Here is a 114,674-nt window from a genome sequence, read left to right on the forward strand (position 1 = left end):
CGAACCTTGGGCTCGGCACTGGGGCGACTCCTCAGTTCGCCGGACTCGAATTGGGCAATGCAGCGGATACCAGCGTTACGCGCCCGGCTGCGGGACGTTTGCAAGTCGAAGGCGAAGAGGTTCTGACGACCAAGGATCTGTCGTCGACCCTGACGGGTCCACAAAAGACGGCGCTACAGACGAACATCGGCGCTACCACGATTGGCAAGGACTTGTTTGGGGCGGCCACCTTCCTCGACGTTCTGAAGCAGACGGCCTACTGCCCCGTCATCTCCAAGTCAGGGGATTATACCGTCGTGGCCGATGACCGCGGCTATCTCATTCTTGTGGATGCGACGAGCGGCTCCCGGACCATTACGCTGCCGTCCATGGTGGCTGCGGCGTCGATGGAGTTCACGTTCAAGAAAATCGACAGCACGTCGAACACCGTGACAATCGCTGGCGCGAGTAGTACCGATCCGGTTGAAGACACCCTACAGCTTGTTCTCCGGCGGACGCTCGAGTCTGTGACGCTGACGTCTGCCGGGTCGTCGTGGCTGATCAAAAGCGATACGCTCGGTCGTCGTCAGTTCGGAATCGCCAAGGCATACGCTCGGCTCACCTACTCGGGAGGAACGCCAAGTGCTGGTGATAGCGACAACGTTAGCTCGGTGACGGATCAGCAGGTCGGCGAAGCGCGCTTGAACCTTGCAATCGCCTTCGCTGCGAACACCTATGCGACGATTGTTGGCTCCCTGAATACGGGAAACCGATCGAGCGGCGGAAACGTGAGTTCGTCGGTTGCGCAGATCTTCACCGTTGCGGATACGAGCGGTGCGCTGACCGACGGCAACTCTACGGCGGCGCTATTCGGGGCTCAGTAGCTGATGAAGGTCATCGTCTACACGCGTCACGGCGATGCCGGCGTCAGCATCTGCACGCCGACGCCGGAAATCATCGCGGCCATGGCGCACGGATCGTATTTCGGCAAGCGACCACGCGGCTTCCTCGACGAGCAGGTCGAACGGAATATCGCGAACGGTATTCGGTCCGACGTCGCGCGCCGGTTCGTTCATGCGCTCGAGTTCGGCGGCTGTACGACGGCCGAGGCGCTGGAGATCATCCGGGACCGAGACTGCGGGCCACACGGCACCGCAATCGAGCTATGGGACGCAGCAGACGTGCCGGCTGACCGCTGGTTTCGGAACGCCTGGCGCCGTAGCGCGAACGGCGGGCCNATCTCAGTAGACCTGCGGAAGGCGAGGCCGATTCAGCTTGCGCATATCAAGTCGGCGTTGGCGATTGAGACGAAGCGACGCGACAGCGATGACGACCTTTGGAGTGCGCCGCTGGTCGTTGATCTCGCGCCACTGGTTGAGAAAATAAAAGGCGCGCAGGACGCGGATGCCCTGCGCGCGATTTGGCCGTCAGAATTGAGAGTAGCTTAGTTCTTGATGCTCGCGGCCGTCGATGCGACGGCATCAGCGATGAATGCGCCGGCCACCTTGATGAACGGCCAAGCGAGAGCTGCGGCGGCGATCGCCACCAACCAGATGTGAGCTTCCTGCATATCAATGCCCCTACCACGCTTGGTGCCGGGAGGTTGAAATCCAGCGACGTAGGAAGCTGGCCCCCAATATTGCCGCCACGCTGGGAGCGACCCAGCGCTGCTACTAACGGTTATTCTTGGAGCCTCCCGGCATGAGCGGGCTTTCCTACGTCGCCTTCGGTCGTGAGCCCAGATTTCAAGCCAGGCGCACAATCAAAAAGCCTAGCCGTGTAGTTGGTCGGAGTAAAGCGCTGTTCTCGGCCCTCCTAGAGGCTCATCGCGGTTCTCCGGGCTGGGATGACCAGCAGATCAGGCGGCCCGCGACCTCGATATGCGCCGCCCCACCGTCTGGTCGATGATGCACCGCATCCGCAGCGCCATGGAGGGTGACGGCAAGCTGCTAAGTGGGCTTGTCGAGATTGCTGGGAACCGACCGGAAACGAGCGCTTCAAGGGGTGACATTTGAAGTTGCGCGCGGTGCCATTTGAAATTGCGCGCTACATCAAGCATCGCACGTTCAAGTGTGCCTGAAGGCCTGCGCGCACAGACACATGCGCACTGACATATGCGCTTGTCGTCTCGTGAAGACCGGGGCTATGGATTCCGGGCTCGCGAGCTTTGCTCGCGCCCCGGAATGACGGCTGAATACTGGAATGCGCCGCCATTATTTCGGAATTGAGGGTTGGTTGCTTTCATTGCCGTGTATCTCACCCCCGCAGGAACAGCCGATACGCGTCGTTGCCGGTCTCGTCCTCGTATGGATAGCCGAGCGCGGTGAGCCGCTCGAAGAAGCGGGCGCGGTCGGAGTCCGGCACCTGCAGCCCGACCAGCACGCGGCCGTAGTCGGCGCCGTGGTTGCGGTAGTGGAACAGGGTGATGTTCCAGTCGGTGCCGACGCCGTCGAGGAAACGCAGCAGCGCGCCGGGGCGCTCGGGGAATTCGCAACGCAGCACCAATTCGTCGGTGAGCGCGGCGGCGCGGCCGCCGACCATGTAGCGCACATGCAGCTTGGCGGTCTCGTCGGCGCTGAGGTCGATCACGCCATACCCGAGACGCTCCAGTTCGCCGACGATCTCGCGCTTCTCGTGCTTGGCGTCGCGCAGCTGCAGGCCGACGAACACATGCGCCTTGCTGCCTGCCGCATAGCGGTAGTTGAACTCGGTGACGGTGCGGCTGCCGAGGGTGTGGATGAAGCGGCGATAGCTGCCGACCTCTTCCGGGATCGTCACCGCCAGTAGCAATTCGCGCTCCTCGCCGACCTCGGCGCGCTCAGCGACATGGCGCAGGCGGTCGAAGTTCATGTTGGCGCCGCTTGAGATCGCCACCAGCGCGCCGTGCGGGGTTCCGTTTCGCAGCGCGTAGCTCTTCAGCCCGGCGAGCGACAGCGCGCCGGCGGGCTCGGCGAGGATGCGCATGTCCTCGAAGATGTCCTTGATGGCCGCGCACATCGCGTCGGTATCGGCCAGGATCACCTCGTCGAGCAGGTCGCGGCAGAGCGGATAGGTCTGCTCGCCCGCCTGCCGCACGGCGACGCCGTCGGCGAACAGGCCCACGCGGTCAAGCACCACGCGGTTGCCGGCATCGATCGCCGCCTTCATCGAGGCGGCGTCCACCGGCTCGACGCCGATCACCTTGGTCTCAGGTCGCAGGAACTTGACATAGGAGGCGATGCCCGCGGCAAGGCCGCCGCCGCCGATGGGCACGAAGATCGCCTCGATCGGGTTCGGATGCTGGTGCAGGATCTCCACGGCGATGGTGCCTTGGCCGGCGATCACGTCGGCGTCGTCGTAAGGATGCACGAAGGTCAGCCCGCGTGCGGCCTCGAGCGTGCGCGCATGCGCGTAGGCCTCGTCGAAGGTATCGCCGTGCAGCACCACCTCGCCGCCGAAGTGGCGCACCGCATCGACCTTGATCGAGGGCGTCGTCACCGGCATGACCACGATCGCCTGGATGCCGAGCGTTTGCGCGGACAGTGCCACGCCTTGCGCGTGGTTGCCGGCGGAGGCGCAGATCACGCCAGCCGCGCGCGCGGCCTCGGCGAGCTGAGCGATGCGGTTATAGGCGCCACGGATTTTGAACGAGAAGATCGGCTGCAGGTCCTCGCGCTTCAGCAGCACCGGCGCGCCGATGCGCTCGGAAAGGCGCACCATCGGGTCGAGCGGCGTGCGGACGGCGACGTCGTAGACGCGGGCGTTGAGGATGCGGCGAACGGTGTCGGTCATGCGAGGGTCCGTGGTACGGCAGGCGGATCAGCGACGCCCTTATGGCGCGCCGCGCGATGGACAGCCAGCGCCCGCAGCGCGGCCCAGATCAGCCGATACGGCTTCCGGGCGGGCAAGTCCGCGGCGATTTTGACCGGTCACGCGAATGTCAATTTGCCATGGTTGGCCATATATTAACGGGTGTCACACGGGGTGGCGGATTCGCGGCTGTCCGGTGCTGGGATGATCGGGCGGGTGCTGGCCATGCTGCCGGCACGGGGTTGGAACGAGCGTTTGACGTGATTTTCAGAGGATGACCGTGCAGACGACGCTGCTCGGAGTGGCCATCGCCTTTATCCTGGCGCTGCTGGCAGCGCTGATCGGCCCGTATTTCATCGATTGGAACCAGTTCCGGCCGCAGTTCGAGCGCGAGGCGGCGCGGGTGATCGGCATGCCGGTGCGGGTCGATGGCGCGATCGACGCGCGTTTGCTGCCGACGCCGTCGTTGCGGCTGCGCAACGTCGCCATCGGCGCCCGCTTCGACCCGAGCAACGCCAGTGTCGAGAACCTCGACGTCGAATTCAGCCTCGGCGAGCTGTTGCGCGGCGCATGGCGCGCCAACGAGCTGACGCTGAATGGCCTCGTGGTCGAACTCGGGCTCGACCGGCAGGGTCGGCTGGCGCTGCCCGCCGCGGCCTCGGCGGCCGCCGGCGGCTTCAACCTCGGCGCGCTGACCGTGGATCGCTTCAACGTCACTGGCGCTGCGAGCCTCAATGATGCCGCGAGCCACACCTCGCTGCGGCTCGACAACATCGTCTTCACCGGCGAGGTGCGGGCGCTCGCCAGCGCGCTGCGTGGCGAGGGCGCAGTGTCGGTGAGTGGCACGCGCTATCCGTTCCGCCTTGCCACCGGTCGCGCCGCCGATGGCAATGGCCACCGCCTGCGCATCAACCTCGATCCGGCCGCGCGCCGGTTTGCTGCCGATCTCGACGGTGTCGTCGCGGTCGAGGACGGGCGACCGCGTTTTGACGGCGCGCTGACGCTGTCGCGACCGGATTCGGCCAAGGGCGCGGCCGCCGGTCTCGCCGACAGTCCCTGGCGGATCGGTGGCAAGCTGAAGCTCGATCCGGCATCGGCGACGTTCGAGCAGGTCGAGGCGGTGTTCGGCCCCGACGACACCGGGCTGAAGTTCACCGGCGCGGGCGATGCCCACTTCGGCACCGAGCCGCGTTTACGCGGCGATCTCAGCGCGCGGCAGCTCGACGTCGATCGCTTTCTCACGCAAGGCATGCCGCAGACGGCCCAGGGCGGAGCAGCGCCTGCGCCAGTCGAGGCGGTGGCAGGCTTGCGCGCGCTGATCGCGGCCGTGCCGCGCATGCCGATCGCCACTGAACTCGGCGTCGACATCGAGATGCTGAACGTCGGCGCGCGGCCGGTGCAGAACCTCGTGCTGGACCTGAAGGCAGACGCCCAGCAATGGCGGATCGACCGGTTCGACCTGCGCGCGCCAGGCGGGGCGCGCATCGCGCTCGCGGGCCGCCTCGCCGAGCCCGGCGACAGGGCACAATTCGCGGGCAGCCTCAATCTCGAAGCCAGCGATCCGGAAGGCTTCGCGCTATGGCTGCAGGGCCAGGCCGATACCGCATATCGCAGCGCGAAGCCGCTGAAGGCGCGCGGCGAGATCGCGATCGCGCGCGATCGCGTCGGCATCGAGGCGCTGCAGGCTGATCTCGACGGCAAGCCGGTCTCGGGCCGGTTCGCGCTCATCGCCTATGACGGCGGCAGCACCCGCGTCGAGGCGGCGTTAAAGGCCGAGCGGCTCGATTTCGACGCGACGGCGGCTTTCGCCAGAGCAACGGGCAGCGCACTGAAGAACTGGCCGAATGCGGCGCTGCTCGCGCTCGACGTCGCGCAGCTCGATCTCGGCAATCAGACGCTGAAGCCGGTGGCGGCGCAGGTGGTGTTCGATCCGAAGACGGTGAAGCTCGAGCGATTGCGGATCGGTGATGCCGATGGTGTTGCCGTCGACGGCAGCGGCGCGTTCGATCGCAGCGCCGCCACTGGACGGCTGTCGCTCAGTGCGACGGCTGCGAGCCTCGATCCGCTCTCCCGGCTGGTCAGTCCGATCGCGCCGGCGTTGGCCCGCCGCATCGCCGCCATTCCCGCAGGCCCAGGCAACGTATCGCTCGGGCTGACGCTGGAGACAGCCAAGCCGGAGCGCGATCGCGTCGCGCTGAAGAGCGTACTCGACATTCGCACGCCGCAGATCAAGGGCGCGCTGACGGCGGCGCTGTCTCCGCCGGTGGCGAGCTTGCGCGATGCCGACATCGGTGCGCTGAAGACGAACGAGGTGGCGCTCAACGCCAAGCTTGATGCGCAAAGTGGCCCAACGCTGCTGACGCTGCTCGGTCTCGATGGCGTATTGGCCTCAGACGGCGGGCCCGCACAGCTCGATGCGTCCGCCTCCGGCGTCTGGAATGCACCGATCAAGGTGAAGGCGAAGCTCGCCGGCGGTGGCCTTGATGCCGAGATCGACGGCACCGCCGAACCGGCAAAGGCGGAGCGCGCGGCAAACCTGGCCGTGACGATCCGCAACGCCAACGTGGCGCCGCTGGTCGGCATTGCCGATCCCGTAGGCGCACCGCTTGCGGTGACACTGACCGCGCGCGCGGCGCTCGCAGGCGAGAAACTTTCGCTCGACGGGCTCGACGCGACAGTGGGGGGCGCACGCGTGCGCGGCAAACTGAACGTGACCCTTGGCGATACGTTCGGCATCGATGGCGACGTGGGTGCCGATAGTCTCGATCTGTCGCAGGCTTTTGCTGCCGCGCTCGGCGCGGCGGGACGCGGCGGCTCGGATCCGCTCGGGCGCGGGCTCGCGGCCGGTTGGCGCGGTCGCGTCGTGCTCTCGGCGCTGCGCGCTCATCTCTTCGGCGGCGAGATCCGTCCGTTCAATGCCGTGCTGCGCAACGATGGAACGGCGCTGACGCTCGAAGGGGTGAATGGCGGTCTCGGCGGCGGCCAGATCGAAGGCAGCGTGTCCGCGCGCAAGGCTGAGGACGGCGTCAGCCTGACGGCGCGCGTGCGTGGCACCGGCATCGATGGCGCGGCGCTGCATCACCGGGGGCTGGCGATGCCGCAAGCGCGCGTCTCGCTACAGGCCGCGGTGAGCGGGCAGGGCCGCAGTGCGTCCGGGCTGCTCGGCTCGCTCAGCGGCAACGGGGCGGTCACGCTGGCGCAGGCGCGGCTGCCGGGGCTCGATCCGACCGCCTTCGAGGCCGCCACCCGCGCCAGCGATGCCGGCACGGCGCGCGATGACGCCAAGCTCGCCGCAGTGGTCGCGCCGGCGCTTGCGGCGGGAGCGCTTAACGTCGCGTCGGCGGACATCCAGTTTACCGTTCGAGATGGGCAGCTGCGCGTCAGCCCGACGATGCTGACCGGCGAAGGCGCGCGGCTCAACCTCTCCGGCGGTTACGATATCAACGCCGACCAGTTCGATTTGCGCGCGGCGCTGGCATCGACGGCAACCGATCCGGCCGCGGTCGGGCGTCCGGAAATCCTGGTGCTGCTGTTCGGTTCGCCGGACAAGCCGGACCGCACGGTCGATGTCGCGGCGCTGTCGTCGTGGCTGGCCTTGCGCGCGATCGAGCGTGAGACCAAGCGGCTCGAACAGATCGAGCGCACCAATCCGCTCCTGAATCCGCCGAAGCCCGATGAAGCGCCTGCGCCGCCTGCGGCACCCACACCCGCGCCTGCGCCACACGCTGCCGTGCCGCCGGCCGCTGGGCCGTCAGCGCCGGCTCCGCAGACGGTGCCGCTGCCACGTCCGGCTCCGCCGCAGGCTGCATCGTCGCCGCCGCCGCAGGAGCCCGCAACAGGGGTACCGCCGTTGCCGCCGCCGGTGGAGGTGAAGCCTGCGCCGGGTGCGCGCGCGCCGCAGCGGCAGAGCAGCCCGCTGGTGATTACGCCGGCGCCACGGCGTCCGGCCTCGTCTGGGTTTTAAAAGTGACTGACTGTGAGGCGTGGCAAGTGCCGCGCCGAAGCGATGATCCGCTAATGTGTGGCGCATCGTTTTCGAGGCGCGTCCTCGGCTTCGAGTCGCGTATTGCGACGTCCCAATGGCAGGGGGCTGGATCGCAACCGTTGGAAATTCACGCAGCCGGCGTGAACTTGGCCGCGAGCAATTCGGGTAGAGGGAGAGGGATCGACGGGATTCGATCCCTCTCCCCGTTTGTGGCTTCGATGGGGGAGAGGGCCGCTGTCGCGCATGCGCGCGAAGCAAGGATCGAATTTGCGTGATCGAACGACGTGGGTCGGATTGCGGTCCGCCGCGCCTCAATCCGGCGTGACCGACGCGTGCATGCCCTGCCGCTCGCCGATCATCACCGCGCTGATGGCGCGGACCCGGAAGTAATCGAGCACGAACAGCCGCACCGCCGACGACAGGTTGTTGGTCTTACGATGCGCGTCGATGATCTCGATCAAAGCCGAGAGCGTGATGCCGCGGCGGATCGCGATGTCCTTGAGGCCGGTCCAGAACGCGTCCTCGAGGCTGACGCTGGTCTTGTGCTTGCGCACCACCACCGAGCGCTTGACGACGGCGAACTCTTTCGCCGGGACGGGGTGAACGGTGTCGATCGTGTCATGGTCGAGCATAGGCATCTCCCTGCGCGATGGCCATCAATGGCCCAATCGCTTTTGATGCAAGAAGACTACGGAGATGCCGTTTTTCCCGCTATTCGGGTAACACCCTACGCATTAATCGGTATGCCGCGCCGCGGTCGGCGGTGCGCGCGTGTGGTTCGCAAGCACCCGAGCAACTCAAAACGTCCGGGTTTGTCGTATCTGAATGCCGTTCCTGAATATGCCGCGACGAGATGCGAGGTTTTGATGTCGGCACGGAGCGCGATGGTTGGATGAGTCAGCATCGCGCTCTGACTGACTGTTTGAGCATGAATTCGGGGTGAGCCCGAGGATGGTCTCCGAAAATGCTTTACGTCCTTTCGGATCGCGCGTCGGCTTGACGGCTGTTGCGCCTACAGGGTTGCGCCAGCGTCGGGTGCACGCACGCCGCCGCTCATCGCGCGGCTGCGGAAGTATTCGAGCACATAGAGACGGATCGCCGACGACAGATTGCCTTGACGGCGGCCCTTGTCGATTTCGCTGACGAGATCGGACAAGGTCATGTCGCGCGTGGAGGAAATCTCCTTCATGCCGTTCCAGAACGCTTCCTCCAGGCTGACGCTAGTCTTGTGACCGGCAACGACGATCGACCGCTTCACCACAGGAGATTTCATGCTGGATCATCCTCATCGAGACGATGCTGATCGAGCATCGTGTTGAGTTTACGCTCGCGGTCCTGGGTCTGCTGCCGTTCGGCCTTGGTCTGGCCGAAGCGGGCGCGTTGCGCATCGGCGTCCTTCGCCGCCTGCTCGCGCGCCACCCGTTTTCTGAAACGTTTCAGATTGACAATCTCGCCCATCGCCTTCGCCTGATCGCCGCGCAATGTTTCGGGATTAGCAAACAACGGGCTGATGCGCGAAACGCGCCATTGTCGAGCGCTCGATCAATACCCGTCACGAAGTCCGCAGCCCCGAACATTCGCCCGCGTCCCGCCTGACGCACTGGTTAATCAAACCGGCGGTAATTTAATCAGTAACACGAGCTGTCCCGCGTCTGCCAGCGGGCGGACTAAACATTTCGAACAATAACTTGCGAGCGACTTTCCGAAAACCGATAGGCGCCTTCGGGCTACCCCGGACGGGTCATTTTCTCAGGTTTCACCAGCCGGTCGAATTCCGCAGCAGTGACGAACCCAAGCCGAACGGCTTCTTCACGCAGAGTGGTTCCGCGTGCATGCGCGGTCTTGGCGACCTTGGCTGCGTTGTCGTAGCCGATCTTCGGCGCGAGCGCGGTCACCAGCATCAACGAGCGTTGCATCAACTCGTCGATCCGCTTGGCATCGGCCTTGATGCCCACCACGCAATGGTCGGTGAACGACGTTGCGGCGTCCGCAAGCAGGCGGATCGACTGCAGCATGCAGTGCGCCAGCACCGGCTTGTACACGTTCAGCTCGAAATGACCCTGGCTTGCAGCCACCGTCACGGTGGTCTGGTTGCCGAACACCTGGCAGCAGGCCATTGTCAGCGCTTCACACTGAGTAGGATTAACCTTACCTGGCATGATCGAAGAGCCCGGCTCGTTCTCGGGCAGGATCAGTTCGCCGAGCCCGGAGCGTGGGCCGGAGCCGAGCAGGCGGATGTCGTTGGCGATCTTGAACAGGCCCGTTGCCAGCGCATTCAGCGCGCCATGTGCGAAGGCGTAGGCATCATGCGCGGCGAGCGCCTCGAACTTGTTTGGCGCGGAGGTGAACGGCAGTCCGGTGATGGCGGCGACGCGCTTCGCAAACAGCGCAGCAAAACGCGGCGATGCGTTCAGTCCGGTGCCGACCGCGGTGCCGCCTTGCGCCAGCGGCGTCAAGCTCTTGAGCGTCTCCTTGATGCGCGCGATGCCATTCTCAATCTGTGCAGCGTAGCCAGAGAACTCCTGGCCGAGGGTCAGCGGGGTCGCGTCCTGGGTGTGGGTGCGGCCAATCTTGACGATGCCGGCGAAAGCCTTCTGCTTGCGCACCAACTCCTTGTGCAGCCGCGTCAGCGCCGGCAGCAGCCGCTGCACGATCTCCTCGACGGCGGCGATGTGCATCGCGGTCGGGAAGCTGTCGTTCGACGACTGGCTCATATTGACGTGATCGTTGGGGTGCACCGGGCTCTTCGAGCCCATCTTGCCGCCGAGCAATTCGATCGCGCGGTTGGAGATCACCTCGTTCAGGTTCATGTTCGATTGGGTGCCGGACCCGGTCTGCCACACCACCAGCGGGAAGTTGCCGTCGAGCTTGCCGTCGATCACCTCGCGCGCGGCGCGGGCGATCGCGCTGGCGCGGCGGCGGTCGAGCAGGCCGAGCTTGTGGTTGGTCTCGGCGGCGGCGAGCTTGACGATCGCCAGCGCGCGGACGACCGGCTCGGGCATGCGCTCGGTGCCGATACGGAAGTTCTGCCGCGAGCGCTGGGTCTGCGCCCCCCAATAGCGGTCGGCGGGAACCTCGATCGGTCCAAAGGTGTCGGTCTCCACTCGCACCTTGCGAGCGGATGCGGCCTTCGCGCGTGCTGCCATGATGATCGTCCTTCACCCCGTGCGTTCAACCTTGCGGCCGCGCGCAGGCGCAGCCGGCCGCTATCTACGCAATTTCATCGCGGGAGGGGAGCGCCATCCGCCGTACACTGCGGCAGTTTGGATAGCTTCTTGTGGCAAACTATTTTTTGCGGAAGCGGTCGAGCCGCACCACTTCGGCGCCACCCTCGCTGGGTTTGGTCTCGCTCTCGCCAGGCGCGTCGTCCTTGGCGGTTTCCACCGCGGGAGCAGCGGCTGGCGCCGGCACGTCCTCGGCCGGGGCAACGGCTGCGATGTCGGTGGTGTCGAACTGCAGGCCGAACTGCACCGAAGGGTCGAGGAAGCTCTTGATCGCGTTGAACGGCACCACCAGCCGCTCCGGCACGCCGCCGAACGACAGGCCGACCTCGAAGCGATCATCGGTGACGACCAGATCCCAGAACTGATGCTGCAGGATCACCGTCATCTCCTGCGGATACTGCGCCATCAGCCGCGGCGACAGCTTTACGCCGTCGGCCTGGGTCAGGAAGGTGATGTAGAAGTGATGATCGCCGGGTAGGCCCCGCTTGGCCGCGTCCGCCATCACCCGCTTCAGCACGCCGCGCATCGCTTCGCGTGCCAGAACGTCGTAGCGGATATGATCGGTCGAACTCATATCGGGTTCCGTTGCAGGCTGTGGCATCGCCGGATGCTGGCAGGACGGCTGCAGCTGGCGACTCGTGTTGGCCATATCTAGCGCTTTTTTCAGCGCGGTGAATATCGCTTCCCGGCGGCAGCGATGCAAGTTTCCACGTCGGCCACCGCAGCTCACCGCGTGGGCGCCGAATGAAGGAAAGTGGAGGCTTCTGTTGCCAGGTGCCTCCGAACCCCGCCTAACGGAGCTTAACCCGTTAGGACTTTAGAGTGGTCTTTCAAACTGCTTACGCAGCCTGAGCAACCGGAGCATAGTTGTCGTTTGCAACTAGTGCTGTAGCCCGATAACGGCGGAACAATACCGGGAAAAAGCGAGCCCTTTACGCCCTCGTCGATCCTGTTTCGCCCCCGCCGAAGCCCGCCATCGGAACCGGCAGTGGGCTTGGGTGGAGGCGCCGGGTGCTGCCCCCGGGTCCGAATGGTTTATTACGACAGCCATTTATTTCCATAGCCGGCGAACCGGCAGGGTTAATATAGGCGGCTCCGCGGACGGAAAAAAGCCCTGCATTCTGCGGGAATTTCAAGGAATTGGTCGGGTGCCGCAGCCGTGCCTGGCGTTTTGGCGGGTCTTGGTTTCTGCTATCTCCGGGTGAATGGGAACAATCCGCCTCAAACAAAGGCAGCTTAGGGAGTTCAAGCGATGCCAACCCGCCGTCAGGTCGCAGCCGGTCTCGCCGCCGTTCTCACTGCGCGACCGGGGGCGGCTGCGTTCGCAGAGACTTTCCCGACCCGGCCGGTCCGGCTGATCGTGCCCTATGCGGCGGGCGGCGGCACCGATGCGATCGCGCGGGTGGTGGCGCAGGCGATGGGCGAAAAGCTCGGCCAGACGGTGGTGATCGAGAACGTCGCCACGGGCGCCGGCAATGTCGCCACCGCGACGGTGGCGGCAGCCGCCCCCGACGGCTACACCATGCTGATGGCCAACCAAGGCCCGATCGCCGTCAATCCGCACATCATGAAAACGGTCAGTGTCGACACGCTGACGGCATTCGATCCAGTGACGCAGGTGGCGGAAACGCCGCTGGTGGTGATCGTCCACGAAACCTCGCGCTACAAGACTTTCGCCGATCTGGTCGCGGCGCTGAAGCAGAATCCGGACAAGCTCACCTACGGCTCGGCGGGCAACGGCTCGGCCAGCCATCTGGCGACGCTCTTGCTCGGGCACGTGGCGAAGGTCGAGGCGGTGCATGTGCCCTATCGCGGCGCGGGTCCGGCGATCAGCGACGTGCTCGGCGGCCAGACCGATTTCATGATCACCACGCTGCCTTCGGTGCTGGGGCTGGTTGAATCCGGCAAGATGCGGGCGCTGGCGGTGACCACCAAGGAGCGCGCCGCCAATCTGAAGGATGTACCGACCATCGCCGAGAGCGGCTTCCCGGACTACGAGATCAACGCCTGGTACGGCTTCATCGTGCCAGCGGGCACGCCCCGGCCGATCATCGCGCTGCTGCGCGGCGCGGTGGTCGATGCGTTTGCCACGCCAGCGGTGCGCGACCGGCTCGACAAGGATGGCGCGAAGGCGATCGGCAGCACGCCGGAGGCCTTCGGCGCGTTCATCAAGGCCGAGCACGCGCGCTGGAAGACGATTGCAGCCGCCGCGAATATCCAGATCAATTAGGGTGAGAATCCATTAGCGAACCGCTCTTTGCCTCTCCCCGCGCTGGGGAGAGAGTCCGTTATCGCATGGATCGCTTCAGCCCAAGCGATCATGCTCCCGTCTGCGCGTGGGCCTTCGCGGCCCTCGCGCCAAGCTCCAGCAGCAGCAGCGCCGCGACGCAGCAGGCGAGGCTGCCGAGCACGAGCGGCGCTGGGCCGCCGTCGTAAGCATGGCCGATGCTGCCGGCGATCACCGCGGAGATGAAGGTCGTGCTGGCGCCGTAGAGCGACGACGCTGTTCCGGCGATTGCGCCATGCGGCGCCATCGCGATCGCGGTGAAGTTCGCCGAGTTCATCAGCAGCAGCGAGTTGAGCACGAAGAAGGTCGCCATGAAGGCGGCGAACGACAGCGTGCCCCAGAGCACGAGGCCGCCTGCCAGCAGAACGGCGACGGCGCATGCGGCGAGCGAGGCGCGGGCGATCATCATCAGGCCAAAGCGGGCGACGATGCGTGAGTTGTAGAACGCCGCCAGCCCCATCGTCACGGCGATCGCGCTGAAGGCATAGGTGAAGTGGTGGCCGAGCCCGTAATGCTCGCCGATCACCTGCGGCGAGGAGACGAGAAACGCCAGCAGGCAGCCCTGACAGATGCCGGCAGCGAGCGTCGTGATCGCGCTTTGCGGGTTGGTGAAGAAGGTGCGGCAGCTGTCGACGAGCTGATTTGCGGAGAGCGGGCGCCGTTGTTCGGCCGGTTGCGTCTCGGGCAATCGCGCCCAGCCCCAGATCAAGACCACGAGGCCGTGCACGAACAACACGGCAAACAGCACCTGCCAGTTGCTCGCGCTCAGGATGATCTGCCCGATGGTCGGCGCGACGACCGGAGCGATGAACAGCACCATCATCACCAGCGACATGATGCGCGCCATCTGCGGTCCGATATAGCAATCGCGCACGGTCGAGACGCTGATGATGCGCGGCGTGGCGGAGCAGAGGCCCTGTGCGAGGCGGGCGACGAGCAGCAGCTCGAAACTCGGCGCGACGATGCAGGCGAGGGTGGCGACCGCGTAGCCTGCAAGCCCGATCGACAGCATGGCGCGCCGGCCGTAGCGGTCCGCGAGCGGCCCGATCAGGAGCTGGCCGGCGGAGAAGCCGACCATGAAGATGGTCAGCACCATCTGCTGCCGGTTCGGATCGCTCATGGCGAACACCTGAGCGATCTGCGGGAGCGCCGCCAGCATGATCGAGATCGCGAGCGAGTTGATCGCCATCGCCGCCGACGAGAAGACGACGAATTCCGTCAGTCCCATCGGCTGATGCCGACTGGACGCCTCCTGAGCAACCGCCGACATCCGCGCCTCCCGGTGATCGTTTCGTCCAGCGTCATGAAAGGTGACGGACGTGTCAAGTTTTGATCCGCAGATGCCCGATGTGACGAGGTAAGGAGAGGACAGGCGGGGGCGCTGTCGCCTCATCTAATGCCTCGCAAGCGGCAGGTACCTTCTCCTCCGAACGATGCTGAGCGTGCGGCACACTCGACGGCGGGAGCAGCAGAACGCAGAAGCCCAGAGCGCCAAAATCCTGCAATGGCTCCTGCCAGCAGTCTTATGTCCTGAGCCGCGACTGCGACCAGGCCGCTGGGATCGCGGATGCCGAGGACACGCGTTGGTTGATTCGCGTAACGAATTTGACTCAAATCTATGACGCAGTTGGCATAGGCGGTTGACGCTCTTGAAGGGCTAAAATCGGGTTCGGACCTTGCGTTAAGACGTTGTGAAACGTAACACGCTAGGGTTGCGTATCGTCTCTCGATCCCCCGCCGCGTTCCTCATAGATCGGCCCGATCATGCCCCGACGCCCGCCTCCCGCCGCATCGTCAGATCCGCTTGCGCCAAAGCCCGCGCGGCGAAGGACCCCGGTAGCCAAACGCTCGACACCTGCCGATGTTGCGATGCCAATCGAAAGCATTGCGGACAGCGCCGCTTGCATGCCCGCTGATGTTACCGCCGCTATGGCGCCCGCGCCGAAGCCTACGCGGCGTCCGCGCAAACGCGTCCTGACGCCGAGGGTGCCCAAGACCAGCCTGGCGTCGTCCCGACCTGTGTCCACCAAACCTGTATCCGCTGAGCCTGCATTCCCCCAGCCTGCATTCGCCAAGTCTGCATTTCCCGAGTCTGCATTTCCGGAGTCTGCATTCCCCGAGTCTGCGGCGTCCGCGTCTACCTCGGCCGAGCCGGCCTCGATCGAGCCCGTATCGCCCGCGCCTCCGTTGCCCGAGCCGGTGTCGTTTCAGCCGTCCCTGTCCGGGCCGATCCTGCCTGAGCCAGCGCCGGAGGTGACGCCGCAGGCGCCGATCCAGCGAACGGCCGAAAGTTTGCCGCCGGCCGAGCTGTTGCGGGTCGAGCTGCCGTCAATGGCGACCGCCTCGGCAGCGCCGGAGCCTGCTGTCGTTTCTCCGCCTGCGACGATCAACCTGCCGCCGCTCCGGACCGAATTTGCCGACATGCTCGCGGATTTGCGCACGACCGCGCTGCGGCTTTGGCAGTGGGTGCGGACGGTGGCGGCGCCGGTCGCCGTCGCGGTCATGGCCATGGCCGCGCTTGTTGCGATGCTGGCGGTGCTTGCACTGCTGCGGGCGGTCGGCCAGGTGCCGCATGGATTTGAGACGCACATCCGCCCGGTGCTGCAAAGCGTTGCGGCATGGGTCGGGGGCGGCTTCGCGCGTGGTTTCGTCGTGCTGCGGGCAGGCGTGGCCACGGCGAATGCGGCCGTGTCGATGGTGGCTGCTCCGCTGGTCAAGCCGATATTCGTCGCAGGGCGCATCGCCGCGGTGGTCCTGCCTGCCGCCGCGCTGTGCGCTGCCGTGGGCCTGACGCCGGTCAGCTTCGGCGTGCGGACCACGGAAGAGAGCGTCACGATTCCCGTTGCGCGTGCGGTAGCACCTGCGCCCGCGTCAGCGCCGCTCGGTATCGTGGCGGCGTCGGCTATGGTTCCGAGCAACGTGAAGATGGTGACCCCGCCGCCGATGGCTGCGGTCTGCGAGGAGCAGACCTGGCCCTATGTCACCGAGCGTTGCCTCGCCACCCGCAACGGCCTCATCGACCTGCCGGTGGACCCGGAGATCAGCGCGATGAACGCCACGCGCAACGCCATGGCAAGCACCGCGATGACAAGCGACGACGCGAGCGCCAAGCCGGTCGCCTCCGTCAAACCCAAGGTGAAGCGCAAGGTGCGGGAGCGCCGCCGTCGCCGCTAGCGGTAGGGATGCCGGTCGTGCCGCAGCTGCTTTGGGCGAAGGCCGCATGCAGAAGCGCCTTCGACGATTTATGCCGCGCAGTCTTTTGATTCCGGCATGCGCAGACCGTTGCCGCAGCGGGCTGCGCATGATGGAATCAAAGCACGACGGCGGCTTCGGCAAGCAGGGGTAATCGCATGATGGCGCGGATGCCTGCATCGCGGCGGCGGCCTATCGCCCATCACATCGTGCCGTATCTGTTCATCGCGGCCGTGATCCTGCTCTGCATTGCCGGCTTCGCGTTCCACAACTGGCTCAATCCCACGCCACCGGCGACGATCGCCGGCAAGGCGTGGGTGATCGACGGCGATACGGTGAGCATCACCAATACGCACATCCGCCTCGAGGGGATCGACGCGCCGGAGTCCGATCAGACCTGCCTCGATGCCGCGGGCAAGAACTGGCCCTGCGGGCAGAACGCCACGCGCGCCCTGCGGCGGCTGATTGCGGGCCGCGAACTGAGCTGCGCGGAACGGTCGAAAGACCGCTATGGTCGGCTGCTCGCCGTCTGCCGCCTGCCGGACGGCGTGGAGATCAATGCCTGGATGGTGCGCGAGGGCTGGGCGCTCGCCTCCGGCTTCGTCAAATTGTACGAGGCGGAGGAGACGGAAGCGACGGCCGCCAAGCGCGGCATCTGGGCCGGGACGTTCACAAAGCCCTGGCATTGGCGCGATCAGCACCCGCGCCAATGGGGCGGCAAGAAGACGGATGACTAAATGGTCCGGTTAGCCCGGAGCATTGTCAGACCTGAGACCGCCGAAACGAAAATGGAGCGCGATGACGTGTCGGCCATCGCGCTCCATGTTCGTTCGGTGTTGCGTGTTACATCAGTTCGCTGCGGCTTTCGGCGGCGCCGGCACGTCCGCATGCACGGTGATGCCGCGCAGAGTGTTGAACGCGGCGGCGAGCGCCTTGTCGTCCTTCTCGTCCGGCGGCACGTAGGACTGCGAGCCCATCTGCTCGGTGCCGTCCGCCGACAGCAGGTGTCCGCGCATCGAGGCTTCGCCCTTGATCTCGGCGGTGTTCTTCAGTGCGTCCGGCACGTCCTGCAGGATCTCGATATCCGGCACGATGCCCTTGGCCTGGATCGAGACGCCGGACGGCGTGTAGTAGCGCGCAGTGGTCAGCGCCAGCGCACCCTTGTCATGGCCGAGCGGGATGATCGTCTGCACCGAGCCCTTACCGAACGAGCGGGTGCCGATCAGCGTCGCGCGCTTGTGGTCGTGCAGCGCGCCGGCGACGATCTCCGCCGCTGACGCCGAGCCGCCGTTGATCAGGACGACGAGCTTCTTGCCCTTGGTGAGATCGCCGCCGCGGGCGACGAAGCGCTGCGTCTCCTCGGGCTGGCGGCCGCGGGTCGAGACCACCTCGCCGCGGGCGAGGAAGGCGCTCGTCACCGACACCGCCTGATCGAGCAGGCCGCCCGGATTGTTGCGCAGGTCGAGCACGTAGCCCGCGAGCTTATCGGCCGGGATCTGCTTGTTGATATCGGCGATCGCCTTGCGCAGTTCGTCGGTGGTCTGCTCGGTGAACGACGTGACGCGGATGTAGCCGATGTCGCCGGTGTTGGTGTTGTAGCGCACGGCCTTGACGTGAATGATCTCGCGCTTGAGGGTGAAGTCGATCGGCTTGTCCGCCCCCTTGCGCACGACCTTCAGCTTGATCTCGGTGCCGTCGGCGCCGCGCATCTTGCTGACCGCCTGTTCCAGCGTCAGGCCCTGCACCTGCTCGTCGTCGATCATCACGATTATATCGCCGGAGAGCATGCCGGCGCGCTGGGCGGGGGTGTCGTCCATCGGCGTCACCACCTTGAGCACGCCGTCCTCCATCGTCACCTCGATGCCCAGGCCGCCGAACTCGCCGCGCGTGGTCACCTGCATGTCGCGCCAGGCCTTGTCGTTCATGTAGCGCGAATGCGGATCGAGCGAGGTGATCATGCCGTTGATCGCCCCCTCGATCATCGTGGTCTCATTGGGCTTCTCCACATAGTCGGCCTTCACGCGTTCGAACACGTCACCGAACAGATCGAGCTGCGCGTAGGTGTCCGGGGTGACGGCGGCGCGGGCAGCGGCAACCAGCGCACTGCCGGGTTGCGAGACGAGGAGGGTGAGACACGTTCCTGCTGCTGCACCAAGGAGGAAGATGGAATTCTTGCGCATGGATGGCCTTTGCTGAGGAGGTAGCCTTGCTGATCGCTGACAATCGCTATCGGATAGGGCGTGGAACTCGGCCGACGCGGACGCGGGCGTCCGGACGCGATGTTGGAAACCGAAATGCGGCGAAGTCGGGACCACGCGGGCCGTCCCGCCGATATCGCTCGAAAAGATGCATGAAACTAGCACCCCATCAGCGGACGGCGAATGATAAGGCCGTGAAGAAGGTTACAGGCCGGCAACCTTGACGGTAGGCATCCTTTGGGCACCGCGATGGCCCCCCGCAAACCCGGACGACGGCCGATCGGGTCGCACGCACATCTGGCGGAGCAACGCTCCGCCAGATAACAATCGGGCACAGGACCGCCCATTGTGACGTGCGGCCGGTTACGACGTCAGGTCGAACGGCACCGAGGTCGCGTTGCGGTTTTCCGGCATGGCGATGTGCTCTTCGCGCAGCTTGAGCCGGTGAGTGAACTCCGGTGGGAAGAGTTCGAGATAGTTCGGCACGCCGAGCGCCTTGGCCGCATGCGCCGGCCAGTCTGACGAGTACATCAGCTCGCGCGCCATCGCGATCAGGTCGATGTCGCCCTGCTGCAGCAGCGCCTCGGCCTGCTGTGGCTCGGTGATCAGCCCAGGCGCCATGGTCAGCATGCCGGTCGCCTCCTTCACCGCCTTGGCGTAGGGGACGTGGTGGCCCGGAATGCGCGGCACCGCGCGCAAGGAGGAGTCGCCGGTCAGGCCGCCGGACGAGCAGTCGATCACATCGACACCGAGCGCCTTCAGCTCCTTTGCCAGCGCGACCGTGTCGTGCAGCGTCCACAGACCGCCCTTGCCGTCGACCGAGGAGACGCGGAAGAACAGCGGCTTGTCATCCGGCCACACGGCGCGCACCGCTTCAGTAATTTCCAGCGCGAAGCGCATGCGGCCCTTCAGGTCGCCACCATAGGCGTCGTTGCGGCGGTTGATCACCGGCGAGAGGAATTGCTGGATCAGATAGCCGTGTGCACCGTGAATCTCGAGGATCTCGAAGCCGGCCTCGAGCGTACGCACGGTGGCGTCGGCGAACGCCTGCACCACGTCGTTGATGTCGTTCTGCGTCATCGCCCGCGGCAGCGGCTTGCCGGCGATCGGCGTCACGGCGCTCGCGGAAATCGACTGCCACGCCTCGCCGCCGTCAGCCTTATTGGCATCGGTCAAGGCTTCGCGGTTGAACAGCGGCCCGCGTTCGGAGGCGCGGGCACCGGAATGGCCGAGCTGCATTGCCGGCACGCCGCCGAACTCCTTCACGAAGTCGGCGATGCGGCGATACTCCGCGACCTGGTCGTCGCGATAGAGGCCGGCGCATTTGTGGGTCTTGCGGCCACGATCCTCCACTGCCGTCTCCTCGTAGAAGACGATGCCGGCGCCGCCGATCGCGTAACGGCCCATATGCACGATGTGCCAATCGGTCGGCGAGCCGTGCAGCGACTGGTACTGGCACATCGGCGAAACGACGATGCGGTTGCGCGCGGTGACGCTCTTCAAGGTGAAAGGCTGAAACAGTTTCGGCAGGGCCATGGTCGTTCCGTCGATGGCGGCGCTCCACGCAGGATGCCGCGGATGTTGTGTCGCGAGGCGGTCCCGCTTGCGCGCGGTCGCATCGCGGCCGGCTGCTCCGTCCGGCCAAGGCCAGTTATACAGAAAAAGAGTTGGCGCAAGCAGCCACTCATTCTAAACCTGCGGCGCAACGCTTTGTGCCGTTCCCTGCATTCTGCGCGCCGGAACGTTCCGGACGCAGCCGCTGCGTCGCCGGTTACGGGGCCGTGAACCGGCGATGGCAAGACGCGCGCTGCGGCCATGACAAGGCCAGTGACGCGGTCCGGAACAGGGCGGGGAAACAGTGAGGGATGATCGCTTGAATTCGACCGCCGAAACGGTGCAAGCCGCAGATCCTCCCGGCCTGTTCGATCTGTTCGTCGCCTTCGCCAAGATGTCGCTGATGGGATTCGGCGGCGTGCTGGTGTGGGCGCGACGGGCCATCGTCGAGCAGCACAAGTGGATGACGGCGGAGGAGTTCAACGAAACCTTCGCGCTGTGTCACTTTCTGCCGGGCCCCAACATCGTCAACCTGTCGGTGGTGTTCGGCGCGCGCTTCCGCGGCATTCCCGGCGCGATCGCAGCCTTTCTCGGCCTGACGCTCCCGCCGGTCTGCATCGTGCTGGTGCTGGCGCTGGTGTATGCACGCTACGGCGAGATCGATGCGCTGCGCCGCACCCTCGCCGGCGTCGTCTGCGCCACGGTCGGATTGTTCTTCGCCACCGTCGTCAAGATGATGCAGCCGATCGTCAAGGCGCGCTCGGCGGTGCCGCTCGTCATGATCGCGCTGGTGTTTATCGCCATCGGCATTCTGCGCTGGCCGATCCAGCCCGTGCTGCTGGTGGCGATCCCGGCGAGCCTGTTGATCGTCTACCTGATGCGAAAGCGGGTGCCGTCATGAACGACAATCCGATCAGCAACCTCGTCACGCTGGCCACCACGTTCGGGCTGATGTCGCTGTTTGCGATCGGCGGCGCGCTGTCGGCGATCCCCGAGATGCATCGCATCGCCGTCGATGTGAACCACTGGATGAGCGACCGGCAGTTCGCCGACATGGTGGCGATCGCGCAGTTGTCGCCGGGGCCAAACGTGTTGGTGGTGACGCTGATCGGTTTCCATGTCGCCGGCGTGCTGGGCGGGCTGGTGGCCACGGTGGCGATGTGCGGGCCGACCGCGGTCGTTGCCTATCTTGTCAGCACGACGATGGAGCGCTCGCGCGAGGCGCAATGGCCGTCGCTGCTGCAGGCGGCGCTGGTTCCGATCTCGATCGGATTGATGGCCGCGAGCGCGATGATCCTTGGTCTGTCGGCAGGGCAGTCGTGGATCGCCGCGGTGCTTGCGCTGGCCTCTGCGATCGTGACGCTGACGACGCGGCTGAACCCGCTGCTGATGCTGCTCATCGGCGGGATTCTCGGTTTTGCGGGCGTGCTTTAGCGGCGTGTAAGGTTCCTGTAAGGGCATGGTGCAGGGCAGCGTTTCGTGCCGCGCGATGGCATGACGCGCATGGCGCACCGCGATCGGCCTGAATCCGCGCGCGCTTTAGCGCGTTGTTTTCAGTATGATCTTTTCGCAAGACCGCGTGATGGACGGTCTATTCGGACAACCGCTGCACACTTTTCCGGCTCGTGCTTTAGGCAAATCGTTTGGTTGTAAAATCTCCAGTTCGGTCTTTGCAGCGGCGCCCGCATACGCTAGGCCACGGCGGAGCCGGACCGCCCAGCACGCGCTGGGCCGGCGCGGTTATGGGCTGGCGTCATCCAATGGAAGTGGGTAGGAATGCCGCCAAGCCGTCCTGAAGAACGGTCGCTAGAGAGTCTGAAGGCGGAGGGGAGTTCGTTACATGAGTGACAGTGGCGCGCGCGCCGGCGATGGCGCGCGAAAAGGCTTTATTAAAGGACCACAGGATTTTTGGGGCGGCGTTGCGCTTGCGGCGCTGGCGCTGTTTGCGTTCTGGGCTTCATCGGATCTGCCGGGCATGCGCGGCTTCTCGTTCGGTCCGGGCACTGCGCCGCGGCTGTTCGCGGGCCTGCTGCTGCTGCTCGGCATTGCGATCGCGTTCACCGGGCTGATGACCGATGGCGCCGGCCTGCAGCGCTATCACTTTCGCGGGCCGTTCTTCGTCACGATCGCGGTGCTGCTGTTCGCCTTCACGATCCGTCCGCTCGGTCTCGTGCTGACGACGTTCGCGTGCTTCATGATCGCCGCGATGGGATCGCCGGAGCAGCGCTGGGTGCAGACCACGATCGTCGGCATCGCGATCACCGCGTTCTGCTGTGTGCTGTTTCCCTACATTCTGGGACTGCCGTTCCAGTTCTGGCCCATGTTCCTGATCCGGTGAGCGCGTCATGAGCGAAATCGTCAATCATCTCGCGCTCGGCTTCGGCGTCGCGGTTTCTCCGACCAACCTGTTGCTCTGCCTGATCGGCGCGCTCGTCGGCACGCTCGTCGGCGTGCTGCCCGGCATCGGCACCATCGCCACCGTGGCGATGCTGTTGCCGATCACCTTCGGCCTGCCGCCGGTTGGCGCGCTGATCATGCTCGCCGGCATCTATTACGGCGCGCAGTATGGCGGTTCGACCACCTCGATCCTGGTCAACATTCCAGGCGAGGCGGGCTCCGTCGTCACTACCCTCGACGGCCATCAGATGGCAAAGCAGGGCCGCGCCGGCCCGGCGCTGGCGATCGCCGCGATCGGCTCGTTCTTCGCCGGCTGCGTCGCCACCGTGCTGATCGCGCTGCTCGGCGCGCCGCTGACCAAGCTCGCCTTGCAGTTCGGCCCGGCCGAATACTTCTCGCTGATGACGCTCGGCCTCGTGTTCGCCGTCGTGCTGGCCAAGGGCTCGGTGCTGAAGGCGATCGCCATGATCGTGTTCGGCCTGCTGCTGTCGATGGTCGGCTCCGATCTCGAAACCGGCGCCTCGCGCATGGCGTTCAACATCCCCGAACTGGCCGACGGCCTCGGCTTTGCCACCGTGGCGATGGGCATCTTCGGCTTCGCCGAAATCATCCGCAACCTCGATGCGGGTGCCGAACAGGGGCGCGAACTGGTGCAGAAGAAGGTCACCGGCCTGATGCCGACCAAGGCCGACCTGATAGCCTCGACGCCGGCGATCCTTCGCGGCACGGTGCTCGGCTCGATCCTCGGCATCCTGCCGGGCGGCGGCGCGGTGATCGCCTCGTTCGCCGCCTACACCTTCGAGAAGAAGATCTCGAAGGACCCGTCGCAGTTCGGCAAGGGCGCCATCGCCGGTGTCGCCGCGCCCGAAAGCGCGAACAACGCCGCGGCGCAGACCTCGTTCATCCCGTTGCTCACCCTCGGCATCCCGCCGAACGCGGTGATGGCGCTGATGGTGGGTGCGATGACCATCCATGGCATCGTGCCCGGGCCGCAGGTGATGCAGAAGCAGCCGGACCTCGTCTGGGGTATGATCGCCTCGATGTGGATCGGCAACCTGATGCTGCTGATCATCAACCTGCCGATGGTCGGCATCTGGGTGCGGCTGTTGCGCGTGCCTTACCACCTGCTGTTCCCCTGCATCGTGGTGTTCTGCTCGATCGGCATCTACTCGGTGAACAACGCCCCGGCGGACGTGATCATGACCGGCGCGTTCGGCCTCGTCGGCTACTGGCTGATCAAGCATGACTTTGAGCCGGCGCCGTTGCTGCTCGGCATGGTGCTCGGTCCGCTGATGGAGGAGAACCTCCGCCGCGCCATGCTGATCTCGCGCGGCGACTGGATGGTGTTCGTGCAGCGCCCGCTGTCGGCGGTGCTGCTGGCGATCGCCGCGGCCCTTCTGGTGCTGACGCTGCTGCCAATGTTGAAGAGAAAGCGCGAGGAAGTGTTCGTCGAAAGCGAGAACTGAGCCCGCTGACAAAATTGCCGCACCCGCCTTCGCCTATAGTCGTATAGGCTGACGCGGGGCGGCCCTGTTGAGTGGATCGCAAAGAGCCGCGCGTGCGAGGCCTTGCTCTCGCGCCGCGGTTCGTCGGGTCTTGGCCCGCCAACATCCTGGAAACGTCCAAAAGAGGTTCGTAATGAAGACATTCGATCGCCGGATCGCCGTCGCAGCGCTTGGCGCCTTCGCCATGCTGGGAACGGCGTCCGTGCCCGCGCAGGCGCAGGATTATCCGAACCGCGCCATCACCATGATCGTGCCGTTCGCGGCCGGTGGCCCGACCGACGTGGTTGCCCGCCTGGTCGGCGAGAACATGGCCAAGACGCTCGGCCAGCCGATCATCATCGAGAACGTCGTCGGCGCCGGCGGCACCACCGGTTCGATCCGCGCCGCACGCGCCGCCAACGACGGCTACACCGTGATCATGGGCCACATGGGCACCCATGCGGCCTCGGTCTCGACCTATCCGAAGCTCGCCTACGATCCGCGCACCGATTTCGAGCCGATCGCGCTGATCAACGGCGCGGCGATTGTCATCCTCGGCCGCAAGGACTTCCCGCCGAAGGATCTGAAGGAGTTCGTCGCTTACGTGAAGGCGAACGAGACCAAGCTGAACCAAGCGCATGCGGGCGTGGGCTCGGTGTCCTACACCACCTGCGAGATGCTGAACGGCGTGCTCGGCGTGAAGCCGGTCGGCGTGCCGTTCCAGGGCACGGGTCCTGCGATGAACGCGCTGGTGGCGGGGCAGGTGGATTATCTCTGCGACCAGATCACCAACGTCGTGCCGCAGGTGCAGGGCGGGACCATCAAGGCCTATGCGGTGGCGACGCCGGAGCGCAATCCGTCGCTGCCGGACACGCCGACCACCACCGAGGGCGGCCTGCCGGCCTATCAGGCTTCGGCCTGGAACGCGCTGTTCGCCCCGAAGGGCACCGATCCTGCGATCGTCGCCAAGCTCAACGCCGCCGCCGCCAAGGCGCTCGACGACGAGAAGGTGATCGCCCGGATGAAGGAACTCGGCAACGACATCCCGAAGCCGGCCGAGCGGACGCCTGCGGCGCTGGGCAAGCTCGTGAAGGACGAGGTCGACAAGTGGGCCAAGTACCTCAAGCCCGTGGGCTGAGGGGCGGAGCGGCCCCGGCCCGGCTGGATTTGGGTTGAAATCCAACGTTGATAACGGGGGCAGCGCCAGGCGCTGCCCTTGTCGTTTGTGGGGTGGGCGGTCATTTATAAAGGAGGACGAGAGCAGGACCGTGGTGCCTGCGTGTTATGCTGTGGCCGGCTAGGCGAGTCGCCGGCCGGGCGTGGACCAAAACCCAGCGACCGGACCCCATGAAGCAATATCACGACCTGTTGGAACGCATCCTGGCCGACGGCGCCGAGAAGGGCGACCGTACCGGCACCGGCACGATCTCGGTGTTCGGCCACCAGATGCGATTCGACCTCGGCGCCGGGTTCCCGATGCTGACCACCAAGCGGCTGCCGCTGAAGGCGATCATCCACGAGCTGCTCTGGTTCCTGCAGGGCGATACCAACATCAAGTACCTGCACGACCATGGCGTGACGATCTGGGATGAATGGGCCGACGCGAACGGCGACCTCGGTCCGGTGTACGGCAAGCAGTGGCGGTCGTGGCAAGCGCCGGACGGGCGTACCATCGACCAGATCAGCGATGTGGTCGCGGCGATCAAGACCAATCCAAATTCGCGGCGGCTGATCGTCAGCGCCTGGAATCCCGCCGACGTGGAGCAGATGGCGCTGCCGCCGTGCCACTGCCTGTTTCAGTTTTACGTCGCCAACGGCAAGCTGTCGTGCCAGCTCTACCAGCGCTCGGCGGACGTGTTCCTCGGCGTGCCGTTCAACATCGCCTCATACGCGCTGTTGACGATGATGATCGCGCAGGTGACTGGGCTGAAGGCGGGCGAGTTCATCCACACGCTCGGCGACGCGCACCTCTATGCGAACCATCTCGAGCAGGCGCACCTGCAACTCAGCCGCGCACCGCGCGCGCTGCCGACGATGGCGATCAACCCGGCGGTGAAGGATATCTTCGGCTTTCGCTACGAGGACTTCACGCTCGCCGGTTACGATCCGCATCCGCATATCAAGGCTGAAGTCGCGGTTTGACCGTTCGAGCGGCGCCATGTCCCTGCTGATCCGCAAGGTGCGTGCAGGCGAGGCGGGTCTCGTGCTCGGCTTCATCCGCGAACTCGCCGCGTACGAAAAACTTAGCCACGAGGTGGAAGCCACCGAGGCGATGATCGCCGCTGCGCTATTCTCGGAGACGCCGCGGCTGTTCTGCGACATCGCCGAGTGGGACGGTGAGCCGGTCGGCTTCGCGGTCTGGTTCGTCAATTTCTCGACCTTCGCCGGCAAGCCGGGCGTCTATCTCGAAGACTTGTTCGTTCGGCCGAGCCATCGCGGCAAGGGCATCGGCAAGGCGCTGCTGCGGTACCTGGCGCAGACCTGCGTCGACAACGGCTGGAGCAGCCTGAAATGGGCGGTGCTGGACTGGAACGCACCGTCGATCGCCTTCTACAAGTCGCTCGGCGCGGTGATGCTCGACGAGTGGACCCTCTGCCGCGTCAGCGGCGATGCGCTCGCACGGCTGGCGCAGGACGTTTGATCGGATCAGGGAATGGATATCGTCTTCGTCGTCGCTATCGCCGAGAACGGCACGATCGGCCTCAACAACACGATTCCGTGGCGGCTGAAGAGCGACATGCAGCGTTTCAAGCGCCTCACCATGGGCAAGCCGGTGGTGATGGGCCGCAAGACGTTCCAGTCGTTCCCAAAGCCGCTGCCCGGACGCACCAACATCGTCATGACGCGCGATGCGGGTTTTTCGGCTCCTGGTGCACTGGCGGTGACGTCGCTCGCACAGGCGATGGATGTGGCCCGGGGTGATGCGCTGCGGCGTTTTGCCACTGAAATCGCAGTCATCGGCGGCACGGAGATTTACGTGCAGTGGATGCCGCTTGCGACGCGGCTGGAGATCACCGAGGTTCACAAGGCGGTCGCGGGCGATGCCACGTTCACCCCCGACCTGTCGCAGTTCGAGGAGGTTTCGCGCGTCTTCAACGCGGCGGGCCCCGACGACAATGCCGATTTTTCCTACGTCACCTGGCGCAGAAAGCCGCTAATTTGAGCGAATTGCCGCTGTTCCCGATGTGCTCCGCTCACGAATGCGGACGAATCCGGCTGCGGTGGCCGGTGCGGCCCCGGGGCAGAGCGATTTGCGCTTGTGCAAGACACGATCCCGTGTCCGGAATAGCGCCTGTTCTGACAACGAGATAGGTGCGGCGTTGTGCGCGCCGCACTGCGAAGGCATGGCAGCGTCCTTGCGTTGCTAAGGGCAAGCGGCGTCGCCTATAACCCTTCCGGGTTTGGCGGGCGCAAGGAGCGTCGCCACAAGGAGATATTGTCGATGGCGTGGAAAAATCAGGGCGGCGGGCCATGGGGGTCCGGGCCAAAGGGGCCTTGGGGCTCGGGACCACAGTCCTCGGGGCCGACACCGCCGGATCTGGAGGATCTGCTGCGCCGCGGCCAGGACAAGCTGCAGTCGCTGTTGCCGGGGGGCCACTTCAGCACCATGGGCGTGGTGATCGCGGTCCTTGTCGTCGCGGTGATCTGGGGTCTGTCCGGTTTCTTCCGCGTGCAGCCGAACGAACTCGGCGTGGTGCTGCGGTTCGGCCAGTACGTGCGCACGGTGCAGCCCGGTCTGAACTATCACCTGCCGTATCCGATCGAGACCGTGCTGCTGCCGGAGGCGTTGCGTATCCGTTCGGTGTCGATCGGCATGCGCGTCACCGAAGGCCGCGGTGGCACCACCATGCGCGACGTGCCCGAGGAAAGCCTGATGCTGACCGGCGACGAGAACATCGTCGACGTGGACTTCACCGTGCTGTGGCGCATCAAGCCGGACGGCGTCGGTGATTTCCTGTTCAACATCCAGAACCCGGAAGGCACCGTGAAGGCGGTCGCCGAAAGCGCGATGCGCGAGGTGATCGGCCGCTCCGAGATCCAGCCGATCCTGACCGGCGCGCGAACCGCGACCGAACAGGCGGTGCAGGACCTGATGCAGCGGACGCTCGACGAGTACACCTCGGGCGTGCTGATCAACCAGGTGCAGATGCAGAAGGTCGATCCGCCGTCGCAGGTGATCGACGCGTTCCGCGACGTGCAGGCGGCGCGCGCCGACCAGGAGCGTCTGCAGAACGAGGCGCGCACCTACGCCAACCGCATCGTGCCGGATGCCCGCGGCCGCGCCGCGCAGATCCTGCAGGGCGCCGAGGCCTATCGCGGCCAGGCGGTCGCCGAAGCGAGAGGTCAGACCGCGCGCTTCCTGAAGGTCTATGACGAATACAAGAAGGCGCCCGACGTGACGCGCCAGCGCATCTATCTGGAAACCATGGAACGAATTTTCGGTAACGCCGACAAGCTTGTCTACGACCCCGGCCAGGGCGCCGGACAGGGCGTGCTGCCCTACCTGCCGCTCGGCGAACTGTCACGCCGGCAGCAGCCGCCAGCGCCGCCGCAGCAACAGCAGCAGGGTCAGCCGCAGGGAGGCAACCGATGAAGGCTGGCATCTCTGGCATCGTTGCCCTGATCGTGCTCGCGGCTCTTGCGGTCGTCGGCTACTCGTCGCTGTTCACCGTGCATCAGGTCGATCAGTCGATCGTCGTGCGGCTGGGTGAGCCGGTCCGCGTCGTCACCAAGCCGGGCCTGCACTTCAAGGTGCCGTTCGTCGATTCGGTGATTCGCCTCGATAAGCGCATCCTCGACCTGGAAAACCCGGCGCAGGAAATCATCGCCTCAGACCAGAAGCGTCTGGTGGTGGACGCGTTCGCGCGCTACCGCATCAAGGACGCCTTGCGCTTCTACCAGACGGTGGCGACGGTGCAGTCGGCGAACATCCAGCTGGCGACGCTGCTGAACTCGGCGTTGCGGCGCGTGCTCGGCGAGGTGACGTTCTCCAACCTCGTCCGTGACAACCGTGCCGCGCTGATGATCCGCATCCGCGACCAGCTCGACCGCGAGGCCGACGTCTACGGCATCTCGGTGGTGGACGTGCGAATCCGTCGCGCCGACCTGCCGGAGCAGAACAGCCAGGCGGTCTATCAGCGGATGCAGACCGAGCGTCAGCGCGAAGCGGCGGAAGCACGCGCCGAAGGCGGCCAGCGGGCGCAGGAAATCCGCTCGCGTGCCGATCGCGATGCGACCATCATCGTCGCCGAGGCGCAGCAGAAGGCCGAAGAAACGCGCGGTGAGGCAGACGGCGAACGCAACCGCATCTTTGCCGAAGCCTACGGCCAGAGCGCGGACTTCTTCGCCTTCTATCGCTCGATGGCGGCATACGAAGCGGGCTTGAAGGGGAATGATACCCGCTTCCTGCTGCGGCCGGATTCGGACTTCTTCCGTTACTTCGGCGACCCATCAGGCAAGCCGAGGACGCCGGCGCCGGCACAGCCGCGTCCGCAGTAAAAACGGCGGGGTGACCCAAAATCGACTCCGCTCCGCAAGGAGCGGAGTCGATTTTCGTCTCGGACCGTGCCAAACACGGCCGTCCCGGGCCGAGTCCGGTTCCCGGACCTGAGGCGCAATAAGATTTGGACGAATCTTGATCGCGCTTTAGCTTCCTGTTCGAGCATGATCGGTCCGGTCATGCTCTGAGTCTGACACCATGCGCGAACCACACGCCCGATGCAGCGCTTTGCGCCGGGCGAGAAACGCAAGAGGGTTGGGACGTTCAATGCCATCGCTTGCGTTCAGCGATTTTCTGGTCGGCATCGGTATTCTCTTCGTGATCGAGGGAGTGCTGCTGTTCGGCGTTCCGAACTGGATCCGCGGCGCGATGGAGAGTCTGATCAAGACCCCCGACAACGTGCTGCGCGCCACCGGGCTGATTTCCGCCATCGGCGGCCTGCTGCTGATCTGGCTGATCCGCCGGTAAGGCCCTGCTGCTGTCATCAGCGGCGGCCGCGCCCGAGGCCGATGTTCTGGCGGGCAATAGGATGCGCCATTCTCAATGGAACGTGTCCCGGGCCGGAGCCGTGGCGGCGGCATTTGTCGCGAATGCGGCGAGTTTGCCCGCGTTCCGCCGCAATGGACCTGTGAAGTCGGCGCATGCGTAACATTGCGACGTCGGACGGCTGGCCTGATTGTTTGCGGAACGGAGCGGCCTGCGGCTCTCCGCCCTGCGGTATCCTGCCCTCCTGCACGATGCCGATTCCACTCGGTGCCAAAACCCGATAGTCTCGCCGCCGAATGATGAAGGCGCGGCCCTCGCAATCGACGCGGCAGCCCACATGTTTGTTTTTCCAGGAGACGTTTGACCATGCCCGGTCCGTTTGAATTGACCATCAGCCGCGTGCGTGCATTCGCGGTCGCGGGGGCGCTTGCGCTCGCCAGCACGAGCCTTGCTGCACCCGCTTTCGCCCGCGGGCCCGAGAACATCGCCGACGTCGCCGAGAAAGTGATCGACGCGGTCGTCAACATCTCGACCTCGCAGAACGTCGCCGCGCGTGGCGGCGAGCGCGGCGGGGTGATGCCGCAGCTTCCGCCCGACTCGCCGTTCCAGGATTTCTTCGACGAGTTCTTCAAGAATCGCCGCGGCGGCGAAGGTGGTCCGCGCGGCGGCAACAGCGGTCCGCGCCGGGTCAATTCACTCGGCTCCGGCTTCATCATCGACACTGCCGGCATGGTGGTCACCAACAACCACGTCATTGCCGATGCCGACGAGATCAACATCATCCTCAACGACGGCACCAAGATCCCGGCCGAGATCGTCGGCCGCGACAAGAAGACCGACCTGGCGCTGTTGAAGTTCAAGCCGCCGGAGAAGCCGCTGGTCGCAGTCAAGTTCGGCAATTCGGACAGCGTGCGGATCGGCGAGTGGGTGGTGGCGATCGGCAATCCGTTCAGCCTCGGCGGTACCGTCACCGCCGGCATCGTCTCGGCCCGCAACCGCGATATTGGCGGGCAATACGACGCCTACATTCAGACCGACGCGGCGATCAACCGCGGCAACTCGGGCGGTCCGCTGTTCAACCTCAACGGCGACGTAATCGGCGTCAACACCGCGATCTTCTCGCCGACCGGCGGCTCGGTCGGCATCGGCTTCGCGGTGCCCTCGAACATCGTCACCGGCGTCATCGACCAGCTTCGCCAGTTCGGCGAGGCAAGACGCGGCTGGCTCGGCGTGCGCATCCAGGAGGTCACCGACGAGATTGCCGAGAGCCTGAGCATCAAGCCGGCGCGCGGCGCGTTGATTGCCGGTATCGATGACAAGGGGCCGGCCAAGCCCGCCGGCATCGAGTCCGGCGACGTGATCGTCAAGTTCGACGGCAAGGACATCAAGACGATGAAGGATCTGCCGCGCGTCGTTGCCGACACGCCGATCGGCAAGGAGGTCGATGTCGTGGTGATCCGCAAGGGCAAGGAGCAGACCAGGAAGGTCACGCTCGGCCGTCTCGAGGACGACGAAAAAGCGAAGGAGGCTTCGCTCAAGGTTCCGGCGCCTGCGGAAGAGAAGACCGTGTCACAGAAGGCGCTCGGCCTCGATCTCGCCGCGCTCTCGCCGGCACTGCGCTCGCGCTACAAGGTCAAGGATAGCGTCAAGGGTGTGGTCATCACCTCGATCGAGGGCAGCCGCGATGCCGCCGACAAGCGGCTGAGCGCGGGCGATGTGATCATGGAAGTCGCGCAGGAGGCGGTGACCAACGTCGCCGATATCAAGAAGCGTGTCGACCAGTTGAAGAAGGACGGCAAGAAGAGCGCGCTGCTCACGGTGTCGAATCCGGACGGCGAAGTCCGCTTCGTGACGCTCAGCGTGCAATAGGAGCTGTTGGACCTCTGACCGTCACCCTGACGAGCCGCGGCGCGCGGCGTCTCGAAGGATGAGGCCGAGGCGGCGATCCACGGCCTCATGGTTCGAGACGCGGTGCTGTACACCGCCCCTCACCAATGCGGCGTTGTTGCTCGTCTTTCGCGCCCCGCGCAAGCGGGGAGAAGGAAATATCTCAGCCCACGAATTCGTCGCGGCGGTAGCCCTGCGCATAGAGCAGCGCGGTGAGGTCGCCATGGTCGATACGCGCGGCGGCGGCCGCGGCTACCGCGGGCTTGGCGTGATAGGCGACGCCGAGGCCCGCATCCTGGATCATTGCCAGATCGTTGGCGCCGTCGCCGACCGCGAGCGTATCGATGTTGTCGAGCTCGAACTGCTCGCGCAGCTCCTGCAGTGCGGCGAGCTTCGCCTCCTTGCCGAGGATCGGCTCGGCGACCGCGCCGGTGAACGCGCCGCCCGCTACCAGCAGCGTGTTGGCGCGGTTTTCCTGGAAGCCGATCTTGGTGGCGATGGCGTCGGTGAACAGGGTGAAGCCACCGGAAACGAGACAGGTATAGGCACCGTTCGCGCGCATGGTCTGCACGAGCTGGCGGCCGCCTGGCGTCAGCGTCAGCCGTTTGTCGATCACCTCGTCAACAACCTTCACCGGCAGCCCTTTCAGCAGCGCCACGCGCTCGCGCAAGGCAGGCGCGAACTCGATCTCGCCGCGCATGGCGCGCTCGGTGATCGCCGCCACATGCGCCTTCAGCCCCGCGAAGTCGGCCAGTTCGTCGATGCATTCCTGGCCGATCATGGTGGAATCCATGTCGGCGAGGAACAGCCGCTTGCGCCGCGTCGCCCGCGGTTGCACGACGACATCGACGGGGAAGTCGCCGATCGCCGCGCGCAGGCGATTGGCGATGTCGGTGGCGGTTTCCTCGGTGTCCTCGAACGGGATGTCGGCGGCCACGCCCTCGAACAGCCAGTGGACGTCGTGGGCGGTCGGCAAAATCGCGCGCGCAGCCTCGATCGCCGTGCTATCGAGCGCGGGATTGACCGGATTGCAAATGAGCGTTGCGACGAGGGACATGAGCGGTCACGCCAGGAATGAGGACAAGCCCGCGATCGATACGGGCAGGGCGGTGCTTATCGCAGGGCCAACGGCCAGCGGCAAGTCGGCGCTCGCGCTGAGGCTGGCCGAACAGGCTGGCGGCGTCGTCATCAATGCGGATTCCATGCAGGTCTATCGCGACCTGCGGGTGATCACCGCGCGGCCGACGGAGGCGGACGAGGCGCGGGTTCCGCATCGCCTTTATGGGCACCGGGATGCTGCGATCAACTGCTCGGTCGGCAGCTGGCTGGACGACGCGGCCGCAGCACTGGCGGAAGCGCGCGCGAACCGATGGCTGCCGGTTATCATCGGTGGCACCGGGCTCTACTTCAAGGCGCTGCTGCGCGGGTTGTCGAACGTGCCGCCGGTTCCGGCCGAGGTCCGCGAGGCGGTGCGGGCGCGGCTGGCGCGCGACGGCATCGAGGTTTTGCATGCCGAACTGGCCCGGCGCGATCCGGACGCCGGGGCACGGCTGAAGCCGCGCGACCAGGCCCGTGTCGCCCGTGCGCTGGAGGTGATCGAGGCGACCGGGCGGCCGCTCGCCGACTGGCACGGCGAGGGGCTGCCGCCGCTGCTGTCGCCGGCCCATGTGACCGCGGTGTTTCTCGCCCCCGACCGGGCCGAGCTCTATCGGCGAATCGACCAGCGCTTCGCAGCGATGCTGAAGCAGGGCGCACGCGAGGAGGTGCGGGCGCTCGCCGCACGCGGACTTGACCCGATGCTGCCGGCGATGAAGGCGCACGGCGTACCGGTCCTGATCCGCCACCTGCGCGGCGAGGCGACGCTGGAGGAGGCGCAGATGGTCGGCGCGGCCGACACCCGCCACTATGCCAAGCGGCAATTCACCTGGTTTCGCCATCAGCTGCCGGAATTTCGCTGGGTCAGGCCGGAGGAGGCCTGGGACGCCATTGCGGCTTAGGGTTTTCGGCAGTTGGGCTTGCCTGCTGTTGGAGAACGACGCGCCACCAACGGAGGTCCCGGAGCTGGGCTGGCTGGCCCGGATCGGTTTGGCCTGGCGGAGCCGCATACCGGCTGGCCGTTTTTCGAGCTGTCTGTTCGTCTATTAACCCTCGCCGGATGTCCGAAACCGCGCTATCTTGTGCCTCGCAGCGCAAGACTTGACTCGCGCCCCGTCGTGGTTATAAGTCCGCGCAACCTTTGAAGCATTCAGGCGACCCATGCGTAATAAAATTGCAAAGCTCGTCCTTATTGTCGTACCCTGGAGCACCGCCCGGGACGGCTGAGGCCGTCTGAAAGGTAGGCGGTGCACAGGGCCCTTCAGAGGCCCTTTTTTATTTCCCGCGCAAGGCCCGAAACGGGAGCGGTTTTTTCGAGGCCAAGCGGAACGAGACAACGAAAGAGCGGCGCGGCGTGCGCCCCCCGGAGCGAAAGATGAGCGAGAGCAAGGCGAGCGACAAAAACCAGATGACCGGCGCGGCGATGGTCGTGCGCGCGCTCAAGGATCATGGCGTCCAGCACATCTTTGGCTATCCCGGCGGTGCGGTGCTGCCGATCTATGACGAGATTTTCCAGCAGAGCGACGTGCAGCACATTCTCGTCCGCCATGAGCAGGGCGCGGGCCATGCGGCGGAAGGCTATGCGCGCTCCACCGGCAAGCCCGGCGTGGTGCTGGTGACATCCGGCCCCGGCGCGACCAACATGGTCACCCCGCTCGCCGACGCGCTGATGGATTCGATCCCGCTGGTGTGCATCACCGGCCAAGTGCCGACGCACCTGATCGGCAATGACGCGTTCCAGGAGTGCGACACCGTCGGCATCACGCGGCCCTGCACCAAGCACAACTGGCTGGTGCGCAACGTCGACGATCTGCCGCGCGTGCTGCACGAGGCGTTCTATGTGGCGACCACTGGCCGTCCAGGCCCGGTGGTGGTGGACATTCCGAAGGACGTGCAGTTCGCGCTCGGCCTCTATCACCCGCCGCGCAAATCCGACGTGCATGTGTCCTACCAGCCGCGCGTGAAGGGCGACGCGTTGCAGATCCGCAAGGCGGTGTCGTTGCTGGCGAACGCCAAGAAGCCGATCATCTACACCGGCGGCGGCGTCATCAACGCCGGCGGCGATGCCTCGAAGATCCTGCGCGAGTTGGTGGCCGCCACCGGCTTCCCGATCACCTCGACCTTGATGGGGCTCGGCGCCTATCCGGCATCGGGGCCGAACTGGCTCGGCATGCTCGGCATGCACGGTACCTACGAAGCCAACATGGCGATGCACGACTGCGACGTGATGCTGTGCATCGGTGCGCGCTTCGACGACCGCATCACCGGCCGCACCGACGCGTTCTCGCCGGGCTCGAAGAAGATCCATATCGACATCGACCCCTCGTCGATCAACAAGAACATCCGTGTCGACGTGCCGATCATCGGCGATGCCGGAAACATCATGGGCGACCTGTTGCAGGTGTTCAAGGCGGAAGCCAAGAAGCCGGACATCAAGGCGTGGTGGAATCAGATCGCGCAGTGGAAGGCGCGCAACTCGCTCGCCTACAAGCAGAGCAGCGACGTGATCCTGCCGCAGTATGCGATCCAGAAGCTGTTCGAGCTGACGCGGGCTAAGGACACCTACATCACCACCGAAGTCGGCCAGCACCAGATGTGGGCGGCGCAGTTCTACGGCTTCGAGGAGCCGCACCGCTGGATGACCTCCGGCGGGCTCGGCACCATGGGCTACGGCCTGCCGGCGGCGCTCGGCGTGCAGGTGGCGCATCCGAACAGCCTAGTCGTCGATATCGCCGGCGACGCCTCGGTGCAGATGACGATGCAGGAGATGTCGACGGCGGTGCAGTTCGAACTCCCGATCAAGATCTTCATCCTGAACAACCAGTACATGGGCATGGTGCGGCAGTGGCAGCAGCTCCTGCACGGCAATCGCCTGTCGCATTCGTATTCGGAGGCGCTGCCGGACTTCGTCAAGCTCGCCGACGCCTATGGCGCGCATGGCATCCAGGTGTCGAAGCCGTCGGACCTCGAAGGCGCGATCACCGAGATGATCAAGGTGAAGAAGCCGGTTCTGTTCGATTGTCGCGTCGCGGCGCTGGAGAACTGCTTCCCGATGATCCCGTCGGGCAAGGCGCACAACGAGATGCTGCTTCCGGCGGAAGCCACCGACGAGGCCACCGCCAAGGCCTTCGCCGGCGGCAAGGCGCTGGTGTGAGGTGATCGAAGGAGACCGAGGCCTCATCCTGAGGAGCCGCGAAGCGGCGTCTCGAAGGATGGGGAGACGCTACTGGCCTCTTGGTTCGAGACGCGCGTGCCGCGCTCATCACCATGAGGTTCGAAACGGATGAGAAACGTACAATGAACCAACCCGCTTCCGCCTACTTCCTTGAGGATCGCCACGATCCGAATGAGACGCACACGCTCTCCGTCCTCGTCGCCAACGAGCCCGGCGTGCTCGCGCGCGTGATCGGCCTGTTCTCCGGCCGCGGCTACAACATCGAGAGCCTGACGGTGTCGGAGACCGAGCACCAGAAGCACGTCTCGCGCATCACCATCGTCACCACCGGTACGCCGATGGTGATCGAGCAGATCAAGCACCAGCTCGACCGCATGATCCCGGTCTACCGGGTGGTGGACATGACGCTCGCCGGCCGTTCGATCGAGCGCGAATTGGCGATGGTCAAGGTGAAAAGCTCCGGCGATCCGCGGGTCGAGGCGCTGCGGCTGGCGGAGGCGTTCCGCGCCCGTGTCATCGATGCCACCACCGAGAGTTTCGTGTTCGAGATCACAGGAAACACGGCGAAGATCGACCAGTTCATCGATCTGATGAAGCCGTTAGGCCTCGTCGAAGTGTCGCGCACCGGCGTTGTCGCGATCTCGCGGGGACCGGAAGGGATGTAACATGCTCGCCCGCGACTGGTATTACAACGACCGTCGTCAGGTCGGCCTCGACTTCTCCGCGGAAGCCCAGGTCGCCACCTACGATCGCCGCCAGGGCGATCACCCCGATCGCGCGCGCAGCGTGCTGAAGAGCCTCGGCGTCAAGCCGGGCTGGACCGTGGCCGACATCGGCTGCGGCATCGGACTGATGGCCTGCGAGGCGGCGGAGATGGGCGCCACCGTACACGCAGTCGATATTTCGCCGGCGATGCTGCAGATGGCGGAGTTGCGTGCCCGCGAACTCGGCGTGTCGCTGATCACCCAGTCGGCGGGCTTCCTGAGCTTCACCTACGAGCCCGGCTCGTTCGATCTGATCATCAGCGAGTTCGCGCTCCATCACCTGCCGGACTTCTGGAAGGCGGTGGCGCTGGCGCGGCTGTTCAAGGCGCTGAAGCCCGGCGGCACGCTGTTCCTGCGCGACATCGTGTTCTCGTGCAAGCCCGATGGGGTCGAGCGCAACGTCGAACAGTGGACCGATTTCCTGTTGAAGAACCACAGCTATTCGCGCGAGGAGTTCGCCATGCATGTGCGTGATGAACACTCGACCTTCGGCTGGGTGATCGAGGGATTATTGAAGGAAGCGGGCTTTGCGATCGAGGAGGCGGAGTATCGTCCGCCGGTCTATGCCGCGTATCGCGTGATCAAGCCGCACGCGAACGGCGAGGGCAAGTAACCCTTGTACCCACGCCATGTCGCACGAACTCACAGTTGCCTTCATCGTCTTCGCCACGGTGGCGTTGTTCACGCCGGGGCCGAACAACACGATGCTGCTGACATCGGGGCTGAACTTCGGCTTTCGCCGGACGCTGCCGCATGTGCTCGGCGTCAACCTCGGTTTCAGCTTTCTGGTCGCGGTCGTCGGCCTCGGTCTCGGCGCGATCTTCCATGCCTATCCGGTGCTCTACACCGTGCTGAAATATGCGGGCGCGGCGTATCTGCTCTATCTCGCTTACGCGATCGCGATGTCGGGCGGGATCGACGCCAAGGGCGACAAGCGCGGCCGGCCGCTGACTTTCTTCGGCGCGGCACTGTTCCAGTGGATCAACGTCAAGGGGCTGGTGATCGCGATCGGCAGCCTGACCACCTATTCGGCGATCGCGCCGTATCCCTACAATGTGCTCGTTCTGAGCCTGATCTTTGCCATCGTCGGGTTCTTCTCGTCCTCGACCTGGGCCCTGTTCGGAACGGCCCTGAGCCGTTTCCTGTCGACGCCGCGTTCGATCCGCATCTTCAATGTGGTGATGGCGCTGCTGCTGGTCGCATCCCTGTATCCGGTGCTGTTCGAGGGATGACGATGCTTTGCGAGGGGAGCAAAATGCTCTACAGACAGCGCCGAAATCATGTTTCCGAGGGGCCTTGGCGCACCCCGGGCACTTCCTGACATTCGTCAACCAATGAGGGCCTTGAGGATAAAGGCCGCCAAGCAGAGGACTGATCATGCGTGTTTACTACGATCGCGATGCCGACCTGAACCTGATCAAGGGCAAGAAGGTCTGCATTGTCGGCTATGGCAGCCAGGGCCACGCCCACGCGCTGAACCTGAAGGACTCCGGCGTCAAGGACGTTGCCATCGCGCTGCGCAAGGGTTCGGCCACCGCGAAGAAGGCGGAAGCCGCAGGCTTCAAGGTGATGGAAGTCGCCGAGGCTGCCAAGTGGGCCGACGTGATGATGATGCTCACCCCGGACGAGCTGCAGGGCGACATCTATCGCGACCACCTGCACGCCAACATGAAGCAGGGCGCCGCGCTCTTGTTCGCGCACGGTCTCAACGTCCACTTCAACCTGATCGAGCCGCGCGCCGACCTCGACGTGCTGATGGTCGCGCCCAAGGGCCCAGGCCACACCGTGCGTTCGGAGTATCAGCGCGGCGGCGGCGTGCCGTGCCTGATCGCCATCGCCAAGGATTCCTCGGGCAACGCCCATGACCTCGGCCTGTCGTATGCCAGCGCCATCGGCGGCGGCCGCGCCGGCATCATCGAGACCAGCTTCAAGGAAGAGTGCGAGACCGACCTGTTCGGCGAGCAGGCCGTGCTCTGCGGTGGTCTGGTCGAGCTGATCAAGGCCGGCTTCGAGACGCTGGTGGAAGCCGGCTACGCCCCGGAGATGGCCTACTTCGAGTGTCTGCACGAAGTGAAGTTGATCGTCGACTTGATCTATGAAGGCGGCATCGCCAACATGAACTACTCGATCTCGAACACCGCCGAGTACGGCGAGTACGTCACCGGTCCGCGTATCGTCACCCCGGAGACCAAGGCCGAGATGAAGCGCGTGCTGAACGATATCCAGTCGGGCAAGTTCACTCGCGACTGGATGCTCGAGAACAAGGTCAACCAGACCTCGTTCAAGGCGACTCGCGCCAAGCTCGCCGAGCACCAGATCGAAGAGGTCGGCGCCCGCCTGCGCGATATGATGCCGTGGATCAAGAAGGGCGCGCTGGTCGACAAGTCGAAGAACTGAGCCTGGCGGCTTTCTTCTTGCTGGGGGCTCGCAGGCGCGAGCCCTATGGGATCAAGAAGGGCGCTCTGGCCGGCAAGAGCAAGAACGGAGCTCGGCCTCTCTCTTTACCTCTCCCCGTATATGGGGGGAGGTCGGATCGCGTAGCAATCCGGGTGAGGGCTCCGGCATGACGAAAGTATTCGCTCCTCACCCCAACCCTCTCCCCGCGAGCGGGGAGAGGGAGAGCAACTAACCTCAAGGCGAAAACGCCGGCCCGAAGGCCGGCGTTTTTGTTTGTGGTTCACTCTGCAGTGATTACTTGGTCGCGACTCATTCCGCCGCTGCCCGGCGCGCATTCTGCCAGTCCTCAGTCAGCGCCGGCCGCCGGTTGCGGAACGCGGTCGCCTTCTCATAGGCGTCGCCGACGCGCAGAACGAGATCGTCCTCGAAATGCCGTCCGGCGATCTGTAGCGACAGCGGCAGCCCGCTTGCGCCGAAGCCGTTGCAGACCGACAGCGCCGGCTGGCCGGTGAGATTGTACGGGCGGCAGTAGTGCGTGTTGCCGCCGACATGGTGGGCGTAATCTCCGAGTTTCGGCGCGGCCTCGCGCGAGGTCGGACAGATCAGGATATCGACGTCGCGCATTGTGTGCGCGACCTCGGCGACCAGCCGCCTGCGCTGGCGCTGGGCGTTGACATAGTCGCTGGCGTTGGTGAAGGCGCCGGCCAGGATGCGGCGGCGGCCGATCGCGCCGTAGCGCAGCGGATTTTCGCGCATGGCCTTGGCATGGATCGCAAACGCGTCCGACCGCGAGATCAACAGCCCCGCGTTCTGGAAGGCTTGCAACGTCGCCAGCTTCACGTCGCGCACCTCGGCGCCGAGATCCTTCAGCACCGCCACCGAGGCGTCGAGCGCTGCGATCACCTCTGCCGTCGCCGGAAAGTCCTTTTCGTAGAAGTTGCGGATCAGCCCGACGCGGACGCCTTTGAGGTTGCCGCCGAGGCCCGCCACCGGATCCTTGATCGCGGTCTGCGCACTGGCCGGGTCGCGCGGGTCGTACCCGGCGATGGCTTGCAGCACCAGCGCGCAGTCCTCCGCCGTCCAGCACATCGGCCCGATGTGGTCGAGCGAGAACGACAGCGGCACCACGCCGCTGCGGCTGACCAGACCATAGGTCGGCTTGTGCCCGGCGATGCCACACAAGGAGGCGGGCGAGCGGATCGAGCCGCCGGTGTCGGAACCGAGCGCGCCGAGCGCGAGACCCGCCGCGACCGCCGCCGCCGAGCCGCTGGAGGAGCCGGCCGGATCGTGCGCCGTGTTCCACGGGTTCTTGGCCGGCAGCCACGGCAGGTCATGCGACGGCCCGCCGATGGCGAACTCCCAGGTGGCGAGCTTGCCGAGGATCACCGCGCCGGCGTCGCGCAGCCGCGCGGTAACGAAGGCGTCTTCCGCCGACACGCTGTCCTTCAGCACGGCGGAATGCGCCGTGGTCGGATGCCCCTTGTAGGCGATGATGTCCTTCAGCCCGAGCGGAATGCCATGCAGCGGTCCGCGCCACCGGCCCTTGGCGATTTCGGCTTCGGCCTGCTTCGCCTGCGCCAGCGCCTCGTCCGCCAACAGCAGGATGATGCTGTTGAGCTGGCCGTCGAGCGCCGCGATCCGGCTCAGGCAGTCCTGCGTCAACTCGACCGGCGACAGCTTCTTGTCGCGGATCAGGCGCGAGGCTTCGGCGATCGTCAGCGGGTTCGCGCTCATGCCGCACCTCCCACCAGCCGGTCGGTCGGATAGATCATCGCCATTTCGTCGGAGAGCGTCAGGCCTTCGCGCACCTGCGCGGCCGCGCGCTCGATTTCGGCGACCATATCCAGCAGCGGTTTCCTGTCGGCTTCGGGAAGAGTAACGCCGAGGCTGGCGAGACGGGTTTCGAATTCGTCCATTGTCATGCTGCGCATCCTTGTCGTGGGCGGTCTTGCGCCGCCTGATACCAAGGAGGTCATTAATCGCGGCCGCGCGCAAGCCCGCCCGCGCAACTCTTCTCAGAGGGAAACGCTGATCTGCGTTCCGGTGTCCGGACCTTACGTGAGTATGGCTTTGCCAACAAAGATGATTGCAATCATTCTTGATCGGTTTGCCGCAGGCTTCGCCGCTTGAACGAATCCGCAAAAACCGCATGCTGCGCGCGCCCGGCGGCGGCCGCCGGATGTGAGGACATCCCATGCAGTCTCAGGCGCTTCGATCCGTCGTCATCACTGGCACCTCGACGGGGATCGGCTGGAGTGCGGCGAAGATTCTGCTCGACCGAGGCTTCCGGGTATTCGGCAGCGTCCGCAAGGCTGACGATGCCGCGCGGCTGCAGGGCGAACTCGGCGCCAACTTCGTGCCGCTGATCTTCGACGTCACCGACGAGACCGCCGTTCTCGCCGCTGCCGCCAAGGTGCGGAGCCAGCTTGAAGGCGCGCGGCTGGCGGGGCTGGTCAACAACGCTGGCATCGCCGTCGCGGGTCCCTCGCTGGAGGTGCCGCTCGACGACTATCGCCGGCAGATGGAGATCAACGTGATCGGCCCGATCAGCGTGACGCGGGCGTTCGCGCCGCTGCTCGGCACCGACGAGGCGCTGTCGGGGGCGGCCGGGCGTATCGTCATGATCAGCTCGGTCTCCGGCGTCAACGGCAGTCCGTTCGTCGGGCCTTACAGCGCGTCGAAGCATGCGCTGGAGGGATTCGCGGAAAGCCTGCGGCGCGAACTGATCATGTTCGGCATCGACGTAATCGTCATCGGGCCGGCGGCGGTGAAGACACCGATCTGGGCCAAGGCGCAGGAGATGGATGTGGCGCCGTTCGCTGCCTCGCCGTATTTCCCGGCCTTGCAAACGATGCGGGCGATGATGGCCGAGCTCGGCAACAGCGGTTTGCCGGTGGAGCGGATCGGCGCGCTGGTGCATGAGGCATTGACGACGCCGCGTCCGAAGGTGCGCTACGCGATCTCCAACGAGCCGCTGCAACTGTTCATGATGCGTATCCTGCCGAAGCGGCTGATCGATTGCGTCGTCGCCAAGCGGCTCGGATTGGTGCGGAAGACGGCGGACTGAGCTGGGACATGGCCATGAACATTCTCTCGATACAGTCCTGGGTCGCGTACGGTCATGTGGGCAATGCAGCCGCGGTGTTTCCGATGCAGCGGCTCGGCCACGAGGTCTGGGCAGTCAACACCGTGCAGTTCTCCAACCATACTGGCTACGGCGCCTGGACCGGCAGCGTGTTCACCGGCGAGGCGATTGCCGATGTCGTCAGCGGCATCGCTGCGCGTGGTGCGCTGGCCCGTTGCGACGGCGTGCTCTCCGGCTACATGGGCGATGCGGCGATCGGCGAGGCCATCCTCGGCGCGGTTGCGCAGGTGAAAGCCGTGCGGCCGGATGCGCTCTACTGCTGCGATCCGGTGATCGGCGACGTCGGCCGCGGCGTCTTCGTGCGGCCGGGCATTCCGGAGTTCATGAAGGCGCGGGCGGTGGCGGCCGCCGACATCATCACGCCGAACCACTTCGAGCTTGAGCTGCTTGCGGGCCGCGAGGCGCGGACGGCGGCGGACCTCGCCGCTGCGCTCGATGCGGTGCATGCGCTCGGGCCACAGGTGGTGGTTGTGACCAGCCTGCTTCTGACCGACACGCCGCCGGGCGTGATCGATCTCGTGGTCTCTTCGCCCAACGGCCGTTTCCGCGTGCGCACGCCGCTGCTGCCGGTGTCGGTGAACGGCGCGGGTGATGCGATCGCGGCGCTGTTCTTCGTGCATTATCTGGAAACGCGCGACGCGGGCGAAGCGCTGGCGCGGGCGGCGTCGTCGGTCTACGGCCTGCTGAAACGCACCGCGGACGCCGGTTCGCGTGAGATTCTGCTAATCGCTGCGCAGGACGAATTCGTCAACCCGACGGCACGGTTCGAGGTGGAGCGGGTTTGAAGTTGCCGCCAATCTTCATGGGTGAACGTCCATGAGGTTGTCATTCCGGGGCGCGAGCAACCGAACTCGGGTCTACCCGAGTTCGGCATTCTTCATGTCCAAGTCGGCAACGGCCGACTTGGATGCGAGCGAACCCGGAATCCATAAACCCTGTCCACGCGAATGAGATGCGGCTTCAGTCAACTCACGCTTTGAAAGTCTTGCTGAGACCGGGCGTATGGATTCCGGGCCCGCGCCGAGATGGCGCGTCCCGAATGACGGCTGAGTGTGGTGAAGCATCTCGCAACCGTAGCGAAGCAAGGCTCGTTACAACACGTCCTTCTCCGCAGCACTCGCCAGCAGCACGCGCTCGTCGTCGCGGAATTGCGGCACTGCCTTCGAGGCCGTGTCGAACACCATCGTCGTCCGCTCCGGCACGGTGTAGGCGGGCCAGTGCGGGATGCCGGGATGGTTCGGGTTGCCGGTGCGGGCGAAGGCGATCCAGGCCGGGCTGATCTGCTCGGCGAGCGCCTGCGGTTCGGCCTGTTCGGTGCCGACCATCGAGGCCGAGCCCGCCACGTTGTCGAACACGAACGGATGCTCCATCGAATGCGGCGAACCCCACTTGCCGCCGTCCACCGGCGTCACCCAGTCGATCTCGTAAAGATAGACCGGCGCCTGGCCTTGCGCGGCCTTCAGGTCCGCGTGCCGCCAGGCGCCGCGGCGAAAGACGATCGCCGATACCATGTCGAAGAACAGCTGGCCCGGCGTCGCCTTCGGCGCCTTCTTGCGGAACAGCGCGATCGCCTCGTCCAGCTTGTCCGGTCCGAACCACGCCGAGAGCCGCTTGCGCATGGTGGACTCGTCGATGTCGAACAGGTCCGGCCGCGGCGTACCCATCAGCATGCTCATCTCGGTGGCGGTCGAGCCGATCATCAGCGGCACGTCGGCGGACACCTCCGGCGCTTTCGGCCAGCTCGGGCCTGCGGGCAGATTCTTGCCATCGGCGACCGGCCGCCAGACCGCGCGCCTCTCGGCCTGCGCTGCCTTGGCAATGGCCGCGACCAGGGTTCCCATCGGCAGGTCGATCAGCTTGCGCGCATCCGCGGGCTTAAGCTCGAGGCAGGCGAGCAGGGTATGCGCATGCTGCGTTGCCTGGTCTGGCGTCATCGCTTCCAGATGTGCGTTGCGGGCGTAGGTGCCGCTCTGGATGATCGCACGGTGGAACAGGCCCTTTGCCGCAGGCATCGCCATCACGGTGGCGACTTTGCCGCCACCGCCCGACTGGCCGAAGATCGTCACGTTGGCCGGATCACCGCCGAACTCGGCGATGTTGTCGCGCACCCATTGCAGCGCGGCGACCAGATCGAGCATGCCTGGATTGGCGTCGCCGGCTAATTCGGGGATCAACGCGCCGAGATACATGAAGCCGAATGCATTCAGCCGGTGGTTCAGCGTGACGACCACCACGTCGCCGCGCCGCGCGAGCCTTGTGCCGTCGAACACGCTGCGCGAGCCGGAGAGGGAGGCGAAGTCGCCGCCGTGAAACCAGACCATCACCGGCCGCTTGGCGCCGTCGTTCAGCGCCGGGGTCCAGATGTTCAGGCCAAGGCAGTCCTCGCCGATGCTGGTGGGATCGGTCCAGGAGGCGAATAGGCCGCGAATGGGCGCGGGCGGCTGCGGCGCCATCGACGGGTAGGTGAACGCATCGCGCACGCCGGACCAGGCCTGCGGCGGCTGCGGCCTGCGGAAGCGGTTGCTGTCCGAGGTGGGCGCGCCGTAGGGAATGCCTTTGAAGACGGCGATGCCGTCATTGGTGCGGCCGCGCACCTTGCCATACCGCGTTGCGGCGATCGGCTCCTGGGTTGCGGTGCCATTGGCCGGCTGCGCTTGCGATTGTGCCTGAATGTCCGCCATCATTTCCTCCCTCGGTGCGGGACCTGCGTCCTCTTGGCTCACCGGTACGATAGAGGATGGCCCGCGGGAAGGGATCGCGGTTTTGCGAACAGGTCATGTCCAAACCGACATGGCTCAAGGACATGGCTCAAGGACATGGCTCAAGGGCATGGCTCAAGCGGTTCGGCTGCAGGTCGCAGTCGAGGTCGTGCGCCGTTGGATGCGGCTCGCGTGATCCGGCGAAGGCACAGCAGCGTACGGTTCGTCTGAACGTCCGTTCACGCCCGCGAACCTGCGCGGCGCCGTACGACTTTGGATTTGTTTTCAGCGCACGCGTCCCGACAAAAGATTGCACTCGCATGACAGTCACACTACAGTTTTATGACGCGGGTGCGGTCCGGCCGCCTCGTGTCGCCTGCTGGCCGCCGCCAGACCGAGGGCAAGTCCGAGCCGGGTTTCGTTTCGTGTTCGGATCATGGCGCCGCTGCTTCCGTCCGAGTCATCCAAAGCCGCCACTGCGGCCTCGCCTGGCGCAACGGGCGTGGGCACGAATAGGGCTGCAGGCATCTGGCGCATTGCCGTCGTGTCGAAGCGCTGGTTCGGGTTGCGGACGGCGATCGTCGTCGCACTCTATCTCGCCTGTATCGGCGTGCTCTATCGCTTCGAGTACGGGCCGCTGCACGCGATGCTGGCATTGTCGGCGCTGGCGTTCGCCTGCTGTCTCGTCATCGCGCTGTTCCGCCGCCCGGCGATTGCGGCGGCGCTGACGCTGGTCGTGATCCTGATCCTGGCGGCGCTGTCGGAATTGAAGTTCGGCGTCACCCAGCTCACGCTGACGTTCCTCGATTTCCTCATCGTCGATCGCGACACGTTCTCGTTCCTGATGACGACCCATCCGCAGCTGAAGACGCAAATCGTGCTGGGCGCGGTTGTCGCACTGCCGCTCGCCTGGCTGATCATCCGGTTCGACCCGTTCCGCATCCGCCGCCGCGCGGCGCTGATCAGCGCCGGCGGTGCGCTCACGGTGATGACGGCGCTGTCGGTGGCCTATCCCGAGCAGCCGTGGGAGCCGTTCCAGGGCGTCAACCACATTTCCAATCTCGCGCGCTCCGGCGTCACCGCGGTCTCGCACCTTGCCGAGAACGGTTGGATCGAGGCCGAGCCGAAGTCGCTGCTGCGCTCCGCCTACGCCGCGCCCGCCGACGATTGCGACGCCGGCGTTCGCCGTCCGCATATCATCCTGCTGCTGGATGAATCGAGCTTCGACATCACCGCGGCACCGGGCATCAAGGTGCCGGACGGCTATTCCGACTTCTTCAAGTCGTTCGACGGCAAGACGCGCACCTTCATGGCCGAGTCCACCGGCGGGCCGACCTGGTACACCGAGTTCAACGTGCTGACCGGGCTGTCGGCGCGCTCGTTCGGCAAGATGCGCTACTATGTGACGCGGATCGCGGCCGGTCGCGTCACGCGCGGCCTGCCGCAGGCGCTGAAGCGCTGCGGCTACCGCACGTTCTCGCTCTATCCGAGCTACGGCAACTTCCTCTCGGCACGCAACTTCCAGCGCTCCACCGGCGTCGGCCACTTCGCCGACGCCGCCGATATGAGGGCGCCGGACGAGCAGCAGCCGGACACATTCTACTTCGATCAGGCGTTGCGGCTGTTCGAGCGTGAGCGCGACGGCACCACGCCGCTGTTCGCCTTCGTCTACCTTGCTGCCAACCACTTCCCCTGGACCACCGTGTTCCGTCCCGACCTCACGCCGGACTGGAGCGGACCCGGTAACACCGCTGAGGTCGATGAGTATATCCGCAGGCAGGCGATGACGGTGGAGGCCTACACGAACTTCGTCGCCGCGTTGCAGGCGCGTTATCCGGACGACGAGTTCCTGATCGTCCGTTTCGGCGATCATCAACCGGCGTTGTCGCAGAAGGTGCTGGAGCCGGATCTGCCCCCGGGCGAACTGGGCAAGCGGGTGCAGGCGTTCGATCCGCGCTACTACGCGACGTATTACGCGCTCGATGGCATCAACTACCGGCCGAAGAACGTGGGGTCGGCGCTGGCGACGCTGGATGCGGCCTATCTGCCGATCGTGGTGCAGGAGGCGGCGGGCGTGCCGCTCGATCCATCCTTCGCCGAGCAGAAGCGGATCATGCTGCGCTGTGGCGGAACATTCTACGCCTGTCGCGAGGGTGCCGAGGCGCGGCGTTTCAACCGGCTCTTGATCGACGCGGGCCTGATCAAGGGGCTGTGACGGTTATTCCCTCTCCCCGCACGCGGGGAGAGGTGAAGAAGGGCTTGCCCCAGCCGACGCTCCCTTCGACCTCATCCTTCGAGACGCGCATTCCGCGCTCCTTCAGGATGAGGACGACTGCCGACGCGCGCGAGGCGCGTTATCGCCCGCCGATCTTCTCCCACAGCCACTGCGCCACCTCGGTGGCAGAGCTTGCGCCGTTGACGCCGCCCGCGCGCAGGTTCGCCTCGCGCATGGTGGCGATGTCGATCCTGCCGAGCAGCGGCCGCAGCGCAGTCTGCAGCGCCTCGTCATCGGCGCGGCGCGGCGCCAGCAGCAGCACCGCATCATAGGGCGGGATGGCCTGCTTCGGATCGCCGAGGGTCACCAGATCGTATTGGGCGATCAGGCCGTCGCTGGTGTAGCCGGCGATGATATCGACCTCGCCGGACGCGACCGCCGCGTACATGAAGTCCGGCTGCATCTGCCGCTCATTACGAAAGGCGAGGCCGTAGGCGCCGCGCAACGCGTTCCATTCGGGCCGCGAGAAAAATTCGTAGTCGCCAGCGATAGTCATAGCGCCTGCATGCGGTGCGAGGTCGGCGATGCTTTTAATGCCGAGCGCTTCGGCGCGCTTGCGCGGCATCACCAGCGCATAGGCGTTCTCGAAACCGAGGCTGCCGAGCAGGGCCACACCATAGCGCTCGCGCAGCATCGCGGTGAGATCGGCTAGGATCTGCTCCCGCGGCTTAATGTCGGTGCGGCGGAGCTGGTTGACCCAGAGCGTGCCGGAGTAATCGACATAGGCGTCGATCTCGTTGGTGGCGAGGGCCTCGAAGATCACGCTGGAGCCGAGTCCCTCGCGCTGCCGCGCCGGCAGGCCAGACGCGTGCAACGCCTTGGCGATCAAGCCAGACAGCACGTAGGATTCGGTGAAGGTCTTGGCGCCGACCACATAGGCGGCGCGTGATTGGCCGGGCATCGGGGCAAACGCCAGCGCCACCAGCGCGGCGAGACCCGTGAGGCCGATGACGATGCGGGCCCCGCTGCGCAGCCTTGCGCCGCTTTCCAACAGCGCCAGCAGCTGATCGACCAGCAGCGCCAGCACGGCGGCGGCGATGCAGCCGAACAGCACGAACACCCAGTTCTGGGTTTGCAGGCCGGTGAAGATATAATTGCCGAGGCTGGTCTGGCCGATCGGGGTCGAGAGGGTGGCGGTGCCGATCACCCAGACGGCGGCGGTGCGGATGCCGGCCATGATCACCGGCAGCGCCAGCGGCAGCTCGACCAGACGCAGCGACTGGCGTGGCGTCATGCCGACGCCCTTGGCGGCGTCGATCAGGTCGACGCTGACGCCCTGTAGGCCGGTGATCGTGTTCCGTAACACGGGCAGCATGCTGTAGAGCGCGAGTGCCAGCACCGCGGGCAGGAAGCCGAAGGCGGAGAAGCCGAGGCCGAACGCGCGCAGCGACCACGCCGAGAGGATCAGCAGCAGCGGATAGAACAGCGCCAGCAGCGCCAGCCCCGGCACCGTCTGTACGATGCTCGCCGCCGCAAGGAACAGGCCGCGCAGCGCCGGGCGGTTGCGTACCGCCAGCGCCAGCGGAAAGCTGACAGCGAGGCCGAGCGCCAGTGCCGCGATGCTGACACGCAAGTGGCTGCCAAGATAATCCGGAAGCCGGTCCAGGGCTTCGGTCCAGCGCGGGTCCACCATCATGGCCGCGCTCCGCCGTTGCGCAGCAGCGCATTCAACCGCTCGGTCTGCCGGCGCGGCGTGCGCAGCAACTCGCCGACATAGCTTTGCGGGCTTACGGCAAGCTCGGCGGCGGTGCCGTCCGCGATCAGCCGGCCGCTCTGCATCACCGCGATCCGGTCCGCCAGCAGCATCGCCTCGGTGATGTCGTGGGTGATCATCACCGTGGTCAGCTTGAGGCTGTCATGCAGCATGCGATAGTCGTCGCCGAGCGCGTCGCGCGTCACCGGATCGAGCGCGCCGAACGGCTCGTCCATCAGCACGATGGCAGGTTTCGCGGCCAGCGCGCGGGCAACGCCGACGCGCTGCCTCTCGCCGCCGGACAATTCGTGCGGATGGCGATCGCGATAGCGCCCCGCATCGAGGCGCACCAGGGCCAGCAGCTCATCGACCCGTTCGGCGATCGCGCCGTTCGCGGCGCCGAGCAACTTCGGCGTGATGCCGATGTTCTCGGCGACGCTCATATGCGGGAACAAGGCCGCGCTCTGGAACACGGTGCCGATCCTGCGTCGCAGCGCGATCGGGTCGAGGCAAAGCACATCCTCGCCGTCGATCATCACCTGGCCTTCGTCCGCATCGATCAGACGGTTGGCCAGCCGCAGCAGCGTGGTCTTGCCCGAACCGGACCCACCGACGATGCAGCGGAATTCGCCAGCAGCGATGTCGAGCGAGACGTCCTGCAGCGCACGCACGCGGCCGCCATCGAAGCTCTTGCCGGCATGCGCGTAACGGATCGCTGGAGGTGTTGCGGCCATCACCCATGCCGCTACCACACCAACGCCTCACGACCAAGCGCGTGCTCTTGCAAGTTGGCACGGGACGTCGGAACGTGCGCAGGCAAAGGAAACGACAACAACTATGCAGGCGGGACTGTATCTCGGCTGCTTCTGATGTCGTCCTCGCGAAAGCGAGGACCCAGTAGTCCGGGACGCTCGTGATGGAGCCGAGGGTTCTCGGCCTACTGGATGCCAACTTTCGCGGCATGACGCGGGTTTGTGGATAGCGGGGGACAGGTGCAGGATACAGGGCAGGTGGGCAAGACTCAGTTGGACGAGACCCAGTTGGAAAAGACTCAGTCGAACAAGGCCGTTGCGCTCGATGCCGTCACGGTGGCGTTCCATGTCGCCGACCGCGGCGTCTATACGGCGGTGGAGCGGGCGGATCTCAGCGTGGCGTCCGGCGAGTTCGTCGCCATCGTTGGGCCGACCGGTTGCGGCAAATCGACGTTGTTGAATGTGGCTGCCGGCCTGCTCAAGCCCGCCGAGGGCCGGGTGAGGATTTTCGATGCGCCGCTGACGCGGCTAAACAAGCAGGCCGGCTACCTATTCCAGGCCGATGCGCTGTTTCCCTGGAAGACCGCGCTGGAGAATGTGGCGATCGGCCCAGAGACCGCAGGTGTGCCGCGCGCGAAGGCACGCGCCGATGCGCAGACGTGGCTGACGCGGGTGGGGCTCGGAAACTTCGCCAACCGCTATCCGCACATGCTGTCCGGCGGCCAGCGCAAGCGCGTCGGCCTCGCGCAGGTGCTGATCCGCGATCCGAAGATCCTGCTGATGGACGAGCCGTTCGGTCCACTGGATGCGCAGACGCGGCAGATCATGGGCAACCTGCTGCTGGAATTATGGACCGCGGACCGCAAGGCGGTGCTGTTCGTCACCCACGACCTGGAGGAGGCGATCGCGCTCGCCGACCGCGTCGTCATCATGTCGGCCGGACCCGGCTCGCGCATCATCGGTGACTGGCGCGTGCCGCTGGCGCGGCCGCGCGACATCTCCGAGGTGCGGCTGGAGAAGGAGTTTCATGAGCTGCATCGCGAGATTTGGTCGGTGCTGAAGGACGAGGTGCTGAAGGGCTACGCGCAGTCGACTCTTTCGCCCGCGGGAGCGGCGTCATGAACCGCGCCGTCTTGCTCGCCTTGCAGGTGCTGGTCGCGGTGGTGCTGATCGGCCTCTGGCATGTGCTGACGACCGTGCCGATCGGCGGCGTGAAGCTGCTGCCGCCGTTCTTCTTCTCGACGCCCTATGATGTCGCCGTTCGCATCATCAAGTGGTTCGTCGAGGGCTCGATTTGGAAGCACCTGTACATCACGCTGCTGGAGTCGGTGCTGGCGTTCGTGATCGGTTCGCTCGGCGGCGTGCTGATTGGCTTCTGGTTCGCGCGCAGACAGCTCGTCGCCGCCGTGTTCGATCCCTACATCAAGATGATGAACGCGCTGCCGCGCGTGGTGCTCGCGCCGATCTTCGCGCTGTGGCTGGGCCTCGGCATCTGGTCGAAGGTGGCGCTCGGCATCACACTGGTCTTCTTCGTGGTGTTCTTCAACGTCTATCAGGGCGTCAAGGAGGTGAGCCCGACCGTGCTCGCCAACGCGCGCATGCTCGGCATGAGCGAACGGCAGTTGCTGCGCCATGTCTACTGGCCGTCGGCGCTGTCATGGATGTTCTCCTCGCTGCACACCTCGGTCGGCTTCGCCGTGGTCGGCGCGGTGGTCGGCGAGTATCTCGGTTCGGCGGCCGGTCTCGGCTACCTGATCCAGCAGGCGGAGGGCGTGTTTGATGTGGCGGGCGTGTTCGCCGGCATGATCGTGCTGGCGGTGTTCGTGGTCTTGATCGACCTGATCGTCACCGCGATCGAGAAGCGGCTATTGGTCTGGCGGCCGAGTCCTGGCGACGCGCGGGGTTAGTGGAGCGGATTTGACATTCGCATCTTGCGTCGCTGCTGGTTCGCCGTGCGAATGTCAAATCCAAAGCTCCACTAGGCTATCATGTTTGCTAGTGGTTTTTGATTCCAACATCTGCAGAAGGCCTTACTGCGCTGGGATGTAAATGTTGGACTCGAACCACTAGGCGTAAGCCACCCAGCCGCGGAAGCTGAAGGCCGCATAGAACAGGCTGACATCGTGGAAACCGGCCTCGCGCAGGATCGCTTCGTCCTGTTCCGGGGCGAGGATGTGGGTTTTGGAGTCGATCGCCAGACGCGCGTTCGCCGCCTGATCTGGATCGAGACCGGACGCGATCAGGAACGCGGCGTGCCGCGACAGCCAGCGAGCGCGCGCGTCGTCATCCTGCGGAAAGCTCAGGTGAGCGGTGACGAACGGCGCGCCAGGTTTGAGACGGTTCCGAATCGCGCTGGCGGTGCGCCGTCGTTCGTCGCGCGCCATGAAGTGAAAGGTGAGAAGACAGCTCGCCGCATCGAATGGCCCGTCCGGCGCGTCGTCGATGATGCCCTGGTGCAGACGTGCGCGTGCCGCCAGTGGTCCAAGCGTTTGTTCCGCCAGCTTAAGCATCGGCGCGGATGGATCGACGCCATCGAAGGACCAGTCCGGATAGGCTTCGGCAAAGGCCCTCAATTCCAGCCCGCCACCGGCGCCCAGAACCAGCACCCGCGCATCGTCCGGGCTGCGCTCCGCGAGCAGCAGCGCCGCCATCCGCTGCATCGCTTGGTAGCCTGGCACAAAACGCGGTGGTCCGTCGGCGTAATGAGCCACGGCCTGGGGATCGGCGAATGCGTCCATCGGTTCACTCATAGGGTTGGCCACCGACGATCTTGCTTCATGTAACTTCATATGTTTCATGATGCGGCGAAGGTCAAGCCCGCCGTAGCGGGGGAGCTGCGTATCATGCGGCCTTTGCCGCTCTGGCGGCGTCGGCGACCGACCGGTATAACGGCGCCCAACGGTTTCCAGGGAGGACGTGAATGAAGGTGTTGAAGACTTGGTTCGGCGTGTGGGCCGGCGCTCTGGCGCTGTCAGCGATGTTTGCCGGCGCGGCTTCGGCGCAGGCGATCGAGAAGAAGGATCTCACCCTCGGTGTCGGCGGCAAGGGGCTGCTGTATTACCTGCAGCTGACGTTGACCGAGCGGCTCGGCTATTTCAAGGACCAGGGCCTCAACGTCACCATCACCGACTTTGGCGGCGGCGCCAAGGCGCTGCAATCGCTGATCGGCGGCTCAGCCGATGTCGTTACCGGCGCCTACGAGCATACGATCCGCATGCAGGTGAAGGGTCAGCCGATTACAGCGGTGCTTGAGCTCGGCCGCTTCCCCGGCATCGTGCTCGCGGTGCGCAAAGACAAGGCCGCGCAGGTGAAATCGTTCAAGGACCTGAAGGGCATGAAGATCGGCGTCACGGCTCCAGGCTCCTCGACCAACTTCTTCGTCAACGCGCTGATCGCCAAGGACGGGCTGAAGCCGGAGGATGTGTCGATCATCGGCGTCGGCACGGGCTTGAGCGCCGTCGCCGCCATGAAGAAGGGCGACATCGACGCGATCTCCAACCTCGATCCGGTGATCACCAAGCTGCAACAGGACGGCGACGTGGTGGTGCTGGCGGATTCGCGCACCGAAGAGGACAACAAAAAGCTGTTCGGCGGCAACAACCCGGCAGCGGTGGTCTATTTCAAGCAGGACTTCATCGACAAGAACCCGAACACCGTGCAGGCGGTGGTCAACGCATTCTACAAGACGCAGAAGTGGCTCGCCGCGGCGACGCCGGAGGATGTCGCCAAAACCGTGCCGGAGGAATACTACCTCGGCGACCGGGCGCTTTACATCGCCGCGGTGAAGGCGTCGAAACCGATGTATTCGGTCACCGGCATCATCCCGCCGGAGGGCATGAAGAACGCGCTCGATATGCTGGTGCGGTTCGATGCGGAGATGAAGGACGCCAAGGTCGATCTGTCGAAGACATTCAACGACAGCTTCGCTAAGAAGGCCGCCGCGCAGATGTGAGCGGCGACGGCCTTGTTTTTGTCAAAGCGGCGGGGGAAACCTCGCCGCTTTCGTTTGAATTGATACGCAGCCAGGGCAAATACTGTCATTCCGGGGCGCGAGCAAAGCTCGCGAGCCCGAAATCCATAACCACGACAGGGGCTATGGATTCCGGGCCTGCGCCACCTCAAGTCGGCTGTTGCCGACTTGAGCACTTTAGAATGCTGAACTCGGGTAAACTCGAGTTCAGTTTGCGCATCCCGGAATGGCAGCGTGGATAGCTCCGCTCCGGAATCATTGTCGTTGGTGAGGTTCAACTGCCCATGTTCACGGTTCACCACGTCGCCGCGCTCGATCTTGCCTTCAAGCCGATGGACTGGCCGTTCGCGACCGAGCGGGCGGCCGAGATCGCGCAGCATTTCGCCAGGCTGAAGCAGGTGAAGCCGGCGATCTGGAATGGGCGCATCCTGCAATGCCGTAATCGCCGGATCGAGGATCGCGTCTACCGGGCTGATTATTTCGAGACTGACTTCGCAGCGTTCATGGCCTGGCGCGACTGGAATGCGGCCGCCAACGGTGTGTCGCACTGCTTCGGCGGCGGCGCGTTGCGGAGCGCGGATGGCGCGTTCGTGCTCGGGACGATGGCAGACCACACCGCCAACGCAGGCCGCGTCTACTTTCCGGCGGGCACACCCGAACCCGGCGATATCGTCGCGGGTCGCGTCGATCTCGCCGCCAGCGTCGCGCGCGAGATCACCGAAGAAACCGGGCTCGAGGTGACCGACTATGTCGTCGAGGACGGCTGGGCCGTCGTCGAGGGGCCGCGCTTCAGCGCCTGCTATCAGCCGCTGCGCGCGCATCTGCCCGCGGCCGCGCTGGTCGAGAAGATCAACGCTTTCCTGCGCCGCGAGACACAGCCGGAGCTGAGCGAGATCATAGCCGTCCGCAACCTCGACGACTTGCCCGCGTCCGCGCCCGAATTCGTCCGCGCCTTTCTCGCCGATGCGTTCGCCCGGCGCGAAGGCGCTTGACCGGCGGGTTGCTGGCGTGCCCGGCGAAGGGCCTGTACTGTTGCGACCGGCTGATCAGCAATAGGATGGATCATGGGTGACAAGAAGAGGGCGGAGAAGGGTGAGAACCCGAAGAACGTGGATCTGTCGGCGTTCGTACGTCCCTTCACGGTCAGCGATCCGCGCAACTTCCGCCTGAAGCAGTTCGCCACCGCCGAGAAGGGTGGGCTCGACAAGCACGCCGCCAGACAGCTCCTCGATGTCAACCGCGCGCGCTTGGACGAACTGCAACAGCGGCTCTATGCGGAGAACCGCTGGTCGCTGCTGTTGATCTTCCAGGGCATGGATGCGGCGGGCAAGGACAGCGCGGTCGAGCATGTGATGCGCGGCATCAATCCGCAAGGCTGCGAGGTGCATTCGTTCAAGGTGCCGACCACCAAGGAGCTCGATCACGATTTCCTCTGGCGCAGCACGATTGCGCTGCCCGAGCGCGGCCGCATCGGCATCTTCAACCGCTCCTATTACGAGGAGCTGACGGTGGTGCGGGTGCACCCGGAGGTATTGGCGAAGCAGCGGCTGCCGGCGAAGCTCGTCAGCAAGAACATCTGGCGCGAGCGCTTCGAGGATATCACCGCGTTCGAGCGCTACCTGTCGCGCAACGGCACGATGATCCTGAAGTTCTTCCTGCACGTCTCCAAGGAGGAACAGCGCAAGCGTTTCCTCGATCGGCTGGAGGAGCCGGCGAAGTGGTGGAAGTTTTCGATGGGCGACATCGCCGAGCGAGCGCTGTGGGACAAGTACCAGGCGGCCTACCAGGATGCGATCCGCAACACCGCGACCGCGTTCGCGCCGTGGCATGTGGTGCCGGCCGACCACAAATGGTTCGCGCGCGTGGTGATCTCCGCCACCATCGTCGAGGCGCTGGAAAAGCTCGATCCCAAATTCCCGAAGGTCGATAAGAGCCAGTCGCCGGAATACGAGACAGTGCGCAAGGCTCTGCTGGCCGATGCGCCGAAAGCCGCGAGGGCGGCGAGCAAGGTATCTGGCAAGACATCCGGCAATGGCGGCAGGAAAGGCTGAGAGTCTGCGGCTGCACGGGGACATCCGAGCCTTATGGAACAGCAGCCGCAGGGTGGCTCAGGAAGCAGATGGGACAGCCATTCTGACCCTTTTTAGCCGTTGCAGGGCCGGAGCGTTGTCGGTTAGAAACCCGGCACGCGCCGAACGGACCTTTGATAGCGAACCCGGGCCTGGACCCGGCAACGGACCGTCAAGGGTTTTCGCCGATGATGGGCGCGGATGAAGGCAACGGGACGATGATTCGCGGAATTTCGAGCGCAGCTAACGGAGTGGCCGCCCAGGCCGTGTCCGCGCGCGCCTCCGCGCCGTCGCTTGCTATGCCGTCCCTCGGTCTGCTCGGCCTGCTGCTTCTTAGCCGCCCCTGAGGGCCGTCTGGGCGTGATCGCCTGGGCACTCAGGGGGCTCACTGCGAACCGACTGACATCGCTTGATCGAAATCCCTTTGCGCCTCCGAGAACCAGCGCATATCCGTATCGCCAATCGTTGATTTGCTTGCGGACGATGCGCCGGGCGCAGCCCTAAAGACCAGAGGACTTCCAATGACCGCCTCCACCCCGTCGAACCAGGACCGCGTCTATATCTTCGACACCACCCTGCGCGACGGCGAGCAGTGCCCCGGCGCGACCATGACCTTCGAGGAGAAACTGAAGGTTGCCGAAACGCTCGACACCATGGGTGTCGATATCATCGAGGCGGGCTACCCGTTCGCCTCAGACGGCGATTTCGAAGCGGTGCGCGAGATCGCCAAGCGGAGCAAGAACGCGGTGATCTGCGGTCTCTCCCGCGCCGCCCACAAGGATATCGACCGCTGCGCCGATGCGATCAAGCCGGCCGCGCGCGGCCGCATCCACACCTTCCTGTCCACCTCGCCAGTGCACATGAAGTACAAGCTGCAGATGGACCCGGAGCAGGTGTTCGAGATGGTGATCTCGTCGGTGACCCGCGCGCGTAACCACACCGACGACGTCGAGTGGTCGTCGGAGGACGGCACCCGCACCGAATTCGAGTTCCTGTGCCGCTGCGTCGAGGCCGCGATCAACGCCGGCGCGACCACGATCAACATCCCCGACACGGTCGGCTATGCGGTGCCGGAGGAGTATTACGACCTGATTAAGCGCGTGCGCGAGACCGTTCCCAACGCCGACAAGGCGCGCTTCTCCGTGCATTGCCACAACGATCTCGGCATGGCGGTGGCGAATTCGCTCGCCGGTGTGCGCGCCGGTGCGCGGCAGATCGAATGCACGCTGAACGGCATCGGCGAGCGCGCCGGCAACGCCGCGCTCGAGGAGGTGGTGATGGCGATGCGCGTGCGCAACGACAAGCTGCCGTACTGGAACAACATCGAGAGCACGATGCTGACCCATGCCTCCAAGCTGGTGTCGGCGGCGACCTCGTTCCCGGTGCAGTACAACAAGGCGATCGTCGGGCGGAACGCGTTCGCGCACGAGAGCGGCATCCATCAGGACGGCATGATCAAGAACGCGCAGACCTACGAGATCATGCTGCCGGAGACGGTCGGCGTGAAGGCGACCTCGCTGGTGATGGGCAAGCACTCCGGCCGCGCGGGCCTGATCCACAAGCTGGAGGAACTCGGCTACAAGCTGTCGCGCAACCAGATCGACGACGTGTTCGTCCGCTTCAAGACGCTGGCCGACCGCAAGAAGGACATCTACGACGAGGACATCGAGGCGCTGGTGGACGAGGAGCTGGCGCAGGCGCAGAACGTGCTGAAGCTCGTGTCGCTGACGGTGATCGCAGGCACGCACGGGCCACAGCGCGCCACCATGAAGCTCGACATCGACGGCCACGTCCGCCTCGAGGAGGCGGAGGGCAACGGCCCCGTGGACGCGGTGTTCAAGTGCATCAAGTCGCTGGTTCCGCACGACGCGACGCTGGAGCTCTATCAGGTGCATGCGGTGACCGAGGGCACGGATGCGCAGGCGGAGGTGTCGGTGCGGCTGTCGCACAACGGCCGCTCGATGACCGCGCGCGGCTCCGACCCAGACACCCTGGTCGCCTCCGCCAAGGCCTATCTCGGCGCGCTGAACAAGCTCGTCACCAAGCACGAGCGCGACAAGGTGAAGGCGAGCGCCGCCGAGTAAGGCGGGCCGTCTGCGAGCGGGGTTTGCATCGAGACCCGCCGGGGCGGTCTCCGGCGGGTCTGCATGTGAGGACCACGCACCTGTGCGCTGGCCTGCGGCCGGTGCCGCGTGATAGGCCTGCCAATGCCGTTTGGCTGCGCCATCCGCCCCATTCCGGGACGGACGGCTCGTTGCCATTACGCGGAAATCGCGCGGCTGGCGCGTGGCCGGCTGGGGCGGGACGAAAAACCTGAAAAACCACAGGAAAAGGTGGTTCACCTTGCTGGACAGGGCGGTTTTGCTTTGCTAAACGACGCCCTCCTTGAGGGGTTTCGACCTCTTTCGGACAGGGCCTTCCGGCCCTTTCGGGCGATTAGCTCAGTTGGTAGAGCAGCTGACTCTTAATCAGCGGGTCCACAGTTCGAGCCTGTGATCGCCCACCAATTTTCCCTAGCGGGCCAATCAGTTGCGTCGAGGCATCCTCGGCGCAACTTTTTGTTTCTGCAGTCCGGTGCGGCTTTGTGCGTGATCTCTCTCACCGAGAGCTCAACGAAAAGATCCGCTCGGATCACTGGCGCGTCTTTGAAGACTGTGTCGCCCACGGTCTCGGCCGCCATCTCTCAGGTGTGTTGTTTCTCAGGTGTGTTGTTCTACGAACCTGCGCAATTTTCCCGCGTGGTTTCGAAGTGGGCAAGCCTTGAGAGCACTGCATCGGCAAAGCCGTTGCGATGGCTACTGGCCATTCGCTGGCGCGCCCCGGTCAGACCACTCCGGCGGCACGCCGAGGCGCCCAGCGATGAATCCGACCACACCGGGGCTCCGGCCAAACATCTCACAGGCGGCATATTTGGGCTTGCCGCCGATGGCCGCTCGGATGAGCTCGAGCGAGGGTATACGCGGGGGTTGTCCGAACGGCGTGGTGCCGGTGACGAGAAGCTGACTGAAGTCTCCGCTGAACGACGCCGCAAGATCATATGCGTCGCTGGCAGCCGAGATGGTGGGTGAATTGGTGAAGGCGTTGGCGCCGCGCGCCCAGATCATCGCCGCCTGCTGCCGGCCGGTCTGATCCTGCGCTTCGGCTTCGAGCGTCAGGCTGCCGAGTCCGATCGGCAGCCTCGGTATCGGCATCGGTCCTTCCACGCCCGCCAACTTCGGTGCGATCGATGCCACTTTCGACAGAGCCGCAGCGACTTCGTCGGTCGGCGCCGCATGGGTGATGACGACGCGCACCGTGAGCTCCGCCGGCTGATCGGGGCCAACCACCTGAAGCCGCTCGCTCACACCGGTACAGAGCGAGCGATCGACTGCATTCGCGACGACTGCGCGCTGCTTCGGGGACAGCTTCGGTGACGCAGCTTGTGAAAACACGGTCGGCACGATGCGCACGGTCTTTGCGGCGAGCACCTCGTCCTTGCTGACATGGATCATCGATTGCGCCAGCATGCCGTTCGAGGGGATCATGTTGTCATAGCTCGACAACGATCCGCTTCGGGTTATCGGCGCGCTGGCGCAGCCCGTCAGCAGGGCGGCGATCGCGCAGCCCCCGAGCAAGGGCCGCCGCGTGTCCCATGTGCTTCCCCTGCGCAGGGGCCGCCGAGCGTTTCCAGACACGCTCATCGCTGAGCCGATCCGCCCCAATGAGCGGCGGCGGCCTGTGGCCGCAGCCGCTTCTGAACCCATGTCCGGTTCAGGTGTCGGGGCCGTCATGTCGGCAGCAGCGGCCGTTGAGGGGAGCCGTCGCTTGAGGCCGCGACGCGACAACCACGCATTGATCATGGGGATTGGCATTCCTGGACTGATTGCGCATTTGCACGAGCAATGGTGATGCGCCAAGATTGCACCAACATTACCCGGCGCTGCCCTCCAGGAATGAGCCCGCTCCGGGCGAAGGGATGCCAGTCCCAGACTGTGGTCGGACCCTCAAAAAGCCAGGATCGCCATGTCGAAATGGCAGAGGTGGCAGGGCAAGCAGGGCCAACAAAGCCTCAAGTTCTGGCACCACGCTGCCCACCGAGAAGTCATCAATCAGGCTCGACCATGCGCTCCCTTGTCATAGAAGATGAGTACGAGGTCGCATCGTACATCGCCAAATTGCTGGACGAATGGAATGGCCTCGTTGACATCGTCAGCAGCATCGAAGACGCAAACGAGGCATGTCATAACTTCAGGTATGACTTGGCGATCGTCGATCGTGGATTGCCGGACGGCGACGCGCTTCAATGGCTCAAGGCATTCGACGCTCACTCCGAGCGACCCGCAATCATCATGCTCACTGCACGGGATGCAGGAGGCGACATCGTCGATGGCCTCAACGCGGGCGCGGACGACTATCTGACCAAGCCATTCGAACCGCAGGAATTGCTGGCGCGGGTTCGGTCGGTCCTTCGCCGTCCGCGCTCGGTGGCGCTGCCTTCGGTCCGTCTTGGCAACATCGAACTCGACGTCGGCACCAACAGGGTCCTGATCGCCGGACGCGAGATCCTTTTGCGACGCAGGGAGGCTCTGCTTCTGGAAGCGCTCCTGATCAGGCAAGACAGAGTCGTCACGCGCGATACGTTGGTCGCGGCCATCTATGGAATGAACGAAGAGATCGAATCGAACAGTCTCGAGGCGCAACTTTCTCGCCTTCGCCGAAAACTATCCGAGCACCGAGCGGATGTAGAAATACGCAGCATGCGCGGCATAGGCTACATCTTGAGACGGGTTGGGCACCATTGACGTCGATCAACCGCACCCTGATGTGGTGGCTGAGCCTGGCCGCTGGCGTGATATTTGTCGCGATGGTGGTGTCGATATTGGGAACCATCCATGTCACGAGCTGGGATCCAGCCCGGATTTGTAGGGCGGCGGTCTCCATCGTTGCCAAAACCATGACCCAAGCTTCGGGGCCGAATGCATCTTTGATATTCTCTGAGACCGATGATTTCTCCGCTCTGAACGCCAGCAGTCCGGAGCTGTGGTTTGCAGCATCGAAGGGGGCAGAGGTCTTTGAGTTCAATCGTGACCGACGCCCGCAGCTTCCCTTTGAGGTTCCCTATCAGGGATCCGCAACGAGGGCGATCTTCGCAAATGCTAACGCTGAACAGACCGTCTGCCTGGACGTGGTCGAGACGCCGGCGAGCGGCCTTGTCTTAACTGTCGCTGGTGCTCAGCCGACCTTTGGCATGTCGCTCAAGCACCGATTTTCGACCGTCATGATGGTGAGCTTGGCTATCGTCGGCTCGGCCTTTGCCGCGATCGTGGCGATCGGCGTCTTTCTTGCCGGCAGATTTGTCAAGCGTAGCATCGCGCGTGTGACAAAGATGGCGATCGCCATCGATCCCGCTGCCCCGCAAGGTTCAATCCCTCTCGCGGATGTCCCGCTCGAACTTCAGAGTCTTGTTAAGTCGTTGAACGGCGCCTTCGATGAGATCGCGACCTTCTTGGAACGCGAGCGCCGGTTTCTCGGAAACGCTGCGCATGAGCTTCGTACGCCATTGGCGATATTGAGAACAAAACTCGAAGGCGTGACCGATAGCAAACTGAGAGCGACGCTCGTTCTGGATACGCGTCGCCTCACATCGCTCGTGTCCGCCATGCTTGATCTCTCGCGGCTGAAGGGTGCTGAGCTGCAAAGAAATCCGGTCGACCTCGCAGAGGTCACGCGCGATGTCCTGGCCGACTACGGTCCGCTTGCCTTGGATCAAGGAATGGACCTGTCGCTTATCTCCGACTGTGACAAGCCGATCATCGTTCTCGGATCAAAGGAGGCGATCCGAAGCGCGATAGCAAATCTCGTTGGCAATGCGCTCGTCCATGCTTACGGCGCCAGAACCATTGTGGCGCGATTGTATCGAGACGGGGCGGTGTCGATCTGCGATGACGGTCGTCCTGTCGCGCAGGATCAGGCGTCTGGACGCTCTATGGTGGTCAAAAGCGCAGCGCTTGAGCATTCGGGCACCGGTTTGGGACTCCCGATCGTGAGGGAGATCATGGCCGCGCACCAAGGTCGCCTGAGTATGACCACCACGCCGGGCGGTGGAACGACGGCCCATCTGGTCTTCGACACCAACCTTGAGGAAACGCCTTAGCGGTGGTGTTCGGCCTCGTCGAGACGGAGCCGGATTGGCTCACCAGCCCGCATTCTGTCGCCTGACCAGGATGTCGCTATTCGGCGTGCGACGGCGCAAGAAGATATCTCTCTGAATTCACGCGCTTTAAGCGCGGATCTTCTAAATTTTCTCGCTCGTTGCGATGCTATTGCTTTTTTTTCCGAGCTGTTGACATGAATGTTTTTCATCGAAGACATCGGCGCTCGCTATGATCAAGGAGTCGATGATGAGTACGTTTCGTGCGCTGGTCGGAATAACATTTACAGCGGCATCGTTCTTCGTTTCGCCGGCACATGCGCAGGATGTCTTGCGCATCGGTGCGCCGTTGCCGATCACCGGTGCATTGGCGCCCGAGGGCGCCAAGCTGAAGCAGGGTTACGAGCTCTGGCAGGAGAAAGTCAACGCCGGCGGCGGCGTTAAGGCCGGCGACAAGACGCTGAAGGTTGAGCTCGTTTATTACGATTATCAGTCGACAACGCCGAGGGCGGTTCAGCTTGCCGAAAAGCTGGTCAATGACGACAAGGTGGATTTCCTGTTTTCGCCGTTCGGTTCGGGCGCGGCCAAGGCGGTGAGCGCGGTCGCCGAGAAATACGGTGTTCCGCTGCTGGCATCGAGCGCGTCGTCGGCCGAGGTGTTCGACCAGGGTTACAAGAACCTGTTCGGCCTCTACACCGACAACAGCACGCTGAGCGAGCCGATCGCTGATCTGGTCAAGGTGAAGATTCCGACCTTGAAGCGCGTCGCGATTCTGGCGCGGAACGATCTTTATCCGCTATCGCTTGGCAACGAGTTCGAGAAAAGCGCAAAGAAGCGCGGCTTCGAAGTTGTCTACTATGAGAAATATCCGATCGGCACGCTCGATCATTCGTCGGCACTGACCCAGCTGCGCGCGGCGAAACCCGATTGGGTGATTGTCACCGGCTACATCAACGACCTCATCCTGGTGCGGAAACAGGCGGCGGAACTGAAGGTTGGCGGTCAAGTCTATACGTTGATCAACGGCCCCGCCTATCAAGAATGGATCGACGCCGTTGGCCCGCTCGCGGAGAACGTCACGACGGCCAGCTGGTTTCATCCGGTCCTGAACTACAAGAGTGAGGACGTGTTCGGGTCGACCAAGGATTTCGTTGCGCAATTCAAGGCAAAGTACGGTGCCGAGCCGGATTTCACGCAAGCGTCGGGCTCCGCAGTCGGCGTGATCCTGCAGCTGGCCGTGGAACGCGCCGGATCGAAAGATCGGAACGCCGTCCGCGAGCAACTGGCAAAGGGCGGCTTCAAGACCTTCTTCGCGCCGGTTTCGTTCGGACCGACCGGGATTGCGAACTCGTACATTCCTCCGGTGTTCCAGATTCAGCAAGGGAAGGTGCAGGTGGTGTTTCCTCCTGACGTCGCGACGAGCGAATTTCGAACCAAGTAGCCATTCTTCTGTTCATTGCAGGTATGGCGGCTCCGTGAGCGGGGCCGTCACAGCCTTTCCTCGAAGGTTTGACGATGCTCTGGTTGCAGGTGCTGGTGAACGGGCTGGCGCTGGGCGGGCTTTATGCCTGCATCGCGGCGGGATTCTCGCTGGTATGGGGTGTGTTGAACATCATCAACATCCTGCATGGATCGTTGATTGTGCTGGGTGGCTATCTGGCGTTCTTCGCCCATCAGTATCTCGGCTTGAATCCGTTCCTGTTCGCGCCGTTCGCGGGCGCTTTGATGTTCGTGCTCGGCTTTGCAATCCAGCGAGCGATGATCAACCCGGTCATGATGCAGCCGGTGCTGATGACGCTGGTGCTGACCTTCGGCCTCAACCTCTTTCTCGACAACCTGATGCTGGCAGGCTTCAAGGCGGACTATCGTAAGATCAACCTGCAGCCGCCGCTGGGGGTTCTGGAATTCGGCGATATCATCCTGTCGGTCGATCGCGTCTATGCGGCGGCGGTCGGCCTCGCGCTGGTCGGAGCTCTGTGGCTGCTGCTGCGATTCACTCAGTTGGGGCGGGCCATCGTTGCGGTGCGGATGGATCGCGAGGCGGCCGCGCTGATGGGAATTGATATCAGGTTCACCTATGCGGTCGCGTTCGGGCTCGGCACCATGATGGCCGGGTCGGCGGGCGCGCTGCTCGCGGCGATATTCCCCATCTCGCCGGTGTCGTCGGGCGGATATCTTGGCAAAGCCTTCGTCATCTGCGTGCTCGGCGGACTTGGCAGCATTCCCGGTGTCGTGCTCGGCGGCTTCGCGCTCGGCGTGATCGAGGCCTTCGGCGCGCTGGCGCTGGGGCCGGAGAACGCGATCACGATCTCATTTCTTCTGCTAATTGCTCTCTTGATCGTACGACCGACCGGGCTCCTGGGGCGAAGGGGCTTCAACTGATGATACGTTGGATCTGGATCTCGATCGCATTGGTGGCTGCTGTCGCAGGGCTGCTGTCGTTCGGCGACAACTATCTGCTTCGCCTCGCTACCACGGTTGCGATGTATGTCACGCTCGCGGTGGCATGGAATATCGTCGGCGGGTTCACCGGCTATCCCTCGTTCGCGACCGCGGCCTTTTTCGGACTTGGCGCTTATGCGAGCGGCATCATGCTCGTCAATGGCGTGCCGCTGGGTGTCGCGTGGATAGGGGCAGGTGTGGTGAGCACGGTGTTCGCGGCGGCGCTCGGCCTCGCTGTTTTGCACTTGCGCGGGCACTACTTCGCCATTGGCAGCCTGGTCGTGGCGGATGTGCTGCGTGAGGTGACCAACACATGGGTCTCGTTCACCGGTGGCGGCATGGGGCTCAACGTACCGTTGGTAGGCGGCGCCGCCGCCGCGCAGGCGCGGTTCTTTCTGATATCGATGGCTATCCTTGCGGTCGCCGCCACGTTGACCGCGATCGGGCTGTCGCGTTCGCGTCTTGGCGTTGCCCTGCAATGTATCGAACAAAATGAGGACGCGGCGCAGGTGATTGGCGTCGATACGCGCCGCGCCAAGGTCGTGGCGTTCGCAATCTCTAGCCTGTTCATCGGCATCGCCGGTGCGATCTATGCATCGTGGACCACCTACATCGACCCGAGCGATGTCTACGACGTATCGCTATCGGTGAAGCCGATCATCATGGCGCTGCTCGGCGGCGTCGGCTCGCTGGCCGGACCGGTGATCGGCGCCTTTGTGTTCCTCGGGCTGGAAGAACTCATCTGGCGCAACAGTCTTGAATTCCACGCTGGCATCCTGGGCTTGCTCGTCGTCGCGCTGGTGTTGTTCCTGCCTGGCGGTCTGCGGGATTTGAAAGGGCGCAGTGTGCTGACGTGGGTGCGCGACAAGATGAAGGGGAGGACGTTGTGACCCCGCTTCTGACGCTGACCAATGTTTCCCGCAGATTCGGTGGTTTGTTGGCGCTTGACGGCGTGTCGCTCTCGCTGGCCGAAGGCGAGGTGATCGGTCTGATCGGCCCCAATGGCGCCGGCAAGACCACCTTCGTCAACGTCGTGACCGGCGTGCTCAAGCCGACGTCCGGCTCCATTGTATTCCGAGGCAAACGGATCGATGGCCTGCGGCCGGACCTCGTGGCGCGCGCCGGCGTGGCCCGCACGTTCCAGGTCGTGCAGCCGTTCCCGCGGATGACGGTGCGCGAGAACGTGGCGGCGGCGGCGCTGTTCGCCGGTGGCGTTGCGACACGGACAGAGGCTGTGGCCGCTGCCGACAGCCATCTCGAATTTTGCGGACTGGCCCGCGAGGCCGACAAGCTTGCAGGCTCGCTCTCGTTGGCCGGCAGAAAACGCCTTGAGCTTGCCAAGAGTCTGGCTGCCAAGCCGAAGCTTCTGATGCTCGATGAGGTCAATGCCGGCTTGAATGCGTCCGAAATCGATGACGCGTTGCGGCTGATCGCGGCGATTGCAGCACAGGGCATCACGGTTCTGTTGATCGAGCACCTGATGAAGGTGGTCTCCCGCTCGTGCTCCAGGCTCGCCGTCTTGCATCAAGGGCGCCTGATCGCGGATGGCCCGACCCAACAGATCATGCAAGATGAGGCTGTGATCGAAGCCTATCTCGGGCGGCGTTACGCGGAAGCGCAGAAAGGGGCCGGGATATGACCACGCCGCTGTTGCAGGTCTCGGAGCTTGCGGTCGCTTACGGTGATGTGCAGGTGGTCTGGAACGCCAGTCTCACCGTTGACGAAGGGGCCGTCGTGGTGCTGATCGGCTCGAACGGAGCCGGCAAGACGACCATTCTGCGGGCGCTATCGGGGCTTATCCATCCGGTGAGTGGCCAGATTGTCCTTGCCGGCGAGCTGATCGACGCGGCATCGCCGGTCGATTTCGTAAAGCGCGGCCTGATCCATGTGCCAGAAGGGCGTCGGTTGTTTCCTGGCCTGTCGGTGTGGGACAATCTCATGCTCGGCGCGTATATGCGCAGCGACAGGGAGGCCGTCGCGCGGGACATCGAGCGGGTGTTCTCGCTGTTCCCGCGGCTGCGCGAGCGGCGCCGCCAGGATGCCTCGACCTTATCGGGCGGCGAGCAGCAAATGTGCGCGATTGGCCGCGGCCTGATGGCTTCGCCGCGGCTCCTGCTGATCGATGAACTGTCGTTGGGCTTGGCGCCGAAGGTTGTCGATGAACTCGTTGCGGCGCTGCGCAAGGTCAACGCTGAGGGCACAAGCTTGCTGGTGGTCGAACAGGACGTCGCCACTGCCCTTGAGTTCGCCGATCACGCTTATATCATCGATCAAGGGCGCACGGTGCGTGGGGGCGCCGCGGCGGTCATCGCGAAAGACCCTGCGGTTCGCGCTGCCTATCTCGGACTATAGCGCCAAGCATCCCATCAGGTGGTCATGACAGAGCAACGCCCAACCGTCGAATACTACTTCAGTTTCATCTCGCTATGGTCCTATATCGGCAGCGTCGTCTTTCAGGAGATCGTCAAGCGTCACAACGTGCGCGTCGAATTCAAGCCGATTGATCTGCTGGCGATCTTTGCCGCGGGTGGGGGAAAGCCGGTGCGCCAGCGGCCGCCGCAACGGCAGGCCTATCGACTGGTCGAGATGGAGCGATGGAAGGCGATCCGCGGCATTCCGTTGGTGACCTGGCCGAAGTTCTATCCGGCGGATCCGTCGCTGGGTCATCGCATGCTGCTTGCCGCGATCAGGAATGGCGAGGATGTCACGGCGTTTGCTCATGCCGGGCTGAAGGCTGTGTGGGCGGATGAGCTGAACGTCGAGGATCCCGACACGCTCGTCCGGCTGGCCGACGCCAGCGGATTGAACGGTAAGCAGCGATTGGCCGAGGCTAGCGATCCGCAACTCCGTGAACAGGAAGCCAGCCTGACGCGTGAAGCCATTGATCGTCAGCTGTTCGGAGCGCCATTCTATTTCTATCGGGGTGAGCCGTTCTGGGGGCAGGACCGTCTCGATCTGCTGGAGATAGCGATCACGTCGCAACGCCCGCCGATCTTGCCACCCGAAGAGCTATAGTTCGCCGCACGGCATTCTGGCGCGATCGCCACCGTGGCGGGCTAGGCTCTGGCCTTTTTGGCATTTGTGCGCTGATCCTTGATGATCCTGTCGGCGATCCGGTGCGTTCGCCGATCCACGCGAGGGATTTGCGGCGAGGGCGATCGTTGTTTCCACAGTCGATGTCTCCGCGCACGCGGCCTTGCGCGAGCGACAACCGGTCTCTCGATCGGCTTCGCGTAAGCGGATCGGTGCACGACATGCGCCGGAGTTGAAACCGTCTCTGCAGGGCCCGACGACAAACATGGTCGTCCCACCGACGGTTCGATTTTGGAATTCATTTCCCGCCTTTCTGAGCTATCAAACCCATGCCCGATTGCGATCGTCATGGTGCGATGAGGGGCGTCCGCCGAACAATTCACCCGAGGAGATCGTCACGGTGAGCGTGGAATTTATCGGCTATGTCGGACACTTCAATTCCTCGGAGAGCGTACGGCGCACCGGCCCCGCAGTGGATGTTCCGTATATCGAGGCGATGGCCAAGGCGCAGGAGTATGTCGGCTTCGACCGGGTGCTGGTCGCGTTCCATTCCAATTCAGCCGAAAGCGTGCTGATCGGCCAGCACATCGCGCACGTCACCGAGCGGCTCGGTTTAATGATCGCTCACCGTCCGGGATTCACGCAGCCGACACTTGCGGCGCGCCAGCTCGCCACGCTCGATCAGTTCTCGAAGGGCCGGGTCGCCGTCCACATCATCACCGGTGGTGACGACGCGGAGCTTGCGCAAGACGGCGATCACCTAACCAAGGACGAGCGCTATGCCCGCGCCAGCGAGTATCTCGACGTTGTGCGCCAGGAGTGGACTGCGACTGCGCCCTTCGATTATGCAGGCAAGTACTACAATGTCGTCCGTGGCTATGGCGACGTGAAGCCGTACCGGCCAGACGGAATTCCAGTCTTCTTCGGCGGCGCATCGGCCGCGGCCATCCCTGTGGCCGGTAAGCACGCGGATGTCTACGCCCTCTGGGGCGAGACCTACGATCAGGTACGCGAATTGGTCGGTCGCATCCGCGCCGCGGCGGCGCCCTATGGCCGTTCGCCGCGCTTCAGTCTCTCGCTTCGCCCTGTGCTCGCGGATACCGAGGAGAAGGCCTGGGCGAAGGCCGAGGACATTCTTGCGCGCGCCAAGGCGTTGCGCGCGGCAGGCGGCAGTGGACGCTCGCCGAACAATGCGCGTGCTGCGCGCGGCGATGCACCGCCACCGAACGAAGGTTCTCGCCGCTTGCTCGCCGCTGCGGCACAGGGCAAGCGTCTCGACAAGTATCTATGGACGGAGATCGCGGCGTTGACTGGCGCACAGGGCAATTCCACGGGCTTGGTCGGTACGCCGGACCAGGTCGCCGAGGCGCTGCTCGATTATTACGACCTCGGCGTCTCCACGTTCCTGATCCGCGGGTTTGATCCGCTCGAGGACGCGATCCAGTACGGACAGGAGCTGTTGCCGCGTGTGCGCGAGCTGGTCGTTGCGCGTAAGGCGGGGCGGTCGGCGGCGTAAGGGTATGGCGCAGCGGTTGAAGTCCGGCGGGACATGCAACGGCATCGGATGCGTCAGTCACATGAGCGCGCCCGAACCCGCTCCGTTCTGATCCGCAGACGTCGTTATTTTAAGGACCTCCATGATGATCACGCGACGCCATGCCGCCCTGCTGCTCGGCGCACCCCTGATCCTTCCCGCGCGCAGCTTCGCGCAGGGACATCAGACCGCAACGCCGCGCCAGGGCGGAGAGCTGCTCTTCGGCCTCGACGGTGCGGCCGTCGCAAGCTTCATCCTCGATCCGCATGATTCCGGCTTCGCTCCGCATAACCGGATCTTCCGCTCGATCTACGACAGCCTCGTGGTGCTGCGCCCGGACCAGTCCGTAGGCCCTTGGCTGGCCACGTCATGGGAGATATCGCCCGACCAGAAGAGCTACACCTTCAAGCTCCGCACCGACGTCACCTTCCACGACGGCACCAAGTTCGACGCCGCGGCTGTGAAGGCGAACCTTGATCGCATTGGCAATGGAGAAGGACGGCCGCTGACCGCGCTGCCCGACATCGGCTCCTTCGAGAGCGCCGAGGTGCTCGCGCCCGACACAGTGCGGATCAAGCTGAAAGAGCCGTTTGCACCGCTGCTGCGTAACCTATCCAAGACGACGCTCGGTATCATCTCACCCACCGCGCTGGCCAAGCATGGCGCGGCCATCGCGCAGAACCCGGTGGGCAGCGGTCCATTCCGTTTCGTCTCCCTGGTGCAGGGCGTCGAGGTCAAGCTGGAGCGCAACCCCGCCTACAACTGGCCGCCCGCCGGCGCTGCGCATCAGGGGCCGGCCTATCTGGAACGGCTGACGTTCAAGAACGTGCCGGAGGAGGCGACGCGCGTCGCCGCGGTGCAGAGCCGCCAGGTCCATGCCGCGGACGGCATTCCGCCGCAGAACATCGTCTCCTTCAAATCGGCTTCAGGTTTCCAGGTGCTGGAGAAGGAGCTGTTGAACAACAACTACACCGTCTATCTGAACATCGCCAAGGCACCGTGGAACGACGAGGAAATCCGCCAGGCCTTCCGCGCGTCACTCGATATCGAGGCGGCGGTGCGTGTGATCTATCTGGGCACGACGCCACGCGCCTGGGCGCCTCTCTCTCCCTCCATTTTCGGTTCGGCCGATGCGGCGCTAAAGGGAAGCTGGCGGCCCGATCTTGCGCGGGCCCAGCAGATCCTGGAGGCCAAGGGCTGGAAGGTCGGCGCGCGCGGCATCCGCGAGAAGGATGGCAAGCGTCTGACGGTCAGCTTCGCCGACACGCAGGGCAACCGCGAGAAGCGGCTCGACGTGATCCAGTTCTTCCGCCGCCAGCTCGCGCGCAGCGGCTTCGACCTCAGCATCGACAGCCAGCCCAACGCGACCTACCGCCAGAAGCTGTTGAACGGCGACTACGATCTCTCCGGCGCGAGCCAGTTTGCGCCCGATCCGGACGTGCTGAGCCGGTTGCACCTTCCTGATGGGCGCACGCCCGCCTCGGTGTCCAAGACCGACGATCCGGAGATCAGCGAATGGCTTCGCGCGGGCCAGCGCGAAGGCGATTCGGAGAAACGCGCCGAATACTACATTCGCGCGCAGCGGAAGCTGGTCGAGAAAGTCTATGCCATCCCGGTCTATGTGCTGCTCTACACCATTGCCGCCAGCGACCAGGTGCAGGGCATCACCATCGACGTGCACGGCTTTCCGGAGTTTCACGGGGCTTGGCTGAGGGCATAGCGCGATGGCCTTCGTCCTTCGACGCGTCGCTGGCGCGGCGCTCGTGATCTTCGGCACGATCACGCTGGTCTTTGCGATCCTCTATTGGCTGCCCGGCGATCCGGCGGTGCTGGTCGCCGGCGAGAACGCCACTGAGGAATCCATCGCCCGCATCCGCACACTGCTGGGCACTGAGCGGCCGCTCTGGGAACAGTATGGCGATTACCTTGCGGGGCTGGCGCAGGGTGATCTCGGCACCTCCTTCGCAACGCAGGAGCCGGTCACCGTGCGGCTCTGGGCGCAGTTCCCCTCCACGCTTGCGCTGACACTCCTCGCCAGCACGGTCGCGATCGTCGCCGGCGTGGTCGCGGCGGTGAGCCGGGGGCGGTGGCTCGATCAGGCGATCCAGGCGGTGATGTTGTTCTTCACGTCGATGCCGTCCTTCTGGCTCGGCATCCTGTTGATCCTGCTGTTCTCGGTCACGCTGCAATGGCTGCCGGCCATCGGCAGCGACAGCTTTGCGCAGCTCATTCTTCCGGTCAGTTGCCTCGGGCTGGTCGCGTCAGGACGGCTGATGCGCATGGTGCGGAACAGTGTGCTCGACGTGCTGGACGAGCCCTTCGTCACCACGCTGCGCGCCAAGGGTCTGGTGGAATGGCAGGTGCTGTTCCGCCATGTGCTACGCAACGCCCTGATCCCGGTGGTGACGCTGCTCGGCATCCTGGTCGGGGAGCTCCTTTCCGGCACAGTGGTCGTCGAGACCCTCTTTGCCCGCCAGGGGATCGGGCGGCTACTGGTCGATGCGGTAGGTGTGAAGGACATCCCGGTGATCCAGGGGACGGTGCTGATCGCCTCCATTTCATTCGTCCTCATCAACCTGCTGGTCGATCTCTCATATTCGGTGATCGATCCGCGTGTACGGGTGGACGGCTGATGGCGATGAGCGAACCTGCCGCTGGTTTCGTGGCACGCGCCCCGGCGCGGCGTGCGGAGGCTGCCCGTCCGCGCCTGCGGCTGCCGGCCTGGCTCCGCCCAGGGTTGGCGCTGCCGGGCGCGATCATGCTGGTGATGCTTGCTTGCGGCCTATTTCCCGAATGGATCGCTCCGTTCGCGCCGACCGACATGACCGATGCCATTCTCGCGCCGCCGGGCCGGACGCACTGGTTCGGCACCGACCATTTCGGGCGCGACGTGCTGAGTCTCGTCATCTATGGCGCGCGACAGTCGCTGCTGATGGGCGCCTGCGCCGTCTTCGTCGGCGGTTTGGCCGGAGGGCTGATTGGCCTCGTGTCCGGTTACGGAGGCCGCGCGGTAGACCTCGTGTTGATGCGCCTGCTCGACATCTGGATGGCGGTGCCGGACATTCTGCTCGCGATCATCATCGCCGCAGCACTCGGCCCTAGCCTCACCAACACCATCATCGCCGTCGGGCTGGTCACGGTGCCACGCTATGCCCGGGTGATGCGCGCTCAGGTGCTCGCGGTCAGGAGCCGCACCTTCATCGAAGCCTCGCGTTCGATCGGCAGCTCCAACCTGCTGATCGTGCTGCGCCACATCCTGCCGCACACCGTGTCGCAGATGCTCGTCATGGCCACGCTCGGCATCGGCAGCTCGATCCTGATCGGCTCGAGCCTCAGCTTCATCGGCCTCGGCGTCGTCGACGATCGGCCGGACTGGGGCTTCCTGCTCAGCCAGGGCCGCAGCTATCTCACGGTCGCGTGGTGGTTCGCGACGTTTCCGGGGCTCGCTATCACCGCGCTCGTCATCTCCGCCAACCTGCTCGGCGACGCGCTGCGCAACCGGCTCGATCCACAGCAGCGGGGAGGCTGAGGCAGGCGTGACCACACTGCTCGACATCGAGGATCTGTCCGTCCGCGTGGCGACATCCGCAGGCGCGCTGCAGGTGACGGATTCTGTGCATCTTGCCATCGGGGAGGGCGAGACCGTTTGTCTCGTCGGCGAGTCCGGCAGCGGCAAGACGATGACGGCGCATGCGATCATGCGCCTCATCGAGTATCGTGGCGGCACGATCGCCGGCGGCAACATCAGGCTCGACGGACGCAACCTGGCGAGCTTGTCGCAGAAGGAGATGAGCGCGTTAAGAGGCGACCGCATCGGCATCATCTTTCAGGAGCCGATGACGGCTTTCGATCCGGTCTGGAGCATCGGCGAACAGATCGGCGAGGTGCTGCGCCGTCATCGCGGCCTTGGTCGTGCTGCGGCCCGCGACGAGGCGATCCGCCTGTTGAGCCGCGTCCGCATTCCCGACCCGCATATGCGGGTGGACCAGTTTCCGCACCAGCTTTCGGGCGGAATGCGCCAGCGTGCGATGATCGCCATGGCGCTCGCTTGCGAGCCGCGGCTGCTGATCGCTGACGAACCCACCACCGCGCTCGACGTCACGATCCAGGCGCAGGTGCTGAAGCTGCTCCAGGAACTGCAGGCCGAAACCGGCATGGCGATCCTGCTGATCACCCACGACCTCGGCATTGCGGCAGAGATCGCCGATCGCGTGGTGGTGATGTATGCCGGCCGGGTGGTGGAAGATGCGCCGGTCGGTCGCCTATTCACCAATCCCGCGCATCCTTATACGCGCGGCCTGCTGCGCTCTGTCGTCGGCGCTCATTTGCCGCGCGGGGCGCGTCTGCCCGCGATTCCCGGAAGCATTCCGAATCTCGCGGAGCCACCTTCGGGGTGCCGCTTCCATCCGCGCTGCCCGCGCGCGAGCGATCGCTGCGTCAAAACCTCGCCGCCGCTGGAGGAGCGCCATGGCGGCAGCCGCGCGGCATGCTGGCATCCGCATGAGGACGCGCTGCCGGCAACCGTGACACAGATCGAAACCTTCGAAGCGCCCGCGGAGCGCTCGTCGCAAACGCCGCTGATCGCGGTGGACGGGCTGCAAAAGCATTACCCCATCGGTCTGGCCTGGCCGGGAATGCAGCGCCGGGTGGTGCGCGCCGTGGATGGCGTGGACCTCCGCATCCATCGCGGCGAGACTTTTGCCCTGGTCGGCGAATCCGGCTGCGGCAAGTCCACGCTTGCGCGCGTGCTGCTTCAGCTCGAACGTCCCACCGCCGGGACCATCCGCTTCGATGGCGAAGACCTGACGCGGCTTGGCCGCACGGCGTTGCGGCGCGCACGGCGGCATATGCAGATGATCTTCCAGGATCCTTACGGCTCGATCGACCCGCGCTGGACGGTCGGCGAGATCATCGGGGAGCCATTGCGCGTGCACGAGAAGACCACACGTCCGCAACGCGAAGCGCGGGTGCGCGAATTGCTGGCACAGGTCGGGCTCGATCCCAAATGGAGCGGGCGCTACCCGCACCAGCTCTCCGGTGGTCAACGCCAGCGCATCGCCATTGCGCGCGCCATCGCCGTCAGTCCGCGCTTTGTTCTGGCGGACGAAGCGGTTTCGGCCTTGGACGTCTCGGTGCAGGCGCAGGTGATCAATCTGCTGGAGGAGTTGAAGGAGAAGCTCGGCCTTACCTATCTCTTCATCAGCCATGGCTTGCATGTGGTGCGGCACATCTCCGACCGTATCGGCGTGATGTATTTCGGTCGGGTGGTGGAGACGGGGCCTGCCGAGGCCTTGTTCCGCCGGCCGGCGCACCCCTACACGAAGGCGCTGATCGCAGCGATCCCAGAACCCGATCCCGCACGACGGCGCGACTTCGAGCCGATCGCCGGGGAGATTCCCTCCGCGAGCAACCCGCCCTCGGGCTGCCGTTTTCATACGCGCTGCCCAGTCGCGCAGGCCCGTTGTCGCGTCGAGGATCCAGCGCTAGCCCCCGTCGGTGCGGGGCGGGCGGTGGCCTGCCACTTCCCCCTTTGAAGCGACGAAGCTTAACGCGATAGGCAGCGATCCGCGTCGGAGGAACGCAACGCAGGCATCGGGATTAGCCTGACAGTTCTTCCAGGAGGCTCGCATGTCCTCGGAACGTCCATTTCGCCCGTTGGCTGTGGTCACCGGTGCATCGTCGGGGATCGGATTGGAACTCGCGACGTGTTGCGCGAAGGCCGGATACGATCTGCTGATCGCAGCCGACGAGCCTGCGATCGAAGAGGCCGCCGCGCGGCTGCGCGCTCTCGGCGCGGTGGTCGAGCCGATCCAGGCGGACCTCGCCACGTTGCAAGGAGTTGAGCTGCTCTATCAGGCGACGGAGGGCCGCCAGGTCGATGCGCTGCTGGCAAACGCCGGTCGTGGATTGGGTCATGCGTTCCTTGATCAAGGCCTCGACGGGATTCGACGCGTCATCGACACGAATATCACCGGAACGCTGTATCTGATCCACTTGATCGGGCGTGATATGCGCCGCCGAAACGCAGGACGTATCCTGATCACCGGTTCGATCGCAGGATTTATGCCGGGAAGCTTCCAGGCGGTTTACAACGCCAGCAAGGCATTTCTGAACTCCTTCTCGTTCGCGCTGCGTGAGGAGCTGCGCGGCACGGCGATTACCGTGACATGCCTGATGCCCGGCGCCACCGAAACGCAGTTCTTCGATCGAGCCGGCATGACGGATACGAGCGTCGGCCAGGCCGAGAAAGACGATGCCGCCGAGGTCGCGCGGATCGGTTTCGAGGCGATGCAGCGCGGCGATGGCGACGTCGTTAGCGGGTTTGCCAACAAGGTGCAGTCGACGATTGCGAACGTCACGCCGGCGGCGGTGCTTGCCAAGCGTTCGCGCAAGATGGCGGAGCCCGGAAGCGCGAGCTGACCGTTTCGCGGCATTTTGCGAGGTCCCGCCATTGACGCCTGCTGCCGACACGAGCGATCGCAACGATGGCCCGATGCGGTTGCGGCCGTCAGCAAGACGCAGGTCTGCCATGGCGCGCCGTCACGCGGCCGCGCTGAACTGGCGCGCGGCGCTGGTGCTTGGCCTCATCAGCAGCAGCTTCTCGACCGCCGTCAGTCAGCTCGCAGCGGCTAGGCTTGGGCGCGATGCCTCGGTGGACTGGATGTCGGTCGCGGCCATTCCCGCGCGCGACTGGGCGATCACGACCGAGCCCACCTGGACCTCCATTGCGATCGGCATCGCGTTCCACCAATGGGCCGATATCTCCTGGGCCGTGCTGTTCTTCGGGCTTCTCGGCCGCTGGACCGCGCGGCTGCGGCCCGCAGCATTGGCGGCGATCGCCGTTCCCTGGGCAATTGCGACCTCGGCGCTCGAATGGCTCTTGCTGGTGCCGATTGCTCCCTTCGCGCAGCCGATCTTCACGCTGCAGCAACCGTACTGGATCGGCTTTCTGGTGCATCTGTCGTCCGCGTTGATGTATCCGTTCTTCCCGCTGCTGCGATGGTCGAGCGCCGAACGCGCCGCGCTGTTCGGACACGGTCCGTTCCTGCGCGTCTGGGGAGCGGCAATGGCCGCCGGCCTGTTGATGATTTCGGTTGTCGCAACACTCGGCGCGCTTGGGCGCGAACTGCCCTGGCGCGGCCAGGATCGCGACCTCGATCAGCGGTTCATGCGCCATATGTCGACCCACCATCAGCAGGGAATCGCGATCGCGACACTGGCTGCGGAGCGCGCAATCGATCCGCACCTGCGGGCGCTGGCACGGCTGATGGCCGCGAGCCAAACGGGCGAGAGCGCGATCTTCACGGCCTGGTGGAGCAGCTGGTTCGAAGAGCCGATGCCGTTGTGTTCGGCGGAAGAGCGCGCGACGATGCCGGGGCTGCTGTCGGACGCGCAACTGACGGCCCTTCGCGATGCTCAGGCGGATGCGTTCGACGCGCGCTTCGTTCATCTGATGAGTCTGCATCACGCTGGCGCGGTGCGGATGGCGGACGAGCGGCTGCGAGCCGGAGGCGGCGATCCGCGGCTTGCAGTGATGGCGCATGCCATCCGCCACGCGCAGCAGGGCGAAATCGCACTGATGCGCGGCGTCAAGGGCGCGGACGCCGTGCGTCTGGCGATCCGCAACCTGTTCGGCGACAATATCAATAGGCATTGAACATCAATATGGTTTGAACGCTGCGCCTGGCTTGTTGGGAATGGAACAACGGCACCGGCCAGCGATTGAACCTCCGTTGCTGAAGAGGAGCGTTCGATGTCGATCACATACCCAAAGCCGCCTTATCCGGAACAACAGCAGCCGATGCCCGGCGTGACCGAAGCGATGCAGCCGCGGCCCGATCACGGCGAGACGAGCTACCGGGGCGCCGGCCGCCTGAACGGAAAGCGCGCCGTCATCACCGGCGGCGACAGCGGCATCGGACGCGCAGTCGCGATCGCCTATGCGCGGGAAGGCGCGGACGTGCTGATTGCCTATTTGAATGAAGCAAAGGATGCCCAAGAGGTTCGCCAGCTCGTCGAAAGTGAAGGGCGCAAAGCCATTCTCGTTGCCGGTGACCTGCAGGATCCAGACCACTGCAGCATGGTCATTCGCCGAGCGGTCGAGGATCTCGGCGGCATCGATATCCTGGTCAACAATGCCGCGCATCAGGCGTCGTTCAAGGACATCGGCGACATCAGCAATGAGGAGTGGGAGCTGACCTTCAAGGTCAACATCCATGCGATGTTCTATCTGATCAAGGCCGCGATCCCGCACATGCAGCCGGGTTCGGCGATCATCAACACCGCCTCGATCAACTCCGACATGCCAAATCCGGTGCTGCTGGCCTATGCAACGACCAAGGGAGCGATCCAGAATTTTACCGGAGGGCTTGCGCAGCTGCTGGCCGAGAAGGGCATTCGCGTCAATGCCGTCGCGCCGGGGCCGATCTGGACGCCGCTGATTCCGTCGACCCTGCCGACGGATTCCGTTGTCAGTTTCGGCAAGCAGGTGCCGATGGCGCGGGCAGGGCAGCCTGCGGAGCTTGCGACCGCCTATGTGATGCTGGCCGATCCGCTGTCGAGCTACACCTCGGGCGCAACCGTGGCGGTGACCGGCGGCAAGCCTTTCATTTGAGACAGGGATCGTACCTGAGACGACCGTATCTGAGGCGACTGGATCTGAGGCGATCGGGACCGCGGCACGATGTCCGAGCAATACGACGTCACCTATAAGCCTCCGCCGCCGGAAGGGCTCAGTCCGGTCCTGGAGCGCAACATCCAGGCGCTGGTGATGCGCCGCCGGAAGGATGAAGCCGCCGCCAGCGTACAGCAGAAGGTCGCCGACGCAATCACGGGCTTCGCCGGCAGCATGCTGTTCGTCTATCTCCACCTCGCGGTGTTCGGATTTTGGATCGCCGCCAATCTGCATGCGATTCCGCGCGTTCCGGCGTGGGATGAAAGCTTCGTGGTGCTGGCGATGGTCGCCTCGGTCGAGGCGATCTTCCTCTCCACTTTCGTTCTGATCTCGCAAAATCGGATGGCGGCCGACGCTGACCGGCGGGCCGACCTCGATCTTCAAATCAACCTGCTGACCGAACACGAGCTCACACAGATGATCGGCCTGATCAACAAGATCGCACAGCGGCTTTCCGTCGAGGCCAGCGACGCGGCGCATGATGCCGCGCGTGATATCGCGCCGGAGGCCGTGCTGGACAAGATCGACGAAGCCAAGCCGTAGGCGTCGATGCCCGCGGCCATCGGCCGCTAGCGCTTTTCGCCGTCACGGCTGACGAGTTTGTTGAAACGGCTGTCGGCCGTGCAAAGCAGGGCGAGCCGGTTCTTGTCGAACCATTCGAACCAGGTGTCCCAGGAGATCTCCTTCAGACTTTCATCCCGCTCGTCGAAGTCGAACCGCAGCATGCCCGGGTCGTCCTTGCTTCCGGTGCCCTTCACACAGGAGGGGCGGGCGTGGTTCTTCTCGGCCCACTGCCGGATAGCGTCATGATCCGTAACCGTCGTGGCTGAACTCATCGGAACCTCCAGTGAGAACGTGCAATGTCGGTGCAACGCCAGCTCCGAACGGACGTTCCATACAACAGATGCGAACGTTGACGATGTGATGCTGGTTCAACGGAGATCGCTCCTGCCATTGAGGAACCGGCGCGCATGCCGAGGTGATGTCATGACACGGTGCTACGACACGGCCATCATCGGTGCCGGCCCCGCGGGGCTTTCCGCGGCGCTGATCCTTGCGCGTGCGCGCCGAGCGGTTGCTGTCTACGACGGCGGAGCGCCACGCAACAGGCGTGCGAAGAGGCTGGGCGGATTCTTGACCCGCGATGGCACCGCGCCTGCCGACTTCCTGCAGATGGCGCGCAGCGAACTCGGTCGCTATGACACCGTCTCGCTCTGCGAGAACACCATGGTCGTCGATGCCAAGGTGTCGGAAAGCGGATTTCGATTGATCTCCGAGGCGGGCGACATCTCCTGCCGGAAACTGCTGGTCGCGACCGGGGTCACGGACATCGTTCCTCCGGTGCGCGGAGCGGACGAATTCTACGGGTCAGGTGTGTTCCACTGTCCCTACTGCGACGGCTACGAGCGCAGGAACCAGCGACTGGCCGTGCTGGGACACGGTCGAAGCGCGGTCGATATCGCGCTGGAGCTGAAAGGCTGGAGTTCGAACGTCACGGTCTTGACCGATGGCCGTTCGCGACTGACGGAAGCCTGTCGGACTCGCTTGGACGCTCTGCAGATCGCGCAGCGTAGCGAGCGGATCGCTCAGCTGGAGGGCAGCGACGGCCGTCTTGCCGGAGTGCGGTTTCGATCGGGCGAGACCCTGGCCATCGATGCCTTGTTCTTCGGGTCGGTCGGCAGGCCTAACACCGAGATCGCGCGCCGTCTCGGTGCGGCCAAGGTTCGTGGCGGTTTCATCCGCTCGAGCGGTTATGGAAAGACCAGCGTGCCTGGACTGTTCGCGGCCGGAGACGTGATCCGACACGTCCAGCTGGCCATCGTTGCGGCGGGCGAGGGCGCGGCGGCAGGCTTTGCCATCAACAACGAACTGCTGAAGGAGGATTTGGCGCGCGACACGGAGCGCGGCCGCAGCATCTTATCCGCGTCCGCCGGCTGACGCCGGCTGACGTCGGCGCCTTGTTCAGTCCGTGCTGGTCTGCCGCTCGCGCAGTCGTGGCATCCGGCGCGCCGCTCGTGCCGAATCCAAACGGGCCACGTTGACCTCCCGTGGCGCGACGCCCATGCAAAGTGTGAAGTAGGCGATGGTTTCGAGCAGGCCGCGGCCGAGACTGACAGTTGGCTTCCAGCCGAGAACCGTCAGGGCGCGGTCGATGGCCGGTTTGCGCCGCTTCGGATCGTCCTGCGGCAGCGGCATATGGCGAATATCCGAATCCGAACTGGTCAACGACAGGACCTGCCGGGCGATGTCGCCGATCGTCACCTCTTCCGGGTTGCCGAGATTGCATGGTCCCGTGAACGAGGGCGGGCTTTCCATCAGCAATTCCAGGCCGGTGACCAGATCGTCGATGAAGCAGAAGCTGCGCGTCTGCTCGCCGGAGCCGTATACAGTGATCGGCTCGCCTTTCAGCGCCTGCAGGATGAAGTTCGAGATCACGCGGCCGTCGTTCTCGAGCATGCGCGGGCCATAGGTGTTGAAGATTCGCGCGACCTTGATCTCCGTTCCGTAGAGCCGCTGGTAGTCGAAGAACAACGTCTCGGCGGCCCGTTTGCCCTCGTCGTAGCAGGCACGAGGACCGATCGGGCTGACGTGGCCAACGTAGCTTTCCATTTGCGGATGGATTTCGGGATCGCCATACACCTCGCTGGTCGATGCCTGCAGGATGCGGCAATTCTTCTGCCGTGCCAACTCGAGAAGATTGACCGCACCAAGCACGCACGTTCGCATGGTGCTGACCGGATCCTGCTGATAATGCCTCGGGGAGGCTGGGCAAGCGAGGTTATAGATCCGATCGACTTCGCCGCTGACGCTGAGCGGATCGCGCACGTCGTGCCGTTGGAACGAGAAGTTCGGGTGATTGAGTAGCGCGCGGATGTTGTCGATCGTGCCGGTGTGAAGGTTGTCGATGCAAAGGACTTCCGTCCCGTGCTGGACCAGACGATCGCACAGATGCGAGCCGATGAATCCGGCGCCGCCGGCGATCAGCACTCGCCGCCGACGCGGGCCGCGTGGGGAACGGTCCGTTTGGGCTTGAGAGGTCGGTTTCATGCCTGGGTCCTTTCAACATGCGCCAGGTGAGCCATGGCGTCCCGCGGACGGGTAGGTTCGCTGCTCGCTTCGAGGTAGTAGGCCTCGATCTGTCGAGCGCGGTGCGCTGGCGTATGGTCGCGCACCAGTCTGGCATGGGCGGCGGCCGCAATGGCGCGACGCCGTTCCTCGGGAAGCGTGGTCAGGATTTTCACCATCTCCCGTGCATCCGCCGCGCAAAGGATCTCGCTGCCGGGAGCGAAGATGGTCTCGATGCCGGGCCATTGATCGGAAATGACGGGAACGCCGCAGGCAGCGGCTTCGAACAGACGGACGCTTGGCGCGTATCCGGTGTGCTTCATGTCCTTGCGGGTGACGTTCAAGGTGAAGCGCTGCGATCGGTAGAAGGCCGCATGCGCATCGGGCGGCAGGTGCTCGATATGCTCGATATTCTCCGGCCAGTCCGCCGCATCGGGATACTTGGCGCCGGCAATGACGAAGGCTTGCTGCTGCAGCGCTTCTGCCGGTGCAAACAGCAGCGTATCGAGGCCTTGCTGGCGATCCTCGCTATAGGTGCCGAGATAACCGAGCGTCCAGCGCGGCTGCGGTTCGGGCGCGTGGACCGACGGCTCAGCGCTGCAATAGAGCGGGCGGGCACGCCGGCCGGCATAGCGTTCCTCGATGAGGCCGAGCGCTGGACCGCCGCAGAACGAGAGGTAGAGATCGAACCGGGGAATGAGGCGCGCCGAAATGTAGCTAACCTCGCCGCTATCCAGTCCGGCAAGGGTCACGGGCGTATCGATATCGTAGAATGCGGTGATGCCACGGGCCTGCGTCGTGATCCAATCGCCGAGCGCGATTCCGTCCGGCACGTAAGAGCCGAGCACCACGAGGTCGGCCGTACGGATCAGCGGCGCGTGGCGTTCCGCCAGTTCCCGCAAGCTTCGGTAGAGATGGATTTTGCAATAGGACGCCTCGGTCAGATCGCGGTGTTTGCGGTACCAAGGCACGTCGCGCTCGAGGAAGGTCACCTGATGGCCGCGCGCGGCCAGCGCTTTGACCAGCGCACGATAGGTGGTGGCATGTCCGTTGCCCCACGACGAGGTGATCGACAGTCCGAGAAAGACAATATTGAGGTTCATTCGGCGGCCTCGATCTTTCCAAATTTTCCGGTTGTTCCAATTGTTTCGCGCTTGCCGAGCCGTCCGTTCAGCAGACGATCGACGTCCCTTGCCCGGTGCGCATAGGTGTGGTCGGCGAGAATGCGGTGGCGCGCGCGGGTGGCGAGCTGTTCGGCGCGCGCTGGCGTGAGATCTGCCACATGGCGGGCGACCTCGGCGGCGGACGCTGCGACAAGAACCTCACGATCCGGTTCGAGGAAGTCCTCGATGCCGGGCCAGCGATCGGTGATCAGGCATGCTCCGGCGCCGGCGGCTTCGAAAATGCGGGTGGGTGGGGAGTAGCCGTAGCGCGCCATGCTCGCCCGGTTGATGTTCAGCGTGGCGAGCGTCGAGCAAAAGAACGTGTTGTGCAGCCCGGTGCCAAGATGGCCGATCCGGCGGACATTGGGCGGCATCGCCTTGTCGTCCCAGCCGGAGCCGGCGATGACGAAGGCCTTGTCGGGCAGCAGCGTTGCGGTCTCAAGAAAGAAGGTATCGACCCGTGCCTCGCGATCCGGCATGCGGTTGCCGAGGAACCCGAGATCCGCAGCGAACGTCTGCGATGGCTGCACGGGAAAGTGCGTGTGCGGATCGAGAGCGTTGTAGATCGGAATGCAATCGCGTGCGCCGACGGCGCGATAGCCGTCGATCACGGGCCTGCCGCCGCCGTAAGTAAGAACGAGATCATAGCGCGGAATGACCCGATGCAGGTGATGCTGCGGAGTTGCCGCCATCTCCTCCAGGGTGGCCGGCGCATCGACATCCCAGTAGATGCGCAGTGCCGGTGAGCGGATATCGCTCAGGGCTTCGTCGAGCTCGGCATCGAAGACGCCGATGTTGCTCGCCTTGACGAGGACGTCGGCCTGTCGCGCGGCGTCCTCCAGCGCTCGCTTCCATCCATCGGCCGTGCCGGGATAGACGACGACGCGTGCCCAGTCCGGATCGGCCATGTCACGATGCGCCTGGCGCTCGAAGGCGTCGGGTTCGTAGAAAGTGATCTCGTGTCCAAGCTCGGCCAGAGCTTTCAGCAAACCGCGATAGTAGGTCGCGGCGCCATTCCAGTACGATGACACGAGACTCGAACCGAAGAAGCACAGTTTCATGGTGCGACAGCTCCCGATAGCGCCGGTTCTGCGGATTGCGAGCGATCACCGCGAATGGCGCGGATCATCGACATGAGCTCGTTGACCCGATGCCTGCACGTGTGGCGTGCGTGAATGGCGGCGAGGCCGGTCTGCCTCAGCGATGCGGCGAGGTCCCTGTCAGCCAGCACGGCCGACATCGCTTCGCGCATTGCATGGCGATCGCTGACGCGCAGGTACGCGCCGTCCGGAAACATCTGCTCGTCGTCGCGCCAGGGCGCGGAGATCAATGGAATCCCGCACGCCAACGCCTCGAACATCCGGATGGTCGGAATTCCCGGCAGCGCATTGGCGTAAGGCCCGCGCGGAATGTGGACCGTCATTCGTGCCGCCGCGAACGCGTCGGCGACGGCGTGGTTCGGAAGCCAGCCACGATAGAGGAGGCCGCACCTGCGCAGCGCCGCGATCGCATGCTCGGGATAGCGGACGCCGAACACGGATCCGGAGAGACGGAGCGTTGCCGCCGGAGCGATCAGGTACTCGGCGATTTCTGCGCTGCGTTCGTCGTCGCCCCAGTTTCCGATCCAGACGACGTCGTCGGTTGGGGATGCTTGCTCCGCCGGCGCGAACAGCGCGGTGTCGGCGGCCTCGTGCCAGGTAAAGGCGCGCCGTGCCCAGCCCTGTTTCAGGTAGATGTCGCGCAGAATTTCGCCGAAGGCGAGAACCGCATCGAACCCGTCCAGATGAGGACTGAGCTGGTCGGGTGCGGTGACTGCGCGATGGTGTGTGTCGTGAAAGAGCAGCGTAAAGGCGCCGCCTGCCGCGCGGCGACGGGCGATCGCAGTGACAAGAGACGGCGCATTCCACTCGTGCACGATGACGACGTCGGCGCCAGCCAACGCATGGTCCAGCATCGAGTCCAGCGGTTCATCATATTGCCGGACCTCCACGCCCGACACCACGCGACGCGCAGCGGCGAGCGTGTCGGTGCCGCCGTCGAGAATGGCGTTGCGGCGGCTCCAGCCGTCGCCAGGCTCATAGACGACGACGCTGTGTCCCAGTGCCGCGAGCTCGCGCGCGACGCCGCGCAGGAAGTGCGCGTTGCCATTGTTCCAGCACGAGGTGATGGCATGATAGAAGAGGACGAACTTCATGCCGTCATCTCCCGGCTGTGAGAGGCGTCTGCGGTCGCGACGGTTTGCGTGAGCGACCGGTAGAGGTCTTGATAGGCGCGGACGGTTTCTGTCAGCGCGTAGCGGCGGGACCGCTCCTGAGCCAGGTGCTGCAGGTGCGAGCGCACAGCGTCGTCGTGGCATAGCAGCGTCAGACCACGTATCAGCGCGCCCGGGCTCTCAGGGTCGACGAATACGGCGGCTCCGTCCCAAAGTTCGCGGAACGAGGGGATATCGGAGAGTACGAGCGCGCAGCCGCGGGATGCTGCTTCGAGAACGGACAGGCCGAACGGCTCATAGCGGGCCGGGCTGACGAAGATCGCAGCGCGGTGCATTTCGTCGAGCAGGGCGGGCCGCGCTAGCGCGCCGAGGTAATGGGCCGAGGCAGGCTCGGCCTTGCCGCCGCTGAACGGCTCATGCAAGGCGCCGGCCAAAGCCAACGGCCAGTCGAGTTCGTCGGCGATCTCGATCAGCCGGCGCAGATTCTTGCCGCGGTCCCAGATGCGTCCGGCCGACAGAATGACGTCACGTTTCGCAGCGCGGGCCGGCGCGTCATCCGCTATGCCGTTGTAGATGACGCGACTGGGCTTGTTGGGTTGATACAGGCGAGCGATGACGGAGCGGAAGGCCTGGCTCGGCGCAACCCAGGCTGTCGCGCTGCCGAGACCGGCTCCGATGTTCTGCCGATAAGTCAGCCACGGCTCGTCGTCGAACGTGGAGACGCCGCATGCCCTTGCCCATGACTGCACGCATGAATGGGCCGCAACGAGGGTGGGCACCCTCCAGCCGTAGGACGCCTCGCGATACCCGTTACAATGGATGACGTCCGGCGAGAAATCCGCCGCAATGCCGGCAAGAACAGTCCGGGCCCGCGCGATATCGAGGCCAGCCGGGTCCTGCCATTCGAGCTGCAGCTCCGTCTGCACAATGGAGATGAGGCTGTTTGCCGGCAACGCGGCGAGCTGTTCAGGGCTTGGCTTCGGCCCCATCGTTACCAGCTGGACGCGCCAGCCGTCCGCGGCCAGGCCCGCGGCCAGCGAGGTGGCATAGGTCCATACGCCGCCAACCGCGTCTGCCGTCATCAGAATGCGCGGCTTTGGGTCGTGCCTCATCGTGCGAGCTCCAGTTCGCGCAACGGAAGCGGGCGCTCGTTCTGCACGTCGCTGAAGCGGTCGAACAGCGTCAGATAGTAGTCGTGCGCGCGTTCCCAGGCCTGATCGTCCGGTTCGCCCCACAGCTTCCTGTAGTCCGGCGATCCCGGATAGGGATAGAGCGGCACCGGATCGTTCGCCCAGATGCCGGCGTCCTGCATCTGCCGGCGCCAGTCCTGCACCACCGCATCGTCGTCCTGCGGCATCTCGATGAGATTGGCCTGCACGAACGGCACGTGCCGGCGCGCTTCCACCAGCCGGTCCGCGAGCTCTTGGGTGGTCATGCGGCATTTCTTTTCGAGCGCGGCGCGCCCTTCCGGTGTCAGACTTTCCACGCCGGCCTCGATCGAGACGCAGCCGGCACGCCCCAGCAGTTCGAGCAGGGGAGGCTTCCAGAGGTCGATGCGGGTCTGAACGCCGAACTGGATCTCGCGGGAGACGAGTCCTTGCAGCAATTGCTGATCGGGCAGGAAGATCTCGTCGATGAAGTAGACGTAGCGCGCGCCTTGCGCGATCAGTTGATCGACCTCGGCCAGGATCACGTCGTGCGGGCGCTTGCGATAGGCATTGCGGAAGTTGTCCTTGGCGCAGAACGTGCAGTGATAGGGGCAGCCGCGCGACGCCTCGACCTCGCAGCCCGGCGCGACTGGCTCGGCATCGAAGCGATGGTGATGGTGATGGTGCCGCCGGACCATCTCGCTCGGCCAGGACAGCGCCGGCTGGTCGACGAACCTCGCGGCCTGCGGTCCGCCATTGACTTGCAGCCGGGAGCCGTCGCGATAACAGAGTCCCGCGCTATCCAGCCGTCCGTCAACGGCTTTCAGCAGGGTCTCCTCGCATTCGCCCATGACGACCAGATCGACGTCGAGCTTGCGCAACACCGCGCGCGGCGTGACCGATCCATGCGGGCCGACCGCGATCAGTCGCGGCGCCAGATCGCGCAGCGCCTCGGCGAGATGTTGCGGAACACGCAGTTCGGGCGGAGCACAGCGCCAGAACAGGTATGTCGGCGCAGTGGTGATGACGATGACGTCGGGCGCGAATGATCGGATCTCGGAGCGGATGTCATCGATCGACAGGTCGAACATATGGGCGTCGAGCAGCAGGGTCTGGTGGCCTTGCTCGCGGAGCATCCATTGCGAAACGCCGAGCTCGATCGGCAGATGCGGCTGCCGGCATCCAAAGTAGATGCTGCCGCCATAGGTCCAGTTTGGATTGATCAGAGCGACACGCGTCATGCACGGACTCCCGTTCGTGACAGGTTCGAGGCGCCAAATCGTTCCGCGATCCAGGTGTGCAACGAGGCAAGACCTGGCTCGATGCCGATGCGCGGCTCCCAATCAAGCGCCGCCTTGAGAGTATCAATGCGCGAGACGTACCAGGGCTGATCCCCCGGCCGCCAATCGGCGAAGGTGACCTGCGGGTATTGCCCTTCGATCGCCGCAAGCCGGTTCAGCAGCTCAAGCAAACTGATGGCGTTGGTCGGTCCGCCGCCGAGGTTGAAGACCTGCCCGCGAACCGTCTCGATGCGGGAGAGGGCGCCTATCCAGGCATCGACCGCGTCGGAAACGTGCAGCACATCGCGGACCTGAAGGCCGTTGCCGTAGATCGTGACCGGCTCGCGGTTCATGGCACGGCGCATGAAATGAGCAACCCAACCCTGATCTTCGGTGCCGAACTGACGCGGGCCGTAGATGCAGCTCATGCGCAGGACCACCGTGCGCAAGCCGAACACCCGCGCATAATCGCGGACATACTGATCGGCGGTCCCTTTCGAGCATCCATACGGACTGTAGAAGTCGAGTGCGGTGGCCTCGCTTGCGCCGGTTCGAAGCGCCGGTGACTTCGGCCGGTAGCGCTGGCCGTCTTGCTCGACGTCCGCCGACCCGGTCAGTTCGCCATAGACCTTGTTGGTTGATGCAAACACGATCGGCGCGTTGGGATTATGCAGTCTCAGCGCTTCAAGCACGTTCAGCGTCCCGCGCGCATTGATCTCGAAATCGTCGACGGGAGCGGCGAGGCTGCTGGTGACGGCCACCTGGCCGGCGAGATGCAGGACGGCGCCGGCGTCGCGCACCGCGTCGGTCACGGGGATGACATCGCGCACGTCCCCACCGACGATGGCAACGCGTTCGCCGTGCTGGGCCTTCAGCCAGCGCGCGTTCTCATGCGCGCCGGCACGGCTCAAGCTGTCGAACGCGACCACCCGATGGCCCGCGGCTGCAAGGCGGTCCGCGAGGTTGCAGCCGATGAAGCCGCAGCCGCCGGTGATGACGATCGGCCGGTCGCCAAGACTATGAAGCTGCTCCGTCATGCGACCAGCCCTCGTTGGGCGAGCTCTGCGGTCGCACGCTCGACATGATCGTCAGCGATCTGGCCGGCGAGATAGTCGGCGAGCTCCTGCAGGCCGTCTTCGAAATCGGTGCTAGGGGCGAAGTGGAGTTGCTCGCGGCTCTTTCGAATGTCCGCGAAGCAATGGCGAATATCGCCGGCGCGATATTTGCCGGTGATCTGTGGAATAAGGTCACGTCGTCCCATAACGTGGGCGAGATCGTGGGCGATCGACAGGATCGTCCGGCTCTGCCCCGAGCCGATGTTGAAGACTTCGTCCCGACAGTCGCTTTCGAGCGACAGGCGGCAGGCTTCTGCGACGTCGCGCACATGCACGAAGTCGCGTTGCTGCAGCCCGTCTTCGAACACCAGCGGCGCGCGGCGATTCAAGAGCCGCGCCGCGAAGATCGCCAGAACGCCGGTGTAGGGGTTGGACAGTGCCTGCCGCGGTCCGTAGACGTTGAAGAAACGCAGTGCGACGGCCGGTATGCCATACGCGCGTCCGGTGATCAGGCAGAGGCGTTCCTGGCAGAACTTGTTGAGCGCATAGACCGAAGCGAGCGAGGGCTGCTTGGTTTCCGGCGTCATGACCGGCGTCAGCGGAATTCCCTGATCGCTGCTGAGTTCCCACTCGCCCGCCCTGAGCTGGGAGAGCGATCGCTCGACAGGCGCGATCAGTCGACCGGTCGCGTCGCGGCACAGGCCTTCGCCGTAGACGCTCATTGATGACGCCACGACGAGCCGCGCGACGGACCGTTTCGCGAGCGCCTCCAGCAGCACGCCGGTGCCGAGTTCGTTAATGCGGACATAGGCTGCGATATCGTACATGCTCTGACCGACGCCGACCGCCGAGGCCAGATGCAAAACCATGTCGGCTCCGCGCAATGCGCGTTCGACAGCGGCAGGATCGCAGATGTTGCCGATGATCAATTCGACATCGGGGTCGAGATAGCGCGGGCGCAGCCGATCCGCGCCGTGGACTTGCGGGCAGAGATCGTCGAGCACCCGAACATCATAGCCGGAAGCCAGCAGAGCATCGCAAACGTGGGAGCCGATGAAGCCGGCTCCACCGGTGATCAGAACGCGCGTCATTGGTTGCCTTCTTCAGTATGGCTGGACCGGTTTCGGTTGATCCGGTCAGGCGAGCCGATCGGCGACGAGCAACGATCGACCTTGCAATTGAAGACGCCGGCTATGAACGTTCGTTCCGGGCGCACCTACAAACAACAATTTCGCGCAACATAGATTATTGACCTATGTTAATCGCAGCGCGTCAGAACGCGATGCCTGCCGCCGGCGGCGCCAGCTCAAGATGCGCGGCGACCGTCGCGCCGATGTCCGCGAAGCTCTTGCGCGAACCCGGGTGGCTCGGGCCGCGCCCGCCGACGACGAGCAGAGGCACGCGCTCGCGCGTATGGTCCGTGCCCGGCCAGGTCGGATCGCAGCCATGGTCCGCCGTGATGATCAGCAGGTCGTCCGCGCGCAGGGCGGTGAGCAGTTCCGGAAGCCGTCGGTCGAAGGCCTCGAGCGCGGAGGCATAACCGGCCACGTCCCGGCGGTGGCCATGGATGGTATCGAAATCGATGAAGTTGCTGAACAGCAGCCCGCCGTCTTCAAGCTGACTGAGCCCTTCGAGCGTCCGGTCGAACAGCGCGTCGTTGCCGGCAGCCTTCAACACCCGGCCGGTGCCGCGATGCGCGAAGATGTCACCAATCTTGCCGACGGTGACGACATGACGGCCGGCGTTGCTCGCAAGATCGAGGATGGTGGCGGACGGCGGCGGTACCGCGTAGTCGCGTCGGTTCTCGGTGCGGACAAAGTGCGCCGGCTCCTCGCCGATGAATGGGCGGGCGATGACGCGGCCTATGTTCAGCGGATCGACGAGCTCGCGGGCGATTGCGCAGACCGCATACAGCCGCTCCAGGCCGAACGTCGCCTCATGCGCGGCGATCTGGAACACGCTGTCTGCCGAGGTGTAGCAGATCGGTTGTCCGGTGCGCATGTGCTCGCGCCCGAGCCTGGCGATGATCTCGGTGCCGGAGGCATGGACGTTGCCCAGCGTCCCCGGCAAATCGGCCCGGTCGCAGAGGGCCGTCAGCAGGTCCTTCGGAAAGCAGTCCGGCTGCCGTGGAAAGTAGCCCCAATCGAACAGCACCGGCACGCCGGCGATTTCCCAATGGCCGCTCGGCGTGTCCTTTCCTTTCGAGGTCTCGGTGGCGCAGCCATATCGGCCGGCGACCGGACCACTGTGCGCAAGACCGGCGGGCGTGCGTCCGGTGGCGAGCCGGCAGGCCTCGCCGATCCCGAGCGCTCGCAGGTTCGGTAGAAACAAGGGGCCATTGCGCTGGGCGTTGTCGGCCGATCCGTCGGCGCATGCGGCTGCGATATGGCCGATCGTGTCGGCGCCGGCGTCGCCATAGGCCGCAGCATCCGGCGCGCCGCCGATGCCGACTGAGTCGAGGACCAGGATCGCAGCGCGCATGGTCAAAGCTCCGTGCGTGCCAGCTGCACTTGCCGCAGCGGCGGGGCCGGCTCGCAATAGCGCTCCACCATAGCCGCGCAGAAGGTCGCGAACTCGTCAACATCGAGCGGCGGGCTTGTATGATGAGGCGCGATGCCGCGATGCTCCGGCGTGAAGCAGAAGGTCAGCGTCACGTCGAATTCGGCGAGAGCCTCCATCATGCGGTCGAACCACGCCAGCGCCTGTGGACGAAAGCTGTCCGCCCACGACAGGCCCGTTCGGACATGGCGGACGCCCAGCCGGCGCATCCAGCGCACCGCATCGTCCAGCCGATGGTCCTCGAAATGAAACCACTGGCACAATCCGAGCAGCGGCGTGTGACGGGCGAAGATTTCCAAACCGAGCTTCGGCTCGCCGTGTTCGGTGAGGAGCCCCATGTGGAAGTGCCGGTAGTAGGACGAACCCTCGGCCTCCTTGTGACGCGTTGTCGCCTCCCAGGTGGTTGGCAGATCGTAGAGGCTGTACCAGTGGATGCGTGGGCTCTGCCCTGCGAGCAGCTGGGCGGTCCGTTCGATGCCCCAGGCTTGAACCTCCTGCGCGCCGAACGACGAGACGCCGACTTCGGTCACCCAGATCGGCTTTTCGACCACCGCGCGTATCTCTGCGATCTTGTCCGGCCAGTCGTCGATCAGCCAGAGGTTCCAGTCCAGTGGAAAGCCATGCACAGCGACCGCGTCGACCGCGTCGAGCGCGCCTTGCGCCTGCATGGTCTTGAGGAAGCTCGGGTCGATCGGCGAGATACCGCCCAACACCCGCGTCAGGCCGGGCCTGGCGCGTCCGATCGCGTCGCCGGCGGCGATCGTCATCTGCGCGAACTTCGTCCAGCCGGGGTCCAATTCGAGGTCCCAATGCGATTTGTTGTTGGGCTCGTTCCAGATCTTCACGGCTTCGATCATGCGTCTACCCTTTCTGCGGATAAACGGCGCCATCGGCCTGCGATCGCTCGATCCGGCGACACAGGTAGACCTCGTCCTCCGGATGGGCCGAAATCTCGAAACCCGCGCTGCGCAGCATCGCTTCGACGCAGGCGCGGTTCGGGATCCACCAGTTGGTTGGATCGTTCGCGTACTGATGTTCGACGAAATGCAGCTTTGGATAGCCGCTGCGATCGAACTGGCCGGTGGTCCAGAAATCGTAGTCGGCATCGAGCGGATCGACTGTGTCGCTGCCGCGAAGCATCGATTGGAAGAGCATCATATCGCGCGCGACGTGCGTATGGATCAGATCGAGCGCCAGCAGCGGATGGCGCAGGTGATAGAGAACGCCCATGAAAATCACGAGATCGAACCGCTCGCCGAGGGCGGCAATGTCGTAGACCGAGAGGTTGCGAAACTCGATGTCGAGATCGCTGACCTCGGCCGCAAAGCGGGCCTGGGCGAGGTATTCGTCGTCGCTGTCGAGGCCGACGACCCGCTCCGCACCGCGGCGTTTCATCTCCATCGCATAGAAGCCTGCGTTGCAGCCGATGTCGAGCACCGACTTTCCCGACATGTCGTCGGGAACGATGCCGGCGAAGCGGCGCCATTTTACCTGGGGATAGTCGCCGAGAAAATGCGCCGGAGCGGTCGGCACGCCCTGCAGGTCCAGGTTATGAAACCAGGGGCCGAGTGCGTCCACCTTGCGACGGATTTCCTCCCGCGACAGAGTGCGTGCTGTCATGCTGGTCCTTTCGCGTTCGTTGCCACGTTGTCGGGCTCCCCGCCGTTGCCGCGCATGAGCGGCGCGTCCTGTCTGCGTTGCATCAGCAGCGAGAGCGCCATGCGATATCCGTGGATGGTGCCGACATCGACATAGGCGGTTCCAGCCTTGACGCCGATCGCCTTGCCGCCCGCCTGCAAGTAGCTGTTGACCAGGGTGCCGAAATATTCGTCACGCCGTTCGCGCGCCTTCCACAGGAGCCGCAAATCCTCAAACGTGGCTGCGGACATCTTGAACGCTCCCCAGATCCAGTGCGACTGGGCGTTCGGTTGTTTCACCTGGATTTCAGTGACACGGTCGCCGTCAAGCACGACCGCGTCAAACAGTTCGGGTTGGTCGACGGGAAAGAGCAGGAAGGACAAGTCAACGTCGGGAAGTGCCGTCAGTGCGTCTTCCGGAAACCAGATCGTGTCCGGCAGCCCGACCATGACGGACTCGTTCGCGCCGACCACGCGGCTGGCGTGAAAGACCGCATCGCATAATCCCCGGGCATCCGGCTGGACGACATAGACGATTTCAGCGCCGCCGAAGCTGTCGCCGTAATATCCCAGAATGTCCGACTTGTTCGGCCCGATGACGAGGCAGATCTTGGTCGCGCCGCCGAGAACGAGGCGTTCGAGCAGGTACTCCGAGACGGCGCAGGGACGCTCGGTCCCCGCTGCGCTGCGGCTGCCGACCGGCAGGAGCTCCTTGGAGAAGGCAAGCGGTTGAATGCGCGTGCCACGGCCGGCGGCTGGAACGATCCCCCACATTTAGGCCTCCATTGTCAACGGATCGCTGCGCTGCGGCGACTGCTCGACCAAAGCCACGAGCTCGCGGGCCCGGACGGACGAGCTGTGCTGCGCGAGCGTTCGCTCGCGGGCGCGCCGTGCCATGGCGGTCAATTCCGCATCGCTCAACTCGAGCGCTGCCAGGATGTCGCGGGTGTTCCTGGCGACGATGATGTCCTGGCCGGGCGCAAAGAACGTGTCGATGCCGTCCCAGGCGTCGCTGACGACCGGCGCGCCGCAGGCGGCCGCTTCGAACAGGCGCCCGGATGGACACCAGCCGCTCTCTGCCATCGGCTTGCGGGTGACGTTCAGCGTCAGCCGCGACGAGCAGAAGAAAGCGGGGTGCGCGGCCGGCGGAAGATGCCGCACGAAGTAGATGTTCGAGGTCCAGGGGAAGTCGTTCGGATACTGCGCGCCGCCGATCAGGAAGCGACGGTCCGGTTGACATCCGGCGGGTTCGATGAACAGGGCTTCCAACGTTTGCTGGCGGTCCTTGGCATAGGTTCCGAGATAGGACAGGTCGGCGGCAAACTGCGGCATCGGCGGGGATGGCCGGTGCAAATCCGGATCGACGTGGCCATAAAGCGGTGCGGCGCGGCGCGCCCCGAGGCGCGACTTGAATAGCTGCAAGGAGTGCCCGCCGCTGTAGCTCAGCACCAGATCGAAGCCGGAAAGACCGGACGGGCCGATGTAGGGGACTTCGCTGTCGGCATCGAGGTGAGCCAGCGTGACCGGCGTATCCAGGTCGTAGAACACGCGCAGCGCGCGGCTTTGCGAGAGAATGCTGTCGCTGGCGTGCAGCGCGTCCGGGCAATAGGATGTGACGATCGCAACATCGGAGTTCTCGATATCGTCGCGCGCTTGCGCTGCGATCGTCTCCCATGCGCGATAAAGTTTCAGCTCCCCCTTCGCGAGCGAATCGAGGTCACGCGTGTCGGCATAGTAGGGCACGTCCCGTTCATAGAACGTGACGCTGTGTCCGAGGGCGGCAAGTGCCTTGCAGAGGCCGCGCCACAGCGTGGCATGGCCATTTCCCCACGACGAGCTGATCGTCAATCCGAAAATCGTGAATCTCACGGGACGGCCATTCCATTGATGCGGGTGACGAGGGTGCGTGAGCCGTCGATCAGCAGCGTGCTCAGACTGGCAGGAGACACCTCCACCTGCGCGTAGTCATCGAGCGCCAGCTTCAGGTAGTGCATCAGCGTCACCCGGATCGGCTCGGCATGGCTGACGATCACGATCGTGGTATGGGGTGGCCGCTGGCGAATAGTCTCCAGATGCCGGATCATGCGGCGTTGCAGCTCGTGGGCGCTCTCGCCTTGCGGCGGTCGTGTTTGTCCGCGGCGCTCGTTCCACGTTCGCCAGCGATGATCCTTAGCGAGCCGGTCGAACGTCAGTCCGGTCCATGCGCCGACGTCGATCTCGTCGACTGCCGCGACGACCTCGACAGGCAGGCCGCATGCACGGCCGATGATCGCGGCCGATTGCAGCGCGCGGGGCTGCGGACTCGATTGAATCACTGTGGCGCGGGAGCGGTTGACTTCAGCAGCGCACGTCTCCATTTGGGCGCGACCGAGATCGTCGAGGCCGACACCGGGCATGCGGCCGCACAGAACGCGGTTCAGCAGGGCATGGTGTCCGTGGCGCACCAGATCGACCCGTGTGGTCAAATTCAATCCTTTCCTTCGATGAATTGCATCGTCTGCAGGCGCGCTTCCTCGTCGGTGAACTGTTGCGGCGGAGATTTCATGAAGTAGCTGGAAGGCCCGGTGAGGGCGCCGCCCAATCCGCGATCCTTGGCAAGCTTGGCGCAGCGCACCGCGTCGATCACCACGCCGGCGGAATTCGGCGAGTCCCAGACTTCGAGCTTGAGCTCCGCATTCAACGGTACGCCGCCGAAGGTGGTGCCCTCCAGGCGGATGTAGGCCCACTTGCGGTCGGTCAGCCAGGGAACGAAGTCGCTCGGGCCGATGTGAACATTATCGCCGTCGGGAGGAACGGCGTACTGGCTCGTGACGGCTTGTGTCTTCGAGATCTTCTTCGATACCAGCCGTTCGCGCTCCAGCATGTTCTTGAAATCGGCATTGCCGCCGACGTTGAGCTGGAACGTGCGATCCAGGCGCACGCCGCGCTCGCGGAAGAGGTTCGCAAGCATCCGATGGACGATGGTGGCGCCGACCTGGCTCTTGATGTCGTCGCCGATCAGCGGCAGGCCGGCGCGCTTGAAGCGATTGCGCCACGTCGGGTTGGACGCAATGAAGACCGGTATGCAGTTGACGAAGCCGCAGCCCGCGCGGAGCGCGCGTTCGGCGTACCACTCGGTCGCCTGCTGTGAGCCGACCGGAAGATAGGAAATTACCACGTCGGTCTGGCTGCGCACGAGAACGTCGGTGACGTCCGCCTCCTCGGCGTCGGACAGCTCGATATCGTCCTGCAGATAGCGGCCGATGCCGTCGAGGGTCTTGCCGCGCTGGACCACGACGCCGGTCTCGCAAACGTCGGAAAAGCGGTGGGTGTTGTTCGGCGCCTGCCAGATGGCGTCGGCCACGTCCCGGCCGACCTTGCGCGCATCGACGTCGAACGCCGACGCAATCTCGATGTCGCCGACGTGATAGCCGCCGAGATCGACGTTCATCAGCCCAGGCACCGGCTCGTTCGAGGACGCGTGCCTGTAGAAGTTCAATCCTTGAACAAAGGAACTCGCGCAGTTGCCGACGCCGACAATGCCGACTCTGACCTTGCCAGAAACAGGATGGGGTGCGTGCATGTTCGCCTTCATCATCAGCCAGTGTGGCGATGCAAACGTAAGTTCGTTGGCGATTGTTCGTTCCGGTAAAGCGCGCCAGTGACGCCGATCAGGCTTTCCCCCGGCGGAGAAAATCGGAAATCATTAACTTAGGATGGATCGAACGTTCGCCGATGCAAGTATGCGCCTTTCGGCTTGCAGGGCGCCTGCTTGGAACGGCGTCTCGCAATGATTGTTTGAAGAAGATGGCGGCGAAGAGATGGTTCGCGCCGCGTTCGGGAACTTCGAGGATGCATCGACCGCCGTCGACAGACGCCGCTGGGGTCTGCTGCGCCATGCTGATCGCGGCGGCGCTCGCCGGATGCCAACGCGAGGAGCGAACCCTAAGGCTCGATCCCGCCAGCGCGGCGGCTCTGAACGATGTGCGCTTGATGCCCGACGGTACGGCCGGCGCGCCGCCGCAGATCTTTACTGCGCTCGGCAAGCCCTATGCCGACAACGCCTATGACCTCAGTCAGGGAAAGCGGCTCTACAGCTGGTTCGGCTGCCGGCAGTGTCATGCCGACGATCGCACTGGCATTGCGCCGAGTTTCCTTGCGGGTCGCTGGCGATATGGCCCCAGCCTCGCCTCGATCGTGGTGTCGATCCGCGATGGTCGGCCAGGAGGAATGCCGTCGTTTCACGCGCGGCTGACGACGGAGCAGATTTGGCAGCTTGCCGGGTATGTTCAGACCTTGGGTGCATATTCTGCCAAGACCTCGGCACCGGGGCGCGACGACGCTGTGCAGACACGGCCGGCCGAAAACCGTGCGCCGGCGTCCGGGCTGTTCGACAGGCTGTCGGTGCAATGATGGTGCGCGGCGGTCTGATCGTGGTTCTTGCGGCTGGGCTGGCCGCCTGTTCCGGACCGCAGTCGGTGCTGGCGCCGCACGGACCTCAGGCGCAATCGCTTGCGTGGCTGATATGGACCATCGTGGCGGTTTGCTGCGTGGTATGGGCGCTCGTCATCGTCGCGCTCGCGGCCGCGCTCGTGCGGCCGCAGCGGCGGCGCAAAGGTGATCCCGCGGCGCAACGGCGGCTGTCGATCGTCGTCGGCACCGCGACGGCTGGCACGGTGATCGTGATCGCAGCGTTCACTTTCATCAGTTTTCGCGCCACCGCCTCGTTGCAGCCCGCCGGACCGTATCCGGTGACGATTCACGTCCGCGCCTACCAGTGGTGGTGGGAGGTGACCTATCCCGATGCCGAGGACGGAGGCTCTTTCGTAACCGCCAACGAGATTCATGTTCCGGTGGGAGAGCCGGTTCGCGTACAGCTCAGCGCTGCTGACGTCATCCATTCGTTCTGGATACCGAGCCTTGCCGGGAAACAGGATCTGATTCCCGGTCGCACCACCGAAATCGTGGTGAGCGCTTCGAGCCCGGGTGTCTATCGGGGGCAGTGTGCCGAGTTCTGCGGATTCCAGCACGCACATATGGCCCTGTCGGTCGTCGCGGATGAGAAAGACGCCTTCGAAGCCTGGAAGGCCTCGCAGCGGCAGTCCGCGGCGGTGCCGGATAACGATGACACCCGGCACGGAGAACGGGTTTTCACGCGCGGAGCCTGCGCGGGTTGCCATACGATCAGAGGCACGGCGGCGATCGGGCGCACGGGGCCGGACCTCACGCATGTCGGCAGCCGTCGTACCATCGGCGCGGGCCTGTTCGAGACCACGCAAGGCTCGCTCGCCGCATGGATCGCCGACCCGCAGGCCCTGAAGCCGGGCAATACCATGCCGCAGGTGTCGCTGAGTCCGGCGGAGCTCAAGGCTCTCGCCGCCTACATGGCGAGCCTCAAATGAGGTCGCAGGACGATAGGTTGCACGATACGGACGTCGATGATGCCGCGCTGGTCTCACGGCTCTCGTCGCTGTGGGGGACGCGTCCCGGATTCTGGAATGCGGTCGCAACCGTCGATCACAAGATCATCGCTCGCCGCTACGTTATCACCGCGTTCGTCTTTCTCAGTCTCGGCGGGCTGTTGGCACTGCTGATGCGATGGCAGCTCGCGCAGCCCGAAAACACCGTCGTCGGGCCGGACCTCTACAATCAGCTGTTCACGATGCACGGCTCGACGATGATGTTTCTGTTCGCCGTACCGGTGATGGAGGGAATGGCGGTCTATCTGGTGCCGCTGATGGTCGGCACGCGCAACATCGCTTTTCCGCGGCTCAACGCGTTCTCCTATTGGATCTATCTGGCCGGCGGTGTGATGCTGTGGATCGCGTTCGCGATGCAGATGGGGCCGGATGTCGGCTGGTTCGCCTATGTGCCACTCTCCGGGCCGCAGTACGGCGCCGGCAAGCGCGCCGATATCTGGGCGCAGATGGTGACGTTCACCGAACTCGCCGCGCTGGCGGTCGCCGTCGAAATCGTGGTGACGGTGCTGAAGCAGCGCGCGCCGGGCATGTCGCTCGATCGCATTCCGCTGTTCGTCTGGGCCATGCTGGTGACGTCGCTGCTGATCATTATCGCGATGCCCGCGGTGATGGTCGCGAGCACGACACTGATCCTGGATCGGCTGATCGGCACCCATTTCTACAACCCGGCAGAGGGCGGTGACGTTCTGCTCTGGCAGCATCTGTTCTGGTTCTTCGGTCACCCGGAGGTCTACATCATCTTCCTGCCGGCGGTGGGGATCGTCTCGGCGATCGTTCCGACCTTCGCGGGACGGCCGATCTTCGGATACCTGCCGATGGTGTTTGCGCTGCTGACGACAGGGGTTCTGTCGTTCGGGCTCTGGGTCCATCATATGTTCGTCACCGGTCTGCCGCGGCTCGGCGAAAGCTTCTTCACCGCGTCCAGCATGACGATCGCCGTTCCGGCGGGGCTGCAGATTTTCTGTTGGATCGCGACGTTGTGGGATGGGCGGCCGCAACTGAAGACGCCGCTGCTGTTCGTCATTGCCTTCATCGTCACTTTTGTCGTCGGCGGTCTGACCGGGGTGATGGTGGCCTCGGTGCCATTCGATACCCAGGCGCACGATACGTATTTCGTCGTCGCTCACTTTCACTATGTGCTGGTGGGCGGCGCTGTGTTTCCGCTGCTCGGCGGGATCTATTACTGGTATCCGAAGATCGTCGGGCGGATGATGAGCGAGCGTGTCGGCTGCTATGTGGCGGCCTGTATCTTCGTCGGTTTCAATCTTGCCTTCTTCCCGATGCATATCCTCGGCCTGCAGGGCATGCCGCGACGCGTCTATACGTATCCGCCGGAGTTGCCCTGGAGCGGACTGAACCTGTTCGTCAGTCTCAGCACGCTGCTTTTGGCTGCGGGATTCCTGCTGTTTTTCATCGATGCGATCCGCAGCGCGCGCCATGGGCAACCTGCGGGCGACAACCCCTGGAATGCGAGCACGCTCGAATGGGCAACGGCGTCGCCGCCGCCGAGCTTCAACTTCGCGCGCATTCCTGTCGTTCAAGGCCGCGATCCGCTGTGGCAGAGCCCGGATGTCCTGCCGGTGGCATCCGGGCTCTGTCTGAACCGCCGCGAATTGATCGTCAGCTCGGTTGCCGAAGGCACGCCGCAGGCGCGCGAGTCCTCGCCGCGAAACTCGTTATGGCCGTTCTGGGCGGCGATCGCGACGACGATCATGCTGATCGGATCGATCTTCACGCCGTGGGCGGTGGTTTGGGGATCGATCCCGATCGCCGTGACGTTGGTCGGCTGGTTCTGGCCGAAGGGCACTCCTGAGGACGATGCATGAAAAGCAGGGTTGTCGCCGATCTCGCCGCGCTTCCCTCGCACGGGCAGGGAAGCGCAAGCGTGACATGGTGGGGAACGTGGGCCTTCATGCTGATCGAAGGCACCGGCTTCGCGCTGGGGATCGCCGTCTATCTCTATCTGCTCAGCATCGCGCCGGACTGGCCGCTCCGCGCGCCTGTTCCGGACTTGCGGCCGGGAACGATCATCACGGTTCTGCTGATCGCAAGCCTCATTCCGAACCATGTCATCGCCACATGGGCGAAGCAGCAGAAATTGCGCCATGTCCAGGTCGGCATCGTCGTGATGACGGCATCCGGCATCGCTCCCCTGGTGGTTCGGGCGTTCGAGTTCCCGGCGCTCGGTATCTCCTGGGATAGCAATGCGTACGGGTCCGTCGTCTGGCTGCTGCTCGGCCTGCACACCACGCATCTGATCACCGATCTGGTCGATACCCTTGTCCTGGCGGTGATCATGTTCACGCGCCATGGCGACAATGACCGTCGCTTCGGCGATATCGAAGATAATGCGATGTACTGGAACTTTGTCGTGTTGACATGGCTTCCACTCTACGGATGCATCTACTGGATCCCGCGGCTATGAACGCTGTCAGACCGGCGACCGTGATGGCAGGGGTGCTGACGGGCCCGGCGGCCTGGGCGGTCAGCACGCAGCTCGGGCCTATCCTGCCGTATATGGAATGCGCGCTCGCATGGCCGGTTTCCGGCATGCTGGCGATAGGGCTTGCTCTGCTGTCGCTCGTCGCGGGTTTCTGGCCATGGTGGCGAACGTCGTCAGACTCACCTGCAGGCACCGTCTTCGTTGTCGGTCTTGGTCGTCTGATGGGCCTGCTGTTCGGCTTCGCGCTCGTGCTGCAGGCGGCCTCGTCGTTTCTGTTGGACCCATGCGCACACTAGCAACCCTCATGTGGCTCGTTCTCTGCGGATCGGCCGTGTGGGCGCACGGCGAGGCTGGGCCCGCGGCGGGGCTGCGTTGGACGTTCGATCCGTTCGTCGTCGTGCCGCTCGCGGCTGCGCTTGCCGTCTATGTTGCCGGCACGCTTCGCCTGGCGCGCGCAGGATCGGGACGGGCGGTCCGGCCGCTGCAGTGCCTGTGTTATCTGACCGGCTGGCTTGCGCTGGCGTTGGCGCTGACCTCACCCTTGCATTGGCTCGGCGAGCGGATGCTGGCCTTTCACATGATCGAGCATGAGATCGTGATGGCGTGCGCTGCGCCGTTGCTGGTGGTCGCACGACCGGCGGCGGCTCTGCTCTGGGGCGTGCCGCAACGGTTGCGCGGATCGCTCGCAGGTGTCTTGCGACGTCCGGCTTTGCGAAGCGGCTGGCGTTGGCTCGCGCGCCCGGGCCTGGCGACGGTTCTGCACGCCGTGGTCATTTGGATTTGGCATGTGCCGCTGCTGTTCGATGCGGCTGTCGCCAACGTCGCGATCCACCGTCTGCAGCATGTGAGCTTTCTGGGGGCGGCGCTGCTGTTCTGGTGGGCGATCACCCGCTCGCGCGACCGCGGGCTCGCTGCTGTGCACCTGTTCGTGACCATGCTGCACACCAGCGCGCTCGGCGCGCTGATGGCGCTGGCGCCGCGCGTTCTGTACCGCATCGAGCCCGCGTCCGCCGCCGTCTGGGGATTGACGCCGTTGGAGGACCAGCAGCTCGCTGGACTGATGATGTGGATACCGGCGTGTACGGTGTATGCGGCCGCCGCGTTGTTGCTGGCGATGCGCTGGGTTGCGCAATCGGGCAGGGCCGCGGAGCGATCATATGTCAGGCCATAACGCGCGCATGCTCATGCTCGGCTGCGGCATCGGCCTTGCCGCGCTGCTGGCGGCTGGCGTGTTCGTGGCGATGAACCGGAACAACAACAAGGCCATCGCCATCGCGCTGACAGGCGGGGAGCCGGACAAGGCGCCCGCCCTCATCCGCCGTTATGGATGCGCCGGATGCCATACGATCGGCGGCGTTCCGGGTGCGGTCGGGAAGGTCGCGCAGCCGCTCGACGGTTTGCGCGCGCGCGTCTTCATCGCCGGGCGGTTGCAGAACTCGCCGGACAATCTTGTCCGCTGGATTGTGTCGCCGGATTCGGTGTCGCCCGGCACGGCGATGCCGCGCACGGGCATTACGCCGGATGAAGCGCGGCACGTCGCGGCCTACCTTTACGCGCGCTGAATCTTACGGCGATGGCGTGGGCCGGAACGGCAGGCTTTTGATGTACGTGGCGATCGCCGCCCGGTCACTCGGCGGAAGCTTCGCGGTGTTGCTGACCACGCTTTTCATCGAGGAGCCGACCGTATCACCGCTGGGGGTGCGACCCGACAAGAGCAGTTCGGCAATGTCGGCTTCCGTCCATGAGCCAAGCCTCGCCGGGGTAATGTTGGGAATGAAGCCGGTGCCTTCGGGATCGGGCCCGCCGGCGAACCGCGTGTCCTCGCGAATGCCGCCCAGCAGATTGCGCGACGAATGACATTCGGCGCAATGCGCTACGGCCTCGACGAGATAGCGTCCCCGGTTCCAGGCAGCGCTCTTCGCGGGATCTTCCACGATCGGATCGGTATCGAGAAACAGAACTTTCCAGAAGCCGACGAAGCGCCGGATGTTGAACGGAAAACTGAGTTCGTGTGGCGGCGCTTTGCCGGCCACTGGAGGCAGTGTCCTCAGATAAGCCATCAGGTCGGCCACGTCCGCGACACGCATCTTGACGTAGCTGGGATAAGGAAAGGCGGGGAAGTAGTGCTCGGCGCGTGGAGAGACGCCGCTCAACAGGGCGTTGGCGAGGTCGCGCGTGGACCATGTGCCGATCCCGTCCTGAGGATGAGGCGAGATGTTCGGTACGCGCATCGTGCCGAACGGCGACGCCAGCGCCATGCTGCCGCCGAGCTTCAGCGGATCGGACTGGCCAGGCGACGCATGACAGGAACTGCAATCTCCGGCCGCGAAGATCAGGCGTCCTCGCTCCGCATCGCCGGGTGCGTCGAGCTCTGCCGTGACGGTGGTGAAAGCCGGCCGCGGCGTCGTGATCAGCCCGGCGCAAAGAGCCGCAGCCGCCGCCACGGCCACCGCTCCGATCGCGATCGGCACGCGCGTCATGGCAGCCGCCGGGCTCCGTCCGCAGGGTGCCCGCCGAGGCTTGGAAATCCAATGCCGCACGATGGTTCGACCATGGGAAGAGGAACGAAGCCTGCGTCAAAGTGTTCCTCCGCGACAGACGCCGGAGGTGCCGCATGCACAAGGCAACTTTGAAGCCATACTCGGGACCAGCCGGCGGTTGGGGCTCCGTCCGCGTTCTTGGTGCCGTGCTGAGCAAGGAGGAGATCCCGATCCTCGGCAGCGAAATTCTCTGGCAGCAGAACAAGCCCGACGGCTTCATGTGCGTGAGCTGCTCCTGGGCGAAGCCGGCCAAGCCGCATCCGTTCGAATTCTGTGAAAACGGTGCCAAGGCAACGGCCTGGGAGACCACCAGCAAAACTGTCACGCGTGATTTCTTCGCCGCGCATCCGCTTGCCGAACTGCGCACCTGGTCGGACCATCGTCTCGAAGCTGAAGGCCGCTTGACGGAGCCAATGGTCTATGATGCTGCCACCGACCGCTATGTTCCGGTCTCCTGGCAGCAGGCGTTTCAGGCGATCGGCGCGGAACTGCGCCAGCTCGATCCGCAGTCGGTCGTATTCTATACCTCCGGGCGCGCCTCGCTCGAGGCGAGTTATATGTACCAGCTGTTCGGCCGCATGTACGGCTCGAACAATTTTCCCGACAGCTCGAACATGTGTCACGAGTCGACTTCGGTGGCGCTGCCGGAGGTCATCGGCGCTCCGGTCGGAACGGTATTGCTTCCGGACTTCGACCAGACCGATTGCATCCTGTTCTTCGGTCAGAACACGACCACGAACTCGCCGCGCATGCTGCATCCGCTGCAGGCGGCGGTGAAGCGCGGGGTGCCGATCCTGACCTTCAATCCGTTGCGCGAGCGCGGCCTGGAGCGGTTCACCGATCCGCAGAAGCCGACGCAGATGATCGCCGGCGGCACGCGGATCAGCTCGCACTATTTCCAACTGCGGGTGACCGGCGATACCGCGGCGATCGTCGGCCTGTGCAAGGCCGTGATCGAAGCGGACGATCATGCGGTCGCCCACGGTCAGCCGCGCCGGATCGACGTTGCGTTCATCGAACAGCATACCCACGGCTTCGATGCTTTCGCCGAGTTCTGCCGGAACCAGCGCTGGGACGAGCTGGAACGGATCTCCGGCCTGACGCGCGATGCCTTGGAGGCCGCCGCCGATATCTACATGAAGGCGAATGCCGTGATCGCGAATTATGGGATGGGCATCACCCAGCATGTCCACGGCGTCGAAACGGTCAAGATGATCGTCAACCTGCTTCTGCTCAGAGGCAATATCGGCAAGCCCGGCGCCGGGATTTCGCCGGTTCGCGGCCATTCGAATGTCCAGGGCCAGCGCACGGTCGGCATCTCGGAGAAAACAAAACTCGTGCCGCTCGATCGACTCGCCGAGCTCTATCATTTCGAGCCGCCGCGGCAGGACGGCCTGACCACCGTTGATGCATGCGAAGGGATTTTGAACGGCAGGGTTCGCGCATTCGTCAGCTTGGGCGGCAACTTCGTGCGCGCGGTGCCGGAGCGCTCGTTGATGGAGCCGGCGTGGTCGAACTTGAAACTGTCGGTGCAGATCGCAACCAAGCTGAACCGAACGCATCTTGTTCCAGCGCAGACGACCTACCTGCTGCCTTGTCTCGGCCGCATCGACATCGATCAGCAGGCCGGAGGGCCGCAAGCGGTCTCGATGGAGGATTCGACGACCTGCATCCACGGCTCGCGCGGCCAGCGTCCTCCAATCAGCAAGCACCTGTTGTCCGAGCCGCGCATCATCGCGGAAATTGCCAAGGCGACATTGCCGGCGAACCGTGCCCTCGATTGGGACGCATGGGTGGCCGATTATGCGCGCATTCGCGATGCGATCGAGCAGACCTATCCGGACCAGTTCAAGGACTTCAACAAGCGACTGTTCCAACCGGGAGGTTTTCCGCGTCCGCTTGCAGCGCGCCAGAGAGAGTGGAAGACGCCGACCGGCAAGGCCAATTTCAGCGTACCCGAGAGCCTGTCGTCCGGTGCCGAGGACGGTCGCGCCGGCGTGTATCAGTTGATGACGTTGCGAGCCGACGGGCAGTTCAACACGACGGTCTATAGCGAAGACGACCGATTCCGTGGCGTCTACGGCGGCCGTATGGTCGTCCTGATGAATCCGGACGATATGATCCACGAAGGCCTGAAAAAGGATGATCGCGTCACATTGGCGACGGTGGCCGGCGATGGTGTCGAGCGGCGACTGGCGGACCTGCAGGTGTTTCCCTACGACATTCCGCAGCACTGCATCGCCGGCTACTATCCCGAGTGCAATGTGCTGGTGCCGTTGTGGCATTATGCCAAGGGCAGCAAGGTGCCGGCTGCGAAGTCCATTCCCGTCAGGCTGATCGCGCAATCGTAAGCGCAGGCGGCGTTCACGCTGCGGGTGCCAGCCGGTCCAGCGCCGTGCCGACAGCAGCCATCACGCCGTGCCAGTCGCCGGCGGTGCGCTGATGAAACAGCCGCATCGTCGGATACCACGCCGTGTGGGATGCGTCGCGGCGCCATCGCCAATCGCAATCGGCATGGAGCAGGGTCCAGACGTTTGCTCCCATGGCACCTGCGAGATGCGCCGGCATCGAATCGATCGTCACGAGTAGATCGAGCGAGCGGATGGCGGTTGCGAGGGCGACGATTCGGGAGGCGCTGGCATCCTCGGCGCCGAGCGCTTGCAGATCGTCCGGCGATGCGCCCCGTTGCAGCGAATACATCCGCATCCCCGGCCGCTGCAGCAGTTTTAGCGTCTGCACGGGGATCGACCGTCGCTGGTCCCAGTTTCCGGGCTGCCAGACGACGCCGACGGCGTAATATCGCCGATCGGTGTGCCGGTTCATTCGGGGAGAGGGGATGCGCACCCGTTCGTTCCGGGACAGACGATCCAGTGTCAGATAAGGAACGCTGTCCGAGATCGCAGCGCGCGTCGCCCGCGACGCGTGGGCCAGTTCCATGATCTCGATGTCGACGTCATAGGCGACATCCGGCGTGCCATCATGCAAGGGGATCACGCGGTCGGCGCCCGCGATGTCGGACAGCAGCGGGATCAGCTCCGGCTGGCACCAAAGGATCACCTCGCGCGCGATCGCCCGCAATGGCGCCAGAAATCGGCAGAATTGAAGGGTATCGCCGAGACCATGATAGCAGCGGACGAGCACGCGTCGGCCGGCTAAAGGTTCGCCGCGCCAGATCCGTTGCAGGTGGCGCGGGCCGGTGTGTTTCCTGAAGCCTGTCTCGGGGAGGAGCGTCTTATCTGCGATTGCCCAGGCGCGGGCAAAGTCCTCCCGCTGCATGGCCTCGCACCATGCGTCGGCTGGTGTTTTGGAGAACGCAGATGGTGAGGTGCCGAGGCTGTCCATGATTGCCATATCGACATTGATGGAAATGGTGTCAGTTGGGCTGCTGATCACCCGTCTCGCATGGTGACTTAGGTGAGCATGACTTGCGTGAGCTTTACGGGGTCGTTTCCAGATAGGCCGGCGAGAACTCGGCGATCTGTGTCAGCGCGTTCCAGTCGCGGATTTCGACGCGCTTGTTGGCCCATTCGATCGCGCCGATGCGGCGCAGGCGCTGAACGACGCGGTTGGTGTGGACGATCGAAATGCCGGTGAGGCGGGCGAGGTCGGCCTGCGTCCACGGGATATTGAGGGTATAGTCGGCGGCAATCCCGACCGATTGCAGGCGGTAGGTGAGATCGCACAGCAATTGGGCGACGCGTGAGGTTGCGTCGCGCCGGTGCAGGCTGACGATACGCTCCCGCAGGATCGCGCCTTCGACCACGATCTGCAGCTCAAAGGCATGGCGCAGGCGCGGCGAGGCGTTGAGGGCGTCCAAGAGCAGCGTTCGCGGAATGCGGGCGATAATGGCCGGCCCGAGCGCGGTCAGCGAGTATCTCAGCTTGCGATGATAGAGCGCTTGCAGATCAGCGATATCGCCCGGAACGTGCAGCGCGATGGTTTCATCATAGGCAGCGACATGCTTGTGCTCGCAGACGAAGCCGTCGAGCACCAGGCAGCATTCCGACAGTTCGTCGCCTTCGTAGGCGATCTTGGCGTAAGCAGGAATGTTCTTGACCGTGAGAGGCAGGTTGGAAATCAGATTGCGGTCTTCGATCGGCAGGCTTCGCCAACGTTCGAGCTTGCGCAGGAGGCGGCTGTAGGGACGTCCGCTTTCGAGCATGTTGAAGCGAAAGGCGGCCGCTTGATCCGGCCGGTCTGTCGAATGCTCGAGATCACGTTGCGCGAGCCTTTCCATGGTTTTCTCCACATTCCGGCACATGTGCCTCGCTCTGCTTGACGGGAGTCAACTCCTGAAATGTCCTGGAAGACCGCGTGGGATGCCATGGTGCGCAACGGTGTCTGGCATCCGAAGAGGCGTTCCTGCTTAGGCATTGAATGAATTGGCTCTTCGGCAGTTTCGAATCTAAGCTGCTGCTGTTTCGTTTGTTCCTCAGGCGCTTGTACCCGCTGAGGTGCATCGCGATGAGGATGGAAAACAGGGCTTCGATGTGTCCTGCGTTTCGTCAGGAGCGCGGATACGACGAAGACCTCGTCCCGCTGCTCGCGGAACAAGGCCTTGCCGAAGCGCTGTCGATGGCAGCAAGCTATTTTCCGGATCCCGAGCCGGCTCCGCCTGAGCCGCTTCCAGATCCGCCGGCGGCGCCGCCCGCAGAGCCGCCGGAGCCTGCGCTGCCGCCGCTACCGCTACCGCCGCTGCTGCCGTCGCCGGAGCCTCCCTGCTGCTGCCCACCTGGCAAGGTCGGGCTCTGGCTCTGCGAGCCGACCGGAGCCCGCTTGTCGCTTTGGGAGCCGCTCGGGAAGTTGGTCTGTGCAGAGGCGCTCGAACTGATCAGAGCCGAACTGATCAGAGACATGGCTGTTACGAGTGCAAGCGTTGTCCTCATTGATCCTCCTCGCTGGATTTCCAAGAATGCCGATGTTCAGAAAGAAGACCCCGCCTCTGAGCGGCGGGGCCAGGGGAGGAACATCAGCGAGAGGCTAAAAGCCACTCGGTAGACCAATCGCGGGCGGTGGCCGGCGTTCCTCCCTTCAGGGCTGCGGCCCATGGATTCTGTGCGGGACTTAACCTGGGTTTGCATTGTACCAGGCTCATCTTGTCATACGTTGCAGTGCGGTCGATCGGACGCCGCGAGAGCCGCAGTGCGCCAGTCGCTTTACGCGGCGGCCTGCATTCCCGGTTTGAGGACGACCTTGATGCAGCCGTCTTGCTTGTCACGGAACGTCTTGTAGAGCTGAGGCCCGTCATCCAGCGGCGCGCGATGGGTGACGACAAAGGACGGATCGATCGCGCCGCTTTGGATCAGATCGAGCAGCTTGGGTAGATAGTGCTGCACCGGTGTCTGCGCCATACGGAACGACAGCCCGCGATTGATCGCGGAGCCCATCGGCACCTGGTCGACGAACCCGCCATAGACGCCGACGATCGAGACCGTGCCGAAATTGCGGCAGCATTGGATCGCCTGCCGCAGCACATAGGGGCGATCGGTGGCAAGATACGTGGCCAGCTTGATCTGATCGATCCTGTCCCCGGACGAACGGTTCGGCTCGGTGCCTACCGCGTCGATGCAGGCATCGGCGCCGCGTCCGTGGGTGATCTGCTGAAGACGCTCGTAGACGTCCTCGGCCAGGAAGTCGATCGTCTCCGCGCCGGACTGCCGCGCCAACGCCAGCCGCTCCGGCACGGTATCGATGGCGACGACGCGCTCCGCGCCGAGCAGGAACGCGCTGCGGATCGCCATTTGCCCGACCGGGCCGGCACCCCAGATGGCGATGGTCTCGCCGCCTTTGATGTTGCAGAAGTCGGCGGCCATGTATCCGGTCGGAAAGATGTCGGACAGAAACAGCACCTGGTCGTCGCTGAGCCCGTTCGGGACCTTCAGAGGGCCTGCGTCGGCAAAGGGCACGCGGAGATACTCCGCTTGTCCGCCGGGATAGCCGCCAAGGATATGCGAGTAACCGAACAGTCCGGCCGGCGAATGGCCCCACAATTTCTCCGCCTTGGCCTTGTCCGGATTGGAGCGCTCGCAGGCCGAGTAGTAGCCGCGGGTGCAGAAGAAGCACTCGCCGCACGCAATTGTAAACGGCACGACGACCCGGTCGCCGACCTTCAGTGAACTGACTTGCCGTCCGACGTCGACGACCTCGCCCATGGTTTCGTGCCCAAGGATATCGCCCTTGTGCATCTCCGGGATCATGCCGTCGAAGATATGCAGATCCGACCCACAGATCGCGCAGGAGGTGACCTTGATGATGATATCCCGGTCATCCTGAAGCGCCGGATCGGGAACGGATTCACAACGGATATCGCCGACGCCGTGCCAAGCTAGAGCTTTCATCAGATCCTCACGTCTCTTTCCATCTGGGAAACGAATGGAGCGTGACGGAGAATGTTCCTCCCGACGGATGCGGAGCGCCGGCGCCTACTCCGCGGTCATGAGCGTTTTGTTCGGTTCCTGCGCGACGCGGTCTTCGATCTCCTCATGGTGCGGGGTCGCCGGCAGAGCCTTTTTGAAATTCTTGGCATAGTCCGGCGGCATTTTCGGTGGCATCAGCGGCTCGTAGGCATCGACGATCGCGTCGATGACCACCGGGCCTTCACAGGAGAGCGCCGCGTCCAGGACCGTCTCGATCGCATCCGCGGTCTGGATCGTGAAGCCCCGGCCGCCCATCGCCTCGGCGGCCTTGGCAAAGTCGATCGGCTGCAACTCGCAGCCGAATTGCGGATTTCCCAGAAACATCATCTGCTCCCAGGCGATCTGGTTCAGCATGTTGTTTCGGAGCACCAGCACTTTCAGCGGCAGCCGATGGCGCACGGCGGTTGAAAATTCACCGAGCTGCATCGCGAATCCGCCGTCGCCGACCACGGCGAAGATGGGGCGATCGGGGAAGGCTATACCGGCCGCAATCGCATAGGGCAGGCCGCAGGCCATTGACGCCAGCGTGCCCGATACGCCGAAGGCGTGGCTGTCATCGAGATCGATATGACGCGCGGTGAGTTCGGTGTTCTGGCCGGAGTCGGTTGCCAGCACCGCGTGCGCGGGCAGCCGCCGGCCGAAAGCGCGCACCACCGTCTGCGGCTTGAGCGGCTGGCTTGTCTTCGTCGCCCATTGCTCCATGAGATCGCGCCAACGCTGCATCCCGTGCTGGGCCTCGGATAGGAACGAGCGGTCTGCCTTGCTGTGCAGGCAGGCATTCAGCGCGGCGAGCGTTTCGGCGGTGTCGCCGACGAGACCGGCCTCCACGGGATAGCGCAGGCCGATGCGGCTTGCTTCGTGGTCGATCTGCACGCCGCGCGCCTGACCCGGCTTCGGGTAGTACTCGATATAAGGGAAGGTGGAGCCGACGATCAGCAGCGCGTCACATGTTTCCATCGCGGTTTGCGACGGCAAGGTTCCGAGTAGGCCGATGCCGCCGGTGGTCAGCGGATGGCGATCGGGAAGCACCGCTTTGCCAAGCAGGGCTTTGGCGACCGGCGCGGCCAACAGGTCAGCTGTTTTTTCCAGCTCCGCGCGTGCGCTCAGGGCGCCGCGGCCGGCCAGGATCATCACGCGCGAGGCGCTGTTGAGGATGTCCGCGGCGCGTTCAATGTCATCCTGGCGCGGGAGGCGGCGGCCTTCGAACAGACGGTTCGGCTGGTGGTGCGGTTGATTGCGTTTCGACCGTTTCGCGCTGTGCAGCGGCTGTTCCTGCACGTCGTTGGCGATCGACAGGTGCGAAACGCCGCGTTGGCTGAGCGCAAAGCGACACGCGAGGCCGGCCAGGTTCTCCATGTGGGCGGCATCGGTGACCTGCGCGTTGAACACGGTGACATCGTTGAACACCCGCGTCAGGTCCACGTCCTGCTGGGTCAGCGTCTCGATCAGGTCGTGATACTGCTGGCCAGTAATGGCGAGAACGGGAGCCTGATCGAGCTTGGCGTCATAGAGGCCGGTGATGAGATGCGTGCCGCCGGGGCCCGATGTCGCCAGACACACCTGTGACGCGCAAGTTTGTATGTCACCTGCCGGGATTGGCCGGGATCATCCGGGAATTTTTGGGAAGTGCCCGAACCATGCGGGTTTCTCCGGTGTCCCGCGGGCGTTGCGCTGAACCGCCGTCGCGCAAGATCAAATTACACCGATTGCGGGGGCGCCGTGGGAAAACTCCAGCGGATTCAATGTGGGCTCTGGGGAAGTCGGACAAAATCCGCCGTCGCGCGCCGCGAGTGTCCGACTTCGGTTCAATCGCGAGTTAAAAGCCATTCTAGCAGGGTTCTGGGATTCGACGCTGACGAACCCGGCCGGGAACCCGGACAAGAAGTCGGACAACCAACGAGCCACAAACCCGCTCATTCGTAGGCCCCTTCCAGGGCCGCAGGCATCTCGCCAGGGCGATATGCAAAGCCGGGGTCGATGCCGGAGGGAACACGCACCGTCCGGACACCATTAGCGGTGTTGATGGTGTGGGTCACCATGCGGCTTCGCGGGGCCTCCTCAGACACCTCCAGCCCGTAGCGCTCCAGATCGCGCTCGTTGAGGCTCTGGACGGTGCAGTGGCAGAACCAACCGTTTGGCGGATAGTGCGTCTGCCACCAGGGATCGTCGACCGGCAGCACCGTATTGTGCCACGCCTGGTGCTCGGGTCTCGGGTTCTTCTGGCCCTCCAGATGCACGTAGCGCAGGTATGGCCGCTGCTTCTTCACCCGCTGGATTTGCTCCCAGCGGCCGGCGGCGTAGGCCGTGCTCATGTTGGTGTCGAAGATGACGCGGCTGCGCCAGCCGCGCGATCCGTTGTAGCTCCAGCCGTGTTCGGCGACGATCCGGTCGAAGTCCTTTCGGAAGTCTTCGATCGTGGTCCCGTCGGCTATGGCGCGATCGACGGCCGCGCGGAAGTCGCGCAGGATATCATCGGTCTGCGCACCGGCCACCATGAAGCCCGCCGAATGCTCCTGCTCCCATAAGTCGGTCCAGGCTCGCGTCGGTACGTTGACCTTGCGCCGCAGGAAGTCGATCGCCTCGCGCGGATTGGTGGAGAATGGCCGCACCTCGGCATTCAGCACGAAGGGCGCGCCGCAGCCGCAGCCGCAAGTGTTCGGGAAAGCTGGTACGCCGTGGGCTTTAAGCACCTTTGTAGCTCCTTCCCGGCGGCACGATGCCGACATACTCGCCACCGAACTCGGCCACCCAGGCTCTCGCGATCTCTTCCTCCGGAAAAAGAAAGACGAGGGCTTTCAGATACTCTGGCGAGCGCCGCGCCATCCCTATCGTTTTGTACTCGATGCCTTGCTTTTGCGCGAACTTAAGAATGCGATCCATTTCGACGCCGAAGCCGAGTTCGGGGATCACGCGCTTCACCCCGTGGTTATAGGTGCGACGGTCGGGCGTACGCGGAATGAGGTGCGTGAGCTCGGGCATCGGCTTATGTACTGTCAAGTCCGACGCCCTGACGCCGGACTGCTTCCACTCATCCGTGACATCGAAGTCGATATCCTCTCCAATTGACTTGCCATTATATGTATCCTGTCTGCTGATCCCGGCGCTGTCGCGCTGTGATTGGTTTAGTGTTCGGTCAGGACTGCGGTTCGTTCGGCTCCGACAGGTCGTGCTTAAACCCGCGAACGACCAACGCGGCGTCGGAACGCCAAAGGTCCATCGTTGGCCATGTGTCGAACTTCGCTGCGATCTGTTCCAGCAACACGTTCACAGCCCAGCGAATATCATGCGATGCGGGCAGTGTTGCGAACGTGCCCTCGTCCTTGTCGTACAGGCCAGCCGCTGCGAGCTGGTTCAGAATAGTGTCGCCAAGATCGGTGTCGTAATCTTCACTACCGTCAGACGCCACATACTCGGGATCGCCGATCAGCTTGTTCAAAATGTCTTGGGCGTGCAGTACGCCTTTGTTGAAACTGTCATCATCGCGAAGGTTCTCCGGCTCAATTGAGCCACCGCCCAGCCTGTTGAGCCGCTCGACCTCTGCGAGCAGGTCCAAGCCATTGCGGTGCGATAGCTGACCACCTTCATCGACGTGCGCCCGCATCATGGCGATGTAGTCCGGCCGAAGCTTCCCCGGCTGCGGGTTGTCTGCGACTACCCGCAACGGCTTCGGCCATTCGCAACCGGGCTTTCCGCAGAACGGCGTCTTGATCTCAGGGGTGCATTTACACATGCTCACCTCGGTTACGTGTTGTGGTCGGTCAGGACAGCGGGTGCCAGGGCGTTCAACCGCGAAAGCTCAACTCACCCATTGAAGATGCGAGACGATCCACCATAGTCCGAAGCCGGCTGCGCCAAGCAGCGCTATGATGCCGATGACAGCGAGACCGAAAATCCACGGGAGCCAACCAAAATCGATATCGTACATCGATCAATCCTCCAGTTCGGAAAAGTCGCCATCATCGACGTCCCCGTGATCGCGAAAAGGCAGCGCAGGCGACGCATACTTTCGCTCTGCATGCCGCATCACCGTCGCCTCGTCCGTGAGTGTGAAGGAGAAGATCGACGCGCCACCATAGTAGTGCGTGACCCACTCGATCTTTGGTCGCGCCGGCGTGCCGTCGGCGGCATCGAACAGTGTTGGCTCCGGCGTGATGCTGGGCACATCGATCCGCAGCATCTTCGAGCCGAAGCGCTCTTCCTCGCGCGCACGGCCGACGTGCCGGCGGTGGCCGAATATCTCAACAATCGCCCAGGCGAAACCGTCCTCCGTCTCCTCGATTTGCGCAGTTGTGTCATGCTCGTTCAACATCGTTTCAATCCTCCGCAATGTCAGCCCGGCCGGTCAGGTTGGCGATGACGCGCGCCATACGCATCAGGCCCGCAAGGTTCTTCTCGGCCGCGCCGGGTTTGAACTTCTTCAGCTCCTCCTTCACCTGTTCGAAGGTCGAGCACCGCTCGATGACGGTGCGCACCTCGTCGAACAGCGCGTCGGTCGCGTCCGCGCACAGCTCCTCTGCGTGGCCGGCAAGGGCCTTGATGGCGTCGTCACTGGCACGCGCGGGATTGGCCGCATTCATCGCGAAGCCGTAAGGCGACGGCTGTACCGGCGCGGTCAACAATTCCGCGCCGGGGTCCGGCTCGCCGAAGCCCAGCAGGTCGCGCATGTCCGACTGTTGCACCTTCAGTCCCATCGGGACGAGCTTCGTCACGCTCTCTACGATGAACTTGCCGTCGCGCTGCTCGCCACGGCCGATGCGGATGCGCGGATATTTCTTCTGCGGCCCGAATTCGAGGTCGATCCATGGACGCACCAGATCGCGGTTGAGGATCGCTGATAGCGCCTTCGCGTCGGCGCGCTCGATGTCCTCTTGCACCTTGCGGTGCTCCTGGCCGACGGCGTGGCCGCCCGCGATCGCGTCGGTGGTTGCGGTCTGGCCGAGCACGGCTTTCGAGACCTGCTGGTCGAACCAGTCGGCGCGCTCTTTGTAGAGCACATGGCTTGCGCCCACATCGCCGGCCTTGATGAACTCGATGGCCATCGACTCGGGGATGATCGCCGCCATGTCGCCGGCTATGTTGGCGACGGCGCGAAACAGCGTCTCCTTGTCCTGTTCAGTGGCGCCGGCCGGATACTTGCCGACGCGCACCGGTTGGCCGAAGGTCTGCGCGAAGATCGCCCAATCGCGCAGCGTGAACGCCTTGAACATCCACGACCATGTGGCCAGCCGCGCGATGCCGGATCGAACCGGCAGGCCGGACTTTGCGCGAATGACGGCAGTGATGAACTTGAACGGTTCAAGCGCAACGTCGCCACGCGAGGTGCGCAGCAGTGGCGTGGTGCCATCGTTCTGGTCGAACCGGTACCAGCGCTGGTCGCGACGCTCCAGGCTCTGCGGCTGCCACTGACCTTCGGACGTATCCCAGATGATTTCGGTAAAGCTGATGCCTTTGCCGATGGCATCGAGGATGTCGAACAACTCGTCTTGCAGCTCGTCGCGGCCGAGCCAGTTGCGCACCATATCGGCGTGCTTCACATGCTCTGGATCGTCGGAGGCTGCATCAACCAGGATGTCGAGCTGCGCGACCGATCGCTTCCGGGTGCCGAGCACGCCGGTATAATGCATGTCGCGTTCTTCGATCTGTTCTGCTAGCTCGAAATAGCGCAGCGGCTCGGCGTGATCCGCCTCGCGCAGGAGGGTGGCAAGCCGTCGCGGATTGAGCCCGTCGGCCGGATAATCGGAGAACGGCGAGCGGACGCCGGTCACCGATGGGCCGGCGATTTCCTGTGTCAGCACCTCGCGCCGGATCGGCCGGCCGTCAGGGCCGTACAGAATGGTCTTGCTGTCAACCATGGCGCGGCGGCTCCTGCGTGTGATCGGTGGCGGGC

The 114,674-nt window shown here is 64.5% G+C and carries 106 protein-coding genes, 1 tRNA gene and 1 other RNA gene (1 of these 108 running past the window's edge); 61 read left to right on the plus strand and 47 right to left on the minus strand.

Annotation, left to right across the window (positions count from 1 at the left end; genetic code table 11):
- Positions 1-863 (plus strand): hypothetical protein (locus tag X566_RS24920; protein ID WP_034462751.1); only part of this gene is annotated, 863 nt, incomplete at its 5' end.
- A gap of 560 nt (positions 864-1,423) precedes the next feature.
- Here the strand turns inward: X566_RS24920 and X566_RS25405 are convergent.
- Positions 1,424-1,549 (minus strand): hypothetical protein, encoded by a 126-nt coding sequence (locus X566_RS25405; RefSeq protein WP_275451008.1) that lies wholly within the window; start codon positions 1,547-1,549, stop codon positions 1,424-1,426.
- Between the two features lie 686 nt (positions 1,550-2,235).
- Complete coding sequence (ilvA, locus tag X566_RS00730) at positions 2,236-3,750, minus strand: threonine ammonia-lyase, biosynthetic (RefSeq protein WP_034462753.1); 1,515 nt, start codon at positions 3,748-3,750, stop codon at positions 2,236-2,238.
- A gap of 292 nt (positions 3,751-4,042) precedes the next feature.
- Between ilvA and X566_RS00735 the strand changes: the two genes are divergently transcribed.
- A complete protein-coding gene (locus X566_RS00735) occupies positions 4,043-7,732 on the plus strand; it encodes an AsmA family protein (protein WP_051443759.1) in 3,690 nt (1,229 codons plus the stop codon).
- 332 nt (positions 7,733-8,064) lie between these two features.
- Here X566_RS00735 and X566_RS00745 read toward each other — a convergent pair whose 3' ends face one another.
- The 6 genes from X566_RS00745 to ssrA all read right to left on the minus strand — a co-directional run bounded on the left by X566_RS00745 (position 8,065) and on the right by ssrA (position 12,092).
- Positions 8,065-8,385 (minus strand): ribbon-helix-helix domain-containing protein, encoded by a 321-nt coding sequence (locus X566_RS00745; protein ID WP_051443760.1) that lies wholly within the window; start codon positions 8,383-8,385, stop codon positions 8,065-8,067.
- A gap of 380 nt (positions 8,386-8,765) precedes the next feature.
- Positions 8,766-9,026 (minus strand): ribbon-helix-helix domain-containing protein, encoded by a 261-nt coding sequence (locus tag X566_RS00750; RefSeq protein ID WP_034462755.1) that lies wholly within the window; start codon positions 9,024-9,026, stop codon positions 8,766-8,768.
- Entirely contained in the window at positions 9,023-9,211 is a 189-nt protein-coding gene (locus tag X566_RS00755; protein ID WP_034462866.1) for a DUF4169 family protein, read from the minus strand. Before X566_RS00755 ends, X566_RS00750 begins: the two co-directional genes overlap by 4 nt.
- 269 nt (positions 9,212-9,480) lie before the next feature.
- Complete coding sequence (gene fumC / locus X566_RS00760; RefSeq protein WP_034462756.1) at positions 9,481-10,899, minus strand: class II fumarate hydratase; 1,419 nt, start codon at positions 10,897-10,899, stop codon at positions 9,481-9,483.
- Positions 10,900-11,038: 139 nt separating this feature from the next.
- Complete coding sequence (locus X566_RS00765; RefSeq protein ID WP_034462867.1) at positions 11,039-11,551, minus strand: SspB family protein; 513 nt, start codon at positions 11,549-11,551, stop codon at positions 11,039-11,041.
- 179 nt (positions 11,552-11,730) lie between these two features.
- Positions 11,731-12,092: a transfer-messenger RNA gene (gene ssrA, locus X566_RS24220) on the minus strand.
- A gap of 137 nt (positions 12,093-12,229) precedes the next feature.
- Between ssrA and X566_RS00770 the strand changes: the two genes are divergently transcribed.
- On the plus strand, positions 12,230-13,207 hold the full coding sequence (locus X566_RS00770) for a tripartite tricarboxylate transporter substrate binding protein (protein WP_034462757.1): 978 nt from the start codon (positions 12,230-12,232) through the stop codon (positions 13,205-13,207).
- Positions 13,208-13,295: 88 nt separating this feature from the next.
- Here X566_RS00770 and X566_RS00775 read toward each other — a convergent pair whose 3' ends face one another.
- On the minus strand, positions 13,296-14,534 hold the full coding sequence (locus X566_RS00775) for a multidrug effflux MFS transporter (protein ID WP_034462758.1): 1,239 nt from the start codon (positions 14,532-14,534) through the stop codon (positions 13,296-13,298).
- A gap of 929 nt (positions 14,535-15,463) precedes the next feature.
- On the opposite strand from X566_RS00775, the gene X566_RS00785 reads away from it, so the two are divergent.
- Complete coding sequence (locus tag X566_RS00785) at positions 15,464-16,438, plus strand: hypothetical protein (protein ID WP_152539758.1); 975 nt, start codon at positions 15,464-15,466, stop codon at positions 16,436-16,438.
- A 188-nt stretch (positions 16,439-16,626) separates the two neighbouring features.
- Positions 16,627-17,193: a thermonuclease family protein gene (locus X566_RS00790; protein WP_081740007.1), complete on the plus strand. Its 567-nt coding sequence runs from the start codon at positions 16,627-16,629 to the stop codon at positions 17,191-17,193.
- Positions 17,194-17,304: 111 nt separating this feature from the next.
- On the opposite strand, the gene X566_RS00795 is transcribed toward X566_RS00790, so the two are convergent.
- Positions 17,305-18,636, minus strand: a complete 1,332-nt coding sequence (locus tag X566_RS00795; RefSeq protein WP_034462761.1) for a S41 family peptidase — start codon at positions 18,634-18,636, stop codon at positions 17,305-17,307.
- Between the two features lie 381 nt (positions 18,637-19,017).
- Positions 19,018-20,190: an NADH:flavin oxidoreductase/NADH oxidase gene (locus X566_RS00800; protein WP_051443761.1), complete on the minus strand. Its 1,173-nt coding sequence runs from the start codon at positions 20,188-20,190 to the stop codon at positions 19,018-19,020.
- 337 nt (positions 20,191-20,527) lie between these two features.
- On the opposite strand from X566_RS00800, the gene X566_RS00805 reads away from it, so the two are divergent.
- From X566_RS00805 to X566_RS00860, 12 genes are all read left to right on the plus strand, one after another.
- Entirely contained in the window at positions 20,528-21,109 is a 582-nt protein-coding gene (locus X566_RS00805; RefSeq protein ID WP_275451009.1) for a chromate transporter, read from the plus strand.
- Entirely contained in the window at positions 21,106-21,642 is a 537-nt protein-coding gene (locus tag X566_RS00810) for a chromate transporter (RefSeq protein WP_034462762.1), read from the plus strand. Before X566_RS00805 ends, X566_RS00810 begins: the two co-directional genes overlap by 4 nt.
- Before the next feature lie 406 nt (positions 21,643-22,048).
- A complete protein-coding gene (locus X566_RS00815) occupies positions 22,049-22,546 on the plus strand; it encodes a tripartite tricarboxylate transporter TctB family protein (protein ID WP_034462763.1) in 498 nt (165 codons plus the stop codon).
- 7 nt (positions 22,547-22,553) lie between these two features.
- Positions 22,554-24,071, plus strand: a complete 1,518-nt coding sequence (locus X566_RS00820) for a tripartite tricarboxylate transporter permease (protein WP_034462764.1) — start codon at positions 22,554-22,556, stop codon at positions 24,069-24,071.
- Between the two features lie 172 nt (positions 24,072-24,243).
- On the plus strand, positions 24,244-25,227 hold the full coding sequence (locus X566_RS00825; protein WP_034462765.1) for a tripartite tricarboxylate transporter substrate-binding protein: 984 nt from the start codon (positions 24,244-24,246) through the stop codon (positions 25,225-25,227).
- A gap of 209 nt (positions 25,228-25,436) precedes the next feature.
- Positions 25,437-26,231: a thymidylate synthase gene (locus X566_RS00830; RefSeq protein ID WP_034462766.1), complete on the plus strand. Its 795-nt coding sequence runs from the start codon at positions 25,437-25,439 to the stop codon at positions 26,229-26,231.
- A gap of 16 nt (positions 26,232-26,247) precedes the next feature.
- Positions 26,248-26,730: a GNAT family N-acetyltransferase gene (locus X566_RS00835; protein WP_034462767.1), complete on the plus strand. Its 483-nt coding sequence runs from the start codon at positions 26,248-26,250 to the stop codon at positions 26,728-26,730.
- A gap of 12 nt (positions 26,731-26,742) precedes the next feature.
- On the plus strand, positions 26,743-27,252 hold the full coding sequence (locus X566_RS00840) for a dihydrofolate reductase (RefSeq protein ID WP_034462768.1): 510 nt from the start codon (positions 26,743-26,745) through the stop codon (positions 27,250-27,252).
- Between the two features lie 279 nt (positions 27,253-27,531).
- Positions 27,532-28,683, plus strand: a complete 1,152-nt coding sequence (hflK, locus tag X566_RS00845) for an FtsH protease activity modulator HflK (protein WP_034462769.1) — start codon at positions 27,532-27,534, stop codon at positions 28,681-28,683.
- Positions 28,680-29,588: a protease modulator HflC gene (gene hflC, locus X566_RS00850; RefSeq protein ID WP_034462770.1), complete on the plus strand. Its 909-nt coding sequence runs from the start codon at positions 28,680-28,682 to the stop codon at positions 29,586-29,588. The genes hflK and hflC overlap by 4 nt, the downstream gene beginning before the upstream one ends.
- Positions 29,589-29,856: 268 nt before the next feature.
- Positions 29,857-30,057, plus strand: coding sequence for a DUF2065 domain-containing protein (locus X566_RS00855; protein WP_034462771.1), 201 nt, complete (start codon positions 29,857-29,859; stop codon positions 30,055-30,057).
- Between the two features lie 384 nt (positions 30,058-30,441).
- Entirely contained in the window at positions 30,442-31,944 is a 1,503-nt protein-coding gene (locus X566_RS00860; protein WP_051443762.1) for a Do family serine endopeptidase, read from the plus strand.
- Positions 31,945-32,125: 181 nt separating this feature from the next.
- Here the strand turns inward: X566_RS00860 and serB are convergent, their stop codons facing one another.
- Complete coding sequence (gene serB, locus X566_RS00865) at positions 32,126-33,019, minus strand: phosphoserine phosphatase SerB (RefSeq protein WP_034462772.1); 894 nt, start codon at positions 33,017-33,019, stop codon at positions 32,126-32,128.
- Here serB and miaA point away from each other — a divergent pair.
- The 6 genes from miaA to ilvC all read left to right on the plus strand — a co-directional run bounded on the left by miaA (position 33,018) and on the right by ilvC (position 39,393).
- Positions 33,018-33,959: a tRNA (adenosine(37)-N6)-dimethylallyltransferase MiaA gene (miaA, locus tag X566_RS00870; protein WP_244434640.1), complete on the plus strand. Its 942-nt coding sequence runs from the start codon at positions 33,018-33,020 to the stop codon at positions 33,957-33,959. The genes serB and miaA overlap by 2 nt on opposite strands.
- A 473-nt stretch (positions 33,960-34,432) precedes the next feature.
- Entirely contained in the window at positions 34,433-36,211 is a 1,779-nt protein-coding gene (locus tag X566_RS00875) for an acetolactate synthase 3 large subunit (RefSeq protein ID WP_034462773.1), read from the plus strand.
- 143 nt (positions 36,212-36,354) lie between these two features.
- Positions 36,355-36,897, plus strand: coding sequence for an acetolactate synthase small subunit (gene ilvN / locus X566_RS00880; protein WP_034462774.1), 543 nt, complete (start codon positions 36,355-36,357; stop codon positions 36,895-36,897).
- Between the two features lies 1 nt (position 36,898).
- Entirely contained in the window at positions 36,899-37,609 is a 711-nt protein-coding gene (locus X566_RS00885) for a class I SAM-dependent methyltransferase (RefSeq protein WP_034462775.1), read from the plus strand.
- 16 nt (positions 37,610-37,625) lie between these two features.
- Positions 37,626-38,228 (plus strand): LysE family translocator, encoded by a 603-nt coding sequence (locus X566_RS00890; protein WP_034462776.1) that lies wholly within the window; start codon positions 37,626-37,628, stop codon positions 38,226-38,228.
- 145 nt (positions 38,229-38,373) lie between these two features.
- Complete coding sequence (gene ilvC, locus X566_RS00895) at positions 38,374-39,393, plus strand: ketol-acid reductoisomerase (RefSeq protein WP_034462777.1); 1,020 nt, start codon at positions 38,374-38,376, stop codon at positions 39,391-39,393.
- Positions 39,394-39,702: 309 nt separating this feature from the next.
- Here the strand turns inward: ilvC and X566_RS00900 are convergent, their stop codons facing one another.
- Together X566_RS00900 and X566_RS00905 are read right to left on the minus strand one after the other, a co-directional pair.
- The gene (locus X566_RS00900; protein WP_051443763.1) at positions 39,703-41,127 is read right to left on the minus strand and encodes an Asp-tRNA(Asn)/Glu-tRNA(Gln) amidotransferase GatCAB subunit A; all 1,425 of its coding nucleotides are present in this window, start codon (positions 41,125-41,127) and stop codon (positions 39,703-39,705) included.
- The gene (locus X566_RS00905; RefSeq protein ID WP_152539759.1) at positions 41,124-41,315 is read right to left on the minus strand and encodes a hypothetical protein; all 192 of its coding nucleotides are present in this window, start codon (positions 41,313-41,315) and stop codon (positions 41,124-41,126) included. Before X566_RS00905 ends, X566_RS00900 begins: the two co-directional genes overlap by 4 nt.
- Here X566_RS00905 and X566_RS24550 point away from each other — a divergent pair.
- The 3 genes from X566_RS24550 (at position 41,314) to pdxY (ending at position 43,323) form a co-directional block, all read left to right on the plus strand.
- A complete protein-coding gene (locus X566_RS24550) occupies positions 41,314-41,523 on the plus strand; it encodes a hypothetical protein (protein ID WP_152539760.1) in 210 nt (69 codons plus the stop codon). The two genes, X566_RS00905 and X566_RS24550, sit on opposite strands and share 2 nt — an antisense overlap.
- A gap of 64 nt (positions 41,524-41,587) precedes the next feature.
- Positions 41,588-42,460, plus strand: a complete 873-nt coding sequence (locus tag X566_RS00910; RefSeq protein ID WP_034462779.1) for an SDR family oxidoreductase — start codon at positions 41,588-41,590, stop codon at positions 42,458-42,460.
- A gap of 14 nt (positions 42,461-42,474) precedes the next feature.
- Positions 42,475-43,323 (plus strand): pyridoxal kinase PdxY, encoded by an 849-nt coding sequence (gene pdxY, locus X566_RS00915; protein WP_034462874.1) that lies wholly within the window; start codon positions 42,475-42,477, stop codon positions 43,321-43,323.
- A 306-nt stretch (positions 43,324-43,629) separates the two neighbouring features.
- On the opposite strand, the gene X566_RS00920 is transcribed toward pdxY, so the two are convergent.
- Entirely contained in the window at positions 43,630-45,222 is a 1,593-nt protein-coding gene (locus X566_RS00920) for a carboxylesterase/lipase family protein (protein WP_051443764.1), read from the minus strand.
- 451 nt (positions 45,223-45,673) lie between these two features.
- Between X566_RS00920 and X566_RS00925 the strand changes: the two genes are divergently transcribed.
- Positions 45,674-47,452 carry a sulfatase-like hydrolase/transferase gene (locus tag X566_RS00925; protein WP_081740000.1) on the plus strand — a complete coding sequence of 593 codons (1,779 nt, stop codon included), beginning with the start codon at positions 45,674-45,676 and terminating at the stop codon, positions 47,450-47,452.
- 139 nt (positions 47,453-47,591) lie between these two features.
- Here the strand turns inward: X566_RS00925 and X566_RS00930 are convergent, their stop codons facing one another.
- Both X566_RS00930 and X566_RS00935 read right to left on the minus strand, forming a co-directional pair.
- A complete protein-coding gene (locus X566_RS00930; protein WP_034462780.1) occupies positions 47,592-49,145 on the minus strand; it encodes an ABC transporter permease/substrate-binding protein in 1,554 nt (517 codons plus the stop codon).
- Complete coding sequence (locus X566_RS00935; RefSeq protein WP_034462781.1) at positions 49,145-49,939, minus strand: ATP-binding cassette domain-containing protein; 795 nt, start codon at positions 49,937-49,939, stop codon at positions 49,145-49,147. Before X566_RS00935 ends, X566_RS00930 begins: the two co-directional genes overlap by 1 nt.
- Positions 49,940-50,245: 306 nt before the next feature.
- On the opposite strand from X566_RS00935, the gene X566_RS00940 reads away from it, so the two are divergent.
- Both X566_RS00940 and X566_RS00945 read left to right on the plus strand, forming a co-directional pair.
- The gene (locus X566_RS00940) at positions 50,246-51,079 is read left to right on the plus strand and encodes an ABC transporter ATP-binding protein (RefSeq protein WP_034462877.1); all 834 of its coding nucleotides are present in this window, start codon (positions 50,246-50,248) and stop codon (positions 51,077-51,079) included.
- Positions 51,076-51,864, plus strand: a complete 789-nt coding sequence (locus X566_RS00945; RefSeq protein WP_034462782.1) for an ABC transporter permease — start codon at positions 51,076-51,078, stop codon at positions 51,862-51,864. The genes X566_RS00940 and X566_RS00945 overlap by 4 nt, the downstream gene beginning before the upstream one ends.
- A gap of 159 nt (positions 51,865-52,023) precedes the next feature.
- Here the strand turns inward: X566_RS00945 and X566_RS00950 are convergent, their stop codons facing one another.
- Complete coding sequence (locus tag X566_RS00950; protein WP_152539761.1) at positions 52,024-52,695, minus strand: class I SAM-dependent methyltransferase; 672 nt, start codon at positions 52,693-52,695, stop codon at positions 52,024-52,026.
- Positions 52,696-52,877: 182 nt separating this feature from the next.
- On the opposite strand from X566_RS00950, the gene X566_RS00955 reads away from it, so the two are divergent.
- The 5 genes from X566_RS00955 (at position 52,878) to X566_RS00975 (ending at position 58,502) form a co-directional block, all read left to right on the plus strand.
- Complete coding sequence (locus tag X566_RS00955; protein WP_034462784.1) at positions 52,878-53,909, plus strand: ABC transporter substrate-binding protein; 1,032 nt, start codon at positions 52,878-52,880, stop codon at positions 53,907-53,909.
- Between the two features lie 302 nt (positions 53,910-54,211).
- Positions 54,212-54,919, plus strand: a complete 708-nt coding sequence (locus X566_RS00960; protein WP_034462785.1) for an NUDIX hydrolase — start codon at positions 54,212-54,214, stop codon at positions 54,917-54,919.
- A gap of 72 nt (positions 54,920-54,991) precedes the next feature.
- Positions 54,992-55,978, plus strand: a complete 987-nt coding sequence (locus X566_RS00965) for a polyphosphate kinase 2 family protein (RefSeq protein ID WP_034462786.1) — start codon at positions 54,992-54,994, stop codon at positions 55,976-55,978.
- A gap of 539 nt (positions 55,979-56,517) precedes the next feature.
- Positions 56,518-58,080, plus strand: coding sequence for a 2-isopropylmalate synthase (locus tag X566_RS00970; protein WP_034462787.1), 1,563 nt, complete (start codon positions 56,518-56,520; stop codon positions 58,078-58,080).
- Between the two features lie 346 nt (positions 58,081-58,426).
- Positions 58,427-58,502 (plus strand) — tRNA-Lys (locus X566_RS00975).
- 289 nt (positions 58,503-58,791) lie between these two features.
- Here the strand turns inward: X566_RS00975 and X566_RS00980 are convergent.
- The gene (locus X566_RS00980; protein WP_343213024.1) at positions 58,792-59,538 is read right to left on the minus strand and encodes a DUF3313 domain-containing protein; all 747 of its coding nucleotides are present in this window, start codon (positions 59,536-59,538) and stop codon (positions 58,792-58,794) included.
- 558 nt (positions 59,539-60,096) lie between these two features.
- Between X566_RS00980 and X566_RS00985 the strand changes: the two genes are divergently transcribed.
- The 17 genes from X566_RS00985 to X566_RS01065 all read left to right on the plus strand — a co-directional run bounded on the left by X566_RS00985 (position 60,097) and on the right by X566_RS01065 (position 78,352).
- Entirely contained in the window at positions 60,097-60,777 is a 681-nt protein-coding gene (locus X566_RS00985) for a response regulator transcription factor (protein ID WP_034462789.1), read from the plus strand.
- Positions 60,774-62,129, plus strand: coding sequence for a cell wall metabolism sensor histidine kinase WalK (locus tag X566_RS00990; protein WP_034462790.1), 1,356 nt, complete (start codon positions 60,774-60,776; stop codon positions 62,127-62,129). The genes X566_RS00985 and X566_RS00990 overlap by 4 nt, the downstream gene beginning before the upstream one ends.
- Before the next feature lie 244 nt (positions 62,130-62,373).
- A complete protein-coding gene (locus X566_RS00995) occupies positions 62,374-63,567 on the plus strand; it encodes an amino acid ABC transporter substrate-binding protein (protein WP_152539762.1) in 1,194 nt (397 codons plus the stop codon).
- A 74-nt stretch (positions 63,568-63,641) separates the two neighbouring features.
- Positions 63,642-64,508 (plus strand): branched-chain amino acid ABC transporter permease, encoded by an 867-nt coding sequence (locus tag X566_RS01000; protein ID WP_034462792.1) that lies wholly within the window; start codon positions 63,642-63,644, stop codon positions 64,506-64,508.
- Positions 64,508-65,458: a branched-chain amino acid ABC transporter permease gene (locus tag X566_RS01005; RefSeq protein ID WP_034462793.1), complete on the plus strand. Its 951-nt coding sequence runs from the start codon at positions 64,508-64,510 to the stop codon at positions 65,456-65,458. The genes X566_RS01000 and X566_RS01005 overlap by 1 nt, the downstream gene beginning before the upstream one ends.
- Positions 65,455-66,207, plus strand: coding sequence for an ABC transporter ATP-binding protein (locus tag X566_RS01010; RefSeq protein WP_034462794.1), 753 nt, complete (start codon positions 65,455-65,457; stop codon positions 66,205-66,207). Before X566_RS01005 ends, X566_RS01010 begins: the two co-directional genes overlap by 4 nt.
- Positions 66,204-66,920 carry an ABC transporter ATP-binding protein gene (locus X566_RS01015; RefSeq protein ID WP_034462795.1) on the plus strand — a complete coding sequence of 239 codons (717 nt, stop codon included), beginning with the start codon at positions 66,204-66,206 and terminating at the stop codon, positions 66,918-66,920. Before X566_RS01010 ends, X566_RS01015 begins: the two co-directional genes overlap by 4 nt.
- A gap of 24 nt (positions 66,921-66,944) precedes the next feature.
- Positions 66,945-67,583, plus strand: a complete 639-nt coding sequence (locus X566_RS01020; RefSeq protein ID WP_034462796.1) for a 2-hydroxychromene-2-carboxylate isomerase — start codon at positions 66,945-66,947, stop codon at positions 67,581-67,583.
- Positions 67,584-68,001: 418 nt separating this feature from the next.
- The gene (locus X566_RS01025) at positions 68,002-69,117 is read left to right on the plus strand and encodes an LLM class flavin-dependent oxidoreductase (protein WP_034462797.1); all 1,116 of its coding nucleotides are present in this window, start codon (positions 68,002-68,004) and stop codon (positions 69,115-69,117) included.
- Between the two features lie 121 nt (positions 69,118-69,238).
- A complete protein-coding gene (locus X566_RS01030) occupies positions 69,239-70,855 on the plus strand; it encodes an ABC transporter substrate-binding protein (protein WP_034462798.1) in 1,617 nt (538 codons plus the stop codon).
- A 4-nt stretch (positions 70,856-70,859) separates the two neighbouring features.
- A complete protein-coding gene (locus X566_RS01035; RefSeq protein WP_034462799.1) occupies positions 70,860-71,768 on the plus strand; it encodes an ABC transporter permease in 909 nt (302 codons plus the stop codon).
- Positions 71,769-71,773: 5 nt separating this feature from the next.
- On the plus strand, positions 71,774-72,664 hold the full coding sequence (locus X566_RS01040; protein ID WP_081740008.1) for an ABC transporter permease: 891 nt from the start codon (positions 71,774-71,776) through the stop codon (positions 72,662-72,664).
- Positions 72,665-72,671: 7 nt separating this feature from the next.
- On the plus strand, positions 72,672-74,669 hold the full coding sequence (locus X566_RS01045) for an ABC transporter ATP-binding protein (protein WP_051443767.1): 1,998 nt from the start codon (positions 72,672-72,674) through the stop codon (positions 74,667-74,669).
- A gap of 94 nt (positions 74,670-74,763) precedes the next feature.
- Positions 74,764-75,555 carry an SDR family oxidoreductase gene (locus X566_RS01050; RefSeq protein ID WP_034462801.1) on the plus strand — a complete coding sequence of 264 codons (792 nt, stop codon included), beginning with the start codon at positions 74,764-74,766 and terminating at the stop codon, positions 75,553-75,555.
- Positions 75,556-75,664: 109 nt separating this feature from the next.
- Positions 75,665-76,792: a DUF305 domain-containing protein gene (locus tag X566_RS01055; RefSeq protein WP_034462802.1), complete on the plus strand. Its 1,128-nt coding sequence runs from the start codon at positions 75,665-75,667 to the stop codon at positions 76,790-76,792.
- A gap of 96 nt (positions 76,793-76,888) precedes the next feature.
- A complete protein-coding gene (locus X566_RS01060; protein WP_034462803.1) occupies positions 76,889-77,749 on the plus strand; it encodes an SDR family oxidoreductase in 861 nt (286 codons plus the stop codon).
- Positions 77,750-77,818: 69 nt separating this feature from the next.
- Positions 77,819-78,352, plus strand: coding sequence for a DUF1003 domain-containing protein (locus tag X566_RS01065; protein ID WP_034462804.1), 534 nt, complete (start codon positions 77,819-77,821; stop codon positions 78,350-78,352).
- Between the two features lie 26 nt (positions 78,353-78,378).
- On the opposite strand, the gene X566_RS01070 is transcribed toward X566_RS01065, so the two are convergent.
- Positions 78,379-78,645, minus strand: a complete 267-nt coding sequence (locus X566_RS01070; RefSeq protein ID WP_034462805.1) for a hypothetical protein — start codon at positions 78,643-78,645, stop codon at positions 78,379-78,381.
- A gap of 151 nt (positions 78,646-78,796) precedes the next feature.
- Between X566_RS01070 and X566_RS01075 the strand changes: the two genes are divergently transcribed.
- On the plus strand, positions 78,797-79,747 hold the full coding sequence (locus X566_RS01075) for an NAD(P)/FAD-dependent oxidoreductase (RefSeq protein ID WP_051443768.1): 951 nt from the start codon (positions 78,797-78,799) through the stop codon (positions 79,745-79,747).
- A 24-nt stretch (positions 79,748-79,771) separates the two neighbouring features.
- Here the strand turns inward: X566_RS01075 and X566_RS01080 are convergent, their stop codons facing one another.
- From X566_RS01080 to X566_RS01150, 15 genes are all read right to left on the minus strand, one after another.
- Positions 79,772-80,857, minus strand: coding sequence for a UDP-glucuronic acid decarboxylase family protein (locus X566_RS01080; protein ID WP_051443769.1), 1,086 nt, complete (start codon positions 80,855-80,857; stop codon positions 79,772-79,774).
- Positions 80,854-81,978, minus strand: a complete 1,125-nt coding sequence (locus X566_RS01085; protein WP_034462806.1) for a glycosyltransferase — start codon at positions 81,976-81,978, stop codon at positions 80,854-80,856. Before X566_RS01085 ends, X566_RS01080 begins: the two co-directional genes overlap by 4 nt.
- Positions 81,975-83,099 (minus strand): glycosyltransferase, encoded by a 1,125-nt coding sequence (locus tag X566_RS01090; protein WP_034462807.1) that lies wholly within the window; start codon positions 83,097-83,099, stop codon positions 81,975-81,977. Before X566_RS01090 ends, X566_RS01085 begins: the two co-directional genes overlap by 4 nt.
- Positions 83,096-84,232: a glycosyltransferase gene (locus X566_RS01095; protein WP_034462808.1), complete on the minus strand. Its 1,137-nt coding sequence runs from the start codon at positions 84,230-84,232 to the stop codon at positions 83,096-83,098. The genes X566_RS01090 and X566_RS01095 overlap by 4 nt, the downstream gene beginning before the upstream one ends.
- Positions 84,229-85,332: a glycosyltransferase family 4 protein gene (locus X566_RS01100; RefSeq protein ID WP_244434634.1), complete on the minus strand. Its 1,104-nt coding sequence runs from the start codon at positions 85,330-85,332 to the stop codon at positions 84,229-84,231. The genes X566_RS01095 and X566_RS01100 overlap by 4 nt, the downstream gene beginning before the upstream one ends.
- A gap of 26 nt (positions 85,333-85,358) precedes the next feature.
- On the minus strand, positions 85,359-86,639 hold the full coding sequence (locus tag X566_RS01105) for a TIGR04295 family B12-binding domain-containing radical SAM protein (protein WP_034462810.1): 1,281 nt from the start codon (positions 86,637-86,639) through the stop codon (positions 85,359-85,361).
- Positions 86,636-87,715 carry an SDR family NAD(P)-dependent oxidoreductase gene (locus tag X566_RS01110; RefSeq protein WP_034462811.1) on the minus strand — a complete coding sequence of 360 codons (1,080 nt, stop codon included), beginning with the start codon at positions 87,713-87,715 and terminating at the stop codon, positions 86,636-86,638. The genes X566_RS01105 and X566_RS01110 overlap by 4 nt, the downstream gene beginning before the upstream one ends.
- Positions 87,712-88,824, minus strand: coding sequence for an NAD-dependent epimerase/dehydratase family protein (locus X566_RS01115; protein WP_034462812.1), 1,113 nt, complete (start codon positions 88,822-88,824; stop codon positions 87,712-87,714). The genes X566_RS01110 and X566_RS01115 overlap by 4 nt, the downstream gene beginning before the upstream one ends.
- Positions 88,825-89,005: 181 nt before the next feature.
- A complete protein-coding gene (locus tag X566_RS01120; RefSeq protein WP_034462813.1) occupies positions 89,006-90,214 on the minus strand; it encodes a phosphopentomutase in 1,209 nt (402 codons plus the stop codon).
- Between the two features lie 2 nt (positions 90,215-90,216).
- Positions 90,217-91,149 carry a glycosyl hydrolase gene (locus tag X566_RS01125; protein ID WP_034462814.1) on the minus strand — a complete coding sequence of 311 codons (933 nt, stop codon included), beginning with the start codon at positions 91,147-91,149 and terminating at the stop codon, positions 90,217-90,219.
- A 4-nt stretch (positions 91,150-91,153) separates the two neighbouring features.
- Positions 91,154-91,912 (minus strand): TIGR04290 family methyltransferase, encoded by a 759-nt coding sequence (locus X566_RS01130; RefSeq protein ID WP_034462815.1) that lies wholly within the window; start codon positions 91,910-91,912, stop codon positions 91,154-91,156.
- On the minus strand, positions 91,909-92,703 hold the full coding sequence (locus tag X566_RS01135; protein WP_152539764.1) for a nucleotidyltransferase family protein: 795 nt from the start codon (positions 92,701-92,703) through the stop codon (positions 91,909-91,911). Before X566_RS01135 ends, X566_RS01130 begins: the two co-directional genes overlap by 4 nt.
- Entirely contained in the window at positions 92,704-93,798 is a 1,095-nt protein-coding gene (locus X566_RS01140; protein ID WP_034462816.1) for a glycosyltransferase, read from the minus strand.
- Positions 93,795-94,394, minus strand: coding sequence for a histidine phosphatase family protein (locus X566_RS01145; RefSeq protein WP_034462817.1), 600 nt, complete (start codon positions 94,392-94,394; stop codon positions 93,795-93,797). Before X566_RS01145 ends, X566_RS01140 begins: the two co-directional genes overlap by 4 nt.
- A gap of 2 nt (positions 94,395-94,396) precedes the next feature.
- Positions 94,397-95,491: an inositol-3-phosphate synthase gene (locus tag X566_RS01150; RefSeq protein ID WP_034462882.1), complete on the minus strand. Its 1,095-nt coding sequence runs from the start codon at positions 95,489-95,491 to the stop codon at positions 94,397-94,399.
- A gap of 269 nt (positions 95,492-95,760) precedes the next feature.
- Between X566_RS01150 and X566_RS01155 the strand changes: the two genes are divergently transcribed.
- From X566_RS01155 to X566_RS01185, 7 genes are read left to right on the plus strand one after another with little or no spacing between them, the layout of a single operon-like run.
- Positions 95,761-96,321 (plus strand): c-type cytochrome, encoded by a 561-nt coding sequence (locus X566_RS01155; protein ID WP_051443793.1) that lies wholly within the window; start codon positions 95,761-95,763, stop codon positions 96,319-96,321.
- A complete protein-coding gene (gene coxB, locus X566_RS01160; RefSeq protein ID WP_343213025.1) occupies positions 96,318-97,310 on the plus strand; it encodes a cytochrome c oxidase subunit II in 993 nt (330 codons plus the stop codon). Before X566_RS01155 ends, coxB begins: the two co-directional genes overlap by 4 nt.
- The gene (gene ctaD / locus X566_RS01165; protein ID WP_034462818.1) at positions 97,307-99,214 is read left to right on the plus strand and encodes a cytochrome c oxidase subunit I; all 1,908 of its coding nucleotides are present in this window, start codon (positions 97,307-97,309) and stop codon (positions 99,212-99,214) included. The genes coxB and ctaD overlap by 4 nt, the downstream gene beginning before the upstream one ends.
- Positions 99,211-99,813: a cytochrome c oxidase subunit 3 gene (locus X566_RS01170; protein ID WP_034462819.1), complete on the plus strand. Its 603-nt coding sequence runs from the start codon at positions 99,211-99,213 to the stop codon at positions 99,811-99,813. Before ctaD ends, X566_RS01170 begins: the two co-directional genes overlap by 4 nt.
- Positions 99,810-100,127: a hypothetical protein gene (locus tag X566_RS01175; RefSeq protein ID WP_051443771.1), complete on the plus strand. Its 318-nt coding sequence runs from the start codon at positions 99,810-99,812 to the stop codon at positions 100,125-100,127. The genes X566_RS01170 and X566_RS01175 overlap by 4 nt, the downstream gene beginning before the upstream one ends.
- Positions 100,128-100,135: 8 nt before the next feature.
- Positions 100,136-101,002: a cytochrome c oxidase assembly protein gene (locus tag X566_RS01180; protein ID WP_244434635.1), complete on the plus strand. Its 867-nt coding sequence runs from the start codon at positions 100,136-100,138 to the stop codon at positions 101,000-101,002.
- Positions 100,989-101,393: a cytochrome c family protein gene (locus X566_RS01185; protein ID WP_034462821.1), complete on the plus strand. Its 405-nt coding sequence runs from the start codon at positions 100,989-100,991 to the stop codon at positions 101,391-101,393. The genes X566_RS01180 and X566_RS01185 overlap by 14 nt, the downstream gene beginning before the upstream one ends.
- 3 nt (positions 101,394-101,396) lie before the next feature.
- Here the strand turns inward: X566_RS01185 and X566_RS01190 are convergent, their stop codons facing one another.
- Positions 101,397-102,311, minus strand: coding sequence for a cytochrome c (locus X566_RS01190; protein ID WP_034462822.1), 915 nt, complete (start codon positions 102,309-102,311; stop codon positions 101,397-101,399).
- A gap of 134 nt (positions 102,312-102,445) precedes the next feature.
- Here X566_RS01190 and X566_RS01195 point away from each other — a divergent pair, with 134 nt between their 5' ends.
- A complete protein-coding gene (locus X566_RS01195) occupies positions 102,446-104,722 on the plus strand; it encodes an FdhF/YdeP family oxidoreductase (RefSeq protein ID WP_034462823.1) in 2,277 nt (758 codons plus the stop codon).
- A 13-nt stretch (positions 104,723-104,735) separates the two neighbouring features.
- On the opposite strand, the gene X566_RS01200 is transcribed toward X566_RS01195, so the two are convergent.
- A complete protein-coding gene (locus X566_RS01200) occupies positions 104,736-105,713 on the minus strand; it encodes a hypothetical protein (protein WP_244434636.1) in 978 nt (325 codons plus the stop codon).
- Between the two features lie 94 nt (positions 105,714-105,807).
- Complete coding sequence (locus tag X566_RS01205; protein ID WP_051443773.1) at positions 105,808-106,608, minus strand: Crp/Fnr family transcriptional regulator; 801 nt, start codon at positions 106,606-106,608, stop codon at positions 105,808-105,810.
- Between the two features lie 140 nt (positions 106,609-106,748).
- Between X566_RS01205 and X566_RS24925 the strand changes: the two genes are divergently transcribed.
- A complete protein-coding gene (locus X566_RS24925) occupies positions 106,749-107,369 on the plus strand; it encodes a hypothetical protein (RefSeq protein ID WP_034462825.1) in 621 nt (206 codons plus the stop codon).
- A gap of 158 nt (positions 107,370-107,527) precedes the next feature.
- Here X566_RS24925 and X566_RS01215 read toward each other — a convergent pair whose 3' ends face one another.
- The 9 genes from X566_RS01215 to X566_RS25550 all read right to left on the minus strand — a co-directional run.
- Positions 107,528-108,709: a zinc-dependent alcohol dehydrogenase gene (locus X566_RS01215; protein WP_034462826.1), complete on the minus strand. Its 1,182-nt coding sequence runs from the start codon at positions 108,707-108,709 to the stop codon at positions 107,528-107,530.
- A gap of 84 nt (positions 108,710-108,793) precedes the next feature.
- Positions 108,794-110,347: a thiamine pyrophosphate-dependent enzyme gene (locus tag X566_RS01220; RefSeq protein WP_244434637.1), complete on the minus strand. Its 1,554-nt coding sequence runs from the start codon at positions 110,345-110,347 to the stop codon at positions 108,794-108,796.
- Positions 110,348-110,700: 353 nt separating this feature from the next.
- Positions 110,701-111,477 (minus strand): phage minor head protein, encoded by a 777-nt coding sequence (locus tag X566_RS01225; protein WP_160170422.1) that lies wholly within the window; start codon positions 111,475-111,477, stop codon positions 110,701-110,703.
- Positions 111,470-111,766, minus strand: coding sequence for a hypothetical protein (locus X566_RS01230; RefSeq protein ID WP_034462828.1), 297 nt, complete (start codon positions 111,764-111,766; stop codon positions 111,470-111,472). Before X566_RS01230 ends, X566_RS01225 begins: the two co-directional genes overlap by 8 nt.
- Before the next feature lie 154 nt (positions 111,767-111,920).
- The gene (locus X566_RS01235) at positions 111,921-112,523 is read right to left on the minus strand and encodes a hypothetical protein (RefSeq protein ID WP_152539765.1); all 603 of its coding nucleotides are present in this window, start codon (positions 112,521-112,523) and stop codon (positions 111,921-111,923) included.
- A 60-nt stretch (positions 112,524-112,583) separates the two neighbouring features.
- Positions 112,584-112,712, minus strand: coding sequence for a hypothetical protein (locus X566_RS25410; protein ID WP_275451010.1), 129 nt, complete (start codon positions 112,710-112,712; stop codon positions 112,584-112,586).
- Between the two features lie 3 nt (positions 112,713-112,715).
- Positions 112,716-113,096 carry a hypothetical protein gene (locus X566_RS01240; protein ID WP_034462830.1) on the minus strand — a complete coding sequence of 127 codons (381 nt, stop codon included), beginning with the start codon at positions 113,094-113,096 and terminating at the stop codon, positions 112,716-112,718.
- Between the two features lie 4 nt (positions 113,097-113,100).
- Positions 113,101-114,639, minus strand: a complete 1,539-nt coding sequence (locus X566_RS01245) for a DUF935 domain-containing protein (RefSeq protein ID WP_034462831.1) — start codon at positions 114,637-114,639, stop codon at positions 113,101-113,103.
- A protein-coding gene (locus X566_RS25550; protein WP_034462832.1) for a ClpX C4-type zinc finger protein crosses the window boundary here: on the minus strand, positions 114,632-114,674 show its 3' portion. It continues 317 nt past the right edge of the window; only the last 43 of its 360 coding nucleotides appear in the window; its start codon lies beyond the right edge, outside the window; it ends in the stop codon at positions 114,632-114,634. The genes X566_RS01245 and X566_RS25550 overlap by 8 nt, the downstream gene beginning before the upstream one ends.

The organism is Afipia sp. P52-10, assembly GCF_000516555.1.
In the GTDB taxonomy this organism is placed as follows: domain Bacteria; phylum Pseudomonadota; class Alphaproteobacteria; order Rhizobiales; family Xanthobacteraceae; genus P52-10.

Bases quoted from the DNA above. Each gene is read 5' to 3' on its own strand.
- X566_RS25405 (WP_275451008.1), bottom strand. From the start codon at position 1,549: ATGCAGGAAGCTCACATCTGGTTGGTGGCGATCGCCGCCGCAGCTCTC.
- ilvA (WP_034462753.1), bottom strand. From the start codon at position 3,750: ATGACCGACACCGTTCGCCGCATCCTCAACGCCCGCGTCTACGACGTC.
- X566_RS00735 (WP_051443759.1), top strand. From the start codon at position 4,043: ATGACCGTGCAGACGACGCTGCTCGGAGTGGCCATCGCCTTTATCCTG.
- X566_RS00745 (WP_051443760.1), bottom strand. From the start codon at position 8,385: ATGCTCGACCATGACACGATCGACACCGTTCACCCCGTCCCGGCGAAA.
- X566_RS00750 (WP_034462755.1), bottom strand. From the start codon at position 9,026: ATGAAATCTCCTGTGGTGAAGCGGTCGATCGTCGTTGCCGGTCACAAG.
- X566_RS00755 (WP_034462866.1), bottom strand. From the start codon at position 9,211: ATGGGCGAGATTGTCAATCTGAAACGTTTCAGAAAACGGGTGGCGCGC.
- fumC (WP_034462756.1), bottom strand. From the start codon at position 10,899: ATGGCAGCACGCGCGAAGGCCGCATCCGCTCGCAAGGTGCGAGTGGAG.
- X566_RS00765 (WP_034462867.1), bottom strand. From the start codon at position 11,551: ATGAGTTCGACCGATCATATCCGCTACGACGTTCTGGCACGCGAAGCG.
- X566_RS00770 (WP_034462757.1), top strand. From the start codon at position 12,230: ATGCCAACCCGCCGTCAGGTCGCAGCCGGTCTCGCCGCCGTTCTCACT.
- X566_RS00775 (WP_034462758.1), bottom strand. From the start codon at position 14,534: ATGTCGGCGGTTGCTCAGGAGGCGTCCAGTCGGCATCAGCCGATGGGA.
- X566_RS00790 (WP_081740007.1), top strand. From the start codon at position 16,627: ATGCCTGCATCGCGGCGGCGGCCTATCGCCCATCACATCGTGCCGTAT.
- X566_RS00795 (WP_034462761.1), bottom strand. From the start codon at position 18,636: ATGCGCAAGAATTCCATCTTCCTCCTTGGTGCAGCAGCAGGAACGTGT.
- X566_RS00800 (WP_051443761.1), bottom strand. From the start codon at position 20,190: ATGGCCCTGCCGAAACTGTTTCAGCCTTTCACCTTGAAGAGCGTCACC.
- X566_RS00810 (WP_034462762.1), top strand. From the start codon at position 21,106: ATGAACGACAATCCGATCAGCAACCTCGTCACGCTGGCCACCACGTTC.
- X566_RS00815 (WP_034462763.1), top strand. From the start codon at position 22,049: ATGAGTGACAGTGGCGCGCGCGCCGGCGATGGCGCGCGAAAAGGCTTT.
- X566_RS00820 (WP_034462764.1), top strand. From the start codon at position 22,554: ATGAGCGAAATCGTCAATCATCTCGCGCTCGGCTTCGGCGTCGCGGTT.
- X566_RS00825 (WP_034462765.1), top strand. From the start codon at position 24,244: ATGAAGACATTCGATCGCCGGATCGCCGTCGCAGCGCTTGGCGCCTTC.
- X566_RS00830 (WP_034462766.1), top strand. From the start codon at position 25,437: ATGAAGCAATATCACGACCTGTTGGAACGCATCCTGGCCGACGGCGCC.
- X566_RS00835 (WP_034462767.1), top strand. From the start codon at position 26,248: ATGTCCCTGCTGATCCGCAAGGTGCGTGCAGGCGAGGCGGGTCTCGTG.
- X566_RS00840 (WP_034462768.1), top strand. From the start codon at position 26,743: ATGGATATCGTCTTCGTCGTCGCTATCGCCGAGAACGGCACGATCGGC.
- hflK (WP_034462769.1), top strand. From the start codon at position 27,532: ATGGCGTGGAAAAATCAGGGCGGCGGGCCATGGGGGTCCGGGCCAAAG.
- hflC (WP_034462770.1), top strand. From the start codon at position 28,680: ATGAAGGCTGGCATCTCTGGCATCGTTGCCCTGATCGTGCTCGCGGCT.
- X566_RS00855 (WP_034462771.1), top strand. From the start codon at position 29,857: ATGCCATCGCTTGCGTTCAGCGATTTTCTGGTCGGCATCGGTATTCTC.
- X566_RS00860 (WP_051443762.1), top strand. From the start codon at position 30,442: ATGCCCGGTCCGTTTGAATTGACCATCAGCCGCGTGCGTGCATTCGCG.
- miaA (WP_244434640.1), top strand. From the start codon at position 33,018: ATGAGCGGTCACGCCAGGAATGAGGACAAGCCCGCGATCGATACGGGC.
- serB (WP_034462772.1), bottom strand. From the start codon at position 33,019: ATGTCCCTCGTCGCAACGCTCATTTGCAATCCGGTCAATCCCGCGCTC.
- X566_RS00875 (WP_034462773.1), top strand. From the start codon at position 34,433: ATGAGCGAGAGCAAGGCGAGCGACAAAAACCAGATGACCGGCGCGGCG.
- ilvN (WP_034462774.1), top strand. From the start codon at position 36,355: ATGAACCAACCCGCTTCCGCCTACTTCCTTGAGGATCGCCACGATCCG.
- X566_RS00885 (WP_034462775.1), top strand. From the start codon at position 36,899: ATGCTCGCCCGCGACTGGTATTACAACGACCGTCGTCAGGTCGGCCTC.
- X566_RS00890 (WP_034462776.1), top strand. From the start codon at position 37,626: ATGTCGCACGAACTCACAGTTGCCTTCATCGTCTTCGCCACGGTGGCG.
- ilvC (WP_034462777.1), top strand. From the start codon at position 38,374: ATGCGTGTTTACTACGATCGCGATGCCGACCTGAACCTGATCAAGGGC.
- X566_RS00900 (WP_051443763.1), bottom strand. From the start codon at position 41,127: ATGAGCGCGAACCCGCTGACGATCGCCGAAGCCTCGCGCCTGATCCGC.
- X566_RS24550 (WP_152539760.1), top strand. From the start codon at position 41,314: ATGCTGCGCATCCTTGTCGTGGGCGGTCTTGCGCCGCCTGATACCAAG.
- X566_RS00905 (WP_152539759.1), bottom strand. From the start codon at position 41,315: ATGACAATGGACGAATTCGAAACCCGTCTCGCCAGCCTCGGCGTTACT.
- X566_RS00910 (WP_034462779.1), top strand. From the start codon at position 41,588: ATGCAGTCTCAGGCGCTTCGATCCGTCGTCATCACTGGCACCTCGACG.
- pdxY (WP_034462874.1), top strand. From the start codon at position 42,475: ATGAACATTCTCTCGATACAGTCCTGGGTCGCGTACGGTCATGTGGGC.
- X566_RS00920 (WP_051443764.1), bottom strand. From the start codon at position 45,222: ATGATGGCGGACATTCAGGCACAATCGCAAGCGCAGCCGGCCAATGGC.
- X566_RS00925 (WP_081740000.1), top strand. From the start codon at position 45,674: ATGGCGCCGCTGCTTCCGTCCGAGTCATCCAAAGCCGCCACTGCGGCC.
- X566_RS00930 (WP_034462780.1), bottom strand. From the start codon at position 49,145: ATGGTGGACCCGCGCTGGACCGAAGCCCTGGACCGGCTTCCGGATTAT.
- X566_RS00935 (WP_034462781.1), bottom strand. From the start codon at position 49,939: ATGGCCGCAACACCTCCAGCGATCCGTTACGCGCATGCCGGCAAGAGC.
- X566_RS00945 (WP_034462782.1), top strand. From the start codon at position 51,076: ATGAACCGCGCCGTCTTGCTCGCCTTGCAGGTGCTGGTCGCGGTGGTG.
- X566_RS00950 (WP_152539761.1), bottom strand. From the start codon at position 52,695: ATGGACGCATTCGCCGATCCCCAGGCCGTGGCTCATTACGCCGACGGA.
- X566_RS00955 (WP_034462784.1), top strand. From the start codon at position 52,878: ATGAAGGTGTTGAAGACTTGGTTCGGCGTGTGGGCCGGCGCTCTGGCG.
- X566_RS00960 (WP_034462785.1), top strand. From the start codon at position 54,212: ATGTTCACGGTTCACCACGTCGCCGCGCTCGATCTTGCCTTCAAGCCG.
- X566_RS00965 (WP_034462786.1), top strand. From the start codon at position 54,992: ATGGGTGACAAGAAGAGGGCGGAGAAGGGTGAGAACCCGAAGAACGTG.
- X566_RS00970 (WP_034462787.1), top strand. From the start codon at position 56,518: ATGACCGCCTCCACCCCGTCGAACCAGGACCGCGTCTATATCTTCGAC.
- X566_RS00985 (WP_034462789.1), top strand. From the start codon at position 60,097: ATGCGCTCCCTTGTCATAGAAGATGAGTACGAGGTCGCATCGTACATC.
- X566_RS00995 (WP_152539762.1), top strand. From the start codon at position 62,374: ATGATGAGTACGTTTCGTGCGCTGGTCGGAATAACATTTACAGCGGCA.
- X566_RS01000 (WP_034462792.1), top strand. From the start codon at position 63,642: ATGCTCTGGTTGCAGGTGCTGGTGAACGGGCTGGCGCTGGGCGGGCTT.
- X566_RS01005 (WP_034462793.1), top strand. From the start codon at position 64,508: ATGATACGTTGGATCTGGATCTCGATCGCATTGGTGGCTGCTGTCGCA.
- X566_RS01015 (WP_034462795.1), top strand. From the start codon at position 66,204: ATGACCACGCCGCTGTTGCAGGTCTCGGAGCTTGCGGTCGCTTACGGT.
- X566_RS01020 (WP_034462796.1), top strand. From the start codon at position 66,945: ATGACAGAGCAACGCCCAACCGTCGAATACTACTTCAGTTTCATCTCG.
- X566_RS01030 (WP_034462798.1), top strand. From the start codon at position 69,239: ATGATGATCACGCGACGCCATGCCGCCCTGCTGCTCGGCGCACCCCTG.
- X566_RS01035 (WP_034462799.1), top strand. From the start codon at position 70,860: ATGGCCTTCGTCCTTCGACGCGTCGCTGGCGCGGCGCTCGTGATCTTC.
- X566_RS01040 (WP_081740008.1), top strand. From the start codon at position 71,774: ATGAGCGAACCTGCCGCTGGTTTCGTGGCACGCGCCCCGGCGCGGCGT.
- X566_RS01050 (WP_034462801.1), top strand. From the start codon at position 74,764: ATGTCCTCGGAACGTCCATTTCGCCCGTTGGCTGTGGTCACCGGTGCA.
- X566_RS01055 (WP_034462802.1), top strand. From the start codon at position 75,665: ATGGCGCGCCGTCACGCGGCCGCGCTGAACTGGCGCGCGGCGCTGGTG.
- X566_RS01060 (WP_034462803.1), top strand. From the start codon at position 76,889: ATGTCGATCACATACCCAAAGCCGCCTTATCCGGAACAACAGCAGCCG.
- X566_RS01065 (WP_034462804.1), top strand. From the start codon at position 77,819: ATGTCCGAGCAATACGACGTCACCTATAAGCCTCCGCCGCCGGAAGGG.
- X566_RS01070 (WP_034462805.1), bottom strand. From the start codon at position 78,645: ATGAGTTCAGCCACGACGGTTACGGATCATGACGCTATCCGGCAGTGG.
- X566_RS01075 (WP_051443768.1), top strand. From the start codon at position 78,797: ATGACACGGTGCTACGACACGGCCATCATCGGTGCCGGCCCCGCGGGG.
- X566_RS01080 (WP_051443769.1), bottom strand. From the start codon at position 80,857: ATGAAACCGACCTCTCAAGCCCAAACGGACCGTTCCCCACGCGGCCCG.
- X566_RS01085 (WP_034462806.1), bottom strand. From the start codon at position 81,978: ATGAACCTCAATATTGTCTTTCTCGGACTGTCGATCACCTCGTCGTGG.
- X566_RS01090 (WP_034462807.1), bottom strand. From the start codon at position 83,099: ATGAAACTGTGCTTCTTCGGTTCGAGTCTCGTGTCATCGTACTGGAAT.
- X566_RS01095 (WP_034462808.1), bottom strand. From the start codon at position 84,232: ATGAAGTTCGTCCTCTTCTATCATGCCATCACCTCGTGCTGGAACAAT.
- X566_RS01100 (WP_244434634.1), bottom strand. From the start codon at position 85,332: ATGACGGCAGACGCGGTTGGCGGCGTATGGACCTATGCCACCTCGCTG.
- X566_RS01105 (WP_034462810.1), bottom strand. From the start codon at position 86,639: ATGACGCGTGTCGCTCTGATCAATCCAAACTGGACCTATGGCGGCAGC.
- X566_RS01110 (WP_034462811.1), bottom strand. From the start codon at position 87,715: ATGACGGAGCAGCTTCATAGTCTTGGCGACCGGCCGATCGTCATCACC.
- X566_RS01115 (WP_034462812.1), bottom strand. From the start codon at position 88,824: ATGACGCGCGTTCTGATCACCGGTGGAGCCGGCTTCATCGGCTCCCAC.
- X566_RS01120 (WP_034462813.1), bottom strand. From the start codon at position 90,214: ATGCGCGCTGCGATCCTGGTCCTCGACTCAGTCGGCATCGGCGGCGCG.
- X566_RS01125 (WP_034462814.1), bottom strand. From the start codon at position 91,149: ATGATCGAAGCCGTGAAGATCTGGAACGAGCCCAACAACAAATCGCAT.
- X566_RS01130 (WP_034462815.1), bottom strand. From the start codon at position 91,912: ATGACAGCACGCACTCTGTCGCGGGAGGAAATCCGTCGCAAGGTGGAC.
- X566_RS01135 (WP_152539764.1), bottom strand. From the start codon at position 92,703: ATGTGGGGGATCGTTCCAGCCGCCGGCCGTGGCACGCGCATTCAACCG.
- X566_RS01150 (WP_034462882.1), bottom strand. From the start codon at position 95,491: ATGCACGCACCCCATCCTGTTTCTGGCAAGGTCAGAGTCGGCATTGTC.
- X566_RS01155 (WP_051443793.1), top strand. From the start codon at position 95,761: ATGCATCGACCGCCGTCGACAGACGCCGCTGGGGTCTGCTGCGCCATG.
- coxB (WP_343213025.1), top strand. From the start codon at position 96,318: ATGATGGTGCGCGGCGGTCTGATCGTGGTTCTTGCGGCTGGGCTGGCC.
- ctaD (WP_034462818.1), top strand. From the start codon at position 97,307: ATGAGGTCGCAGGACGATAGGTTGCACGATACGGACGTCGATGATGCC.
- X566_RS01170 (WP_034462819.1), top strand. From the start codon at position 99,211: ATGAAAAGCAGGGTTGTCGCCGATCTCGCCGCGCTTCCCTCGCACGGG.
- X566_RS01175 (WP_051443771.1), top strand. From the start codon at position 99,810: ATGAACGCTGTCAGACCGGCGACCGTGATGGCAGGGGTGCTGACGGGC.
- X566_RS01180 (WP_244434635.1), top strand. From the start codon at position 100,136: ATGTGGCTCGTTCTCTGCGGATCGGCCGTGTGGGCGCACGGCGAGGCT.
- X566_RS01185 (WP_034462821.1), top strand. From the start codon at position 100,989: ATGTCAGGCCATAACGCGCGCATGCTCATGCTCGGCTGCGGCATCGGC.
- X566_RS01190 (WP_034462822.1), bottom strand. From the start codon at position 102,311: ATGACGCGCGTGCCGATCGCGATCGGAGCGGTGGCCGTGGCGGCGGCT.
- X566_RS01195 (WP_034462823.1), top strand. From the start codon at position 102,446: ATGCACAAGGCAACTTTGAAGCCATACTCGGGACCAGCCGGCGGTTGG.
- X566_RS01200 (WP_244434636.1), bottom strand. From the start codon at position 105,713: ATGGACAGCCTCGGCACCTCACCATCTGCGTTCTCCAAAACACCAGCC.
- X566_RS01205 (WP_051443773.1), bottom strand. From the start codon at position 106,608: ATGGAAAGGCTCGCGCAACGTGATCTCGAGCATTCGACAGACCGGCCG.
- X566_RS24925 (WP_034462825.1), top strand. From the start codon at position 106,749: ATGAATTGGCTCTTCGGCAGTTTCGAATCTAAGCTGCTGCTGTTTCGT.
- X566_RS01215 (WP_034462826.1), bottom strand. From the start codon at position 108,709: ATGAAAGCTCTAGCTTGGCACGGCGTCGGCGATATCCGTTGTGAATCC.
- X566_RS01230 (WP_034462828.1), bottom strand. From the start codon at position 111,766: ATGCCCGAGCTCACGCACCTCATTCCGCGTACGCCCGACCGTCGCACC.
- X566_RS25410 (WP_275451010.1), bottom strand. From the start codon at position 112,712: ATGTACGATATCGATTTTGGTTGGCTCCCGTGGATTTTCGGTCTCGCT.
- X566_RS01240 (WP_034462830.1), bottom strand. From the start codon at position 113,096: ATGTTGAACGAGCATGACACAACTGCGCAAATCGAGGAGACGGAGGAC.
- X566_RS01245 (WP_034462831.1), bottom strand. From the start codon at position 114,639: ATGGTTGACAGCAAGACCATTCTGTACGGCCCTGACGGCCGGCCGATC.